The 115,343-nt window shown below is 65.3% G+C and carries 102 protein-coding genes (2 of these 102 running past the window's edge); 77 read left to right on the top strand and 25 right to left on the bottom strand.

What is annotated here, in order from left to right; genetic code table 11:
- A protein-coding gene (gene hisS / locus CH294_RS22750; RefSeq protein ID WP_094705278.1) for a histidine--tRNA ligase crosses the window boundary here: on the top strand, positions 1-1,231 show its 3' portion. The gene continues 41 nt to the left of window position 1, outside the view; the window shows 1,231 of its 1,272 coding nt (coding positions 42-1,272); the start codon falls outside the window, past its left edge; it ends in the stop codon at positions 1,229-1,231.
- The gene (locus CH294_RS22745; protein ID WP_032403335.1) at positions 1,221-1,859 is read left to right on the top strand and encodes a hypothetical protein; all 639 of its coding nucleotides are present in this window, start codon (positions 1,221-1,223) and stop codon (positions 1,857-1,859) included. The genes hisS and CH294_RS22745 overlap by 11 nt, the downstream gene beginning before the upstream one ends.
- An 11-nt stretch (positions 1,860-1,870) precedes the next feature.
- Here the strand turns inward: CH294_RS22745 and CH294_RS22740 are convergent, their stop codons facing one another.
- Positions 1,871-2,341 carry a DUF3237 domain-containing protein gene (locus CH294_RS22740; protein ID WP_032403336.1) on the bottom strand — a complete coding sequence of 157 codons (471 nt, stop codon included), beginning with the start codon at positions 2,339-2,341 and terminating at the stop codon, positions 1,871-1,873.
- Between the two features lie 127 nt (positions 2,342-2,468).
- Between CH294_RS22740 and CH294_RS22735 the strand changes: the two genes are divergently transcribed.
- Positions 2,469-3,497, top strand: coding sequence for an Rv2578c family radical SAM protein (locus CH294_RS22735; RefSeq protein WP_094739120.1), 1,029 nt, complete (start codon positions 2,469-2,471; stop codon positions 3,495-3,497).
- Positions 3,498-3,506: 9 nt separating this feature from the next.
- Here the strand turns inward: CH294_RS22735 and CH294_RS22730 are convergent, their stop codons facing one another.
- Positions 3,507-4,421, bottom strand: a complete 915-nt coding sequence (locus tag CH294_RS22730) for a neutral zinc metallopeptidase (RefSeq protein ID WP_037153206.1) — start codon at positions 4,419-4,421, stop codon at positions 3,507-3,509.
- 170 nt (positions 4,422-4,591) lie between these two features.
- Between CH294_RS22730 and aspS the strand changes: the two genes are divergently transcribed.
- On the top strand, positions 4,592-6,397 hold the full coding sequence (gene aspS, locus CH294_RS22725; RefSeq protein ID WP_037153209.1) for an aspartate--tRNA ligase: 1,806 nt from the start codon (positions 4,592-4,594) through the stop codon (positions 6,395-6,397).
- 75 nt (positions 6,398-6,472) lie between these two features.
- Here aspS and CH294_RS22720 read toward each other — a convergent pair whose 3' ends face one another.
- Positions 6,473-7,480, bottom strand: coding sequence for a hypothetical protein (locus CH294_RS22720; RefSeq protein WP_094739119.1), 1,008 nt, complete (start codon positions 7,478-7,480; stop codon positions 6,473-6,475).
- A gap of 229 nt (positions 7,481-7,709) precedes the next feature.
- Here CH294_RS22720 and CH294_RS22715 point away from each other — a divergent pair, with 229 nt between their 5' ends.
- From CH294_RS22715 to aroB, 13 genes are all read left to right on the top strand, one after another.
- Complete coding sequence (locus CH294_RS22715) at positions 7,710-11,099, top strand: transglutaminase family protein (RefSeq protein ID WP_032403341.1); 3,390 nt, start codon at positions 7,710-7,712, stop codon at positions 11,097-11,099.
- A gap of 203 nt (positions 11,100-11,302) precedes the next feature.
- Positions 11,303-13,948: a circularly permuted type 2 ATP-grasp protein gene (locus CH294_RS22710; protein ID WP_052058410.1), complete on the top strand. Its 2,646-nt coding sequence runs from the start codon at positions 11,303-11,305 to the stop codon at positions 13,946-13,948.
- The gene (locus CH294_RS22705; RefSeq protein ID WP_032403343.1) at positions 13,948-14,847 is read left to right on the top strand and encodes a transglutaminase family protein; all 900 of its coding nucleotides are present in this window, start codon (positions 13,948-13,950) and stop codon (positions 14,845-14,847) included. The genes CH294_RS22710 and CH294_RS22705 overlap by 1 nt, the downstream gene beginning before the upstream one ends.
- Before the next feature lie 155 nt (positions 14,848-15,002).
- Positions 15,003-16,172, top strand: coding sequence for a kinase (locus CH294_RS22700; RefSeq protein ID WP_032403344.1), 1,170 nt, complete (start codon positions 15,003-15,005; stop codon positions 16,170-16,172).
- Positions 16,173-16,245: 73 nt separating this feature from the next.
- Entirely contained in the window at positions 16,246-17,628 is a 1,383-nt protein-coding gene (locus CH294_RS22695; RefSeq protein ID WP_094739117.1) for a replication-associated recombination protein A, read from the top strand.
- Between the two features lie 43 nt (positions 17,629-17,671).
- Entirely contained in the window at positions 17,672-20,341 is a 2,670-nt protein-coding gene (gene alaS, locus CH294_RS22690) for an alanine--tRNA ligase (RefSeq protein ID WP_094739116.1), read from the top strand.
- Positions 20,342-20,346: 5 nt separating this feature from the next.
- Entirely contained in the window at positions 20,347-20,907 is a 561-nt protein-coding gene (gene ruvX / locus CH294_RS22685) for a Holliday junction resolvase RuvX (protein ID WP_094739115.1), read from the top strand.
- Positions 20,904-22,340, top strand: coding sequence for an endolytic transglycosylase MltG (locus CH294_RS22680; protein WP_094739114.1), 1,437 nt, complete (start codon positions 20,904-20,906; stop codon positions 22,338-22,340). Before ruvX ends, CH294_RS22680 begins: the two co-directional genes overlap by 4 nt.
- Before the next feature lies 1 nt (position 22,341).
- The gene (locus tag CH294_RS22675) at positions 22,342-23,154 is read left to right on the top strand and encodes a shikimate dehydrogenase (protein WP_032403349.1); all 813 of its coding nucleotides are present in this window, start codon (positions 22,342-22,344) and stop codon (positions 23,152-23,154) included.
- A 104-nt stretch (positions 23,155-23,258) separates the two neighbouring features.
- Complete coding sequence (locus CH294_RS22670) at positions 23,259-23,831, top strand: A24 family peptidase (RefSeq protein ID WP_094739113.1); 573 nt, start codon at positions 23,259-23,261, stop codon at positions 23,829-23,831.
- 12 nt (positions 23,832-23,843) lie between these two features.
- Positions 23,844-25,031, top strand: a complete 1,188-nt coding sequence (aroC, locus tag CH294_RS22665; RefSeq protein ID WP_032403350.1) for a chorismate synthase — start codon at positions 23,844-23,846, stop codon at positions 25,029-25,031.
- Positions 25,028-25,582 (top strand): shikimate kinase, encoded by a 555-nt coding sequence (locus tag CH294_RS22660; RefSeq protein WP_094739112.1) that lies wholly within the window; start codon positions 25,028-25,030, stop codon positions 25,580-25,582. The genes aroC and CH294_RS22660 overlap by 4 nt, the downstream gene beginning before the upstream one ends.
- Before the next feature lie 10 nt (positions 25,583-25,592).
- Positions 25,593-26,705, top strand: coding sequence for a 3-dehydroquinate synthase (aroB, locus tag CH294_RS22655; protein ID WP_032403352.1), 1,113 nt, complete (start codon positions 25,593-25,595; stop codon positions 26,703-26,705).
- Positions 26,706-26,793: 88 nt separating this feature from the next.
- On the opposite strand, the gene CH294_RS22650 is transcribed toward aroB, so the two are convergent.
- A complete protein-coding gene (locus CH294_RS22650) occupies positions 26,794-27,477 on the bottom strand; it encodes a B-4DMT family transporter (protein ID WP_094739191.1) in 684 nt (227 codons plus the stop codon).
- Between the two features lie 107 nt (positions 27,478-27,584).
- Between CH294_RS22650 and CH294_RS22645 the strand changes: the two genes are divergently transcribed.
- The 17 genes from CH294_RS22645 to CH294_RS22565 all read left to right on the top strand — a co-directional run bounded on the left by CH294_RS22645 (position 27,585) and on the right by CH294_RS22565 (position 45,933).
- Complete coding sequence (locus CH294_RS22645; protein WP_094739111.1) at positions 27,585-28,688, top strand: Xaa-Pro peptidase family protein; 1,104 nt, start codon at positions 27,585-27,587, stop codon at positions 28,686-28,688.
- 76 nt (positions 28,689-28,764) lie between these two features.
- On the top strand, positions 28,765-29,328 hold the full coding sequence (gene efp / locus CH294_RS22640; protein ID WP_027496978.1) for an elongation factor P: 564 nt from the start codon (positions 28,765-28,767) through the stop codon (positions 29,326-29,328).
- A 1-nt stretch (position 29,329) separates the two neighbouring features.
- A complete protein-coding gene (gene nusB / locus CH294_RS22635) occupies positions 29,330-29,872 on the top strand; it encodes a transcription antitermination factor NusB (protein ID WP_052058392.1) in 543 nt (180 codons plus the stop codon).
- 140 nt (positions 29,873-30,012) lie between these two features.
- On the top strand, positions 30,013-30,600 hold the full coding sequence (gene pyrR, locus CH294_RS22630) for a bifunctional pyr operon transcriptional regulator/uracil phosphoribosyltransferase PyrR (RefSeq protein ID WP_032377801.1): 588 nt from the start codon (positions 30,013-30,015) through the stop codon (positions 30,598-30,600).
- Positions 30,597-31,544 carry an aspartate carbamoyltransferase catalytic subunit gene (locus CH294_RS22625; protein WP_032403354.1) on the top strand — a complete coding sequence of 316 codons (948 nt, stop codon included), beginning with the start codon at positions 30,597-30,599 and terminating at the stop codon, positions 31,542-31,544. Before pyrR ends, CH294_RS22625 begins: the two co-directional genes overlap by 4 nt.
- Entirely contained in the window at positions 31,541-32,893 is a 1,353-nt protein-coding gene (locus CH294_RS22620) for a dihydroorotase (RefSeq protein WP_094739110.1), read from the top strand. Before CH294_RS22625 ends, CH294_RS22620 begins: the two co-directional genes overlap by 4 nt.
- A 4-nt stretch (positions 32,894-32,897) precedes the next feature.
- On the top strand, positions 32,898-33,404 hold the full coding sequence (locus CH294_RS22615; RefSeq protein ID WP_032403356.1) for a hypothetical protein: 507 nt from the start codon (positions 32,898-32,900) through the stop codon (positions 33,402-33,404).
- Positions 33,401-34,531 carry a glutamine-hydrolyzing carbamoyl-phosphate synthase small subunit gene (carA, locus tag CH294_RS22610; protein WP_032377804.1) on the top strand — a complete coding sequence of 377 codons (1,131 nt, stop codon included), beginning with the start codon at positions 33,401-33,403 and terminating at the stop codon, positions 34,529-34,531. The genes CH294_RS22615 and carA overlap by 4 nt, the downstream gene beginning before the upstream one ends.
- Complete coding sequence (gene carB / locus CH294_RS22605) at positions 34,531-37,872, top strand: carbamoyl-phosphate synthase large subunit (protein ID WP_094739109.1); 3,342 nt, start codon at positions 34,531-34,533, stop codon at positions 37,870-37,872. The genes carA and carB overlap by 1 nt, the downstream gene beginning before the upstream one ends.
- Positions 37,869-38,696, top strand: a complete 828-nt coding sequence (gene pyrF, locus CH294_RS22600) for an orotidine-5'-phosphate decarboxylase (protein WP_094739108.1) — start codon at positions 37,869-37,871, stop codon at positions 38,694-38,696. Before carB ends, pyrF begins: the two co-directional genes overlap by 4 nt.
- Before the next feature lie 196 nt (positions 38,697-38,892).
- Entirely contained in the window at positions 38,893-39,213 is a 321-nt protein-coding gene (gene mihF, locus CH294_RS22595; RefSeq protein WP_027496987.1) for an integration host factor, actinobacterial type, read from the top strand.
- A 5-nt stretch (positions 39,214-39,218) separates the two neighbouring features.
- Positions 39,219-39,830: a guanylate kinase gene (gene gmk / locus CH294_RS22590; protein WP_052058391.1), complete on the top strand. Its 612-nt coding sequence runs from the start codon at positions 39,219-39,221 to the stop codon at positions 39,828-39,830.
- A gap of 72 nt (positions 39,831-39,902) precedes the next feature.
- Complete coding sequence (rpoZ, locus tag CH294_RS22585; protein WP_032377808.1) at positions 39,903-40,208, top strand: DNA-directed RNA polymerase subunit omega; 306 nt, start codon at positions 39,903-39,905, stop codon at positions 40,206-40,208.
- Between the two features lie 23 nt (positions 40,209-40,231).
- Entirely contained in the window at positions 40,232-41,485 is a 1,254-nt protein-coding gene (gene coaBC, locus CH294_RS22580; protein WP_094739107.1) for a bifunctional phosphopantothenoylcysteine decarboxylase/phosphopantothenate--cysteine ligase CoaBC, read from the top strand.
- Positions 41,486-41,669: 184 nt separating this feature from the next.
- Entirely contained in the window at positions 41,670-42,884 is a 1,215-nt protein-coding gene (metK, locus tag CH294_RS22575; RefSeq protein WP_094739106.1) for a methionine adenosyltransferase, read from the top strand.
- Positions 42,885-43,034: 150 nt separating this feature from the next.
- Entirely contained in the window at positions 43,035-45,002 is a 1,968-nt protein-coding gene (locus tag CH294_RS22570; RefSeq protein WP_212709826.1) for a primosomal protein N', read from the top strand.
- A gap of 79 nt (positions 45,003-45,081) precedes the next feature.
- Positions 45,082-45,933, top strand: a complete 852-nt coding sequence (locus tag CH294_RS22565; protein WP_094739105.1) for a cyclase family protein — start codon at positions 45,082-45,084, stop codon at positions 45,931-45,933.
- Here the strand turns inward: CH294_RS22565 and CH294_RS22560 are convergent.
- Entirely contained in the window at positions 45,849-47,594 is a 1,746-nt protein-coding gene (locus CH294_RS22560) for a GGDEF domain-containing protein (protein WP_094739104.1), read from the bottom strand. The genes CH294_RS22565 and CH294_RS22560 overlap by 85 nt on opposite strands.
- 297 nt (positions 47,595-47,891) lie before the next feature.
- Here CH294_RS22560 and CH294_RS22555 point away from each other — a divergent pair, with 297 nt between their 5' ends.
- The 3 genes from CH294_RS22555 (at position 47,892) to CH294_RS22545 (ending at position 51,107) form a co-directional block, all read left to right on the top strand.
- Positions 47,892-48,629: a PadR family transcriptional regulator gene (locus CH294_RS22555; RefSeq protein ID WP_032403660.1), complete on the top strand. Its 738-nt coding sequence runs from the start codon at positions 47,892-47,894 to the stop codon at positions 48,627-48,629.
- Positions 48,630-48,717: 88 nt separating this feature from the next.
- A complete protein-coding gene (fmt, locus tag CH294_RS22550) occupies positions 48,718-49,641 on the top strand; it encodes a methionyl-tRNA formyltransferase (protein WP_094739103.1) in 924 nt (307 codons plus the stop codon).
- Positions 49,638-51,107, top strand: a complete 1,470-nt coding sequence (locus CH294_RS22545) for a transcription antitermination factor NusB (RefSeq protein WP_094739102.1) — start codon at positions 49,638-49,640, stop codon at positions 51,105-51,107. The genes fmt and CH294_RS22545 overlap by 4 nt, the downstream gene beginning before the upstream one ends.
- 16 nt (positions 51,108-51,123) lie before the next feature.
- Here the strand turns inward: CH294_RS22545 and CH294_RS22540 are convergent, their stop codons facing one another.
- The gene (locus tag CH294_RS22540; protein ID WP_032403364.1) at positions 51,124-51,513 is read right to left on the bottom strand and encodes an MmcQ/YjbR family DNA-binding protein; all 390 of its coding nucleotides are present in this window, start codon (positions 51,511-51,513) and stop codon (positions 51,124-51,126) included.
- 35 nt (positions 51,514-51,548) lie between these two features.
- On the opposite strand from CH294_RS22540, the gene rpe reads away from it, so the two are divergent.
- From rpe to CH294_RS27575, 17 genes are all read left to right on the top strand, one after another.
- A complete protein-coding gene (gene rpe / locus CH294_RS22535) occupies positions 51,549-52,223 on the top strand; it encodes a ribulose-phosphate 3-epimerase (RefSeq protein ID WP_032377816.1) in 675 nt (224 codons plus the stop codon).
- A 22-nt stretch (positions 52,224-52,245) separates the two neighbouring features.
- Positions 52,246-53,277, top strand: coding sequence for a bifunctional diaminohydroxyphosphoribosylaminopyrimidine deaminase/5-amino-6-(5-phosphoribosylamino)uracil reductase RibD (ribD, locus tag CH294_RS22530; protein WP_094739101.1), 1,032 nt, complete (start codon positions 52,246-52,248; stop codon positions 53,275-53,277).
- Entirely contained in the window at positions 53,278-53,889 is a 612-nt protein-coding gene (locus CH294_RS22525) for a riboflavin synthase (protein WP_094739100.1), read from the top strand. It abuts the gene before it with no gap.
- A gap of 87 nt (positions 53,890-53,976) precedes the next feature.
- Positions 53,977-55,230, top strand: a complete 1,254-nt coding sequence (locus CH294_RS22520; protein ID WP_032378466.1) for a bifunctional 3,4-dihydroxy-2-butanone-4-phosphate synthase/GTP cyclohydrolase II — start codon at positions 53,977-53,979, stop codon at positions 55,228-55,230.
- On the top strand, positions 55,227-55,724 hold the full coding sequence (gene ribH, locus CH294_RS22515; protein WP_032377819.1) for a 6,7-dimethyl-8-ribityllumazine synthase: 498 nt from the start codon (positions 55,227-55,229) through the stop codon (positions 55,722-55,724). Before CH294_RS22520 ends, ribH begins: the two co-directional genes overlap by 4 nt.
- 29 nt (positions 55,725-55,753) lie before the next feature.
- Positions 55,754-56,212, top strand: a complete 459-nt coding sequence (locus CH294_RS22510; RefSeq protein WP_094739189.1) for a PH domain-containing protein — start codon at positions 55,754-55,756, stop codon at positions 56,210-56,212.
- A gap of 86 nt (positions 56,213-56,298) precedes the next feature.
- A complete protein-coding gene (uvrC, locus tag CH294_RS22505) occupies positions 56,299-58,389 on the top strand; it encodes an excinuclease ABC subunit UvrC (protein ID WP_032403662.1) in 2,091 nt (696 codons plus the stop codon).
- An 83-nt stretch (positions 58,390-58,472) separates the two neighbouring features.
- Positions 58,473-59,339, top strand: a complete 867-nt coding sequence (gene rapZ, locus CH294_RS22500) for an RNase adapter RapZ (RefSeq protein ID WP_032378468.1) — start codon at positions 58,473-58,475, stop codon at positions 59,337-59,339.
- On the top strand, positions 59,336-60,361 hold the full coding sequence (yvcK, locus tag CH294_RS22495) for a uridine diphosphate-N-acetylglucosamine-binding protein YvcK (protein WP_032403367.1): 1,026 nt from the start codon (positions 59,336-59,338) through the stop codon (positions 60,359-60,361). Before rapZ ends, yvcK begins: the two co-directional genes overlap by 4 nt.
- A complete protein-coding gene (whiA, locus tag CH294_RS22490; protein WP_032377822.1) occupies positions 60,352-61,335 on the top strand; it encodes a DNA-binding protein WhiA in 984 nt (327 codons plus the stop codon). The genes yvcK and whiA overlap by 10 nt, the downstream gene beginning before the upstream one ends.
- Positions 61,336-61,455: 120 nt before the next feature.
- The gene (gene gap / locus CH294_RS22485; protein ID WP_032365753.1) at positions 61,456-62,475 is read left to right on the top strand and encodes a type I glyceraldehyde-3-phosphate dehydrogenase; all 1,020 of its coding nucleotides are present in this window, start codon (positions 61,456-61,458) and stop codon (positions 62,473-62,475) included.
- Between the two features lie 5 nt (positions 62,476-62,480).
- Positions 62,481-63,692 (top strand): phosphoglycerate kinase, encoded by a 1,212-nt coding sequence (locus CH294_RS22480; RefSeq protein WP_032377823.1) that lies wholly within the window; start codon positions 62,481-62,483, stop codon positions 63,690-63,692.
- 3 nt (positions 63,693-63,695) lie between these two features.
- Positions 63,696-64,481, top strand: coding sequence for a triose-phosphate isomerase (tpiA, locus tag CH294_RS22475; protein ID WP_032403368.1), 786 nt, complete (start codon positions 63,696-63,698; stop codon positions 64,479-64,481).
- Between the two features lie 118 nt (positions 64,482-64,599).
- Positions 64,600-64,833 carry a preprotein translocase subunit SecG gene (gene secG, locus CH294_RS22470; protein WP_027497008.1) on the top strand — a complete coding sequence of 78 codons (234 nt, stop codon included), beginning with the start codon at positions 64,600-64,602 and terminating at the stop codon, positions 64,831-64,833.
- Positions 64,834-64,884: 51 nt separating this feature from the next.
- On the top strand, positions 64,885-67,716 hold the full coding sequence (ppc, locus tag CH294_RS22465) for a phosphoenolpyruvate carboxylase (RefSeq protein ID WP_094618355.1): 2,832 nt from the start codon (positions 64,885-64,887) through the stop codon (positions 67,714-67,716).
- Between the two features lie 78 nt (positions 67,717-67,794).
- Entirely contained in the window at positions 67,795-68,184 is a 390-nt protein-coding gene (locus CH294_RS22460; RefSeq protein WP_141216535.1) for a hypothetical protein, read from the top strand.
- A gap of 61 nt (positions 68,185-68,245) precedes the next feature.
- A complete protein-coding gene (locus CH294_RS27575; protein ID WP_155289296.1) occupies positions 68,246-68,407 on the top strand; it encodes a hypothetical protein in 162 nt (53 codons plus the stop codon).
- A gap of 10 nt (positions 68,408-68,417) precedes the next feature.
- Here the strand turns inward: CH294_RS27575 and pgl are convergent, their stop codons facing one another.
- Genes pgl through tkt form a run of 5 tightly spaced genes read right to left on the bottom strand, consistent with a single transcriptional unit; the run spans position 68,418 to position 74,852 of the window.
- Positions 68,418-69,164: a 6-phosphogluconolactonase gene (pgl, locus tag CH294_RS22455; RefSeq protein ID WP_032403371.1), complete on the bottom strand. Its 747-nt coding sequence runs from the start codon at positions 69,162-69,164 to the stop codon at positions 68,418-68,420.
- Positions 69,157-70,065, bottom strand: coding sequence for a glucose-6-phosphate dehydrogenase assembly protein OpcA (gene opcA, locus CH294_RS22450; protein ID WP_170944819.1), 909 nt, complete (start codon positions 70,063-70,065; stop codon positions 69,157-69,159). The genes pgl and opcA overlap by 8 nt, the downstream gene beginning before the upstream one ends.
- A complete protein-coding gene (gene zwf, locus CH294_RS22445) occupies positions 70,062-71,618 on the bottom strand; it encodes a glucose-6-phosphate dehydrogenase (protein ID WP_032377827.1) in 1,557 nt (518 codons plus the stop codon). Before zwf ends, opcA begins: the two co-directional genes overlap by 4 nt.
- 6 nt (positions 71,619-71,624) lie before the next feature.
- A complete protein-coding gene (gene tal, locus CH294_RS22440) occupies positions 71,625-72,749 on the bottom strand; it encodes a transaldolase (protein ID WP_032403373.1) in 1,125 nt (374 codons plus the stop codon).
- Between the two features lie 3 nt (positions 72,750-72,752).
- Positions 72,753-74,852, bottom strand: coding sequence for a transketolase (tkt, locus tag CH294_RS22435; protein WP_032377829.1), 2,100 nt, complete (start codon positions 74,850-74,852; stop codon positions 72,753-72,755).
- A 418-nt stretch (positions 74,853-75,270) separates the two neighbouring features.
- On the opposite strand from tkt, the gene CH294_RS22430 reads away from it, so the two are divergent.
- Positions 75,271-76,278, top strand: a complete 1,008-nt coding sequence (locus CH294_RS22430) for a heme o synthase (protein WP_032378471.1) — start codon at positions 75,271-75,273, stop codon at positions 76,276-76,278.
- Positions 76,279-76,301: 23 nt separating this feature from the next.
- Here CH294_RS22430 and CH294_RS22425 read toward each other — a convergent pair whose 3' ends face one another.
- The gene (locus CH294_RS22425) at positions 76,302-77,267 is read right to left on the bottom strand and encodes a quinone oxidoreductase (RefSeq protein ID WP_094739188.1); all 966 of its coding nucleotides are present in this window, start codon (positions 77,265-77,267) and stop codon (positions 76,302-76,304) included.
- 136 nt (positions 77,268-77,403) lie between these two features.
- On the opposite strand from CH294_RS22425, the gene CH294_RS22420 reads away from it, so the two are divergent.
- Positions 77,404-77,775, top strand: a complete 372-nt coding sequence (locus CH294_RS22420; RefSeq protein WP_032377830.1) for a hypothetical protein — start codon at positions 77,404-77,406, stop codon at positions 77,773-77,775.
- A 138-nt stretch (positions 77,776-77,913) separates the two neighbouring features.
- Here CH294_RS22420 and CH294_RS22415 read toward each other — a convergent pair whose 3' ends face one another.
- Genes CH294_RS22415 through mptB form a run of 4 tightly spaced genes read right to left on the bottom strand, consistent with a single transcriptional unit; the run spans position 77,914 to position 82,328 of the window.
- The gene (locus CH294_RS22415; RefSeq protein ID WP_094739099.1) at positions 77,914-78,900 is read right to left on the bottom strand and encodes a heme A synthase; all 987 of its coding nucleotides are present in this window, start codon (positions 78,898-78,900) and stop codon (positions 77,914-77,916) included.
- Between the two features lie 55 nt (positions 78,901-78,955).
- Positions 78,956-79,756 carry an ABC transporter permease gene (locus tag CH294_RS22410; protein WP_032403376.1) on the bottom strand — a complete coding sequence of 267 codons (801 nt, stop codon included), beginning with the start codon at positions 79,754-79,756 and terminating at the stop codon, positions 78,956-78,958.
- Positions 79,753-80,697: an ABC transporter ATP-binding protein gene (locus CH294_RS22405; RefSeq protein ID WP_170944818.1), complete on the bottom strand. Its 945-nt coding sequence runs from the start codon at positions 80,695-80,697 to the stop codon at positions 79,753-79,755. Before CH294_RS22405 ends, CH294_RS22410 begins: the two co-directional genes overlap by 4 nt.
- Complete coding sequence (gene mptB, locus CH294_RS22400; RefSeq protein ID WP_037150679.1) at positions 80,694-82,328, bottom strand: polyprenol phosphomannose-dependent alpha 1,6 mannosyltransferase MptB; 1,635 nt, start codon at positions 82,326-82,328, stop codon at positions 80,694-80,696. Before mptB ends, CH294_RS22405 begins: the two co-directional genes overlap by 4 nt.
- A 265-nt stretch (positions 82,329-82,593) precedes the next feature.
- Between mptB and CH294_RS22395 the strand changes: the two genes are divergently transcribed.
- Genes CH294_RS22395 through CH294_RS22365 form a run of 7 tightly spaced genes read left to right on the top strand, consistent with a single transcriptional unit; the run spans position 82,594 to position 89,055 of the window.
- Positions 82,594-83,415: a metalloregulator ArsR/SmtB family transcription factor gene (locus CH294_RS22395; protein ID WP_278189882.1), complete on the top strand. Its 822-nt coding sequence runs from the start codon at positions 82,594-82,596 to the stop codon at positions 83,413-83,415.
- Positions 83,412-84,857, top strand: a complete 1,446-nt coding sequence (sufB, locus tag CH294_RS22390) for a Fe-S cluster assembly protein SufB (protein WP_032398021.1) — start codon at positions 83,412-83,414, stop codon at positions 84,855-84,857. Before CH294_RS22395 ends, sufB begins: the two co-directional genes overlap by 4 nt.
- Before the next feature lie 24 nt (positions 84,858-84,881).
- Complete coding sequence (sufD, locus tag CH294_RS22385) at positions 84,882-86,072, top strand: Fe-S cluster assembly protein SufD (protein ID WP_094739186.1); 1,191 nt, start codon at positions 84,882-84,884, stop codon at positions 86,070-86,072.
- 39 nt (positions 86,073-86,111) lie between these two features.
- Positions 86,112-86,888 carry a Fe-S cluster assembly ATPase SufC gene (gene sufC / locus CH294_RS22380; protein WP_032403380.1) on the top strand — a complete coding sequence of 259 codons (777 nt, stop codon included), beginning with the start codon at positions 86,112-86,114 and terminating at the stop codon, positions 86,886-86,888.
- 2 nt (positions 86,889-86,890) lie between these two features.
- A complete protein-coding gene (locus CH294_RS22375; RefSeq protein WP_032403381.1) occupies positions 86,891-88,183 on the top strand; it encodes a cysteine desulfurase in 1,293 nt (430 codons plus the stop codon).
- Entirely contained in the window at positions 88,184-88,681 is a 498-nt protein-coding gene (sufU, locus tag CH294_RS22370) for a Fe-S cluster assembly sulfur transfer protein SufU (protein ID WP_094618362.1), read from the top strand.
- On the top strand, positions 88,678-89,055 hold the full coding sequence (locus CH294_RS22365) for a metal-sulfur cluster assembly factor (protein ID WP_032403382.1): 378 nt from the start codon (positions 88,678-88,680) through the stop codon (positions 89,053-89,055). The genes sufU and CH294_RS22365 overlap by 4 nt, the downstream gene beginning before the upstream one ends.
- Before the next feature lie 21 nt (positions 89,056-89,076).
- On the opposite strand, the gene CH294_RS22360 is transcribed toward CH294_RS22365, so the two are convergent.
- From CH294_RS22360 to CH294_RS22350, 3 genes are read right to left on the bottom strand one after another with little or no spacing between them, the layout of a single operon-like run.
- On the bottom strand, positions 89,077-90,021 hold the full coding sequence (locus CH294_RS22360) for a Ku protein (protein ID WP_094739097.1): 945 nt from the start codon (positions 90,019-90,021) through the stop codon (positions 89,077-89,079).
- A gap of 51 nt (positions 90,022-90,072) precedes the next feature.
- Complete coding sequence (locus CH294_RS22355) at positions 90,073-91,218, bottom strand: lycopene cyclase family protein (protein ID WP_037150491.1); 1,146 nt, start codon at positions 91,216-91,218, stop codon at positions 90,073-90,075.
- Complete coding sequence (locus CH294_RS22350; RefSeq protein ID WP_032377843.1) at positions 91,215-92,003, bottom strand: SDR family oxidoreductase; 789 nt, start codon at positions 92,001-92,003, stop codon at positions 91,215-91,217. The genes CH294_RS22355 and CH294_RS22350 overlap by 4 nt, the downstream gene beginning before the upstream one ends.
- Before the next feature lie 155 nt (positions 92,004-92,158).
- Here CH294_RS22350 and CH294_RS22345 point away from each other — a divergent pair, with 155 nt between their 5' ends.
- Complete coding sequence (locus tag CH294_RS22345; RefSeq protein ID WP_032377844.1) at positions 92,159-93,790, top strand: ABC-F family ATP-binding cassette domain-containing protein; 1,632 nt, start codon at positions 92,159-92,161, stop codon at positions 93,788-93,790.
- 31 nt (positions 93,791-93,821) lie between these two features.
- Here CH294_RS22345 and CH294_RS22340 read toward each other — a convergent pair whose 3' ends face one another.
- Positions 93,822-94,388 (bottom strand): TetR/AcrR family transcriptional regulator, encoded by a 567-nt coding sequence (locus CH294_RS22340; protein ID WP_032403386.1) that lies wholly within the window; start codon positions 94,386-94,388, stop codon positions 93,822-93,824.
- Positions 94,389-94,503: 115 nt separating this feature from the next.
- Complete coding sequence (locus CH294_RS22335) at positions 94,504-97,314, bottom strand: aconitate hydratase (protein ID WP_032403387.1); 2,811 nt, start codon at positions 97,312-97,314, stop codon at positions 94,504-94,506.
- 347 nt (positions 97,315-97,661) lie between these two features.
- Between CH294_RS22335 and CH294_RS22330 the strand changes: the two genes are divergently transcribed.
- The 8 genes from CH294_RS22330 (at position 97,662) to CH294_RS22295 (ending at position 106,516) form a co-directional block, all read left to right on the top strand.
- Positions 97,662-98,204 (top strand): DUF6676 family protein, encoded by a 543-nt coding sequence (locus CH294_RS22330; RefSeq protein ID WP_094739096.1) that lies wholly within the window; start codon positions 97,662-97,664, stop codon positions 98,202-98,204.
- Positions 98,205-98,699: 495 nt separating this feature from the next.
- Complete coding sequence (locus CH294_RS22325; protein WP_094739095.1) at positions 98,700-100,154, top strand: NlpC/P60 family protein; 1,455 nt, start codon at positions 98,700-98,702, stop codon at positions 100,152-100,154.
- Positions 100,155-100,410: 256 nt separating this feature from the next.
- Positions 100,411-101,673 (top strand): MoxR family ATPase, encoded by a 1,263-nt coding sequence (locus tag CH294_RS22320; protein WP_037150672.1) that lies wholly within the window; start codon positions 100,411-100,413, stop codon positions 101,671-101,673.
- The gene (locus tag CH294_RS22315; protein WP_249305454.1) at positions 101,670-102,668 is read left to right on the top strand and encodes a DUF58 domain-containing protein; all 999 of its coding nucleotides are present in this window, start codon (positions 101,670-101,672) and stop codon (positions 102,666-102,668) included. The genes CH294_RS22320 and CH294_RS22315 overlap by 4 nt, the downstream gene beginning before the upstream one ends.
- A complete protein-coding gene (locus CH294_RS22310) occupies positions 102,665-103,657 on the top strand; it encodes a VWA domain-containing protein (protein ID WP_032403389.1) in 993 nt (330 codons plus the stop codon). Before CH294_RS22315 ends, CH294_RS22310 begins: the two co-directional genes overlap by 4 nt.
- Positions 103,658-103,723: 66 nt before the next feature.
- Positions 103,724-104,446, top strand: a complete 723-nt coding sequence (gene fabG1 / locus CH294_RS22305; RefSeq protein WP_037150489.1) for a 3-oxoacyl-ACP reductase FabG1 — start codon at positions 103,724-103,726, stop codon at positions 104,444-104,446.
- A gap of 60 nt (positions 104,447-104,506) precedes the next feature.
- Positions 104,507-105,331 carry an NADH-dependent enoyl-ACP reductase InhA gene (gene inhA / locus CH294_RS22300; protein WP_032377850.1) on the top strand — a complete coding sequence of 275 codons (825 nt, stop codon included), beginning with the start codon at positions 104,507-104,509 and terminating at the stop codon, positions 105,329-105,331.
- A gap of 102 nt (positions 105,332-105,433) precedes the next feature.
- The gene (locus tag CH294_RS22295; RefSeq protein ID WP_094739094.1) at positions 105,434-106,516 is read left to right on the top strand and encodes a ferrochelatase; all 1,083 of its coding nucleotides are present in this window, start codon (positions 105,434-105,436) and stop codon (positions 106,514-106,516) included.
- A gap of 24 nt (positions 106,517-106,540) precedes the next feature.
- Here CH294_RS22295 and CH294_RS22290 read toward each other — a convergent pair whose 3' ends face one another.
- Complete coding sequence (locus CH294_RS22290; protein WP_170944817.1) at positions 106,541-107,371, bottom strand: hypothetical protein; 831 nt, start codon at positions 107,369-107,371, stop codon at positions 106,541-106,543.
- Between the two features lie 76 nt (positions 107,372-107,447).
- Here CH294_RS22290 and CH294_RS22285 point away from each other — a divergent pair, with 76 nt between their 5' ends.
- The 3 genes from CH294_RS22285 to CH294_RS22275 all read left to right on the top strand — a co-directional run bounded on the left by CH294_RS22285 (position 107,448) and on the right by CH294_RS22275 (position 109,965).
- Positions 107,448-108,257: a DUF3097 domain-containing protein gene (locus CH294_RS22285; RefSeq protein WP_032378477.1), complete on the top strand. Its 810-nt coding sequence runs from the start codon at positions 107,448-107,450 to the stop codon at positions 108,255-108,257.
- 88 nt (positions 108,258-108,345) lie between these two features.
- Positions 108,346-108,777, top strand: coding sequence for an NfeD family protein (locus CH294_RS22280; RefSeq protein ID WP_032378478.1), 432 nt, complete (start codon positions 108,346-108,348; stop codon positions 108,775-108,777).
- Between the two features lie 3 nt (positions 108,778-108,780).
- Positions 108,781-109,965 carry an SPFH domain-containing protein gene (locus CH294_RS22275; protein WP_032377853.1) on the top strand — a complete coding sequence of 395 codons (1,185 nt, stop codon included), beginning with the start codon at positions 108,781-108,783 and terminating at the stop codon, positions 109,963-109,965.
- Between the two features lie 12 nt (positions 109,966-109,977).
- Here the strand turns inward: CH294_RS22275 and CH294_RS22270 are convergent, their stop codons facing one another.
- Genes CH294_RS22270 through CH294_RS22260 form a run of 3 tightly spaced genes read right to left on the bottom strand, consistent with a single transcriptional unit; the run spans position 109,978 to position 111,831 of the window.
- Complete coding sequence (locus tag CH294_RS22270) at positions 109,978-110,487, bottom strand: hypothetical protein (RefSeq protein WP_094610382.1); 510 nt, start codon at positions 110,485-110,487, stop codon at positions 109,978-109,980.
- Entirely contained in the window at positions 110,484-111,083 is a 600-nt protein-coding gene (locus CH294_RS22265) for a hypothetical protein (protein ID WP_094610381.1), read from the bottom strand. The genes CH294_RS22270 and CH294_RS22265 overlap by 4 nt, the downstream gene beginning before the upstream one ends.
- A 31-nt stretch (positions 111,084-111,114) precedes the next feature.
- Entirely contained in the window at positions 111,115-111,831 is a 717-nt protein-coding gene (locus CH294_RS22260; RefSeq protein WP_094739092.1) for a TVP38/TMEM64 family protein, read from the bottom strand.
- A gap of 169 nt (positions 111,832-112,000) precedes the next feature.
- On the opposite strand from CH294_RS22260, the gene mutA reads away from it, so the two are divergent.
- On the top strand, positions 112,001-113,890 hold the full coding sequence (mutA, locus tag CH294_RS22255) for a methylmalonyl-CoA mutase small subunit (protein WP_094704913.1): 1,890 nt from the start codon (positions 112,001-112,003) through the stop codon (positions 113,888-113,890).
- A protein-coding gene (gene scpA / locus CH294_RS22250; protein ID WP_094739091.1) for a methylmalonyl-CoA mutase crosses the window boundary here: on the top strand, positions 113,887-115,343 show its 5' portion. Its footprint extends 814 nt past the window's final position; the window shows 1,457 of its 2,271 coding nt (coding positions 1-1,457); its start codon is at positions 113,887-113,889; its stop codon lies off the right edge, out of view. Before mutA ends, scpA begins: the two co-directional genes overlap by 4 nt.

Here is a 115,343-nt window from a genome sequence, read left to right as displayed (position 1 = left end):
CGACTACTTTCCCCCCAACTCGGCCGAGTTCGTCGCCGTGCGAGAGGGGCTGCTCGACGCCGCCCGCAATGCCGGCTACGGACACATCGAACTGCCGATCTTCGAGGACACCGGGCTGTTCGCCCGTGGGGTCGGGGAGTCGACCGATGTGGTCAGCAAGGAGATGTACACGTTCGCCGATCGCGGAGATCGGTCGGTGACGCTGCGTCCCGAGGGCACCGCGGGGGTCATGCGTGCGGTGATCGAGCACGGATTGGATCGGGGCGCGCTTCCGGTGAAGTTGGCCTACGCCGGGCCGTTCTTCCGTTACGAGCGCCCGCAGGCCGGGCGGTACCGGCAGCTGCAACAGGTTGGTGTCGAAGCGATCGGCATCGACGACCCAGCGCTGGACGCCGAGGTCATCGCCGTGGCCGACGCCGGTTTTCGCGCTCTCGGGCTTACCGGTTTCCGCCTGGAGATCACCTCGCTCGGTGACGACACCTGCCGCCCTCAGTATCGAGAGTTGTTGCAGCAGTTCCTCTTTGCGCTTCCTTTGGACGAGGACACGCGTCGGCGCGCCGAGATCAACCCGCTGCGGGTGCTCGACGACAAGCGGCCGGAGGTGCGCGAGATGACCGCGGACGCGCCGTTGATGCTCGATCACCTCTCCGATTCGGCCAAAGAACACTTCGACGAGGTGCTGGCGTATCTGGACGTGATGAACGTCCCTTATCTGGTGAACCCGCGGATGGTGCGCGGCCTGGACTACTACACCAAGACCACGTTCGAGTTCGTGCACGACGGGCTGGGGGCGCAATCGGGCATCGGCGGCGGCGGCCGCTACGACGGGCTGATGGAACAGCTGGGCGGGCAAGCGTTGTCGGGTATCGGATTCGGGCTCGGCGTCGACCGCACCGTCCTCGCCCTGGCCGCCGAGGGAAAGACTGCGGGGGCCACGTCTCGGTGTCAGGTGTTCGGCATCCCGATGGGTGCCGCAGCCAAACTGGCGATCGTCGATATCGCCGCGCAGCTACGCGAACGGGGTATCGCAGTGGACATGGCGTACGGAAATCGCGGCATCAAAGGAGCGATGAAGGCAGCCGATCGATCGGGTGCCCGATACGCGCTGGTGCTGGGCGATCAAGAACTGTCAGCGGAATCGGTTGTGGTGAAAGACCTCTCGAACGGGGAGCAGGACACTGTCGCGTTGGCCGACGTGGTCGACGCCCTCGGGGTCCGCCTTGGCCGATAACCCTCGGCCCGCTTCCGGGCCGGTAGCCTTGGACCTGGTCTCGGTGGAGTTCCTGGCACCGCGCCTGCGGAAAATCATTGTCGGGTCGGCTGCGATCGGGATCGTTCTCGCCGTCGTCCTGGCGCTGTTCGTGCCGGTGTGGGTTGCCGTTCTCGTCGGGGTGGTCATCGGTGGCCCCGCAGTATTGTCGGGCTGGCTGGGCCTGCGTCGGCGGGTGTGGCTCGATGGTCCGCAACTCTGCGCGCGAGGGTTGCGCACTCGCCGGCTGAGGATGCCGGAGGTGGTGACGGCCGAGCTGACGATTCGCACGGCTGGGATCGATCAGATCTCGTTGCGGCTCTACGACGGTCGCACTCGCGTAGTCCTACCACTGGCGCTGTACACCAACGGTGGGGGTCGTGAACTGCCGATCCTCGCCCTACGCACCCTCGCCGATTCGCTGTGGACCACCGAGCTCGTCCCCGCCGCGGCCATCGCGTCGGTCCTGGTGGACCAGCTACGGGCCGAGGCACGTGACGCCGGACTGGACGAACGGCCCCTGTACCGAGCGATCGAACTGGTTCGCAGCAAGGGCCGCACTCCGCATGCGACGCTGACCGACCGTGAGGTCGCCCAGCTGCTCCGATGAGCGAGCAGGTATCAGGTCACCAGGAACGCGTCGAGGACCACGGCCTCGGCCGATCGTGAGCCGGAAGTGACGACCAGCGCACGGTTGAGGTACGTGAACTTCGGAACAGCCGTCGACACTCGCAACGTGCCACGGAAGTAGTAGGTAGCGGGATCGACCTCCCGGTCGGGATCGTCGAGCGCATCGATGACCTCGGCCGGGCCGAACTGAACCCCGCGATAGTCGAGCGAAAGATAACCGCCGGTTGCCAATTCGAGGACGAGATCACTGCTGAACTCGGTGCATCCGTCGGGTCGGGTGACGCTGACGACTGTCGATCGAGCAGCCAGAGTGCCCTCGATGTCCGGGCCGGGGGCGGCCCCGCCGAGGACGGTGGTGACGACTCGGTCGCCTTCGGGCACCGGACCGATCTCGATGGCCGGTCCCAGTGTGAGTCCCAGGCGCAGAATGGGTTCGAGGGTCGGTGTGTTCGGGGCGGTCACGTGCGGTGCACTCCTAGGATCGACTTGAGGCCCTACGCTATCGCTTACCGGCCGCCGGATCCGAGCGGGGATGCGGGGGAACGATACCGACCTTGACACCACATAGAACAAATGTTCGACTGTGTGCATGCGATGGGCCGGTCAGACTCTCGAAGCCGCGGACGACGGCGCGCTACCGGGGCTCGAACGGTCCGGGCTCGTCCGCAGCGTACAGACCCCGGAGTTCGAGGGAATAACCTTCCACGAGGTGCTGTGCAAGAGTGCCCTGAACGAGGTTCCGGGTGAATCGCAGGTGCCCTTCTCGTGGACCGTGAATCCGATGCGGGGATGTTCCCATGCGTGCCGGTACTGCTTCGCCAGACCGACACACGAATACCTGGACCTCGACTCCGGCAACGACTTCGACTCGCAGATCGTCGTCAAGACGAATGTCGCGGCAGTCCTACGCAAAGAGCTCGCACGTCGATCCTGGAAAAGGGAGCCGGTAGCGCTCGGGACGAACACCGACCCCTATCAGCGCGCCGAGGGCCGATACCGGTTGATGCCCGGCATCATTCGGGTGTTGACGGAGTCCGGTACGCCTTTCTCGATCCTGACCAAGGGCACACTGCTGCGTCGCGACCTGCCCTTGTTGACGTTGGCTGCTCAGCAGGTAGATGTGCACGTGAGCATCAGCCTCGCCATCCACGACCCCGATCTGCAGAAGCAGCTCGAGCCCGGGACCCCAAGTCCACGTGCACGATTGGACCTCATCCGTGCCGTCCGTGACGCAGGCCTGGATTGTGGAGTGTTGGTCGCACCGGTGATTCCCTTCCTCACGGACGGTGCCAAGCATCTCGACGGTCTGATCAGCGCACTGGCCGACGCGGGAGCTACGAGTGTGACGGCGTTGCCGATGCATCTACGGTCCAGCACCAAGGACTGGTACATGAGCTGGCTGGTGAAGGAGCACCCGGCGTTGGTCCGGCGATACCGTCAGCTCTACGGTCACGGGGCGTACGTGACGGCCGAGTACAAGCAGTGGCTCCGAGGGCGTATCGACCCGTTGCTCGAGACGTACGGGTTCGCCGTAGAACAAACCCGGTCTTTGCCTGCCAACGAGCCCGCCGAACCCCGAGAACTGGCGACCTCGGGACCGGCCCTCACGCTGTTCTGAGTGGTGCGATCACGGGTTGTTCAGATCGCGCGCCGAGAACGTGTCGCAGGCCGCGACCTGTCCGGTCTCGTACCCGGCGGTGAACCATGCCTGTCGCTGGGCAGAAGACCCGTGCGTCCAGCCCTCGGGGTTGACGCGGCCGGTGGATGCCTGCTGAATCCGGTCGTCGCCCACCGACGACGCGGCCGAGAGCGCGTCGTTGATGTCGGTGGTGGTCAGCGGCTCGAGGAACGGAACCCCGGTTTTCGGATCGACCGTCTCGGCTGCGTAGTGCGCCCAGATGCCCGCGTAGCAATCTGCCTGCAACTCCACCTTGACGCCACCGGACTCGGGTCCCTGCGGATCGGCTTGCGCGCGCCCGATGTCACCCAGCTGATTCTGGATGTGGTGGCCGATCTCGTGCGCCACCACGTACTCCTGCGCGAGTGGTCCGCCGCTGGAGCCGAACTGGTCGACGAGTACCTGAAAGAAGCTGGTGTCGAAATATGCCGTGGAATCGGCCGGGCAGTAGAACGGCCCGACGGCGCTGGTGGCGTTGCCGCAGCCAGTGTTCGTTGCACCCGAGAACAGGTTGACAGCCGGCTGGACGTACGCGACGCCGGTCTGCGATTGCAGCTGCGATTCCCACACGGTGTCGAGGCTCGCCACCGTGAAATCGACTCGGCAGTCGACATTGCTGTTCGCCTCTGTGACGTCACAGTCGAGCGTTCCGGACGACCCGGAGTCGTTCTGTCCGGCTGAACTGTCGCCGCCACTGATCTGGTTCAGGATTGCTCCCGGGTCGCCGCCGAACAGCAGGGCAAGGACGATGACGACCAAGCCACCCGCTCCGCCGCCGATCGCCAACTTGCCGCGTCCACCGCCCCCGCCGCCGCCGACCGAGACTCGGCCCGGTTCCGATTGCGAGCCTTCTCTGAACGTCATGACCGAGTTCCCCTCCGCCGAGCCAGCATCTGACGATGCGAACCGATACCGCCGCTGTCGGCCTTAGCTTCGCATGCCGGGACGGCATCTCGTTTCCTTCTACGGTGATGTGCTCCGTAGGATCGGTGAGCGAAGAACACGATCAGCGGATTTTTCTCGAAAGGACACCCGTGCTGCGCACCCACCTCGCCGGCTCATTACGCCCCGAGCACGTCGACCGAACCGTGACGCTGACGGGATGGGTGGCCCGTCGACGCGATCACGGCGGCGTCATCTTCATCGACCTTCGTGACGCCTCCGGTGTGTCCCAGGTCGTCTTCCGCGAGGGAGCAGCACTCGAGCAGGCACACCGCCTGCGTGCCGAGTACGTGGTGAAGGTGACCGGCAAGGTCGAGGGTCGTCCCGAGGGCAACGCAAACTACGAGATCCCCACCGGTGCCATCGAGGTCGAGGCCTCCGAGATCGAGGTCTTGTCCGAGGCCGCACCGCTGCCGTTCCAGCTGGACGATCAGCCGGGCGAGGAAGCGCGTCTGAAGTACCGCTACCTCGACCTGCGCCGTGAGGGCCCCGGCCGTGCCATTCGGCTGCGTTCTCACGTCAACGCTGCCGCCCGGTCGGTGCTTGCGCATCACGAGTTCGTCGAGGTCGAGACCCCGACGCTGACGCGTTCCACTCCCGAAGGCGCACGAGACTTCCTCGTTCCCGCACGTCTGCAGCCGGGCAGCTTCTACGCTCTGCCGCAGAGCCCGCAGCTGTTCAAGCAGCTGCTCATGGTCGGCGGTATCGAGCGGTACTACCAGATCGCCCGGTGCTACCGAGACGAAGATTTCCGCGCCGACCGTCAGCCCGAGTTCACCCAGCTCGACGTCGAGATGAGCTTCGTCACTCAGGACGACGTCATCCTGCTGGCCGAGGAAATTCTGGCGTCGCTGTGGAAGCTCGTCGGGCATCACTTCACCGCGCCGATTCCGCGGATCACCTACGCCGAGGCCATGCGCCGCTACGGATCCGACAAGCCGGACCTGCGATTCGACATCGAGCTTGTCGAGTGCACGGATTTCTTCTCCGAGACCACCTTCCGGGTGTTCCAGGCTCCCTACGTCGGCGCGGTCGTCATGCCCGGTGGCGCATCTCAGCCCCGCAAGCAACTGGACCGCTGGCAGGAATTCGCCAAGCAACGTGGACACAAGGGCCTCGCCTACGTTCTCGTCGGCGAGGACGGCACCCTCGGCGGCCCGGTCGCGAAGAATCTGACAGACGCCGAACGCGACGGCCTGGCCGCGCACGTCGGTGCGAACAACGGCGATGCGATCTTCTTCTCCGCAGGACCCGTCAAGGCCTCGCGTGGACTGCTCGGTGCCGTCCGCGGCGAGATCGCCCGCAAGCTCGACCTGATCGACCCGAAGGCCTGGGCATTCGTCTGGGTCGTCGACGCTCCGCTGTTCGAGCCGACGTCCGATGCCACCGCCAGCGGTGACGTAGCCGTCGGATCCGGCGCGTGGACGGCTGTGCACCACGCGTTCACCTCGCCGAAGCCGGAGTCGATGGAGACGTTCGACACCGACCCCGGGTCTGCTCTGGCCTACGCCTACGACATCGTCTGCAACGGCAACGAGATCGGTGGCGGCAGTATTCGTATCCACCGCAAGGACATTCAGGAACGGGTGTTCGCGATCATGGGTATCGGCAAGGAAGAAGCTCAGGAGAAGTTCGGCTTTCTCCTCGATGCCTTCTCCTACGGCGCACCGCCGCACGGCGGAATCGCGTTCGGCTGGGACCGGATCACCGCGCTGCTCGCCGGGGTCGATTCCATCCGTGAGGTCATCGCATTCCCCAAGTCCGGTGGTGGCATCGATCCGCTGACCGACGCGCCTGCACCGATCACGCCGCAGCAGCGTAAGGAATCGGGCGTCGACTTCAAGCCGGAAAAAAAGGAAGAGTCTCCAGCTTCGGCCGAGACTGTGGTCGACGCGTAACAGTCGACTTCCGAACGCGAATGTCCCCGTAACGCCGAGCGTTACGGGGACATTCGCGTATATCGAGCTGTGTCGTCAGCGAGCGGGGGACAACGGCCCACCGGTGAGCACGCGGTAGGCGTAGTTCAGCGCAATCACCGAAACTGGGACGGTGACCAGCAGCCCTAGTCCGCACGGTATGGCGCCGACGATATTGATCGCAGCCAGAGCGAGGATCAGCAGGATGACGGGGCCGAAGTTCTTGACCACCAGATCGACGCTCGTCTTTATGGCGTCGAACGCGGCCAGGTTCCGGTCCAGCGCGAACGTCAGAGTGAAGGCTGTCAGTACGCCGAACACGATCTGCAGGAGCGTTCCCAGGAAAGGGATGAATCCGAGCACCACGGTGACCACGGTCCAGATCGCGGCCAGGACGGCGAGCTGAGGCACATTGGTCAATTGGAAGAACCGGCCGAACGTCGGCTTCTGCGGGCCGACGGTCTCGTCCAGCGCTCCGCGTACGAAGGCCGCGTTGACGAAGTACCCCACGAAGGTAGCGACGGCGGTCAGGAGTATCGACAGTACGGAGAACGTGCCGACGTCCAGGGTCTCACCGCGATTGCCGGCGTCCATCGCAGCAGCGAAGGTCGACGCGAACGTAACCACGAAGGCGACCACGCCCACCGCCAGCACGATGGCGGTCAGTCCGAGCCACGGACCGACATTGGCCTTGAATTTGTCGAAGCCGTAGCTCAGCGCCGCACCGACGTCGAGTCGGCCGGGATTGGGGCCCATCGGTGCCTGCCCGTAGCCCTGGTTTCCGTAATTCCCGTAGTTTCCGGGAGGCGGTGGGTAGGCACCGGGAGGCGGTGGGTAACCGCCGGGTGCGCCGCCCTGGGGTGGATAGTTTCCGGGCGGTGGGGGATATCCACCGGGTGCGCCGCCCTGGGGTGGGTAGTTTCCGGGCGGTGGGTAGCCGCCGGGAGGGGGATAGCCGCCGGGAGGGGGATAACCGCTCCCTGGCGTCTGCGGTTTGTTCAGGTCCGGCTGGTCCGGATTGGGGTCGCCACCGTATTGCGGTCCATTGGGCGGGTTTTCACTCACGTTTCACCCTTCAGTGTCTTGCGAAGTACGTCGACGATTCGTCCGTATTTTCAGGCTGAGCGAACCGTAGACAGTTCTGTGTGTCAAGGCGTCGACATTCTGACGGCGCGGGGGTCCTAAATGTTCCAGCCCGCGTGCACCGATCGCGAATTCTTGCCGAGCGCACCGGGCTCGGCCCTACTAGGGTTGTGTGTTCCACCCATACCGGGACTATCACGAGGGGCTCGCCGTGGGCATCAAGGTTGCACTCGAACACCGCACCAGCTATCAGTTCGACCGCACTGTCAAGATCTTTCCGCATGAAATCCGGTTGCGCCCCGCGCCACATTCGCGCACACCGATCGAGGCGTATTCGCTGAAGATCGAACCAGCGGAACACTTCGTCAACTGGCAGCAGGACGTCTTCGGTAACTTTCTTGCTCGGGTGGTGTTTCCCGAGCGCACCGACCATCTGTCGATCACGGTCGGGCTCGTCGCAGACATGGCGTCGATCAACCCGCTGGACTTCTTCGTCGAAGAATGGGCGGAGCACTTCGGATTCGCGTACGAAGAGCACGACCTTCCTGATCTGGAGCCGTACCTGCGTCCGGTGGATGAAGACAAGGCAGGCTCGGGTCCCGGTCCGGTGGTCTCGGCCTGGGTGGAGAAGCTGCAGGCAGCGGTTGTCGAACGCGGAGAGTCGTTGCGCACCATCGACTTTCTCGTCATGGCAAACCAAGCCGTCATGGGTGACGTCGGTTACTCCGTGCGGATGGAGCCCGGGGTACAGACGCCCGATCTGACGCTGACGTCTGCTGTGGGGTCTTGCCGTGACTCGGCATGGTTGCTGGTTTCGGTGCTGCGCCAGATGGGTCTCGCTGCGCGTTTCGTCTCCGGCTATCTCGTTCAGTTGTCCTCGGACGTCAAGTCGTTGGACGGTCCGTCCGGTCCTGTCGAGGACTTCACCGATCTGCACGCATGGACCGAGGTGTATCTGCCCGGGGCGGGCTGGGTCGGGATGGATCCGACATCGGGTCTGTTCGCAGGCGAGGGGCACATCCCACTCTCGGCGACGCCGCACCCGTCCACGGCGGCCGCGATCTCCGGTGCGACGAGCAAGTGCAAGGCCGAACTCGATTTCTCGAACACCGTCGTCCGCGTGCACGAGGACCCGCGAACGACGTTGCCGTACACGGCTGATCAGTGGGAATCGATCAAGGTCACGGCGGCGAAGATCGACAAGCGGATGCACGACCAGGACATCCGGTTGACGGTCGGTGGTGAGCCGACGTTCGTCGCCATCGAGAATCAGGAAGCCCCGGAGTGGAACACCACAGCCGATGGCCCACACAAGCGAAAGCTGGCCAGTGTGCTGGCCGAACGCCTTCGGACCATCTACGCACCGGACGGACTTGTACAGCGCAGTCAGGGCAAGTGGTACCCCGGCGAGCCGCTGCCGCGGTGGCAGGTGGGACTGTTCTGGCGCACCGACGGTCAAGCCCTGTGGCACGATTCCGATCTGATCGCGGATCCCTGGTTGGCCGAGGACCTTCGCCCGGAGCCGGTGGACAACTCGGCGTCGCAGGAGTTGATCGACGAGTTGGTCAAGGCGCTCGGACTGCCTGCCTCACAAGCCCGTCCCGCCTACGAGGACCCGCTGGTGAAACTGTTGGACCTGGTTCGTCAGCCCTACGGTGACCCGCCGGCCGACGACGACGATCTCGAACCGGGAGCCGATTCCGCGAACGCCAGAAAACAACTGCTCGAGCGGCTCGATGCCAGCACGGACGAGCCTGCGGCGTTCGTGTTGCCGATATCTCGCACCGAGGACGGCTCCGGCTGGGAGAGCTCGGACTGGAAGTTGCGCCGAGGCCGAATCGTGTTGCTGGAGGGCGACTCTCCTGCCGGTCTACGGTTGCCGCTCCGCGCGATCTCCTGGGACGGTGGTCCGGTCGAGAACCCGTCCGATCCCACCGCGCCCACTCCCGATCTACCCATTCGGCAATTGACGCAGCAACCGCCGCGTGCGGTGAATCCGGCCGAGTCGCGGTACGCGCAGTTGGTGAACGAGACGTCCGGGGTAGGCGGCACCGCCGTGACCGCGCTGGTCGCCGAGGTCCGCGACGGCGTTCTGCACGTGTTCATGCCGCCGATGGATCGATTGGACGATTTTGTCGACCTCGTCTCGCGCGTCGAGCACGCGGCCTCGACCATCGACACGCCGGTCGTCATCGAGGGTTACGGTCCGCCGTCGGATCCGCGCATCCAAACCCTGACCGTCACACCGGATCCCGGTGTGATCGAGGTCAACGTTCAACCGACGTCCTCGTGGGCCGAACAGAACGAGCTCATGGAACGCCTCTACCTCGAGGCACGTAAGTCTCGGTTGAGTACCGAAGGATTCGACAACGACGGCACCACTCGCGGAACCGGGGGTGGCAACCACATCACCCTGGGCGGGGTCACACCCGTGGACTCGCCGGTTCTCCGTCGACCGGACTTGCTGGTGTCGCTGCTGACGCATTGGCAGCGTCACCCGTCGCTGTCGTACCTGTTCTCGGGTCGATTCATCGGAACCACGTCGCAGGCTCCTCGTGCCGACGAGGGTCGCGAGGAATCGCTCTACGAACTCGAGGTTGCGTTCAGCGAGATCAGGCGACTGACCGATGGAGATCGATCCGCGTCGCCCTGGGTGGTGGATCGGGCGTTGCGTCACCTGCTCACCGACATCACCGGGAACACGCACCGTGCCGAGTTCTGCATAGACAAGCTCTACAGTCCCGACTCCACTCGGGGCCGACTGGGATTGCTCGAGCTGCGCGGGTTCGAGATGCCGCCCCATCATCAGATGGCAATGGTGCAGTCACTGCTCGTGCGTTCGATGGTCTCGCGCTTCTGGGACACCCCGCTCCAGGCACCTCTGATTCGGCACGGCGCGAACCTGCACGGGCGGTACATGCTGCCGCACTTCGTCATCAACGACATCGGCCGCGTGGTGGAGGACCTTCGCGAGCACGGCATCGAGTTCGACACCAGCTGGCTGGACCCGTTCACCGAGTTCCGTTTCCCGCGGATCGGAACCACCGTGGTCGGCGACGCCGAGATCGAACTACGTGGCGCGATCGAGCCGTGGAACACCCTCGGTGAGGAATCGACGTCCTCGGGAACGGCGCGCTATGTGGATTCCTCGGTGGAGCGGATCCAGGTCCAGGTCGCCGGAGCCGATGCGGGTCGATACCTGTTGACGTGCAACGGGGTGCCGGTGCCGCTGCTGCGCACCGATCGACAGGACGTTCAGGTCGCTGGGGTGCGGTACCGCGCATGGCAGCCGCCGAGCGCTCTGCACCCGACGATCGAGGTACAGAGTCCGCTGCGTTTCGATCTCGTGGAGATGCAGACCGGGCGCGCGGTGGGCGGATGCTCGTACCATGTCGTTCACCCGGGCGGTAGGTCGTACGACGGTCCACCCGTCAACTCCGTCGAGGCCGAAGCACGCCGTAACGGCCGCTTCGAGGAGGGTGGGTTCACCTCGGGCAAGGTGGACGTAGCAAGATTGCTCGAGATGCACGCTCGACAGGCAATCGATGTGAGTGCTCCCGGCATGTTGGACCTGCGCCGAACAGGAGTTCACACGCCCTGACGCGTACCTGCACAACAGAACGAGTCGACCGGTAGCGATCTCGGTCCGACGCGCTTCGGGTGAATTCGGTTTCGAGTTCACCCGGCGTCGGAGGGTGATCGACCGACGGAAGGAACAGCGGCTCGATGGTGCCCGTAGATACTGCCCTGAGTGGAGCCGGCCGGAATGAACCCGTGACGGGTGGAGCCGGCCGGAACGAACCTGTGACGGGTGGAGCCGGCCGGAGCGAAGAAGTCTCCAGTGGAGCCGGGTCGGCCTGGCTTGCTTATCGGGGTCGGCGTGAGGCCGTGATCGGTCGGGCAGATCGTTTCGACGAGATGCTCGATCCCGACGACAACATCCGTCCGCATTGGGCGGGGTTGATCGACGGAATGCGCGAGGCCGGTTCGGGGGCCATGCAGACGTTGCAGTCACGGGTCAGCCGACTCGTCGACGACCACGGCATCACGTACAACCCCATTCCGTCGGGCGGTTCCGAGGCTGTGCCCAGTGCAGTGCGGTGGGGCTTGGACAGCGTTCCGTTGGTGGTCGCGGCCGACGAGTGGGACCGTCTGGAAGCCGGTTTGGTTCAGCGCTCGATGTTGCTCGATGCGGTACTTGCCGATATCTACGGTGCCCAGGAGACCGTTCGGCGCGGGCTGATCCCGCCGGAGCTGATCTTCGGCAACCCAGGCTATCTGCGGGCGGCGCATGCGATCACCATCCCGGGTCCGCATCAGTTGTTCATGCATGCCGCCGACGTCGCCCGCGGCTCGGACGGTCGATTCCAGGTCGTGGCCGACCGAACTCAGGCACCGTCCGGCGTGGGGTATGCGCTCGCGGATCGGCGCGTGATGTCGCGAGCGATGCCCGAGCTGTTCCAGGAGAGCAACCCGAGGCCGCTCTCGACGTTCGCGCGTGCGGTGCGGTTGGCGCTGCGCGACGCTGCGCCCGCATCCGCCGAGGATCCGGTGGTGGTTGTACTGAGCCCCGGTTCGCATTCCGAGACTGCGTTCGATCAGGCGTATCTCGCAACGGTTCTCGGCTTCCCGTTGGTGGAGAACGCCGATCTCGTCGTTCGGGACGGCTGCCTCTGGATGCGGTCGCTCGGCAAGCTCCGCCGCGTCGATGTTGTGCTTCGTCGAGTGGACGCCGAGTTCGCCGACCCACTGGATTTGCGCCCGGACTCGCATCTGGGTGTGGTGGGACTGGTCGAGGCGCTGCGGCGGGGTGCTGTCAGTGTGGTCAACACCCTCGGCAGTGGGGTACTCGAGAACTCGGCACTGGTTCCGTTGCTGCCGGCACTCAGCAGGGCGCTACTGGACGAGGATTTGGTACTGGATTCGGTTGCCACCTATTGGGGTGGTGACCCTGATCAGCTCTCGCACATCGGCAATCGACTGCGTTCGCTGGTGCTGCGGTCGACCACGTCGCGTCGCACGGTGGTGGGACACGATCTCACGGATGCCGGAGCTCGCGACTTGTGGGATCGGATCGTTGCCGAGCCCTGGAAGTGGACCGGTCAGGAAGTACCGGAATTCTCGGTGGCTCCGGTCGGTTCGTCGATCGGCGGGGGAGCGGGCGAGCAGTTGGCGGTGGCTCCCGCGCAAGTGGGGATGAGGCTGTTCACGGTCGCGCAGCGCGGTGGGTACACCCCGATGCGCGGCGGACTGGGGCAGGTGGTGATCACGGCTCCGGTCACCGATCCCCTCATCACGGTGGCCTCGAAGGATGTCTGGGTGAAGTCGCTGGAACGGGTCACGCCGGCCGATTCTGCGCCGCACACCCCGCCCGCGACGGTGGAAGAGCTGCCGCAGTACGCCGCGTCCAACGTCGATGTGGTCAGCTCACCACGTGTGCTGGGCGATCTGTTCTGGTTCGGTCGCTACACCGAGCGTGCCGAGGACATGACTCGTCTGCTGATCGCGGCGCGCGAACGTAATCAGGACTACCGGTCGATGCCGTGGTTGGAGGGCAGCGAGAGCTTGCCGATCCTGCTCGAAGCGGTCACCAAGGTCTCGCGCACCGGACCGGGTTTCCTCGACGAGAAGACCCGCGCCGACGCGATCGTCGAACTGCGTTCGCTGATGCTGTCGGCGGCACGCCTCGGATCACTGGCGCAATCGGTGGATCGAATGCAGCAGGCGGCGCGCGCGGTGCGCGATCAGCTGTCGAACGACACCTGGGCCGTGCTCAACCGCATCGACACCGCGCTCGAAGAATTGGCGGAGTCCCCGGTCAACAACGGTGCCCAACTGGCCGCGTCGCAGTCGAGCGTGCTGCGGGGTCTGCTCGCGGTGTCCGGGTTGGCGTCGGAGTCGATGGTTCGAGATGCCGGCTGGTACCTGATGGACGCGGGCAAACGGATCGAACGTGGCCTGCAACTGACAGCTCTGCTGTCGGCAACCCTCAGCCACGCCCTCACACCGTCCACGGAACAGGCCGTCATCGATTCGGTGTTGTCTGCGGCCGAGTCCTCGGTGATCTATCGCCGACGCAACAGCGGCCGGGCGCGTCCGGCGGCTGTTGCGCAGCTGCTGTTGTTCGACGAGGGAAATCCGCGAGCGTTGGTGTATCAGCTCGATCGTCTTCGCGACGACCTCGGATCGCTGCCCGACGCCTCGGGTACCTCACGGCCGGAGCAACTCGTCGAGCAGATGCGGGTGCGGTTGCGGCGAGTGGACCCGGGCGATCTGGAATCGGTCGACGCCAACGGTCGCCGGGTCGACCTGATCGAGTTGGTGGACGGCATCCACGATTCCCTCGAAGAGCTGTCTCGCGTGGTCCTCGCGACGCACATGTCGTTGCCGGGTGGCACGCAGCCGCTGTGGGGTAGCTCGAACATTCGAACTGCGAACGGGGTGCAGTGATGAGCCGTCGGTACCGAATCAAGCACATCACGACCTATACCTACTCCGATCGCGTCTCCTCGTCGTACGGGCGAGGATTTCTCGCGCCGCGAGACATGGATGGGCAACACTGCACGGAGAAATCGGTCACCGTGGAACCTGCGCCGACCGATCAGTCCTTCGGGGTCGACGTCTACGGCAACGAGGACGTGTACTTTCACGTGACGCACGATCACGAGAAACTGGTGGTGACGGCGGACTCGCTGGTGGAGGTCTATCCGCGGCCGGTGGACGAGACCACGTCGTGGCCGGCAACCGCGCCGTGGGAGTCCGCTCGGATGACGCTGTTCGACCCGACCGTGCCGGCGGATTCGGCCCGGGCATCCGCGGTGGAGTTCGCTCTGGATCTTCCCACTCCGGAGATCACCGACGAGGTGCGCGCGTATGCCGCGCCCAGCTTCCGGCCCGGTCGACCGCTGGCGGACGTCATCGTCGATCTGACGCATCGCATTTTCACGGACTTTCGGTATCTGTCCGGTTCCACGACGGTCTCGACCACCGTGGTCGATGTGCTCTCCGCGCGTTCGGGTGTGTGCCAGGACTTCGCCCGACTGGCCATTGCCTGCCTGCGGTCGCAGGGTCTCGCCGCTAGGTACGTGTCGGGATATCTGGCGACCGAACCTCCGCCAGGGAAGGAACGGATGATCGGCGTCGATGCGACCCACGCGTGGGCTGCGGTGTGGATGCCGAACGATCGGTGGCTCGCTTTCGACCCCACCAACGACCAATTGGTCGACGAGCGGTACGCGACGGTGGCGTGGGGGCGTGACTACGCCGATGTGCCACCCCTGCGCGGGGTCATCTACACCGAGGCGGAGGAGAGCACTATCTCCGTGTCGGTGGACGTTGCACCGCAGTAGCGAACCCTGCATAATTCGATGGTTCGGGGGTAACCGACCATCTGGTCGAATCTGGGAATGTGACGTGCGAAAAGCCGCAAAACGGACAATCGTGTCCCATTCGTAGTCGTCGACTCAGCACAGAAGATCGCAGCGAACGGGTAGCTTGGACATCGATGACCGCAACACTGGCAGACCCTGTATCAGAGGTAGTAGCAGCAGCACAGCGCCTCCTCGCCAAGCGCACCGGAGCTCCGGTGACGCTGATCGACCCGGTGAATCTCGGCGGTAGCGGCCAGGCGATCGTATTGCGAGTCAAGGTCTCCGAGAACCCCTTTCAGTTGCCCCGCACCTTGGTGCTCAAGCAAGTACGCGATGTGGCCGGCGAGTCGGAATTACATACCGAGTTGGCCGACATCGCAGGGTCGAGTGCATTCCTGCGGGAGGCGGCCTCGTATCAGTTCGCCAACGCACTGGCCACCGACAGCAGGCCGGGGCCGGAACTGCACGCCTACGATCTCGACGCGCGGTTGCTCGTACTCAGCGACCTCGGTGACGCCAGCCCCATCACCACTCTGTTGCGAAACTCGGACGAGGCCGCAGTGACCAACTCGCTGATGGCGATGGCCCAGGCGCTCGGTCGGATGCATGCCGCGACCGTCGGCCGCGAGGACGATTTCGCAGCGCTCCTCCGTCGCGTCGGCCAACCCGACACCACGGACGGAATCTCCGCGCAGATTCCCGATGCACTTACCGAGGTTCCGGAATTGTTGGCCGGCTTGCCCGGGGTGGGTCCCACCCCTGATGCGCTTCTCGATCGCGTATCTCGTAGCGGAAGGCTGTTCGCGCACGGCACCTTCCGCGCATTCAGCCCGTCCGATCTGTGTCCCGACAACATCATCGTCAACGACGAAGGTGTCCGTTTTCTCGATTACGAGTGGGGCGGATTCCGCGACGCCACCCTCGACATCACCTATGCCCTGGCCTCGTTCCCGGGGTGCCTGTGCAGCTTCGAGCTCACGCACGAACGTGAGCAGGCGATGATCGATGCATGGCGTTCGGAGGTCGTCGGGATCTGGCCTGCACTGGCCGACGACACCGCCCTGGCGAGCAAGATCCTCGACGCGCGGCTGATCTGGGTATGGCTGACCACCTACTGGTTCCTGCCCGACGACCACACGCGCATCGCCGCGGCGCGGGCGCACCACCTGTCGGTTCCACGGTCGCAGGCGCTCGTTTCTCGGTGGGCGGTACTGGCCGACAGCGCCGAGCGTGCCGGTGAGACCGGCATCGCCGAGTACGCAGCATCGGTCGCGACCGCGTTGCGGGCGAAGTGGGAGCGGTAGCCACGACGTCGTTCGCATTCTCGACAGCGCGATCGGTAGCGTTCGACCGGTGAGTGGCGGCTTCGGAAGTGACATGTCGGGCAGTGATGTTTCGAGCAGCGACGACCCCGGCGATGGTCTCTTCGACACCCCAGCACCCCCGGAGACGACGATCGCCGAGTCGCGCCCGACCTCGACCTACGTCCGGCCCGACGCGCCGCTGGCGGTGAGAATGCGTCCGACGACCCTCGACGAGGTGGTCGGACAATCTCATCTGCTGGCTCCCGGGGCGCCGCTGCGTCGGCTCGTCGAGGGATCCGGTGCGTCCTCGGTGATGCTCTACGGTCCGCCGGGAACCGGAAAGACGACGCTCGCGTCGTTGATCTCCGGGGCCACCGGACGCAAGTTCGAGGCGTTGTCGGCCCTGTCGGCGGGCGTGAAGGAAGTGCGTAACGTCATCGAACTCGCGCGACGCCGGTTGCTGTCGGGTGAGCAGACGGTGCTGTTCATCGACGAGGTGCACCGCTTCTCCAAGACGCAGCAGGACGCGCTGCTCGCAGCCGTCGAGAATCGAATCGTGTTGCTGGTGGCGGCGACCACCGAGAACCCCTCGTTCTCGGTGGTGTCGCCTCTGCTGTCGCGGTCTTTGGTGTTGCAGTTGCAGCCGCTGGGGACCGAGGACATCGAATTGCTGTTGACCCGCGCGGCCAACGACCCGCGTGGGCTGGACGGGGCGGTGACCATCGCCGAGGACGCGATGGACCACCTCGTGCGGCTCGCGGCCGGGGACGCCCGCCGAGCGTTGACGGCGCTGGAAGCGGCAGCGGGCGCCGCAACCGACGGAACGCTGGACCTCGCGACGGTCGAGGCCAGTGTCGACAAGGCCGCTGTGCGCTACGACCGCGACGGCGACCAGCACTACGACGTGATCAGTGCGTTCATCAAGTCGATCCGAGGGTCCGATGTCGATGCAGCGCTGCACTATCTGGCGCGCATGATCACTGCGGGCGAGGACGCGCGGTTCATTGCCCGACGGTTGGTGGTGCACGCCAGCGAGGACATCGGGATGGCCGATCCGACTGCACTGCAGACGGCCACGGCCGCGGCGAACGCCGTGCAGATGATCGGCATGCCCGAGGCGCGGTTGGCGCTTGCGCAGGCCACGATCCACCTGGCCACTGCACCGAAATCGGGTGCGGTGATCGCAGCTCTCGGTGCGGCCATGGCCGATGTAGCGGCCGGAAAGTCGGGATCGGTACCGCCGCATCTCCGCGACGGTCACTACAAGGGAGCCCAGGGGTTGGGGAATGCCGTCGGGTATCGGTATCCGCACAGCAGTCCCGGCGGGGTCCTCGGTCAGCAGTACCCTCCGGACGAGTTGGTCGGTGTGAACTACTACGAGCCCACCGAGCACGGTGCCGAGCGCGAAATTGCGACCAGGGTGGGCAAACTCCGTCGGATCATCCGGGGCCGATAGGCCCTCGAGTCGGCACAGGGTCCGACGACGCTAACCTGTATCAGTGCAGACCCATGAGATCCGCAGGCGTTTCCTCGACCATTTCGTGAAGGCGGGGCACACCGAAGTACCCAGTGCATCGTTGATTCTCGACGACCCGAACCTGCTGTTCGTCAATGCCGGCATGGTTCCCTTCGTGCCGTTCTTCCTCGGTCAGCAGACGCCCCCGTACAAGACCGCGACGAGCGTCCAGAAGTGCGTGCGCACCCTCGACATCGAGAACGTGGGCATCACTACCCGCCACAACACGTTCTTTCAGATGGCCGGCAACTTCTCGTTCGGCGACTACTTCAAGCGCGACGCGATTCGGCACGCCTGGTCGTTGTTGACCGACAGCGTGGAGGACGGCGGATACGGGTTCGACCCCGAGCGTATTTGGGCCACTGCATATCTCGACGACGACGAGGCAATCGAACTCTGGAAGGAAATCGCCGGGCTGCCCGACGAGCGAATTCAACGCCGCGGAATGGCCGACAACTACTGGTCCATGGGCATTCCGGGACCCTGTGGCCCGTGCTCCGAGATCTACTACGACCGCGGACCCGAGTTCGGTGCCGAGGGCGGCCCTGAGGCCGACGAGGATCGGTACATCGAGATCTGGAACCTCGTGTTCATGCAGAACGAGCGCGGCAAGGGGATCAGCAAGGACGACTTCGAGATCCTCGGTCCGCTGCCGAAGCAGAACATCGACACCGGCATGGGCGTCGAGCGCGTCGCGTTCCTGCTGCAGGGCGTGGACAACGTCTACGAGACCGACCTCGTTCGCCCGGTGATCGCCAAGGCCGAGGAACTCTCGGGACGCGCATACGGTGCGAATCACGACGACGACGTGCGTTTCCGCGTCATCGCCGATCACGCACGCACCGCCGCGCTGCTCATCTCCGACGGCGTCAACCCCGGCAACGACGGTCGCGGCTACGTGCTGCGCCGGCTGCTACGCCGCATCGTGCGCTCGGCGCGTCTGCTCGGTGCGCCCGACGAGACGATGGCGCAGTTCGTCACTGTGGTGCGTGACACGATGGCGGAGTCCTACCCGAACCTGGTCACCGACTTCGACCGCATTCTGACCGTCGCAGTGGGGGAGGAGACGGCATTCCTCAAGACGCTCACCTCGGGTTCGCGATTGTTCGAGGGCGCGGCAGAGGCGGTCAAGGCGTCGGGCGCGAAAAAGATCGGCGGTGCCGAAGCGTTCGCGCTGCACGACACGTACGGGTTCCCGATCGATCTGACGCTCGAGATGGCCGCGGAGGCGGGTCTTTCGGTCGACGAGGACGGTTTCCGGTCGTTGATGGCCGAGCAGCGCAACCGGGCCAAGGACGACGCCCGCGCCCGCAAGCATGCACATGCCGACCTCACGGTCTACAAGGACTTCGTCGACGGTTCGCCGACGGAATTCACCGGATTCGACGAACTCGGTTCCGAGGCAACGGTATTGGCGTTGATCTCGAACGGAGTTCGCGTTCCGACCGCAGTTGCGGGCGAGAGCATCGAGGTCATCCTCGACCGCAGCCCGCTCTACGCCGAATCCGGTGGACAGATCGCCGACATCGGCACCATCACCGCGCCTGGCCTCGATGTCAAGGTCAACGACGTGCAGAAAATCGCCAAGAAGGTCTGGACGCACAAGTCGGTGGTCGAGTCGGGTCAGATCACCGAGGGTGACACCGTCCACGTCGACGTCGACCACGCCTGGCGCAAAGGCGCGACTCAGGGCCATTCGGGTACCCACATGGTGCACGCTGCTTTGCGGCAGGTCCTCGGGCCGAACGCGACACAGGCGGGATCGCTCAACAAGCCCGGCTACCTCCGGTTCGACTTCTCGTGGCAGGGCGCGCTCTCGGAGGCGCAGCGCGACGACATCGAGAACGTCGCCAACGATGCGGTGGGCTCCGATTTCGCAGTCAACACCCTGGTCACCGACCTCGACAGTGCCAAGAAGATGGGCGCGATGGCCCTGTTCGGCGAGAACTACGGCGACGAAGTGCGCGTCGTCGAGATCGGCGGACCGTTCTCGATGGAACTGTGCGGTGGTACGCATGTGCAGCACTCGTCCCAGATCGGCCCGGTCACCATCCTGGGTGAATCGTCGGTCGGGTCCGGCGTGCGCCGCGTCGAGGCATTCGTCGGCCTCGATTCGTACCGCTATCTCGCCAAGGAACGCGCGTTGCTCGCAGGCATCGCGTCGTCGCTCAAGGTGCCGTCCGAGGAGGTCCCGGCGCGTATCGAGACCCTCGTCGAGCGTCTGCGTGTCGCCGAGAAGGAGCTCGACGCGGTCAAGGCGGCGGCGGTACTGGCCTCGGCGGGCGAGTTCGTCGGAAAGGCCGAGCGGTTCGGCGATGTTCGCGCGGTGGTCGCGCAGGCACCCGACGGTGTCGGCGGCAACGACCTGCGCACCCTGGTGACCGATATTCGTGGACGCCTCGGTGCGGATCCGGCCGTCGTGGTGCTGTTCGGCACGGTCGGCGGCAAGGTCCCGTTCGTGGTGTCGACCAACAAGGCTGCCCAGGATGCGGGTGTCGCCGCCGGTGACCTGGTGGCGGCCTTCGGTCCGAGCATCGGTGGCCGAGGTGGCGGTAAGCCCGAACTGGCCCAGGGGTCGGGGTCGGACGTCGCCGGAATCGCCGCCGGTATCGACGCTGCCCGGGCTCGACTGTCCGAACTCACGTCTCGCTGACGAGTATGGCCAACCTGGGGCGTGGCCCCGATCGGCCCGGCGTCGACGATCCGGGCCGGGGCCGGCGAATCGGTATCGACGTCGGCAGCGTTCGTATCGGAATCGCGTCCAGCGATCCCGACGGTGTGCTCGCGACGCCGGTCGAGACGGTGCCGCGCTCGAAGATCAAGGGTCCCGATGCCCCGGACGTGGTACGCGTCGCGGAGATCGTGGCCGAGTACGAAGCCGTCGAGATCGTGATCGGCCTACCCCGCACACTTCGCGGTGAGCGCGGCAGTGCCGTCGATGCCGCCGAGAGATTCGGGCGTTCCCTGCACAGACGGTTGGGCGACGTGCCGATTCGAATGGCCGACGAGCGACTGACTACCGTGAGTGCGTCGCGTGCACTACGGGACAGCGGTGTGCGGGCCAAGAATCAACGATCGGTGATCGATCAGGCTGCGGCGGTGGCGATATTGCAGGGCTGGCTCGACGAGCGCCGTGCCGTGTCGACTCGCGGTACTGCCGATCGCGCGGTCTCGGATCACGCAGGGACGAATTCAGGATCGACGGAGGTCGACGAGTGAACAACCATGGGTCCTTCGATCGGGACCGACGACATGCGCGCTCCGACGAGGCGCACACCGATCCGATCGGGTATCGCGTGGACGAGGGCAGCGACTTCGATCGCCGTATGAACGGCCGTCCGCGGCCGCCGCAACGGCACGAACCGCACCCCACGCCTGCACCTGGCGCAGATCGCGAACGCGACCGTACTGCGCGCTCGGATTCCGAGCGCGGCGCGGAGCCGCGGGAGGTGGGCCGCAGCCGTGCCGCGAGCCGCAGGGACCGTGCCGCGTCCACTCGCAAGCGTCGCGGCCGAATCGTGGCATTGGCGCTCGGGTTGGTGCTGATCGTCGCAGTTGCAGGCGGAGGGTATTTCGCAGTGAGCAAATTCGGGAATCGCACGACCCCGAATGCAGACTTCGCGGCCGGGTCCTCCGGTGACGGCGTCGTGATTCAGGTTCATCCCAACGACACCGCCCAACAAATCGGTACCGAGGCAGCGGACAAGGGTGTCGTCGCCAGCTCGGGGGCATTCCTCGAAGCTGCGATTGCGAACAACGCCATCACTTCGGTCCAACCGGGCTTCTACCTGCTCACCAGTAACGTGCCCGCCTCGCGAGCGGTGGGCGAACTGGTGGACCCCGCCTCCCGGGTGGGCAACATGGTCATCTCGGAGGGACGTCAGCTGCACGACGCGCGCGACGTGAACACCGGTGCCGTCAAGAAGGGCATCTACACGCTGATCTCCGAGGCGAGCTGCGTGGATCGAACGGGGAGCGGCACTCCCGCTTGCGTGAGCTACGACGACCTCAATGCGGCCGGAGCAGTGGACGACCCAGCGGCCCTGGGCGTTCCCGCCTGGGCTACCGATCGCGTCGAGGGAGTTCCGGACCGCGATCGTCAGCTCGAAGGCCTGATCGCAGCGGGAACCTGGGATTTCGATCCCAGTGCCGCACCCGCCGACATCTTGAAGCAGCTGGTGTCCGAGAGTGCCACTCGCTACGAGGACACCGGGATTCTCACCGCGGGCACCAACTCCGGGCTCACTCCGTACGACACTCTGGTCGCTGCATCTCTCGTCGAGCGGGAGTCCCTGCCGCAGGATTTCAGCAAGGTGGCCCGGGTGATTCTCAACCGGCTCGCGGTTCCGCAGAAACTCGAGTTCGACTCGACGGTCAACTACTCGCTCGACACGACCGAGGTGGCCACCACCGACGCCGACCGGGCGCGTGTGACCCCGTGGAACACCTACGCCAGCGAAGGGTTGCCGGCAACGCCTATCTCCTCACCGAGCATCGGTGCGGTGCAAGCCGTCGAGGCACCCGCCGACGGTGACTGGTTGTACTTCGTGACCATCAATCAGGCGGGTGAGACGCTGTTCACCCGAAGCTACGAGGAACACCTCGCGAACATCGCGAAGGTCGAACCAGGCTTCCTCGACAGCGGGCGCTGACGTGCGGGCCGCAGTCCTCGGAAGCCCCGTCGAACACTCGAAATCGCCGCTACTGCACCGCGCTGCGTACCGCGCCCTCGGTCTCGACGGCTGGACGTACGACCGAATCGAGTGCACGGGTGAGCAGCTGCCGGGCATGCTCGACGGTTTCGGTCCCGAATGGGTCGGGGTGTCCGTCACGATGCCAGGCAAGGTCGCTGCCTTGAACTACGCCGGCGAACGCACCGAACGGGCGGTGTTGGCCGGCTCGGCGAACACACTGGTGCGCACGGCTTCGGGCTGGCGGGCCGACTGCACGGATGTGGACGGAATCGTGGGTGCCCTACGCGGTGCGGGGGTCGTCGACCTGTCGGGTAGTTCCGTGACGGTGGTCGGAGCCGGGGGAACGTCACGGCCGGCCATCGTCGCATTGGCCGGGTTGGGGGCCGCCGCCGTCACCGTCGTCGCGCGCTCGGCCGACCGGGCGTCGGACACACTCAGGTGCGCCGTCTCCGCAGGACTGCGCGCGGAGTTCGCAGACATGACCGATCCCCGTCTCGCTGCCATCGCGAGTGCATCGGCCGTACTGGTCAGCACAGTGCCTGCGGCCGGAGCCGCACACATCGCTACTGAACTCGCCCACGCTCCGTTGGTGCTCGACGCCATCTACGATCCCTGGCCGACGCCGCTGGCAGCCGCGGTGGAGCAGGCCGGTGGAACTGTTGTCGGTGGCCTCGCAATGCTGCTCGAGCAGGCGTACGGGCAAGTCGAGCAGTTCACCGGCGAGCCGGCACCCCGGGCGGTCATGCGTGCTGCATTGGCCACTGCCGAGTGAGTACGACTTCCCGGTAGTCCACAGCCAGCGGGTTGTCCACAGGGCAATCCGCGATCAGGTGTTTTCCCGTGGCCGGCCGTGGGAGGGATGCGACCCTTCGGGCCATGTTCGGTCTGTGTGCAGCGTCGGTGATCGGTGCCGTTGCCGGGGTAGCGATGCGATTCGGTCTGGTCCGGTGGGATCCACGGTTTCTGCCCTTGTTGTCCGCGGTGGGTACCGGATGGGTCTGGTGGCGGTTCGGTGGGACCACCTACTGGGTTCCACTGTGCGTGCTGACATGGTGGTTCGTTGCGCTCAGCGCCATCGACCTACGGCGTCGCCGGTTGCCGAACGAATTGACGATCCCGGGTGCGATCGTGGTCACGACGATGCTCGTGTCGGTGGGGTCGGCGAGGGCATTGCTCGGCGGAGTTCTACTGTTCGCGATCTACCTCGTCGTGCACCTTCTCGCGCCGTCTGCGTTCGGTGCCGGGGACGTGAAGCTGGCGTGGTCGGTGGGCTCGATCGCAGCTCTCGGCGGTGGGGAAGGATGGGTGATCGCGGCGCTCTCGGCACCACTGGCAACTGCCGTGGTGGGATCGATCGTCGCTGCCGTCGGGCACAGTCGGGCACGTATCCCGCACGGCCCGTCCATGTGCGCGGCGACCCTGCTGGCATCTGCAGCTTGCCTGACGTGAAAAGATGCTCGAGTGCTGCGCTGGATAACTGCCGGAGAATCCCACGGACCCGCTCTCGTCGCCATTCTCGAAGGAATGGTCGCGGGAGTCGAGGTGACCTCGGACGATATTGCCTCCCAACTCGCCCGCCGTCGTCTCGGTTACGGCCGCGGGGCCCGAATGAAGTTCGAGGCGGACAAAGTCACGCTCACCGGCGGTGTGCGGCACGGCCGCACCATGGGCGGGCCAGTCGCGATCGAGGTCGGCAACACCGAATGGCCCAAGTGGGAGCAGGTGATGTCGGCCGATCCGGTCGACGAAGCCGTGCTTGCCGATCTCGCGCGTAACTCCCCGCTGACTCGCCCGCGCCCCGGACACGCAGATTTCTCCGGAATGCTCAAGTACGGCTTCGACGATGCGCGCCCGGTTCTCGAACGCGCGAGCGCACGCGAGACCGCAGCCCGGGTTGCCATCGGCACGGTGGCGCGCCTGTTCCTGAAGCAGGCGTTCGGCGTCGACGTGGTGTCCCATGTGATCTCCATCGGAGCATCCGATCCGTACGTGGGTCCGCCGCCTGCAGGTGACGATCTCGACGCGATCGACGCCTCCCCGGTGCGCGCGTTCGACAAGGCCGCCGAGGAGTCGATGATCGCCGAGATCGAAGCGGCGAAGAAGGACGGCGACACCCTCGGCGGTGTCGTCGAGGTCGTCGTGCACGGCCTCCCCGTCGGCCTCGGGTCGTTCGTCTCCGGGGAGCGCAAGCTCGACGCCAGGCTGGCCGCAGCGCTGATGGGAATCCAGGCCATCAAGGGTGTCGAGATCGGCGACGGGTTCGAGACCGCTCGCCGCCGCGGCAGTGTCGCCCACGACGAGATCAAGCCCGGCCCCGACGGGGTGCTGCGCTCGACCAACCGCGCAGGCGGCATCGAGGGCGGGATGACCAACGGCGAGCCACTGCGAGTGCGGGCCGCGATGAAGCCCATCTCCACGGTCCCGCGCGCGCTGGCAACAGTCGACATGAGCACCGGAGACGAAGCGGTCGCCATTCATCAGCGCTCCGACGTCTGCGCCGTTCCGGCCGCCGGTGTCGTCGCCGAGACGATGGTCGCCTTGGTGGTCGCGCAGGCAGCGTTGGAGAAGTTCGGTGGGGATTCGCTGGCGGAGACGACGAGCAACGTCGACCACTACGTGAAGGGCACCGCCGCCCGACCTCCACGATGAGACCGTACGCGGTCCTCGTCGGACCGCCGGGAGCAGGCAAGTCGACCATCGGTAGACGGCTTGCGCAGGCGTTGAATCTGGAGCTGTTCGACACCGACGTAGCCATCGAACGAGAGACCGGTCGCACGATCGCCGATATCTTCTCCCACGACGGCGAGCCGGCATTTCGGCAGATCGAGGAGCGGATAGTGGCGGGCGCGCTGGCCTCGCACGACGGCATCGTCTCCCTCGGCGGTGGTGCAGTGCTGTCCGCTGCCACGCGCGCTCTGCTGTCGAAGCACACGGTTGTCTACCTGGAAATCAGTGTGGCAGAAGGGCTTCGGCGGACGGGGGCCAATACGGTGAGGCCACTCCTCGCCGGTCCCGATCCCCGCGCGAAGTATCAGGAACTGATGCGGTATCGGCGGCCCCTCTACCGTTCGGTGGCCACGGTGCGCGTGCGAACCGACAGTCGCAGCCCGGCCCGAGTGGTGGGCCAGCTGGTCTCGAAACTGACTGCGATCGCACCCGTGCCCGCGCGCAATGTGAACGACGAAACCCCCAGTAGATGAAGGTGATTCGATGACAGAGCCAGTGCGCGTCCAGGTCGAGACTGCCAGCCCATACCCGGTGATCATCGGTCGAGGTCTGTTGACGGACCTGGTCGACGAGCTCGCCGGAACCGCCACCGTGGCGATCTTTCACCAGCCGCCGCTGGCCGAAACGGCCGAGGCCGTGCGTGCGGCATTGGCGGAGAAGGGAATCGACGCACACCGCATCGAGATTCCGGATGCCGAGGACGGTAAGGACCTCGCTGTGGCGGGATTCTGCTGGGAAGTGTTGGGCCGTATCGGCCTCACCCGCAGCGATGCCATCGTCAGCCTGGGCGGCGGAGCCGCGACGGACCTGGCCGGATTCGTGGCAGCAACGTGGATGCGTGGGGTCCGTATCGTGCACGTGCCGACGACGCTGCTCGCCATGGTCGACGCGGCCGTCGGCGGCAAGACGGGCATCAACACCGACGCCGGAAAGAACCTCGTCGGGTCCTTCCACGAACCGGCTGCCGTGCTGATCGACCTCGCCACGCTCGAGACCGTGCCCAAGAACGAGATCGTCTCGGGCATGGCCGAGGTGATCAAGACCGGTTTCATCGCCGATCCGAAGATTCTGGACATCATCGAAGCCGATCCGGCGGCCGCCCTCGATCCGACCGGTGACGTTCTACCGGAGTTGATCAAGCGATCGGTCGAGGTCAAGGCGAAGGTCGTGGCGGCGGATCTGCGCGAGTCGAACCTGCGCGAGATCCTGAACTACGGTCACACTCTTGCCCACGCCATCGAGCGACGCGAGCAGTACAGGTGGCGCCACGGTGCCGCCGTGTCGGTCGGTCTCGTGTTCGCGGCCGAGCTCGGACGGCTCGCCGGCCGTCTGGACGACGCCACGGCCGACAGACATCGATCGATTCTCGAATCGGTCGGCTTGCCGGTCACCTACGACGAGCACGCGTTCGGGGACCTGCTCAAGGGCATGCAGACGGACAAGAAGAATCGCGCCGGACTGTTGCGGTTCGTGGTCCTGGACGGTCTGGCCAAGCCGGGACGGCTGGAGGGTCCAGATCCGGCGCTGCTCGTCGCCGCATTCTCCGCAGTCGGTCGCGAGGCCCCGGCAACCGGTGGGTCCGCCATCATGTTGTGACACTCGGCCCCGGGCTCCGGACGAGATGAGAACGGGCGGTGAGCGACGCGTCATGCGTCACTCACCGCCCGTGTGTTCGTAGCGGGAGTCAGGAACCGTCGGCGGTGCCGTGCCGGTTGCCGCGCTTGTCCAGTCGGGGCTTTCCGTCGGCGTCCACTGCCGAGAACACCTCGGTGTCGGCTTCGCCGTGCTCTGCAGCCCACTGAGGTTCGGAACGCGTCGGTTCGGACCGCGTCTGCTCTGCCTGCGATCGAGTGCCGCGACTCGACTCGGCGCGTTCCGCGCTGCCCGCATTCACCAGCTCGCGGTCGTGCGCACGGTCGGCGTCGGAGGTGGCCAGCTTCTTCTTCGCGTCGCGGTTGACGATCAGCCGACCCACGAACACCGCAATGGTGGCAACGACGAAAATGGTGAGGATGGTGAACGCTGCACCGGAAGTAAGCTCGAAGATCAGACCGTTCTGACCGAGGCTGAAGTCGACGAAGAAGTCGATGATCCAACTGAGCAGTCCAGCGAGCAATCCTGCGACGACCGCAGCCTTGAGCCACACCATCGTGAGGTCCTGGCCGTCGTCGGGATCAGGATGATTGCGTCGATCGCGGACGCCGTCGATTCCTGCCCAGACGACGATTACGAGGATCACGAGGGCATACGCCACCCATCGCAACGCCGAGCCGCTCAGCGGCCACATCGATACTGCCGCCCCCAGCAGCAATCTAACGACGGCGTTGATCAATCCCATACCTATGCCACGCACTGCCCACCCAGTCATGCGGCACAGCATATCCGCACGTCGCCGTTCGTGTGGCAGGGCCCACAAAGTTCGAGTCCGATGTGTCCGGGCCCAGGCACGTCGGGGCGAGCAGTAATGTCGAGCGCATGCCTGCTGATTTCGGTGCCCGTCGTGGTGCCCTGCGAGAACTGTTGGCCGCCGACGGCCTCGATTCGATGTTGATCACCGACTTGCTGAACGTGCGTTATCTGACCGGTTTCACCGGCTCCAATGCGGCCCTGCTGGTCTCGGCGTCGGATTCGGTCGACGGTGAGAACGAGACCGTCATCTGCACCGACGGTCGGTATGTCACCCAGGTCGCCGAGCAGGTGCCGGATCTGCGTGCCGAGATCGACCGCGCATCGGCGATCCACCTCCTCCGGTCGGGAGTGTCGGGCCGTGGCGGCCGCATCGGTTTCGAGAGTCACGTCGTGACGGTCGATGCCCATCGCAGCTGGGCCGAGTTGGACGGGGGCGTCGACTTGGTGCGCGCACCCGGTGTCGTCGAGTCGCTGCGCATGGTCAAGGACGAGTTCGAGGTGGGATTGCTCCGTGACGCGTGCCGCGCTGCCGACGATGCGCTAGCCCAATTGCTGGCCAGGGGGAGCATTCGCGCCGGGAGAACCGAGCGTGAGGTGGCCCGCGAACTGGAATCTGCGATGCTCGACCACGGTGCCGATGCGATCTCTTTCGAGACCATCGTGGCTGCAGGCGTCAATTCCGCAGTGCCGCATCACCGACCGACGGATGCGGTGTTGTCCGAGGGTGACTTCGTGAAGCTGGACTTCGGCGCGCTCGTCGGCGGCTACCACTCCGACATGACCCGAACCTTCGTGATCGGTAGCCCGGCACAGTGGCAGCGCGACCTGTACGAGTTGGTGCAACGGTCCCAGACGGCTGGGCGAGAGGCGCTGGCACCAGGGGTGAACACCGCCTCGGTCGACGCGGCGTCGCGCTCGGTCATCGAGGACGCAGGGTACGGCGAGTACTTCTTGCACGGGCTCGGTCATGGCGTGGGCCTGGAAATCCACGAAGCGCCGGGAATCGCGAAGACGAGCACCGGTACACTGCTGAGCGGTGCAGCGGTCACCGTCGAGCCGGGTGTCTACTTCTCCGGTCGCGGCGGCGTTCGGATCGAGGACACACTCGTCGTTCGCGACGGGGGTCCGGAACTGCTCACCCTGACAAACAAGGAACTCACGTCCGTCTAGCGCGCGGGCGGGAGCGAATCCCGCACGTGACCGACGGCGCGTCACGCGCACAAACGATTGAGGAGACGCGAAGCAAGTGGCTTCCACCAGCGATTTCAAGAACGGACTGGTTCTCAACCTGGAGAACCAGCTGTGGTCGATCATCGAATTTCAGCACGTCAAGCCAGGTAAGGGACCCGCATTCGTGCGGACCAAGCTCAAGAACGTGCTCTCGGGCAAGGTCGTCGACAAGACGTTCAACGCCGGTGTGAAGGTCGAGACCGCGACGGTCGACCGTCGCGATATGACGTACCTCTACCACGACGGCAGCGACTACGTGTTCATGGACGCAGACACGTACGACCAGCTCTCGATCGGTGAGGCCACCGTCGGCGACGGCGCGCGCTTCCTGCTCGAGAACCTGCGCGTTCAGGTCGCCATGCACGAGGGCGTCCCGCTGTACGTCGAGCTCCCCGTCACCGTCGAGCTCGAGGTCAAGCACACCGACCCGGGTCTGCAGGGCGACCGCTCCACCGGTGGTACCAAGCCTGCGACACTCGAGACCGGAGCCGAGATCTCGGTGCCGCTCTTCATCAACACCGGCGACAAGCTCAAGGTCGACTCGCGTGACGGCAACTACCTCGGGCGTGTGAACTCCTAACGTGTCATCGAAGAAGTCGACATCCTCCGGCGCGCAGAACGGTGCCCCCGGCGCGAAGAAGCTGGGCGCGCGTCACAAGGCCCGCAAGCGCGCGGTGGACTTTCTGTTCGAGGCAGAGGCGCGCAACGTCGATCCGGTGAACCTGGCCGCCGAGCGCATCGAGCTCGCTCGAGCCGACGACACCATCGCGCCGGTCAGCGACTACACCTCGACGTTGGTCGAGGGTGTTGCGGAGAACCTGGATCGCCTCGACGGGGTGATTGCCGATCACCTCAAGGATTGGACGCTCACGCGTCTTCCTGCGGTCGACCGGGCCATCCTTCGGATTGCCGTCTGGGAGCTGTTCCATGCCACCGACGTGCCTCCGGTCGTGGCCGTCGACGAGGCCGTCGAGCTGGCCAAACAGTTGTCCACGGACGATTCGCCCGGCTTCGTCAACGGTGTGCTCGGCCAGATCGTCCTCGTGGCACCCCAGGTACGCGCCGCCGCGGCGGCCGTGTCGAGCCGTCCGCAGGTAGACACGGCCGGCGACGCCGAGAACTGATCGAACGCTCGACGGTCCTGTGACCGAACGCTCTGCGAGCCTGGTAGGTGTGGTTCGCAGAGCGTTGCTAGGCTCTACGAAGTTCTATGTCAGACATCCTTTAACGATCCGTCCAGAGAGGCGGAGAAGGAGGTCGTAGTTTGCCTGCGCCCGAAAGCTCGTCTGCGAACCCTGCCGTTCGCGAATTGCTGTCCTCGGCCGATGTGGGACGAACCATCTCCCGCATGGCTCATCAGATCATCGAGAAAACTGCGCTCGACGCTGCCGACTCGCCGCGCGTCGTCCTGTTGGGTATTCCCACTCGCGGCACCACCCTGGCCGAGCGCCTCGCCGAACGCATCGAGGCATTCTCCGGCGTGCGACCCCCGCTGGGGTCTCTCGACATCACCTTGTACCGCGACGATCTGCGGAACAAGCCGCACCGCCCACTCGAGCGGACGTCGGTCCCGGTCGGCGGCGTCGACGACGCGTTGGTCGTGCTGGTCGACGACGTCCTGTTCTCGGGCAGAACAGTTCGCTCCGCGCTCGACGCGCTACGGGATCTCGGTCGTCCACGCGCCGTGCAGCTCGCGGTTCTCATCGACCGCGGCCACCGCGAACTTCCCCTCCGCGCGGACTACGTGGGCAAGAACGTCCCCACCGCGCGCACCGAGGACGTCTCGGTGTTGCTGTCCGAACACGACGGCCGCGACGGTGTCAGCCTGTCCGAGGGAGGATCGGCGCGATGAAGCACCTGCTCTCGGTCGCCGATCTCACCGTCGATTCGGCCACCGAACTTCTCGACGAAGCCGAACGCTTCGAGCAAGCGCTGCTCGGCCGCGAGGTCAAGAAGCTGCCGACGCTGCGCGGCCGCACGATCATGACGGTCTTCTTCGAGAACTCGACGCGCACTCGCGTCTCGTTCGAGGTGGCCGGCAAGTGGATGAGTGCCGACGTCATCAACGTCAGCGCCAGCAGTTCGTCGGTGTCGAAGGGGGAGTCGCTCCGCGACACCGCGATGACGTTGCGCGCTGCCGGAGCCGACGCCCTCATCGTTCGACACCCGGCATCAGGTGCTGCTCACCAGATCGCTCAGTGGACTGCCGACCAAGGATCAGGTGGAGGTCCTGCCGTCATCAACGCCGGTGACGGTACGCACGAACATCCCACCCAAGCCCTGCTCGACGCTCTGACGGTTCGTCAACGTCTCGGCGACATCGCCGGCCGACGAGTCGCGATCGTCGGCGACATCCTGCACAGCCGGGTGGCGCGCTCGAACGCGATCCTGCTGGCCAAGCTCGGTGCCGAGGTGGTGCTGATCGCGCCACCGACTCTGCTTCCCGTCGGAGTGACCGGCTGGCCGGTGCGGGTGTCACACGACATCGACGCCGAACTGCCCGGATTGGACGCCGTGCTGATGCTGCGCGTCCAAGCAGAACGGATGAACGGCGGGTTCTTCCCCTCGGCTCGGGAGTACTCCATCACGTACGGGCTCTCACAGCGCCGGCTCGAGCTGCTGCCCGATCATGCCGTCGTGCTGCACCCCGGTCCGATGCTGCGCGGTATGGAGATTGCGTCGTCGGTCGCAGATTCTCCCAAAACTGCAGTCTTGCAACAGGTTACGAATGGAGTTCACGTGCGGATGGCAGTGCTGTTCCGATTGCTGGTCGGTTCGGACGGGGGCGCTTCATGACCGCATCCACGTCCTCGGTTCTGCTGCGAGGCGTCCTGCTGTACGGCGAGGGCTCCGAAACGGACGTGCTGATCACCGGCGAGGAAATCGCGGCGATCGGTACCGACCTCGACGCCGACGGCGCGCAGGTGATCGAAGCCCGCGGCCATATTCTGCTGCCCGGATTCGTCGACATGCACACTCATCTGCGCGAGCCGGGCCGTGAGGACACGGAGACGATCGAATCCGGTTCGGCCGCTGCCGCTCTGGGCGGTTACACCGCGGTGTTCGCCATGGCGAACACCGATCCGGTTGCCGATTCGGTGGTCGTGACCGACCATGTGTGGCGCCGCGGACAGGAAGTCGGGCTCGTCGACGTCCACCCGGTCGGAGCGATCACCGTCGGGTTGAAGGGCAAGCAACTCGCCGAGATGGCCACGATGGCCGCGGGAATCGGCCGAGTGAAGATGTTCTCCGACGACGGACACTGCGTCGACGATCCGCTGATCATGCGTCGGGCGTTGGAGTACTCGAGCTCGCTCGGCGTACTCATCGCTCAGCACGCCGAGGAGCCACGACTCACCGTCGGTGCCGTCGCACACGAGGGGCCCACCGCCGCGCGGCTCGGACTGGCCGGTTGGCCACGCGCGGCCGAGGAATCGATCGTCGCGCGCGACGCCCTGCTCGCCCGAGACGCGGGTGCACGGGTGCACATCTGCCATGCGTCCACCGCGGGCACCGTCGAGTTGATGAAGTGGGCACGCGGACAGGGCATTTCGATCACCGCCGAGGTCACCCCGCATCATCTGTTGCTCGACGACTCGCGTCTGGAAACGTACGACGCGATCAACAAGGTGAATCCACCACTGCGCGAGAAGTCCGATGTCGACGCCCTCCGTCGAGGCCTCGCGGACGGCGTGATCGATTGTGTGGCAACCGATCACGCGCCCCACGCAGAGCAGGACAAATGCTGCGAATTCTCGATCGCACGTCCCGGCATGCTCGGACTGGAGACCGCACTGTCCATCGTGGTCGACACGATGGTGACAACCGGCCTGCTCGATTGGCGGGGTGTGGCGCGAGTGATGAGCGAGCGTCCCGCGCAGATCGTGGGATTGGCCGACCAGGGCCGGCCGATCGAGGTGGGCGAGATCGCCAACCTCACCGTGGTCGATCCGGGCGCGAGCTGGACGGTATCGGGCAAGAAGTTGGCCAGCGTCGCGCACAACACGCCGTTCGAGGACATGACCTTTTCCTCGAAGGTGACCACGACCGTGTTGCGCGGACGAATCACAGTCCGCGACGGTGCAGTAGCAAACAGAGGCGCCGTAGCAAACAGAGGCTCAGTGGCGAACAGAGCAGGGGAGTAGAGCGGTGGACAGAGTTCTGATCGTCATCGGATTCATTCTGTTCTGGGCGCTGATGATCGCGCTGATCTTCTGGGGTTGGCGAGGACGGCAGAAGCGTCAGGAAGATCGAATCGGTGAATTCCCGGCCGTGCCCGACGATCTGGGTGCCACGCACATCGAGCCGACCACCGGCCTGTACGTCGGCAGCACCATCGCGCCGAGCTGGCAGGACCGGATCGCCGTCGGCGACATCGGCCACCGCGCCACCGGTGAACTCTCCCGATACGAGAAGGGAATTCTTCTCGATCGGAACGGCGAATCTCCCATCTGGATTCCGGCGGAATCGATTCGCGCGATCCGCACCGAACGCGGGTTGGCGGGCAAGGTCATGACCAAGGACGGGCTCCTCGTCATCCGCTGGGAGCTTCCGACGGGGACCGAGATAGATACCGGCTTCCGGGCCGACGACAAGCAGATCTACCCGGTGTGGACAGCGAGTTCCACCGGAGAAACCAAGGAGGAAACCGCGTGAGCAGCGCAGTTCTTGTTCTGGAGGACGGCCGGACATTCCGCGGCACCACATTCGGCGCACAGGGGCGCACCCTCGGCGAGGCCGTGTTCTGCACCGGAATGACGGGATACCAGGAGACACTCACCGACCCGAGTTACCACCGACAGATCGTCGTCGCGACTGCGCCGCAGATCGGCAACACCGGCTGGAACCAGGAGGACGGTGAAGCCGCCAGCGCCCAGGATCCCAACAAGATCTGGGTCGCCGGGTACGTCGTCCGAGATCCGGCCCGCCGCACCTCGAGTTGGCGCTCGACCGGGACGCTGCAGGATCAGCTCGAGGCGCAGAATGTCGTGGGCATCGCCGGAATCGACACGCGCGCTCTGGTCCGGCACCTGCGTACCCGCGGCTCGATGCGAGCGGGAGTGTTCTCGGGCGACGCGCTCGGCACCTCGGACGAGATGCTCGAGCAGGTGGTCGGTCAGCCGTCGATGCTCGGTGCCGATCTCGCCGGTGAAGTGACCACGGGGGCCGGCTACACCATCGAGCCGTCCGGCGACGCTCGATTCACCGTCGTCGCAGTCGATCTCGGTATCAAGACCAATACTCCGCGGATGTTCGCCGAGCGCGGTATCCGCGTGCACGTCGTGCCGTCGAACACCACTATCGAGCAGGTTCTGGAGCTGAACCCGGACGGTGTCTTCCTGTCCAACGGACCGGGCGACCCGGCCACGGCCGACACCAGCGTCGCGTTGACCAGAGAAGTGCTCGAGCGGAAGCTGCCCCTGTTCGGCATCTGCTTCGGCAACCAGATCTTCGGGCGGGCACTCGGACGCGGCACCTACAAGATGAAGTTCGGGCACCGCGGCATGAACATCCCGGTGATCGAACACACCACCGGCCGCATCGCGATCACTGCACAGAACCACGGATTCGCACTCGAAGGCGAAGCAGGTGAGGAGTTCGACACCGACTTCGGTCGCGCCCGGATCAGCCACACGTGCGCCAACGACGGCACCGTCGAAGGCGTCGAACTGATCGACGGGAGCGCCTTCTCCGTGCAGTACCACCCCGAGGCCGCGGCCGGTCCGCACGACGCCGCCTACCTCTTCGACCGTTTCACCAGCGTCCTTCAGGAGAAGAAGTAATGCCACGCCGCACAGACCTGAACCACGTCCTGGTCATCGGATCGGGCCCGATCGTCATCGGTCAGGCCTGCGAGTTCGACTACTCCGGCACCCAGGCCTGCCGAGTGCTGCGCGAGGAAGGCCTCCGCGTCAGCCTCGTCAACTCCAACCCGGCGACGATCATGACCGATCCCGAGTTCGCCGACGCCACCTACGTCGAGCCCATCACGGCGGAGTTCATCGAGAAGATCTTCGCCCGCGAGGCCGAGCAGGGGCACCCCATCCAAGCTGTGCTCGCCACCCTCGGTGGACAGACGGCCCTCAACGCCGCCGTCGCACTGCACGATCAGGGCATTCTCACCAAGTACGGTGTCGAGCTGATCGGTGCCGATTTCGACGCGATCCAGCGCGGTGAGGATCGACAGAAGTTCAAGGACATCGTCGCCAAGGTCGGTGGCGAGTCCGCCAAGTCGGCTGTCTGCTACACGATGGACGAAGTGCGCGAGACCGTCGCCGAGCTCGGCTTCCCGGTCGTCGTGCGTCCGTCGTTCACCATGGGCGGTCTCGGATCGGGGTTGGCTTACAACGACGAGGACCTGACCCGGATTGCGGGCGGCGGCCTGGCGGCCTCGCCCACCGCGAACGTCCTCATCGAGGAGTCCATCCTCGGTTGGAAGGAATACGAGCTCGAGCTCATGCGCGACGGCCGCGACAACGTGGTCATCGTTTGTTCCATCGAGAACGTGGACCCGGTCGGCGTGCACACCGGCGACTCGGTGACCGTCGCACCCGCGATGACGCTGACCGACCGCGAGTACCAGAAGATGCGCGATCTCTCCATCGACATCCTGCGTGAGGTGGGCGTCGACACCGGCGGCTGCAACATCCAGTTCGCGATGGATCCGGCCGACGGCCGACTCGTTGTCATCGAGATGAATCCACGCGTGTCGCGCTCGTCGGCGCTGGCGTCGAAGGCCACCGGTTACCCGATCGCGAAGATGGCCGCCAAGCTGGCGATCGGCTACACCCTCGACGAGATCGTCAACGACATCACCCGCGAGACCCCGGCGTGCTTCGAGCCGACCCTGGATTACGTGGTCGTCAAGGCACCGCGGTTCGCGTTCGAGAAGTTCCCCGGAGCCGACGGCACGCTGACCACGACGATGAAGTCCGTCGGTGAGGCGATGTCCATCGGCCGCAACTTCACCGAGGCGTTCGGCAAGGTGATGCGCTCGCTCGAAACCAAGCGCGCGGGGTACTGGACCGGCCCCGAGGTCGAGGCAGAGAGCCTCGACGCGCTGCTGAAGGACCTGTCCGTTCCTCAGGACGGTCGGATGTACGGAATCGAGAAGGCGTTCGCGATGGGTGCCACTCTCGAGCAGCTCTTCGAGGCGACCAAGATCGATCCGTGGTTCCTCGATCAGTTCCAACAGATCCACGAACTCGGCGTCCAGGTTCGCGAGGCGGCCGAGTTCGACGAGGCGCTGTTGCGACAGGCGAAGTACCACGGGCTGTCCGACCGCCAGATCGCCGCGTTGCGACCCGAACTCGACGGCGAGGACGGTGTGCGTGCGCTGCGTGACGAGCTCGGCGTGCACCCGGTGTACAAGACCGTCGACACCTGTGCGGCGGAGTTCGAGGCCAAGACCCCGTACCACTACGGCACCTACGAGCTCGACCCCGAAGCCGAGACCGAGGTTGCCCCGCAGCCGGACCGGCCCAAGGTCCTGATCCTCGGATCCGGTCCCAACCGTATCGGTCAGGGCATCGAATTCGACTACAGCTGTGTGCACGCGGCGCTGACGCTGTCCGAGGCCGGCTACGAGACGGTCATGGTCAACTGCAACCCCGAGACCGTCTCCACCGACTACGACACCGCCGATCGCCTGTACTTCGAGCCGCTGACCTTCGAGGACGTTCTCGAGGTGTACCGGGCCGAGGCCGCCTCGGGAACGGTGCGCGGGGTGATCGTGCAGCTGGGCGGCCAGACTCCGCTGGGCCTGGCGAAGCGGCTGAAGGCCGCGGGCGTTCCTATCGTCGGAACATCCCCCGAGGCCATCGATCTCGCCGAGGACCGTGGTGAGTTCGGCAAGGTCCTCGACGCGGCCGGGCTGCCCGCTGCCAAGTACGGCACGGCGACCACGTTCGACGGGGCCCGCGAGATCGCGTCGGGTATCGGTTACCCGGTACTGGTCCGTCCGTCGTACGTACTCGGCGGACGCGGGATGGAAATCGTGTACGACGAGGCGTCTCTCGCGACGTACATCTCCAACGCGACGGAGATCTCGGACGATCGCCCGGTTCTGGTCGACCGCTTCCTCGAAGATGCTGTCGAGATCGACGTCGACGCGCTGTGCGACGGCACCGAGGTGTACATCGGCGGCATCATGGAGCACATCGAGGAGGCCGGCATCCACTCCGGCGACTCGGCGTGCGCGCTGCCGCCCATCACACTCGGCAAGACCGACCTCGAGAACGTGCGGCGATCCACCGAAGCCCTCGCGAAGGGAATCGGTGTTCAGGGCCTGCTGAACGTGCAGTACGCGCTCAAGGACGACATTCTGTACGTCCTCGAAGCCAACCCCCGTGCGAGCCGGACGGTGCCGTTCGTGTCGAAGGCAACCGCCGTGCAGCTGGCGAAGGCCTGTGCACGGGTGATGTTGGGGGAGAGCATCGCCGAACTTCGGACTGCGGGAATCCTGCCGGAGACCGGAGACGGTGGCACCGTCCCGGCCGGAGCTCCCATCGCCGTCAAGGAAGCGGTGTTGCCGTTCAACAGGTTCCGCCGCGCGGACGGCACCGGCGTCGACACTCTGCTCAGCCCCGAGATGAAGTCCACCGGTGAGGTGATGGGAATCGACTTCGATTTCGGTACCGCCTTTGCCAAGAGCCAGACCGCCGCATACGGATCGTTGCCCGCAGGTGGCGCGGTGTTCGTATCGGTGGCAAACAAGGACAAGCGCTCGCTGATATTCCCGGTGAAGCGGCTCGCGGACCTCGGATTCACCATCCTGGCAACCGAAGGCACCGCAGATGTGCTGCGGCGCAACGGAATCAAGTGCGAGCAGGTGTACAAGCAGTCGGGCGAGGACGTCCCGGAGGGCGAGCAGACCATCGTCGACCGCATCCTGGCCGGCGACATCGCGATGGTGATCAATACCCCGTACGGCAACTCCGGCCCCCGCGTCGACGGGTACGAGATTCGCAGCGCGGCAGTGGCACAGAACATCCCGTGCATCACCACGGTGCAGGGTGCGTCGGCGGCAGTGCAGGGCATCGAGGCCGGTATCGCCGGTGGAATCGGTGTTCGCTCGCTCCAGGACCTGCATGCGGGACTGAAGGAAGGTCTGGTCGTGCCATGAGTCATCTCGGTTGGTCGGATCGGTTGCGTTCGGCGGTGAGTGCGCGCGGTCGGCTCTGCGTCGGCATCGATCCACATCCAGCCCTGCTCGACGCCTGGGAGTTGCCGCGCTCGGCCGACGGTCTCGAGGTGTTCGCCGAGCTGTGCGTCGAGGCGTTCGTCGGCGAAGTCGCGATCGTCAAGCCGCAGGTGGCGTTCTTCGAGGCATACGGATCCGCGGGGTATGCGGTTCTCGAGCGCACCGTCAGTGTGTTGCGCGACGCCGGCACCCTGGTGATCGCCGATGCCAAGCGCGGCGATATCGGCACGACGATGGATGCATACGCGCAGGCGTGGCTTGAGCCCGAGTCGCCGCTGTCTTCCGATGCGGTCACGGTGTCGCCGTACCTGGGCTTCGATTCTCTGAGCGAGACTGTCGAGCGCGCGGTGCAACACCAGCGCGGGCTGTTCGTGCTGGCTCGAACCTCGAATGCGGAGGGTTCGGCCTTACAGCAGGCGGCGACATCGAACGGCGGGTCGGTGGCTCAGACGATCGTCGACGCGGCGGCGACGCGTAATCGCGTCGATGCCGACACAGTGGGCTTGGTCGTCGGTGCGACGCGTGACCACGGTCTCGATCTGTCGGACTACACCGGACCGATCCTCGCGCCGGGTCTGGGAGCGCAGGGAGCGACGGTGGCCGATCTCGCGGAGATCTTCCGTGATTCGCGTGAGCTGTTGCTGCCCAACTCGTCTCGGGGTGTCCTGGCCGCAGGCCCGTCGGTGACGGCATTGCGCGACGCGGCGACGCGGTTGCGCGACGAGATCGAAGCCGGTCTCGCATAGTCGACGCTGCTGCGCTCCGGCACTCGGGGGCGAGTTAGCGGTGAACGCGAGTCGTCGGTACGGTCGCTAGCGCTGCCGACGAACAGTGCAGATCGCCAGTGACCGCGGTCCGTGGCAGTGGTACACCGATGGTCGACGTGCCGACAACGATCGTGTGCGTCGTACCACCCAGAACGAGAAGACGGAGGAACCGACAGTGGCCCTTCCCCAGTTGACCCCCGAGCAGCGTGCCGCTGCCCTCGAGAAGGCAGCGATCGCACGGAAAGCGCGCGCCGAGCTCAAGGAGCGACTCAAGCGTGGCGGCACCGATCTCAAGCAGGTGCTCAAAGATGCCGAGACGGACGAGATTCTCGGAAAGATGAAGGTGTCCGCGTTGCTCGAGGCGTTGCCCAAGGTAGGCAAGGTCAAGGCCGCGGAGCTGATGACGGAATTGGAGATCGCACCGACGCGTCGCCTTCGTGGTCTCGGAGATCGGCAGCGCAAGGCGCTGCTGACGAAGTTCGATTTCGAGGCCTGACCACAGTGGCTGACACTGCGACTTCATCGGCCCCATCGAACGAGCGGGGTCGATTGGTGGTGCTCTCCGGTCCCTCGGGCGTCGGCAAGTCCAGTGTTGTTCGGCTCGTGCGCGCGGCGTTGCCCGAGCTCGTGTTCAGCGTGTCGGTCACGACTCGGTCACCCCGACCCGGCGAGACCGACGGACAGGATTATCACTTCGTCTCCGCCGACGAGTTCGACCGGATGATCGCCGACGGCGAGCTGCTCGAGTGGGCGAGCATCCACGGTGGCCTGCAGCGGTCCGGCACTCCGGCCGCGCCCGTCGAGGCCGCTCTCGAGGCGGGCAGTCCGGTTCTGCTCGAGCTCGACCTGGCGGGTGCCCGGGCGGTGCGCGTGTCCAAACCAGAGGCTCTACTGGTCTTCATGGCTCCGCCCACATGGGAAGACCTCGTCTCCCGGTTGGTCGGACGCGCGACCGAGGAAAGCGCGGCCACGGAGCGTCGACTGGAGACAGCGCGGGTGGAATTGGCCGCGCAGGACGAGTTCGACACAGTGGTTGTCAATACCGATGTCGACCATTCGTGCGAACAGTTGGTATCCTTGTTGGTCGGTAGGTCGTCGGTCGGCAACAGCTGACCATTCCCACGGCGCACGAGGCCCCGACCAGCTAGTTCGTAGCACCAACGATGCAATTTCAGGAGATCATCAGTGAGCAGCATTTCAGCGGCCGTTTCCGACTTCGACGGACGCAGCGCTCTGCCGGCCTACGACACGCCGCTCGGCATCACGAATCCGCCCATCGACGAGTTGCTTGCCCGCACCTCGTCCAAGTACGCATTGGTCATCTACGCAGCCAAGCGCGCACGCCAGATCAACGACTACTACAACCAGCTCGGTGACGGCATCCTCGAGTACGTGGGACCCCTGGTCGAGCCGGGCCTGCAGGAGAAGCCGCTGTCGATCGCACTGCGAGAGATCCATGCAGATCTCCTCGAGCACACCGAAGGCGAATAAGAACCTCACAGAGGACATCTGACTTGCATGTCGTCGTCGGAGTAGGCGGAGGTATCGCCGCCTACAAGAGTTGTTCGCTCATTCGCAGCTTCACCGAGATCGGGCATCGGGTTCGAGTGATTCCGACCGAATCCGCGCTCGAGTTCGTCGGACGTGCGACGTTCGAGGCACTCTCCGGCCAACCGGTGCACACCGGAGTCTTCGCGGACGTTCCGGAAGTTCCTCACGTGCGTCTGGGCCAGGAGGCGGACCTCGTCGTCGTGGCACCGGCCACCGCGGACCTGATGGCCCGGATAGCAGGAGGGCGTGCGGACGACCTGCTCACCGCAACTCTTCTCACTGCCCGCTGCCCGGTTGTTCTCGCACCGGCGATGCACACCGAGATGTGGGAGCACCCGGCCACTGTCGCCAACGTCGCCACGCTTCGATCGCGTGGCACACACGTAATCGAGCCGGCGTCCGGGCGGTTGACCGGACGCGACACCGGTTCGGGGCGGCTTCCGGAACCGGACGAGATATTCGCACTGTCGATGCTCGTGAGCGAGAGAGCCGATGCGCTGCCACGAGATCTCGAGGGGCGTCGTGTTCTGGTGTCCGCCGGAGGCACCCGTGAGCCCCTGGACCCGGTTCGTTTTCTGGGTAATCGGAGTTCGGGCAAGCAGGGATATGCGCTGGCCAGGGTCGCCGCGCAGCGCGGTGCCCAGGTGACCTTGGTTGCTGGATACACCAGCGACCTCGACGCGCCGGCTGCAGTCGACGTCGTGAACGTCAAGACCGCCTCGGACATGCAGGACGCTGTTCGCAAATATGCCGTCGGCGTCGATGCAGTGGTCATGGCGGCCGCGGTTGCGGATTTCCGCCCCGAGTCCATCGCGGGAAGCAAGATCAAGAAGGGCGCGAACGAGCCGTCCTCGATCCCGTTGATCCGTAACGACGACATACTCGCCGGCCTGGTCGCAGCTCGACGAGACGGCGACATCGAAACATCGACCGTCATCGTCGGGTTCGCCGCGGAGACAGGCGACGCAGACGGCGATGTGCTGACATACGCGCGGGCCAAGCTCGAACGCAAGGGCTGCGATCTGCTCGTGGTGAACGCGGTCGGTGACGGCAAGGCATTCGAGGTGGACCACAACGACGGTTGGTTGCTCGGAGCCGATGGTTCCGAGGCTGCATTGGGAGAGGGCTCGAAAGCCCTTCTCGCGAGCCGCGTCCTGGATTCAGTGGTGCAGATGCTCGATACGAGGAGCCCTCGACCGACTTCGAATCCCCGATGATGCCAAGGGTGCACGAGCGATGTCGTCCCGGCTACTGTGCTGGGCACCTGCTGTACCGATCGTAGAAATCAGGTTTGCCGCGTTCCGGCAGGGGCGATAACACCGAGGGAACGTCAATTTTCGTGGAGTGCCCGACCGGCGCACGGCGCCGGGTCGGGCAGGAACATGCGTCGAGAGGAAGTCCGTGAGCACGTCCGGTAGTCGGCTTTTCACCAGCGAGTCCGTTACAGAGGGTCATCCCGACAAGATCTGTGACGCCATCAGCGATTCGATTCTCGATGCTCTGCTCACGGAGGATCCGCGTGCCCGGGTCGCCGTCGAGACGTTGGTCACAACCGGGCAGGTTCATGTTGCGGGTGAGGTCAACACCACAGCGTATGCCGACATCCCGAAGATCGTGCGCGAGAAGGTCCTCGAGATCGGATACGACTCGTCGGCAAAGGGTTTCGACGGTAACTCGTGCGGGGTGAACGTCGCCATCGGTGCGCAGTCTCCGGAAATTGCTCAGGGCGTCGACCATTCTCACGAGGCTCGCGTCGAAGGGCTGTCCGACGACGAGATCGACCGGCAGGGTGCAGGGGACCAGGGTCTGATGTTCGGGTACGCCAACACCGACACGCCCGAGCTGATGCCGTTGCCGATCGCGTTGGCTCACCGTCTCGCACGGCGGCTGACCGAGGTTCGCAAGAGTGGAGTGCTGCCGTACTTGCGCCCGGACGGCAAGACTCAGGTGACGATCGAGTACGACGGCGACAACGCTGTTCGTCTGGACACCGTGGTGATCTCGACTCAGCATGCGGCCGACATCGACCTCGACAACCTGCTCACACCCGACATTCGCGAGAAGGTTCTGGGTTCGGTTCTGGCCGAGTTGAACGTGCCGACCCTCGACACCTCCGACGTGCGCCTCTTGGTCAATCCCACCGGCAAGTTCGTGCTCGGTGGCCCGATGGGTGACGCCGGATTGACCGGACGCAAGATCATCGTCGACACCTACGGCGGCATGGCGCGGCACGGCGGCGGAGCGTTCTCCGGTAAAGATCCGTCGAAGGTCGATCGCAGCGCCGCCTACGCGATGCGGTGGGTCGCCAGGAATGCCGTCGCAGCCGGCCTCGCCGATCGCATCGAGGTCCAGGTGGCGTACGCGATCGGTAAGGCTGCGCCGGTCGGTCTGTTCGTCGAGACCTTCGGCACGGAGAAGACCGATCCTGTGAAGATCCGCGCGGCGATCAGCGAGGTGTTCGACCTGCGCCCCGGCGCCATCATCCGCGACCTGGATCTGCTGCGGCCGATCTACGCTCCGACCGCGGCGTACGGCCACTTCGGCCGTACCGATATCGATCTACCGTGGGAGTCCACCGATCGGGCCGACAAGCTCCGGGATGCGGCCGGTCTGTAGACAGGGCGAAGACGGTCCAGTACGTACCTCCCCTCGCTCCGCCGCGGTTCATCCAGGTCGATCGAGGTCGGAAGAAGTCGAGAAGGAGGTGCGGTGGCGGTCTCGGCACAGGTAGCGGCGTCGAGTCTTCCCATCGCTCGCATTCTCCCGATGTTGCCGCTTGCGCATCTGGACCGCGAATTCGATTACCTCGTACCCGAGGAGTTCGGTGCGGATGCGCAACCCGGCGTCCGCGTTCGAGTGCGGTTCGCGGGCCGTTTGGTCGACGGTTTCGTGGTGGCCAGGCTTGCCGAGACCGACCATGACGGCAAACTCGGATGGCTCGAACGGGTGGTGTCCGCGGAGCAGGTTCTGACTCCCGAGATCGCCGAGCTCGCTGAGGTGGTTGCAGATCGCTACGCCGGAACGCGAGCGGACGTGCTGCGTCTGGCCGTACCGGCCCGCCACGCGAGGGTGGAAGCGGAAGCCACACCCGTCGTCGATCCTCCGAGCGAGCCTGCCGTCGACCGCGTGGCATGGTCCGCCTATACCCATGGCCCGAATTTCCTCGACGCCTTGGCGTCCGGTCGCCTTCCGCGAGCCGTGTGGCAGGCGCTGCCCGGCGAGCAATGGTCGATTCGTCTGGCCGAGGCGGCTGCGGTGACGGTGGCAGGCGGTAGGTCCGCGGTGGTCGTAGTGCCCGATCAGCGCGACCTCGATCGCCTGGAGGCGGCATGCACGGGGTTGCTCGGGGCCGAGCATGTTGTGGCGTTGTCGGCCGGACTGGGTCCGGCCAAGCGGTATCGGCAGTGGCTACGGTGTCTGCGATCGGGACCTGTTGTCGTCGTCGGCACGCGTAGTGCCGTCTTCGCTCCGGTGTCGACACTCGGCATGATCGCGATCTGGGACGACGGCGACGACAGTTTTGCCGAGCCTCGGTCCCCGTATCCGCACGCGCGCGAGGTGGCGTTGCTCCGTGCTCACGTCTCCGGGGCGGCGGTGGTGATCGGTGGACACTCGCGTACGGCGGAGGCCGAAGCGCTCGTCGACTCCGGCTGGGCCCACGACCTGGTGGCTCCGCGTGAGCTGATCCGAGAGCGTCAACCTCACGTGGTTGCGCTGGCCGATTCGGACCACGCTCTGGCGCGGGATCCAGCGGCTCGCGTGGCACGATTACCGGCGATTGCCTTCGAGGCTGCTCGGGCAGCATTGAAGGCCGACGCACCTGTGCTGGTGCAGGTTCCGCGTGCGGGCTATGTGCCGTCACTGGCGTGCGCGAAGTGCCGGAATCCGGCGCGGTGTCGTCGATGCAACGGCCCGCTGGCGCTGCCCTCGGCCGCGGGCAGCGACGGTGCCAGCAGCCCGACGTGTTCGTGGTGCGGAATCGCCGACGCTGCGCACCGGTGCACGGTCTGCGGATCGCGCAACCTACGTGCAGTCGTGATCGGTGCGGGTCGAACCGCCGAGGAACTGGGGCGGGCCTTTCCTGGTGTTCCCGTGCACAATTCGGGCGGCGCGACAGTACTCGACTCGGTCCGTCCCGGGGCCGGGCTCGTGGTGTCCACGGTGGGTGCCGAGCCGACGGTCGAAGGCGGCTACGGCGCGGCGTTGCTGCTCGACGGCTGGGCACTGCTCGGCCGCGCAGATCTGCGCGCCGCAGAGGAGACGCTGCGTCGGTGGATGACGGCCGCAGCCATGGTGCGGCCGGGTTCGGACGGTGGCCGTGTGGTCGTCGTGGCCGAATCCGAAATACCTACCGTGCAGGCTCTGGTTCGCTGGGATCCGTTGTGGCACGCGAGGAGTCAGCTGGACGAGCGTGTGGAGGTTCGCTTTCCGCCGGCCGTGCACGTTGCGGCGATCGACGGCACCACCGACGCGATCACTGCGCTGGTCGAGAGTGCAGATCTGCCCGAGGCAGTGGAAGTGCTCGGACCGGTCGATCTGCCGGACGGCCAACGCCCTCCTGCAAGTAGCGGAGAGGACGGGCTTTCCGGTGATGTGCAGCGGCTGCTGATACGCGTACCCCGCAGTACCGGGGCGGCACTGGCTCGGGCGTTGTCCGCTGCGCAGGCATCTCGCAGTGCCAAGAAACTCGGTGCGGGAGTGCGGATTCAGATAGATCCGATTCGTATCGGTTGACGCTCCATCGGGGTTCGGCAGGGCTTAAGGTTGCGTCGGGGAGGCGCACGGGGCGCTGACGAGAGGTGGGGTCGGGGACATGAAGAGAAGGCAGCTTTTTCGCCGAGTGACAACAGGTGTGGCAGTGCTGGTGGGGGCAAGGCTGGTTGCGCCTGCCACCGCCGACGCCCTGCCCGGCGCCGGCTCGGCGCAGCCTGCCGGGCCTGCCTTTCCGTTGGATCGCCTGCTGCAGATCGTGTCTCTGTCGCACGTCAACGATCCAGCTCTCACTCCGATCTTTCCCGGCGATCCGGAGTTCACTCTCGAGACGGCGTTCACTGTCGCCGAGGACGGGTTCTACCTCCAGTACGTCAAGGAAGGGGAGCACACCGGAACCCATTGGGGAGCTCCCGCGCATTTTCAGGAGGGTGGACTGACCGCCGACCAACTCGATCCGCAAGACCTGTTTCTGCCCGCGGTGAAGATCGATATCCGCGAGCAGGCGGCGGCCGATGCAGATTACGCCGTCACGGTCGCAGATCTGCAGAGCTGGGAGGCCATGCATGGACCAATTCCGGCGGGGGCGGCCGTCATTGCGTGGACCGGATGGTCGTCGCGTTGGGGCACCGACGCTTACGCCAACGCAGACGCGGACGGTGTGACACACCAACCCGGTTTCTCTGCGGAGGCGGCTCAGTGGCTGATCGACACGGGCAAGCTCGCAGATCGAGGCGCGCTCGGCACGGATACCTTCGGGCCCGATCTGGGCAACGACGAGACCTACCCGGTGTCGGTCAAGCTCTACGACAGGCGTCGGATCAGTTTGGAGAACCTGACCAATTTGGAGTCCATCCCGGCCACAGGTGCCTACGTTCTTGTCGGCGGTCCCATCAATCGTGCCGGATCTGGTTCTCCTGCAACCATTTTCGGTTTGGTGCCCAGGTTGTCCTGATCGATGTCCATCGGTACTCGGCTGAGCGTGCCCACGGCGTCGTAGCCGTAGACCCCGGCTTTCCCCTCGCGTTTGGCCCGATACATCGCGCGATCGGCGAGCCGCATCAGCTCGTCCTCGTCGACACCGGTGGTTCGTGGTGCGGTGTCGTCGGGGTCGACGCCGGTTGTGCGGCCTATCTGCACGACACCGACGCACGCGCCGACCGAGACCGGATGCCCGTCGATTTCATGGGGAGTGCGCATAGCTTCGGCGATGCGCACCGCTGTGGTGCGCCCGGTGTCGAGGTCGGCGTGGACCAAGGCGGTGAACTCGTCGCCGCCGAAACGCGCCACCACTCCCTCGACCACGCATCTGTCGAGTCGGCGTGCAAGTTCGATCAACAGTTCGTCGCCGCCGCCGTGCCCGAATCGGTCGTTGACACTCTTGAAGTTGTCCAGGTCGATCAGCAGCAGGATTGCGCTATTCCGGCCCGCTCGGGCGTCGTTCACCGCCGCGCGCAGGTGTCCGTCGAACGACGATCGATTGAGTAGTCCGGTCAGTCCGTCGTGGTGCGCGCGGTAGGTCAGCTCGTCCCGAGCCAGGGTCAAGCTACGGAGCAGGTTGTCGTTCTGTATCAAGGTGATCATCTGTCGGACGAGCGAGAGCAGCACCACCGCAACCCCGAGCACGATGACCGTCGAGTCGAGGGTGCCGGTCAGCACACGCAGAACCGCCAGCACGATGCCGATGGCACCCATCAGTGCGTAGGGCAGCAGCATCTGCGTTCGTTCACCGGCGATGCTGTCCGTGCCGGCAAACGCAGTGGGTTCCTGGCCGTACGTCGAAGGGTTGTACGTCGAAGGGCCGTGTGTCGAGGGGCTGTACGTCGAAGGGCCGTTGTCGACGGTTCTCGGTGTGGCGGCCGCGAGCGCGATGAGCGCGGTGCCGGCGATGAATCCGCCGTCCGTCAGGACGGGCATGAACTCAGCCCCGATTGCGACCAGGTACGCGTAGATGCTGTCCGAGATCGCCAGCATCAGGATCCCTGCCCCGAGCAGGGTGAGCTGTGACCTGTACCGAGCCGCGATGGTCGGAATCGCGATGAGCAGCACGATCATGGCGACGAGAACCAGGTCGGTGATGGGGTACATGACGGCCACGAGGAACTCGATGGGTTCGGACTCCGACGAGTGCACGACCGCACCGAGCACGGTGGCCCATGACAGAACGAAGAGTGATCCCACGACGACTGCACCGTCGAGCAGCGACATCAGCCAGACGTGGCGGGCACCTGCGGCCGCTCGTCGGGGCGACACTCCCACGAAGGCGAACAAAGCGGGAACGGCGAAGACGGGGAAGAGGAAGAATCCGACGTCTGCGACCGATGCGGTCGGCAGCGGCATGTCGAGCACGGATCGGTAGAAGGCCCATACCGCCATGCCTGCGCTCCAGCACGCCATTCCCGCGGCCATCAACACACGCCACTGGCGTTCGGAACCCGTCCGACTCCTGGCGGTCCGCCCGCAGACGACCGTCGCGGCGATTCCGCCTGCGAGCTGTGCGACGTCGTCGATCAGCACCGAGGTGCGTTGGCCGAGAACGCCGGATCCGACCAGGAGGACGACGGCGAGAACGCAGCCGAGCACGACGACAACCCGTCGCCCCGCTGATCCGGCCATGCGGCCCCCCTCGTTCGTGAGCGAGCGCCGCCCCGCCGGTCGCTGTGATCGGTGGCTCGGACCGGCCGATTCATCGTACCGAGAGGTGGCTGTTGTCCATGGGCTCATCGGAGCCGAAAAGAAGGAATCGACCTCGGGATCTTGCGGAAACTGTATTGCCGATATATCGTCGAAATGTCAATCGATACAGAGGAGAACGACATGAACTACGCATTCGAAGGATTCGCACACGAATTCGGACGCCGCGGAGGCCCCCGGATGGGGCCGTTCGCAGGCAGTGGAGGCGGACGCGCGCACATGCGCGGTGCACCGTTTCAGATGTGGGTTGCCCAGGCCGACGATGACGTCCCGGTGGACGAGGGCGGTCATCGAGAGCGAGGGCGCGGAAAGAGAGGGCACGGTGAACGCGGCAGGCGCGGTGCAGGAGGTGGGTTCGGACGCGGTCGCGAGGGCATGCGGCCCGGTTTCGGTCCCGGCGGTTTCGGGGCAGGTGGCTTCGGACCGAATGCAGATTTCGGCCGAGGTCGGGGCCGGGGAGGGCGAGGTCGACGCGGAGATGTGCGTGCGGCAATCCTGCTGCTGCTCGAGGAGCGTCCGATGCACGGATACGAGCTCATCCAGCAGATCGCCGACAAGAGCAACGGCACCTGGAAGCCGAGCCCCGGCTCGATCTATCCGGCTCTGTCTCAGCTCGAGGACGAGGGCCTGGTTCTCATCGACAAGGTGGCCGGACGCAAGACGGCAGCTCTCACCGATGAGGGGAGATCGCACATCGAGCAGCATCGCGAGGACCTGGGCAGTCCGTGGGACGACGTCGCCGATTCGGTCGGTTTCGACGCACGGGATCTGCGCGCGCTCATCGGACAGTTGATGGGTGCGGCCGGCCAGGTGGCCGGTGTCGGCACGTCCCGACAGGTCGAACAGGCCGCCGACATCCTCGTCGAGGCGCGGAAGTCCATGTACCGCATCCTCGCGGAGGACGGGCCGAACGACGCCCAGCCCGACGAGACGGTCGACGCTCCCGACGCGACATGACCGCTGGGTGCGGAATCGTCCGCAGCTCCAGGCACTCCCTAGGATGGACACCCGAGATCGTTTCGTCCATCCCAGGGAGTTGCCTACAGTGCGCGTCGTCTTTGCCGGAACACCGGACCCCGCAGTCCCATCGCTGCGGAGGTTGCTGGAGTCCGAACGCCACGAGGTGATCGCCGTGGTGACCCGGCCCGACGCCGCATCCGGTCGAGGGCGAAAGACTGTTCGCTCCCCGGTCGGCCTGCTGGCCGACGAACACGGCATTCCGGTGTTCACGCCCGCGAAGCCGTCGGACCCGGATTTCGTCTCGCAGCTGATCGACCTCGCACCCGATGTCTGCCCTGTTGTCGCATACGGCGCGCTACTGCCTCAGCCGGTCCTCGACATTCCTCGCTTCGGCTGGATCAACCTGCACTTCTCGCTGCTGCCCGCATGGCGCGGTGCCGCGCCCGTACAGGCCGCCATCGCCGCAGGCGACGAAATCACCGGGGCTTCCACGTTTCTGCTCGATGCGGGGATGGATACCGGCCCGGTGCTCGGCGTCGTCACCGAGAGAATTCGCTCGACCGACACCACGGGTGACCTGCTCACCAGACTCGCATCGAGCGGAGCCGAGCTGCTGAACGCAACCCTCGACGCGATAGAAGACGGAACCGCAGGCGCCCATCCGCAACCCGACGACGGTGTTTCGTACGCGAGCAAGGTCACCGTCGACGCGGCGCGCATCGACTGGAACCGATCCGCCGCCTACATCGATCGGCACATCAGGTCGGTCACCCCGGCACCGGGGGCATGGACGACGATCGGTGAACTCCGCGTCAAGATCGCCCCGGTACAGCTGGTGCCCGATACGTTGCCTCCCGGCGCGATCGAGGTACGCAAATCCGGTGTGCACATCGGAACAGGCACGACCGCACTCGTTCTCGGAGATATCCAACCCCAGGGCAAGAAGGTCATGAAGGCACTCGACTGGGCGCGCGGCGCTCGGCTGGACGATACGGCGGTAGCGCGATGACAGAACCCGACAGGCCCCGTAAGCGCGAGTCCGGTCAGCCGAGAAAGTTCGTGAAGAAGTCGCCAGGAGCCCGTGGTCCCAAAGGAAACCGGCCTCCGCAGGGCGCGGGGCCCCGCGCAATCGATGCGATCGATCCGGCACGCCGCGCGGCCCGTGACGTACTGAAGGCGGTCCGCGAGCGTGATGCCTACGCCAACCTGGTGCTGCCCGGCTTGCTGCGAGAGCGGAAGCTGGACTCGCGCGATGCCGCGCTGGCCACCGAACTCGCGTACGGCGCGTCCCGCGCACGTGGGGTGCTCGACGCGGTGATCGCCCATGCGGCCGGGCGGCCTGCCGCGGAAATAGACGGGCCTCTGCTCGACATTCTGCGGCTCGGCGCCTACCAGCTGCTCCGGACCCGGGTGGCACCACACGCGGCCGTCGCCACGTCGGTGGATCTGGCCCGGTCCGAATTCGGCACCGGCAAGGCTGGTTTCGTCAATGCGGTGCTGCGGCGTGTGTCCGAACGCACGGCGGCGCAGTGGGTCGACGAGCTGGCGCCACCAGCAGTGTCCGATCCGGTCGGCCACCTCGCCTTCGAGTACGCACATCCCAAGTGGATCGCGCAGGCTTTCGCCGACGCCCTCGGTGCCGATGCCGGTGAACTCGCTGCCGTGCTCGAAGCCGACGACGCACGGCCCTCGGTTCACCTGGTCGCTCGGCCCGGAGAGATCTCGGCCGAAGAACTGGCGCTGATCACCGGGGGAGAGGAAGGACCTTATTCCCCGTACGCCGTGCACCTCGACGGCGGCGATCCCGGCAAGCTCGACGCCGTACGTGACGGGCTGGCCGGAGTTCAGGACGAGGGCAGTCAACTCGTCGGACGGGCACTCACCCTGGCACCACTCGTCGGTGCGGACGGTGGTCGATGGCTGGATCTGTGCGCCGGCCCGGGAGGCAAAGCTGCGCTGCTCGGTGCCATCGCCGAGATCGACGGTGCCACAGTCGATGCCGTCGAGCCGACGCCGCACCGCGCCGATCTGGTGTCCAAGACGACCAAGGACCTTCCGGTGACGGTGCACACCGTCGACGGCAGGCAATCCGGACTCGACGGTGGCTACGACCGCGTGCTCGTGGACGCGCCGTGCACCGGGCTCGGCGCCCTACGTCGTCGGCCCGAGGCGCGCTGGCGGCGACTGCCGTCCGACGTCGCGGCCCTGGTAACGCTGCAGAAAGAGTTGCTGGCAGCGGCGATCGACCTGGTTCGCCCCGGTGGCGTCGTGCTCTATTCGACGTGCTCGCCGCATCTGTCCGAAACGACGGCTGTCGTAGCCGACGCGGTCCGCCGATTCGGCGTCGAGCCGCTCGATACACGCGAACTCGTGCCGGGCGTGCCGAAGCTGGGCGACGGTACGTCCGTGCAACTGTGGCCACACCGACACGGCACCGATGCGATGTTCATGGCGGCGCTACGCAAACCGATGTGACCGGACGGCGGCAGGATCAGCCGCCCGCCAGGAACGTCTCGGCGACGTTCTTCGGGGCGTAGACGAGCCACCCGTCGATCAGCAGTTCCCGTAGTTCGCCGTCGTCGGTGTTGTCGAGATCCACCAGCACCGCGGCGAACCCGTCGAAGTGCGAGATGGTGAAGCACGCCCGCGGATGTGCAGCGAGGATGGCCTCCTTCTCGTGCAGGTCCGCGGTACGAACGGCGAGGATCGGCCCCCGGGGCGGGGTCCGGTCGCCGAACCGTTTCAGGTCGGCCTTGCTGAACGGGCGAATCCACGCGAACACGTTCTTGCCGACCGCCCACGACGAATGCCCGTACCGGACGCCCACGGTGACCCCGGGCAGTTCGGCGATCATCGCCGTTGCGGAGTCGATGGTGGCCATGGGCGCACCATACCGCTCGGCTAGGCTCGTCAATCGTGGTTTCCCCGATGATTGCCCCCTCCATTCTGTCCGCCGATTTCGCACGGCTCGCCGCCGAAGCCGAGGCGGTGTCCGGAGCTGATTGGCTGCACGTCGACGTCATGGACGCGCACTTCGTTCCCAACCTCACCCTCGGGCTTCCGGTCGTGAAGAGTCTGCTGAAAGCGACGAACATCCCCCTCGACTGCCACCTGATGATCGAGGATCCGGCGCGCTGGGCCCCGCCCTACGCCGAGGCCGGGGCGTACAACGTCACCTTTCACGCGGAGGCGACCGACGACCCGTCCGCAGTGGCGCGTGACATCCGCGCAGCGGGCGCAAAAGCCGGCCTGTCGGTCAAGCCCGGCACGCCGATCGAGCCGTACCTCGAGATCTTGCGTGACTTCGACACCCTGCTGGTGATGAGCGTGGAGCCTGGCTTCGGCGGGCAGTCGTTCATGCCCGAGGTGCTCTCGAAGGCGAAAGCTGTTCGCGCACTTGTCGATTCAGGTGATCTGCGACTGGTGGTCGAGATCGACGGCGGAATCAATTCCGACACGATCGAGCAAGCCGCCGAAGCCGGAATCGACTGCTTCGTCGCCGGCTCGGCCGTCTACGACACCGCCGATCCCGCCGCCGCCGTGCGTGACCTTCGCACCCGGGCCGCCCACGCATCGCACCACCTGTCCTGATGGGCAACCCGGGCGCAGTCGCATGAGCGTCGACGGCGGGGCGGTGTCGATCACCGACGCCATGAACCTCGCCATCGAGGCCTCCGAGTCCGCCCGGGGTATCAGTGCTCCGAACCCTGCGGTCGGTGCCGTCATTCTCGATGCCCGCGGAACGGTCGTGGGTGTCGGATCCACGCGTCCACCCGGCGGACCGCATGCCGAGATCGTCGCCCTGGCCGAGGCCGGGGATCGAGCTCGCGGCGGCACTGCGGTGGTGACCCTCGAGCCCTGTGACCACACCGGTCGTACCGGGCCCTGTTCGCAGGCACTGATCGAGGCCGGCATCGCGACGGTCGTGCACGCCGTCGCCGATCCGAACCCGCTCGCATCAGGCGGAGCCGAGACTCTGCGCGGCGCGGGCATTCGCGTCGAGCAGGGGATCGGGGAACGCGAGGTACGGCAGGGTCCGCTGCGGGCATGGCTGCACAAGCAACGCACCGGGCGGCCACACGTGACCTGGAAATATGCCGCGACTCTGGACGGACGCAGCGCCGCCGCGGACGGTACGAGTCAGTGGATCACCGGTCCCGAGGCGCGCGCGCACGTGCACGCCGAGCGGGCCAAGCTCGACGCCATCGTCGTGGGAACCGGGACCGTGCTGGCCGACGACCCGCGGCTGACCGCCCGACGACTCGACGGGTCCCTTGCGCTCCACCAGCCCGTGCGCGTCGTCGTCGGATCGCGGCAGATACCGGCGAACGCCGCGATTCGCGGGTCGGAGGCACCCACGGTGTTTCTCGACACACACGATCCGGCGGCGGTGATCGAGGCTCTCGGCGAACACACCGATGTCCAGATCGAAGGCGGTCCGACGTTGGCCGGAGCATTTCTCGCTGCCGGGCTGATCGACCGCGTCGTGGCATACGTCGCCCCGGCCGTGTTGGGCAGCGGACCTGCGGCGGTGGAGAATGCGGGCATCGGAACAATTGCCGACGCAATTCGGTTCCGCACGGAGACAGTCACCATGATCGGCAACGACATACTGATCGGCGTCGTGCCCGAAGGAGCGAATTAGATGTTCACCGGAATCGTCGAAGAACTGGGCGAGATCGTGGCCAAGGACGAACTGCCCGATGCCGCTCGTTTCACCGTCCGCGGCCCGGTGGTGACCTCCGATGCAGGCCATGGGGACTCCATTGCGGTCAACGGGGTGTGTCTGACCGTCGTGGAGGTACTGCCGGACGGCGGCTTCACCGCCGATGTCATGCAGGAGACGTTGAACCGATCGAGCCTGGGTGCCCTCGAAGTCGGCAGCCGCGTCAACCTCGAACGCGCCGCGGCACTCGGCAGCAGGCTCGGTGGGCACCTCGTCCAGGGCCACGTCGACGGAACCGGAACCGTGGCGGGCCGCTCGCCGTCCGAGAACTGGACCGTCGTGCGCATCACCATGCCTACCTCGGTCGCGCGCTACGTCGTGGAAAAGGGCTCGATCACCGTCGACGGAGTGTCGCTGACCGTGTCCGGATTGGGTGTCGACGACGGTTCGCACTGGTTCGAGATCTCGCTGATACCCACCACCCTCGATCTGACCACGCTCGGCACGGCCGAGGTCGGCTCACCGGTCAACCTCGAAGTCGATGTCATCGCCAAGTACGTGGAGCGGCTGCAGTCGATCGACGCACAGTAAGTACTGTTGAAGTGCACGCAGGTAACGGTGCATCGGAGACATTCCAAGGGTGCTGAGCCAGGCCCGAGACCTATGGAGCGCACTTTCGTGACCAGGTTCGACAGTATCGAGCGCGCAGTTGCGGACATCGCTGCGGGCAAAGCCGTGGTGGTCGTCGACGACGAGGACCGCGAAAACGAAGGCGATCTGATTTTCGCCGCCGAGAAGGCCACCCCGGAGCTGGTTGCCTTCATGGTCCGCTACACCTCCGGCTATCTCTGTGTTCCGCTGTCCGGTGAGGACTGTGACCGACTCGGCCTGCCGCCGATGTTCGCCACCAATCAGGACAAGCACGGAACCGCGTACACGGTCACCGTCGATGCCCGCGAGGGAATCGGAACCGGGATCTCGGCCTCCGACCGCGCAGCCACGATGCGACTGCTCGCCGACCCCGATACCGGAGCCGGCGATTTCACCCGCCCCGGCCATGTCGTACCGCTGCGCGCCAAGGACGGCGGAGTGCTGCGTCGCCCCGGCCACACCGAGGCCGCCGTCGATCTGGCCCGCATGGCCGATCTGCGGCCTGCAGGCGTCATCTGCGAAATCGTCAGCCAGAAGGACGAAGGCGCGATGGCCCAGACCGACGAACTGCGCGTGTTCGCCGACGAGCACGACCTCGCGCTCATCTCGATCGCAGACCTGATCGCATGGCGGCGCAAGCACGAAAAGCACGTCCTCCGCGTCGCTGACGCCCGAATCCCTACCAGCCACGGCACCTTCCGTGCGGTCGGCTACCAGAGCATCTACGACGAGGTCGAACACGTTGCGCTCGTGCGCGGCGACATCGCCGGACCCGACGGTGACGGCAACGACGTCCTCGTTCGTGTGCACTCCGAATGCCTCACCGGTGACGTATTCGGTTCGCTGCGCTGCGACTGCGGACCGCAACTGGACGCCGCTCTCGAAATGGTCGCCGCCGAGGAACGCGGAATCGTCCTGTACATGCGCGGACACGAGGGCCGCGGAATCGGACTGCTGCACAAACTGCAGGCCTATCAGCTCCAGGACGCCGGCTCCGACACGGTCGACGCCAACCTGCAGCTGGGCTTGCCCGCCGACTCCCGCGACTACGGAATCGGTGCTCAGATCCTCGTCGACCTCGGTGTGTCTTCGATGCGTCTGCTCACCAACAATCCGGCCAAGCGAGTCGGGCTCGACGGATACGGCCTGCACGTGACCGAGCGGGTACCGATGCCGTTGCGCGCCAACGCCGAGAACCTCACGTACCTGCGCACCAAACGCGACCGCATGGGCCACGACCTCACCGGTCTCGACGATTTCGAGAACGGAGTCACCTCATGAGCGGCGACGGCGAACCCACCCTCCAGCTCGCCGGTGCGAACGACCTGAAGCTGGCGATCGTGGCGGGCCAGTGGCATCGAACGATTTCCGAGGCGCTGCTCGACGGTGCGTTGCGCAAGGCAGAGTCGGCGGGAGTGCGGGACGTCACGGTCATCCGCGTCGCCGGTGCCATCGAGCTGCCCGTGGTCGCCCAGGCGCTCGCCCGCAACCACGATGCCGTCGTGGCGCTCGGCGTCGTCATCCGCGGCGGTACACCGCATTTCGAGTACGTGTGCGACGCCGTCACGGCCGGTTTGACGCGAGTATCGCTGGACGAGGGCACTCCGGTCACCAACGGGGTGCTCACCACCAACGACGAGCAGCAGGCGCTCGATCGTGCCGGCCTGCCCGGCTCGTTCGAGGACAAGGGCGCTCAGGCCACTGCAGCCGCAATCGACACGGCACTGACTCTGAAGCATCTGCGTCAACCTTGGACGAACCAGGAGTTCACGTGACCGGCGGCGAACCGACCCCGCAGTGGGACATGCAGGTGAAGTCCCGCAAGTCTGCGCGCTACGCCATCGCGGCGGCAGTGTTGCTCGTCGTGGCGCATTCGACCGTCGCCGTCCTGCTCCGGGTGTCTCCGACCGGGGTGTACTTCCGGACCGCCGACCAACTCGCGATGGCGGGAATCGGAGTATTGCTCGGCGGCTTGGCGCTGGTGCTGACCCGCCCGCGAATCCGCGTGGGACCCGCAGGTGTCGCGGTACGTAATCTGCTCTCGGAGCGCCTGATCGAGTGGGATCTGGTGCGCGGACTGTCCTTTCCCGACGGGGCGATGTGGGCGCGCGTCGACATCCCCGACGACGAGTTCATCAACGTGATGGCCATCCAGTCCAACGATCGTGAGCACGCGGTCGCCGCAGTGCGGAAGTTCCGGACACTCGAACGTAAATACGCACCCACCGCATCCGTTCCGACCGACGCGGTCGATCAGGACTGACCTAGCAGGACTGACGTAGCAGGGCATGCACCACACCTGAGCTGCGGATGCGGAGAACGTCGGACCCGACGGCTAACGTGGATGCCGTGTCCGACCCCGCTACCTACCGCCCGGCCACCGGAACCATTCCGGTGGAGCCGGGTGTGTACAAATTTCGAGATCCCCACGGTCGCGTCGTCTACGTGGGTAAGGCCAAAAGCCTCCGCAGTCGGCTCAATTCCTACTTTGCCGACGTCGCCTCGCTGCATCCTCGTACCCGCCAGATGGTCACCACCGCGGCGTCGGTCGAATGGACGGTCGTCACCACCGAGGTAGAGGCACTGCAGCTCGAGTACAACTGGATCAAGGAATTCGATCCGCGATTCAACGTCCGCTACCGCGACGACAAGAGCTATCCGATGCTCGCGGTGACGATGAACGAGGAATACCCACGTCTGTTCGTGTACCGCGGACCCCGCCGCAAGGGCGTGCGCTACTTCGGCCCGTACGCCCATGCGTGGGCGATTCGCGAGACGCTGGACCTGTTGCTCCGGGTGTTCCCCGCGCGCACGTGCTCGACCGGAGTGTTCAAGCGGCACAATCAGATCGGCAGACCCTGCCTGCTGGGGTACATCGACAAATGTTCGGCACCGTGCGTGGGCCGGGTCAGCGCGGAGGAGCACCGCCGCACCGTCGAGGATTTCTGCGACTTTCTGGCCGGTAAGACCGACAAGCTCGTGCGGCAGCTCGAGAAGAAGATGCAGGCGGCATCCGAGGACTTGGACTTCGAGACCGCAGCGCGCCTGCGCGACGACGTCGGCGCACTGCGTCGAGCATTGGAGAAGCAGGCGGTGGTGCTCGGCGACGGTACCGACGCCGACCTCGTCGCGTTCGCCACCGATGCCCTCGAAGCTGCCGTCCAGGTGTTCCACGTTCGCGGGGGCCGGGTTCGCGGACAGCGCGGCTGGGTGGTGGAGAAGGCAGGCGAAGTGATCGAGCGGCAGGACGAGGCAGATCTGCCCGCACTGGTCGAGCAGTTTCTCACCCAGTTCTACGGCGAGCAGGCCGCGCTGACTGCGCAGGCGCCGGGTGGCGACGACGGCGGTTCCAATGCAGTTCCGCGCGAAGTGCTGGTGCCCGTTCTGCCGGACAACGCCGACGAGGTCCAGACGTGGCTCAGCGAGCTTCGGGGGTCCAACGTGACCCTGCGCGTTCCTCAGCGCGGCGACAAGAAGGCGTTGGCCGAGACCGTCGAGCGCAACGCCAAGGAGGCCCTGCAGCAACACAAGCTGAAGCGAGCGGGAGATTTCACATCGAGATCTGCTGCGCTGCAGGGGATTCAGGAAGCTCTCGATCTCGATTCGGCACCGCTGCGCATCGAGTGCATCGACATCTCCCATGTACAGGGAACCGATGTGGTGGCATCTCTCGTCGTCTTCGAGGACGGGCTGCCTCGCAAGAGCGACTACCGCCACTACGCGATCAAGGAAGCGGCCGGTGACGGACACTCCGATGACGTCGCCAGCATTGCCGAGGTGACTAGGCGTCGATTCCTCCGACACTCCGCCGATGGGTCGACCGAAGCGAGCGGAGGCGATCTGGCTCCGGAAGCCGCGCTCGATCCCCAGACCGGCAGACCTCGAAAGTTCGCCTACCCACCGAACCTGTTCGTCGTGGACGGCGGTGCCCCTCAGGTGGCCGCAGCCGCAGCTGTGCTGGACGAATTGGGCGTGACCGATGTGGCGGTGGTCGGTCTCGCCAAGCGACTCGAAGAGGTGTGGGTGCCGGGCGAGGAGGATCCGGTCATCCTGCCGCGAACGAGCGAGTCCCTCTATCTGCTGCAGCGAGTTCGCGACGAGGCGCACCGATTCGCGATCACGTTCCACCGCAGCAAGCGGTCCCGTCGGATGACGGCCTCGGCACTGGATTCGGTCCGTGGACTCGGTGAATCGCGGCGAACGGCCCTGGTCGCACACTTCGGTTCGGTAGCCAATCTCAAGCGCGCGACGGTCGCGGAGATCGTCGAGGTGCCGGGAATCGGTGAGACCACCGCGAAGTCGGTGCTGGCGGCGCTCGGTTCGGACACGGACGACGCCGATGTAGGCGATGATGGCAACGCAACTGCAACGACATCGGGCGAGAACACGACGGAACATGCGATTGCGCCGCGCGTGGAATCGGCGGGACAGGCTTCGTAGTGAGCGAACACCAGACACAGAGACATCCGCCATCCGACGAGCATCTCGAACCGCCTTCCGAGGCGGAATCGCGCCATGACGGGATAGAGGTGGCGTTGGTCACCGGCGTCTCCGGCGCAGGGCTGCGCACCGCAGCCAAAATTCTCGAGGACCTCGGCTGGTACGTCGCGGACAACCTGCCCCCCGAGCTCATCTCGAAGATGGTCGACCTCGGACTCGAGTCTCAGCCCCGCATCGAGCGACTCGCGCTGGTGATGGACGTCCGAAGCCGTCTGTTCACTGGGGATCTGGGCTGGGTTGTCAAAGAGCTCGACTCCAAGGGTGTGCGCAACCGTGTGCTGTTCCTGGACGCGTCCGACGCCGTTCTCATTCGCAGATTCGAGTCCAATCGGCGCAGCCATCCGTTGCAGAACGACGGTCAGGACGGAACGCTGACCGAGGGCATCACTGCGGAACGCCTGCGGCTCGCCCAGGTCAAGGCTGCGGCCGATCTGACGGTCGACACCACGTCGCTGTCGGTGCACCAGCTCAGGCGCAAGATCGAGACGGTGTTCGGTGACGCGAACACCAGCGGCGTCGGCGTCACCGTGCAGTCGTTCGGCTTCAAGTACGGCTTGCCGATGGACGCCGATCTGGTCTGCGACGTCCGCTTTCTGCCCAATCCACATTGGGTGCCCGAGCTCCGCGACCACACGGGACAGGACGCAGACGTACGCGATTACGTCTTGGGACAGGACGGAGCCCGCGACTATCTGCAGACGTACACGCACCTGCTGAATTTGACGATCGAGGGATACGTGCGGGAAGGCAAGAGGTACATGACGGTAGCCGTCGGCTGCACCGGAGGTAAGCATCGAAGTGTTGCGATGACCGAAGCGTTGGCCGGCATTCTCGCCGAGCAGGGTGATGTGTCCGTGCGCGTGCTGCATCGCGATCTGGGTCGCGAATGAGCGAAACCGGCACCGCAACGCAGGAACCGGGCCCGAAGATCGTCGCCCTCGGGGGCGGTCACGGTCTGTACGCCACCCTGTCCGCGGCCAGGCTGCTCGGCCACGACGTCACCGCCATCGTCACAGTCGCCGACGACGGAGGATCGTCGGGGCGTCTGCGGGCCGAGCTCGGCGTCATTCCTCCCGGAGATCTACGTATGGCGCTGGCTGCGCTGGCGCGCTCCGACGAACGAACGCAGCTGTGGACCGATGTGCTGCAGCATCGGTTCGGGGGTACCGGTGCGCTGGCCGGACACTCGGTGGGCAACCTCATCCTCGCCGGACTCACCGAGGTGCTCGGTGACCCCATCGCTGCACTCGACGAGATGGTGCGGATGCTCGGAATCGACGGCCGAGTGCTGCCGATGTCGCCCATCGCACTCGACATCGAAGCGGACGTCTCCGGCCTCGAGGACGACCCCCGAGTCAGCCGCGTCATTCGCGGACAGGTGGCGGTTGCGACGACCCCCGGCAAGGTTCGGCGCGTGCGGTTGCTGCCACCCGACCCGCCTGCCTCGGCAGATGCTCTCGCGGCGATCGACGAGGCCGATCTGGTGGTGCTCGGTCCCGGATCCTGGTTCTCGAGTGTCATTCCACACGTTCTGGTGCCGGATCAGCTGGCCGCCCTGGCACGTACTTCCGCGCCGAAAGTGCTCGTGCTGAACCTGGCACCGGAGCTGGGGGAGACCACCGGATTCTCCGCCGAGCGCCATGTCCACGTACTCTCCCAACACGCACCTGATTTGGGAATCGACTACGTGTTGGTCGATTCCGCCTCGGTCCCGGAGGGCAGCAACCGCGAACACGTAGCGCGGGCAGCGGCCCGGCTCGGTGCCGAGGTCGTTTACGTCGATGTTGCCGAAAACGGCACTCACGCACATCATTACGGAAAGCTTGCTGCAGCTCTCGGCTCCATCGTGACGCCCACCGGCGGCACTGCACCGACTGCTGCAGGCAGAGAGGGGATCACTTCGTGGCCATGACAGCGGAGGTCAAGGACGAGCTGAGCAGGCTCACCGTCAGTCAGGTCAGTTGCCGCAAGGCAGAGGTGTCCGCTCTCCTGCGATTCGCCGGTGGATTGCACATCGTGGCCGGTCGGGTGGTGGTCGAGGCGGAAGTGGATCTCGGGTCCATCGCGAGGCGGCTGCGTCGCGAGATCTTCGAGCTGTACGGCTACTCCTCCGACGTGCACATGCTCGGTGCCGGCGGACTGCGCAAGACCTCGCGTTACGTGGTCCGGGTGGCCAAGGACGGGGAGGCCCTGGCTCGCCAGACCGGACTGCTGGATCTGCGCGGGCGCCCGGTTCGTGGACTGCCCGCCCAGGTGGTCGGTGGCACGGTGGGGGATTCCGAAGCAGCGTGGCGCGGTGCGTTCCTCGCACACGGCTCGCTCACCGAGCCGGGCCGATCCTCGGCGCTCGAGATCAGCTGCCCAGGACCGGAAGCAGCTCTGGCGCTCGTCGGAGCAGCCCGTCGGCTCGGAGTCGCCGCGAAGGCTCGCGAGGTTCGCGGAACCGATCGAGTGGTGGTGCGCGACGGCGAGGCGATCGGAGCGCTTCTCACCCGCATGGGAGCACAGGACACCAGGCTCGTCTGGGAAGAACGTCGAATGCGGCGCGAGGTGCGAGCCACGGCGAACCGACTCGCCAATTTCGACGACGCCAACCTCCGGCGCTCGGCGCGGGCGGCCGTCGCCGCCGCAGCGCGGGTCGAGCGAGCCCTGAACATCCTCGGTGAGGACGTACCGGATCATCTTGCTGCTGCGGGTTCGCTCCGAGTTCAGCATCGCCAGGCTTCCTTGGAAGAACTCGGGCAGTTGGCCGACCCGCCGATGACGAAGGACGCGGTGGCGGGCCGAATCCGACGGCTGCTGTCCATGGCCGACCGCAAGGCGAAGGAAACCGGCATTCCGGACACCGAGTCTGCGGTCACCGCAGAACTGCTCGACGAGGCCTGACCGCCTCCGACGAGTGATGCGCGCGCTCTGCCTGCGCGCACACTAGGGTGGGAACCGCGTGTGGCACCCCGCATGCAGGCATGACCAGACATCTGTTTTCACAACTTTTAGGAGCGAACAGTGACGATCCGGGTAGGCGTCAACGGCTTCGGCCGCATCGGGCGTAACTTCTTCAGGGCTGTCGACGCGCAGAAGGCGCTCGGTACCACCGACATCGAAATCGTTGCTGTCAACGACCTGACCGACAACGCATCGCTCGCACACCTGCTCAAGTACGACTCGATCCTGGGCCGCTTGCCGCACGATGTCTCGCTCGAGGGCGAGGACACCATCGTCGTCGGCGGACAGAAGATCAAGGCGCTGTCGCTGCGCGAGGGCCCGTCCGCACTTCCGTGGGGTGACCTGGGCGTCGACGTCGTCGTCGAATCGACCGGCATCTTCACCGACGCTGCGAAGGCACAGGGCCACATCGACGCCGGTGCCAAGAAGGTCATCATCTCCGCGCCCGCCAAGGGCGAGGACATCACCATCGTGATGGGCGTCAACGACGACAAGTACGACGGCAGCCAGAACATCATCTCCAACGCGTCGTGCACCACCAACTGCCTCGGCCCCATCGCCAAGGTTCTCGACGACGAGTTCGGCATCGTCTCGGGCCTGATGACCACGATCCACGCGTACACGCAGGATCAGAACCTGCAGGACGGCCCGCACAGCGACCTGCGTCGCGCTCGCGCTGCAGCGCTGAACGTCGTCCCCACCGGTACCGGTGCAGCCAAGGCCATCGGCCTGGTTCTCCCGCAGCTGCTCGGCAAGCTCGACGGCTACGCACTTCGGGTGCCGATCCCCACCGGCTCGGTCACCGACCTGACCGCTCTGCTGAAGAAGAAGGCCAGCGCGGACGACATCAACGCCGCGATGAAGGCAGCTGCCGAAGGCCCGCTGAAGGGCATCCTGAAGTACAACACCGATCCGATCGTGTCCTCGGACATCGTCACCGACCCGCACTCGTCGATCTTCGACGCGCCGCTGACGAAGGTCATCGACGACCAGGTCAAGATCGTCTCCTGGTACGACAACGAGTGGGGCTACTCCAACCGCCTCGCCGACCTCATCGGTCTCGTCGGCAAGTCCCTCTGACACCGATGGCTGTCAAGACACTGCAGGATCTGCTCGATGCCGGTGTCGAAGGCCGTGGCGTCCTCGTGCGATCGGACTTCAACGTCCCGCTCGAGGACGGCACGATCACCGATCCCGGCCGTATCCAGGCGTCGATCCCGACTCTTCGAGCACTGGTCGAGGCGGGTGCCAAGGTCATCGTCACCGCCCACCTCGGTCGTCCCGACGGCAAGCCCGACGCGAAGTACAGCCTGGCTCCGGTCGCAGCGAAGCTCGGCGAGCTGCTCGGACGCCACGTTCAGCTCGCAGGCGACGTGGTGGGTCAGGACGCCGAGGCTCGCGCCGAGGGCCTCACCGACGGCGACGTGCTGCTGCTCGAGAACATTCGCTTCGATCCGCGCGAGACCAGCAAGGACGAGTCCGAGCGAGCTGCTCTGGCTCGTGAGCTCGTCGCGCTGGCCGGCGACGACGCGGCATTCGTCTCCGACGGATTCGGCGTCGTGCACCGCAAGCAGGCGTCGGTCTACGACGTGGCGCAGTTGCTGCCGCATTACGCGGGCACCCTCGTTGCTGCCGAGGTCGAGGTGCTGGCCAAGCTCACCGAGGATGCGGCACGTCCGTACGCGGTGGTGCTCGGCGGCTCCAAGGTCTCGGACAAGCTCGGCGTCATCGAGGCGTTGGCTCCCAAGGTCGACACCCTGGTGATCGGCGGCGGCATGGCCTTCACCTTCCTTGCGGCACAGGGTTATTCGGTCGGAAACTCGCTTCTTCAGGAGGATCAGATCGGAGTCTGCAAGGATTTGCTCGAGCGCTTCGGTGACGTGATCCACCTCCCTGTCGACATCGTCGTGGGAGACAAGTTCGCGGCGGATGCCGAGGCGAAGACCGTGAAGGCCTCCGAGATTCCGGATGGCTGGATGGGTCTGGACATCGGTCCGGACTCGGTCAGTCGTTTTGCGGTCGTGCTCTCGAACGCCAAGACCGTCTTCTGGAACGGACCGGCCGGCGTGTTCGAGTTCGACAAGTTCTCGGCCGGCACCAAGGGCATTGCGGAAGCGATCATCGGAGCCACCGAGAAGGGCGCGTTCAGCGTGGTCGGCGGCGGCGACTCCGCGGCGGCCGTGCGCACCCTCGGGTTGCCCGACGACGGCTTCTCGCACATCTCCACCGGAGGCGGTGCATCCCTCGAGTACCTCGAAGGCAAGCAGCTCCCCGGTCTATCGGTCCTGGAGGCATGACGCATGGCACGTAAGCCGCTCATCGCGGGCAACTGGAAGATGAACCTCAACCACCTCGAAGCCATTTCGCTGGTGCAGAAGATCGCTTTCTCGTTGCCCGAGAAGTACTTCGACAAGGTCGACGTGACGGTGATCCCTCCGTTCACCGACATTCGTAGTGTGCAGACACTGGTCGAGGGCGACAAGCTGCTGCTCACCTACGGTGCGCAAGACGTGTCGTCCGAGGACAAGGGAGCGTTCACCGGCGAGATCAGCGGTTCGATGCTGGCCAAGTTGGGATGCACCTTCGTCGTGGTGGGTCACTCCGAACGGCGCACTCTGCACAGCGAGGACGACGCCGTCGTGCTGGCCAAGACGAAGGCGGCGCTGAAGAACGGCCTCACGCCGATCGTCTGCATCGGTGAGGGGCTGAACATCCGCGAGGCCGGCGAGCACGTGGCCTACAACGTGGCCCAGTTGCGTGGTTCGCTCAGCGGCCTGTCGGCCGACGACATCTCCAAGGTCGTCATCGCCTACGAACCGGTGTGGGCGATCGGCACCGGTCGGGTCGCGTCGGCATCGGACGCCCAGGAAGTGTGCGGGGCGATTCGCGAGGAACTGAAGGCGCTGTCCTCGGATGAGGTCGCGGCGGGTGTGCGGGTGCTGTACGGCGGCTCGGTCAACGCCAAGAACGTCGGCGAGATCGTCGGCCAGCCCGATGTCGACGGTGCCCTGGTCGGGGGAGCGTCGCTCAAGGCGGACGAATTCGCCACGCTGTCGGCTATCGCCGCAGGTGGACCCCTGCCCTGATCGGTCGTCGGCAACGCCGACCGAACGATTTTCGGACACCTCGCTTCGGCGGGGTGTCCGAAGCCGTTCGTGGGGCCAGGTAGGCTGCTGGAGGCATCGAATCGAGTTTGAGGTGGACATGGATCTGTTTCTGGATATTCTGCTGGTCATCACCAGTCTGGCGTTGATCTTGCTGATCCTGCTGCATCGCGGCAAGGGTGGCGGATTGTCCAGTCTGTTCGGTGGCGGAGTGCAGTCCAGCCTGTCCGGTTCCACGGTCGTCGAGAAGAACCTGGATCGTCTGACAGTGTTCACCGGCCTGATCTGGCTCATCGCGATCCTCGGAATCGGCCTGGAGATCAAGTACACCTGATCCACTTCGGCTCCGAGTGCGAGTTGGTGACGAAGCGACGATACTGGGTGGATGAGCGAATCCTCCTACGAGTCAGTCGGTTCCCCAGCCTTCGTCCCACCGACAGCTCAGGGTCGAGAGTTGACCGAGCCTCTCCGTGAGGACATCCGCTATCTCGGCGGCATCCTGGGTGAGATCATTCGTGAGCACGAGGGCGACGACGTTTTCGAGCTGATCGAAGCGGCGCGAGTCGAATCCTTCGCGGTACGCAGGTCCGAGATCGAGCGTGACGACTCGGTCGGTCGGTACACCGATGTGGAAGTGGCGCAAGCGGTTCCGCTCATCAGAGCCTTCAGTCATTTCTCGCTCCTGGCCAACCTCGCCGAGGATCTGCACCGCGAACGCCGTCGTGCGATCCACCTCGATCGCGAGGATCCGCCGCAGAACAGCAGTCTCGACGCAACATGGCTGAAAATCGATGCTGCGGCCCCGACGCGCGAGCAGGTGGCCGCGGCGTTGACCGATGCGTTGGTGGCTCCTGTCATCACCGCCCATCCCACCGAAACACGCCGACGGACCGTCTTCGACGTGCAGTCGAAGATCACCGAACTGATGCGCCGGCGCGATGTGGCCACCGCAGCTCTCGAGGGCAAGGCTGCGAGCGCGACGAAGGAATTGGCCGTCATCGACGTGCAGATTCGCCGGCAAGTGCTGACGCTGTGGGAGACCGCTCTGATTCGGTTGTCGCGCTTGCGAATTCAGGATGAAATCGAAGTCGGTCTTCGCTATTTCGAGTCCTCGCTGTTCGACGTCATGCCGGCCCTCAATGCCGACGTGCGCGCAGCGCTGCGGGCACGGTGGCCCGAGGACGACCTGCTGCCCCGCCCCATCCTTCGCCCCGGATCGTGGATCGGCGGCGATCGAGACGGAAACCCGAACGTCACCGGAGAAGTGGTGCACACCGCGACGCACCAGGCGGGCTACGTCGCCTTCGAGCACTATCTGGACGAACTGGTGGCGCTCGAGAAGGAACTGTCCATGTCTGCGCGTCTGGTGGACGTGACCGAGGAGCTCACCGCTCTGGCCGGTGCATCGGCGGAACCGGACGATCGGCGGGCGGACGAGCCGTACCGGGTAGCCGTCGTCGGCATCCGGGCCAGGCTGACTGCCACCGCTCGTGCTGTGCTCGACGCGGTTCCGGTGTCCGGCATCGACCTCGGGGCGGAGAAATACGACGGTCCACAAGACATTCTCGACGACCTCGACGTCATCGATCGCGCCCTGCGGGCCGACGGAGACGGTTTGATCGCCGACGATCGCCTGCTCCGGCTCAGACAATCGGTCGAGACGTTCGGATTCCATCTACAGGCTCTGGACATGCGGCAGAACTCCGAGACCCACGAGGAAGTGGTGGCCGAGCTGCTGGCGTGGGCCGGTGTACACCCGGACTACATGTCCCTCGGGGAGGATGAACGGGTCTCCGTACTGTCGCAGGAACTCGCCACTCGGCGACCGCTCATCGGCCCCAATGCGCAGCTCAGCGAACTCGCAACCAAGGAACTGGGCATCGTCAGGGCAGCCAAGGAAGCCATCGACCACCTGGGACCCGACACGATCCAGAACTACATCATCAGCATGTGTCAGTCGGTCAGTGACATGCTCGAGGCCGCCTTGCTGCTCAAAGAAGCCGGCATCTTCGACCCCGGCACCGACGGGGCGTCGCCTACGTCCACGGTGGGTGTGGTGCCGCTGTTCGAGACCATCGAGGATCTTCAGCAGGGCGCAGCGACGTTGCTCGCCACCCTCGACGTTCCGATCTACCGCGCTCTGGTGGCCGGGCGCGGAATGAATCAGGAAGTCATGCTCGGGTATTCGGACTCGAACAAGGACGGCGGGTATCTCGCAGCCAACTGGGCCTTGTATCGCGCCGAGCTGGATCTGCTCGAGGCATCACGCAAAACGGGTATTCGCTTGCGGCTCTTCCACGGTCGCGGCGGGACGGTCGGCCGCGGCGGCGGTCCCAGCTACGACGCCATTCTGGCGCAGCCGCCCGGCGTGGTGCAGGGATCGCTGCGACTCACCGAGCAGGGTGAGATCATCGCGGCGAAATACGCCGAACCGTCCATGGCGCGTCGCAACCTCGAATCCCTCGTCGCGGGAACCCTGGAATCGACTCTCCTCGATGTCGAGGGCCTGGGTGACGGCGCGGAGGCTGCCTACGACATTCTGGACGATCTCGCCGCGAAAGCCCGCGCGGCATACGGCCGTCTGGTGCACGAAGAGCCCGGATTCGTCGAGTACTTCCGCACCTCGACGCCGGTCGCCGAGGTCGGTGAGCTCAACATCGGCTCTCGGCCTGCGTCACGGAAGCCCACGAACTCGGTGTACGACCTCCGAGCGATCCCATGGGTGATGTCGTGGAGTCAGTGCCGCGTCATGCTGCCCGGTTGGTACGGCACCGGGTCTGCGTTCGAGGAGTGGGTAGGCGACGACGACGGCAAACTCGAGGTGCTGTCGGATCTGTACCGCAAGTGGCCGTTCTTCCAGACCGTCTTGTCCAACCTCGCGCAGGTGATGGCCAAGTCCGATCTGGGGATCGCGGCCCGGTACGCCGAACTGGTGCCCGACGCAGACCTACGGGCGCGGATCTTCGGCATGATCGAGGCCGAACACGCCACGACCGTCCGGATGTATCTGAAGATCACCGGCCACAGTCGTCTGTTGGAAGACAACCCGTCGCTCGAGCGCTCGGTGCACAACCGATTCCCCTACCTGGAACCGCTGAATCAGATGCAGGTCGAGATGTTGCGACGCTATCGCAACGGTGACGACGACGAACGCGTCAAGCGCGGCATCCTGCTGACGATGAACGGCCTCGCGACGGCACTGCGTAACAGCGGCTAGCGCGTGAGTAGTCGGCGCACCTCGATCGAGTAGTTCTACTCGCGCGCCACGTCGATGTCGTCGAGCACAGTGTTGTCCATGACGATATCGACGCAGGTGCGAGTGTCCGAAATACGGCTCCGGTTACGGGTTCTCGGCACTGTGGGTTGCGCGATCGGTGCACCGATACTGGGACTGTTCTCCGGGGCCGCAGCATGGTCCGTCGTGGCGGAGTCCGAACCGAACATGCTGCACCTGTTCGGGACGCAACTGGTTGCCGTTGCGGCGTGGGTGCTGTGGATCGGGTTCTGGTCGCTTGCCATACGGACGGTGGCGGATGTACACGACCGCACCGAGTCTGCACGGGTCACCGTGTGGGCGTGGACGACCGTCGTGGTGGCCGTGGGAATCGCTCACGCGTTCGGCCTGGCATACGCGATGGTATGGACGGTCATTCCGCTCGGGTCGCTGTTCGCGTGGATGTTCTGACCGTGTGTAGCGGGCTCGCGCTTCGCGGAACCGGCCGCCGGCGGATCGCGTCCAACGAGGTATGAGGCAGTGCAGAAACGACACCGATGCCTGGCGCGACGGATCCGCCTACCGCACCAGCGATAGGCGGATCGGTCACCCGGAACCAGGACGAGCCTGGGACGCCGGCTACTACGACGGCGAGCGGATGGGACGGGACCCCGACGTTGCCGAGACCGACTAGTCGGGTGGGATCAGACAGCGTCCAGCTTGGAGGCTGCGCCGGAGTCGAGGAACCACACGGTTGCCTCGGTACCCAGTGCGCCGGCCGACGGGACCTCGTCCGAATCGGCCCCACCTACCGCGGCTGCGACAGCGTCGGCCTTGTTCGCTCCCGATACGAGCAGCCACACGTGCTGTGCGCGGCGAACCGCGGGCAGCGTGAGCGTGATGCGAACCGGTGGAGGCTTGGGGGAGTCCTCGACCGCAACGACATAGCGATGCTCTTCACGCACGGCATCCGTATGGGGGAACAGCGAGTTGATATGACCCTCGCCTCCCATACCCAACAGGTGGATGTCGAATGCAGGTGTCGGCTCTCCCTCGGAGCGAGAATGCAGGATCTGCGCATACGTCGCTGCGGCCACCTCGGGATCGCTTCCGTGTGGCCCGTCGGACGCAGCCATTCGAAAGACACGATCAGGATGAACGTCGACGTGGTCGAGCAGTGCCTCGGCGGCCTGCACCTCGTTGCGCTCTGGGTCACCCGAGGGCAGGAAGCGCTCGTCGCCGAAGAAGATGTCGACCTTGCCCCAATCGATGGATCCGGAATCGTGGCGCAGCGCCTCCAGTAATGCGATACCCGTGCCACCGCCGGTGAGCACCACCGAAGCCGAGCCTCGCTCGGCCTGCGCGGCGGTGACGACCTCGACGAAACGAGATCGCGCGGCATCGACCAAAGCCTGCGCGTCCAGGTACTGAAGGACCGATGTCTTACTCATAGCTCACTTTCGACAGTCCGTGCAGGGCAAGCTCGTAGATCTCGTCGGTGTCGAGTCGGCGCAGTTCCTCGGCCAGGCACTCTCGCGTGTTGCGCCGTGCCAGTGCGACTTCGGCGTCGGGCTGCCCGGTGCGCCGTAACGTTGCGGTCTTCCCGGTCTGCGGACGCGTCAGCGAGATACTGCTGCTCTCTCTGATCAGCTCCACTTTCAGCTCACCCGCGCGGCGATACACCGGCACGTCGAGTTTCGCGGCAAGCCAACCGGCCAAGATGTCGAGTGCCGGCTCCTCTGCCAGTCCCGACACCGTTGCCGAGACGACGGCCTCGAACGGAGCCTGGTCCAGGGCCGTGGCCAACAGGCCGCGCCAGTACGTGATGCGACTCCAGGAGAGATCGGTGTCGCCCTCGGTGTAGCTGCTCAGCCGTCCCTTGATCGCAGCTGTGGTGTCGGGCGAATTCGTGGCATCGGTGATCCGTCGAATTGCCAAGCGTCCCAACGGGTCCTTTGCTGGAACGGCGGGTGCTTCGTCCGGCCACCACGCCACGATCGGAGTGTCGGGCAGCAGGAACGGGATGACCACACTGTGTTCGTGATCGGCGAGTTCTCCGTTGAGACGCAGCACCACGACCTCCGACGCACCGGCGTCACCCCCGACGCGGATCTGTGCGTCGAGGCTCGACTCGGCCGATCGGTCGCCGTGGATGAGCACGATGACGCGGCACGGATGCTCACGGCTCGCTTCGTTCGCTGCGTCGATCGCCCGCTCGGCCTTGGCCGGATCGCGACTGGCGACGATCAGGGTCAACACGCGGCCGATGGTCACTGCGCCGCCTGCCTCGCGAACCTCCACCAACTTCTTGCCGACCTCGGCCGTCGTCGTGGCGGGGATGTCGACAATCACGGCATTCTCCATTCGCGTCCGGTGCGCTGCATCATCTCGTCACCCGAGGAGGGACCCCAGGTGCCGGCCTCGTACGGTTCCGCCGTACCGCCCGAGGCCCAGAAGTCGAGAATCGGATCGAGAATCTTCCACGACAGTTCGACCTCGGCGTTGACGGGGAAGAGCGACGGCTCCCCGAGCAACACGTCGAGAATGAGACGCTCGTACGCTTCCGGCGAGGATTCCGTGAATGCCTGGCCGTAACTGAAGTCCATGCTGACGTCGCGCACCTGCATGCCCGATCCGGGAACCTTGGAGCCGAACCGCATGGTCACACCCTCGTCCGGCTGAACTCGAATGACCAGCGCATTCTGGCCGAGCTCCTCGGTCATCGTGGCGTCGAAGGGGAGGTGTGGTGCGCGCTTGAACACCATCGCGATCTCGGTGACTCGACGCCCGAGTGCCTTGCCGGTGCGGAGATAGAACGGCACTCCACCCCATCGTCGAGTGTCGACCTCGAGGGTGATGGCCGCGTAGGTTTCGGTGTTGGACTCGGAGTCGAAACCCTCTTCCTCCTTGAGCCCCTTCACCTTCTGGCTGCCCTGCCACCCCGCGGAGTACTGACCGCGGGCGGACGTCCGATCGAGCGGCTCGGCGAGTTTCGTAGCCGAGAGCACCTTGATCTTCTCGGACTGCAGCTCCTTGGGGTTGAAGCTCACCGGCTCCTCCATCGCCGTGATGGCGAGTAGCTGGAGAAGGTGATTCTGGATGACGTCGCGGGCCGCACCGATGCCGTCGTAATACCCTGCGCGACCGCCCAATCCGATGTCCTCGGCCATCGTGATCTGAACGTGGTCGACGTAGTGCGCATTCCAGATCGGATCGAACAACTGGTTCGCGAAGCGCAATGCCAGAATGTTCTGCACTGTCTCCTTGCCCAGGTAGTGATCGATGCGGAACACGGTGTCCTCGGGAAACACTCGATTCACGATCGCATTGAGTTCTTTCGCACTCTGCAGGTCGTGGCCGAACGGCTTCTCGATGACCACCCGTCGCCAATTCCCGTCCTGGCTCTGAGCCAGGCCGGAACGCGACAGTTGTTCGAGCACAACGGGAAACGCGCTGGGCGGGATGGACAGGTAGAAGGCGTGGTTGCCCCCGGTGCCGCGGGTTTCGTCCAGCTCGGTCAGAGTTCGTGAGAGCTCGTCGAAGGCGTCGTCGTCGTCGAACGAACCTTGAACGAATCGGAACCCCTCGGCGAGGGTGTTCCATACCTCTTCGCTGAACGGAGTTCGCGCGTGATCACGAACGGAATCGTGCACGATCTGTGCGAAATCCTGGTTCTGCCATTCCCGCCGGGCGAACCCGACCAAGGCGAAACCGGGGGGTAGTAGCCCCCGGTTCGCCAGGTCGTACACCGCAGGCATGAGCTTCTTACGAGCGAGATCGCCGGTCACCCCGAAGATGACCATGCTGCACGGGCCCGCAATGCGGGGGAGCCGCTTGTCTCGCGCGTCGCGGAGTGGGTTGAGCCAGTCCGCTGAATGGAGAGGTTCGGTTTCTGCGGTGGGCACAGTCGGTCAGCTCTTCTGACCCGCTTGGCGCAGCTGCTCTCCGGTGGCCTCGAGCAATTCGTTCCAGGCCGACTCGAACTTCTGCACGCCTTCGTTCTCCAACGTCAGGAAGACATCGGTGATGTCGATCCCGAGAGCCGAGATGCGATCGAAGATCTCCTGCGATTCCGGTCCCTTGCCCGAGACGGTGTCGCCGACGATCTCGCCGTGATCGGCAACCGCGTCCATCGTCTTCTCCGGCATGGTGTTCACGGTGTTGGGAGATACCAACTCGGTGACGTACATCGTGTCGGGGTAGGCGTCGGACTTGACGCCCGTCGAGGCCCACAGCGGCCGTTGCGGACGCGCGCCGCTACCGACGAGCTCGCGGAACCGAGGAGCGACCTCGAAGACCTGCTGGTACGCCACGTAGGCGAGACGAGCGTTGGCCAGAGCGGCTTTGCCCTTGAGCTCTTCGGCGTCCGGCGTACCGATCGCGTCGAGCCTGGAATCGATCTCGCTGTCGACACGGGAGACGAAGAACGATGCCACCGAGTGGATCTTGTCGAGGTCGTGACCGGCAGCGCGCGCGGCCTCCAGACCTTCGAGGTAGGCGTTCATCACCAGCTCGTACCGCTCGACGGAGAAGATGAGCGTCACGTTGACGCTGATACCTTCACCGACCACCTTGGCGATGGCAGGGATGCCTTCTTCGGTCGCCGGAATCTTGATCAGCAGATTGGGTCGGTCGACGATCTTCCAGAGTTCGACGGCCTGCTCGTACGTCTTGTCCGCGTCGTGGGCCATACGGGGATCGACCTCGATGGATACGCGTCCGTCGACGCCTGCACTGGCCTCGTACTGGGGCATCAGGATGTCGCACGCCTCACGGACATCGTCCGTGGTGACGGTGCGGATCGTGGTCTCGACGTCGGCTCCTTCGCCGGCCAGCTTGGTGACCTGCTCGTCGTAGGCGTCGCCCTTGCTCAGGGCGGCCTGGAAGATCGACGGGTTGGTCGTGACGCCCACGACGCTCTTGGTGTCGATGAGGTCCTTCAGGTTGCCCGAACGGATGCGGTCACGAGAGAGGTCGTCCAGCCATACCGAGATGCCTGCTGCGGAGAGCTCTGCGAGATTCTTGTTCTGGGTCATGGATTATCCCTTCACGTTGGTGATGGAGCGCTGAGCGGCTGCGGTGACGGCCTCGGCGGTGAAGCCGAACTCACGGAAAAGTGTGGCAGCATCGGCAGATTCGCCGTAGTGCTCGAGCGAGATGATTTCGCCGAAACCGCCGACGATCTTCCACCACGGCATGGCGATGCCTGCTTCGATCGACACGCGCGCCTTGACGGTCGGCGGGATGACCTGGTCGCGGTAGTTCTGATCCTGGCTCTCGAACCACTCGACACACGGCATCGAGACGACACGGGCAGCAATGCCCTGGGCCTCGAGCTGCTTCTGCGCTTCCACTGCATACTGCAGCTCCGAGCCGGTACCGATCAACACGACGTCCGGTGTCGCCTTGGACGACTCGACGAGGATGTATCCACCCTTCGAGACGCCCTCGAAGCTGGTGCCGTCGAGGATCGGGATGCCCTGACGCGTCAGGGCGAGACCGACGGGTCCACTGCTGCTGGACTTGGCCAGCACTGCCTGCCACGCGAAGGCGGTTTCGTTGGCGTCACCCGGACGCACGACCGACAGGTTGGGGATCGCCCGCAGTGCGGCGAGGTGCTCGACCGGCTGGTGCGTCGGGCCGTCCTCGCCGAGGCCGATGGAATCGTGGGTCCACACGTAGATGGGATCGATGTCCATCAGGGATGCGAGCCGAACGGCAGGCCGCATGTAGTCGCTGAACTGCATGAACGTTCCGCCGTAGGCACGGGTCGGTCCGTGCATGACGATGCCCGACAGGATGGCACCCATCGCGTGCTCACGAATGCCGAAGTGCAGCGTGCGGCCGTAGGGCTCGGCGTCCCAGTCGTCGGTGGAGATCGACGTGGGGCCGAAGGACTTGGCACCCTTGATGGTGGTGTTGTTGCTGCCTGCGAGGTCGGCGGAGCCACCCCACAGTTCGGGAAGAACAGGTCCGACGGCATTGAGGACCTCGCCCGACGCCGCACGTGTCGCGACGGCCTTGCTGCCGGGCTCCCAGGTGGGGAGAACATCGGTCCAGTTCTCGGGCAACGTGCCCTGGGTCAGGCGATCCAGCAGCTTCTTGCGCTCGGGCTCGCGTGCAGCCCAGGCGTCGAACTGGGTGGTCCACTCGGTGTGGGCCGCGCGGCCACGTTCCTGCAGCTTGCGGGTGTGCCCGATCACCTCGTCGGTGACCTCGAAGGTCTTGGCGGGGTCGAAGTCGAGTGCCTGCTTGACCTTGGCGATCTCTTCGTCGCCGAGTGCAGCTCCGTGGACGGCGCCGGTGTTCATCATGGTGGGGGCCGGGAAGCCGATGATGGTGCGCAGCACGATGATCGACGGCTTGTCGGTGACGGCCTTGGCCGCTTCGATGGCCTCTTCGATCGCGGTGACGTTCTCGCCGCCCTCGACCACCTGCACGTGCCAGCCGTAGGCCTCGTAACGGGCAGCCGTGTTCTCGGAGAGAGCGATATCGGTCGAGTGCTCGATCGAGATCTTGTTGTCGTCGTAGAACAGGATCAGGTTGCCGAGCTGCTGAGTGCCCGCGAGGGACGAAGCCTCGGACGTGACGCCTTCTTCGATGTCGCCGTCGGAGGCGATCACGTAGATGAAGTGATCGAACGGGCTCTCACCGAGAGCGGGCTCGGGATCGAACAGTCCGCGCTCGCGGCGTGCCGCCATTGCCATGCCGACGGCGGAGGCGAGTCCCTGACCGAGCGGGCCGGTGGTGATCTCGACGCCGTCGGTGTGACGGAACTCCGGATGTCCGGGAGTCTTCGACTTATAGGTACGCAGCGCCTCGATATCGGCGAGCTCGAGACCGAAGCCGCCCAAGTACAGCTGCAGGTAGAGCGTCAGGCTCGAGTGTCCACACGAGAGGACGAACCGGTCGCGCCCGATCCAGTGCGTATCGGTGGGATCGTGGCGCATGGTGCGCTGAAAGAGGGTGTAGGCGAGGGGAGCCAGGCTCATCGCGGTTCCGGGGTGGCCGTTGCCGACCTTCTGCACTGCGTCCGCTGCCAGAACACGAACGGTGTCGACCGCTCGGGTGTCCAGGTCCGTCCAGTCGCTCGGGTGGTGCGCCGTGGTGAGGACGTCAATATCGTCTGTGATCGACACGAGCAGAAATCTCCTGACATTCGTTCGAGTTGTGGCTCTGTGGAATTCGTCGCTCGGCCGCGACTGCCGTGCGCCTGCGTTGAGCGCGCACATGGTCGGTGCCGAAGGACGTCCTCCACCAGCCTAGTTCTGTCCGACCCTACTGTCGTGCCTTCCCCCGGCCGATTGCGCGCGGGTTACTCGCAGACGACATATTTCCCCACTTTGGGTGCCCTGCGAATTGGAGGTGCAAACCCTGCCGTCTACCATCGTCTGTAGTAGGTGCACGTGCGTCGGATTCGGAGCCAGGTTTTCCGGATCGTGGCGACCTGACGTGCGCGCTGGCGTCCATGGTCGTCGTGCAGAGTGAACCCGTGTGCCGGTGGCGCGCGAGCAAGTGGCCCAGCGCCAGAGAATGACAGTCGTGCAAGGAGACGCAGTGCGAATTGGGCAGCAGCCGGGCGGACACGGATTCGCCGGCGGCCCCGGATTCGGAGCCGACGATCAGGGTGAGTCCGCGCAGGCCGCACCGGTGACGTCCGCCCCGCGTCGAGCGTTCGCTCTCCTCCTCGCGTACGTCGCGCTGACGAAGCCTCGCGTCATCGAACTCCTTCTGGTGACAACCATCCCCGCGATGCTGTTGGCCGACCGCGGTCACGTCGATCCATGGCTGATCCTCACCACGCTCTTCGGTGGCATGCTGGCCGCGGCCAGTGCGAACACCCTGAACATGGTGGTCGACGCCGACATCGACAAGGTCATGAAGCGCACCGAGAAGCGCCCGCTCGCCCGCGGTGCCATGCCGGTGTCGCACGCTCTGGTCTTCGGACTCGTGCTCGGTGTGTTCTCGTTCTTCTGGTTGTGGGCCACCACGAACCTGCTCAGCGGCGTGCTCGCGGTCGTGACGATCTGTTTCTACATCTTCGTCTACACCCTGATCCTCAAGCGGCGCACCTCACAGAACGTGGTGTGGGGCGGCGCGGCCGGATGCATGCCGGTGATGATCGGCTGGTCCGCTGTGACAGGAACGATCGGCTGGCAGGCGCTGGTGATGTTCCTGGTCATCTTCCTGTGGACACCACCGCACACGTGGGCGCTGATGTTGCGCTACAAAGAGGACTATCAGGCCGCGAACGTGCCGATGCTGCCGGCAGTCGCCTCGGAAACCAAGGTCACCAAGCACATCGTGCTCTACGCATGGGCGACCGTGGCTGCCACGCTGGCCCTGGCACCGGGCTCGGGCGTCATCTATGCCGTCGTCGCCGTGGCTTCCGGAGCATGGTTCCTCGTCGTCGCTCATCGCCTGTACGCGGGAGTTCGAGCCGGAACTCCGGTCAAACCGCTGAAGTTGTTCATCCTTTCCAACGAGTACCTGGCCCTGGTGTTCTGTGGCCTTGCCGTGGACTCGGTGCTCGGCTGGCACACGCTCGCCCAGATCTTCTCCTGAGCGAGCGTCCGCCGAGAGTCGGATCAGGGAACCAGAACGATGGATCCGGTCGTCTTGCGTGACTCGAGATCGATATGGGCCTGCGCCGCGTCCTCGAGTGCATAGCGTGCACCTACCTGGACCGTGAGCGTTCCATTCGCCATCGCTGCGAACACGTCACCGGCCCGCCACTCCAGTTCGGCTCGGTCCCGTATGTGATGCGCGAGCGTGGGCCTGGTGAGGAACAGCGAACCCGCACCGTTGAGACGCTGCGGATCCAGGGGTGGCACCGGCCCGCTGGCGGCACCGAACAGGGCAAGCGTGCCCCTGATCCGAAGCGACGCCAAACTGGCCTCGAACGTGTCCGCACCGACGCCGTCGTACACCGCGTGCACGCCTTCGCCGTCGGTGATGTCGCGAACGCGTGCGGCGATGTCGTCGTCGTACCGGAGCACGTGCGCTGCGCCGGTCCGTTTCGAGAGTTCGGCCTTCGCGTCCGTCGATACAGTCGTGATCACGTTCACGCCTTTGGCCACCGCCAGCTGCGTCAGGATCAATCCGACGCCACCCGCCCCAGCGTGGACGAGCACGGTGTCACCCCGCTGAGCGGGGTAAGTGGACTCGATCAGATAGTGCGCCGTCATGCCCTGCAGCAGCGCCGACGCGGCCTGATCCGCCGGAACGCCGTCGGGAACCGAGATGGCCGACGAGGCGTCGACCAGCACGTACTCGGCATAGCTACCGGGTGCTGCGGCCCAGGCGACGCGATCTCCGGGAGCGAAGTCGGTGACGTCCGAGCCGATCTGGTCGATCACCCCTGACCCTTCGTCGCCGGGAACGTACGGCAACGCACGCGGGTACATGCCGCGGCGGAAGTAGGTGTCGATGTAGTTGATTCCGATGGCATCGGTCCGGACCAGGATTTGACCAGCTCCCGGTGTGGGCACCGGGAGATCGACGACAGTCAAGACCTCGGGCCCACCGGTGTTGTCTATTCGAATCGCTCGCATGAACACCGTTCTACACGGGCGATCAGCGCCACGGCACGCGGATGCGCGTGGTGAGCGCGATCGGCCGAAGTTACCGATCAGTAACGAGTGGGTGGGTCGATGTGGGGACGGTGGACAACCTCGGTATCGTGTCCGCATGGCTACCGAAATCGACAGTGCGGGAATCGAGAAGAACACGTCGAACGACGTCCCCAAGGGAACTCTGGCGGCAGTGAAGAGTTTTCTCGCCGATCACGGAAACTCCGCTCAGGTCGTGATCCAGCCGATCGGCCGGGCCGGAACACGGCTCACCATGGTCGGTGCCGACGGCGTGCTCGGTGACCAGGTTGTCGCCACCCACGCCATTGCCCGAGCGGTCGTCGACGAGTTCGACGAACTGACCGAGGCCGAATGGGACCGTGAGCTGGTCAGCTCCGTCAACCCGGCTCCGGGCCATTACGAGAAGATGGCCGGCTGGGTGGCGCGTCAGAAGAAATTTCCCAAGGCGCGCAACCAGGCGATCGTCTGAGCAAAAGTCGCTCCGAAATTTGTTCGATCGGGCGGGAACCATCTCGGAACCCGGTGCGTCGAAGTCAGTGGAGGGGCAGTCGGCCATCTGAGGGGGAGGTCGGCTGCCCCTCCACCCTGTTCGAAGCCGCACCACTCGTCACGACCGTACTGCGACGTCCTCGACGGTCTCGATCTCGTCCGTCACGACCGGGCCACGGGTGCGGCAGGCAGCCCAGACGGCCGCGGTCGCAGCGGTGCACGCGCCCGCTCCCGCGACGTGAAAGGCGACGAGCACAGCCGGAACGCCGGTGAAGTACTGCACCAGTCCGATCAGAGACTGCGCCAGCACCAGCGCGATCAGAACGTGCAGGCGACGCTTGACCGCACTCGGCGCTCGTACCGCGTACAGCGCGAATCCCAGCCCGACCAACAGGGCCAGGTAGCCGACCAAGAACTGGGAATGAGCGTGAACGAGCGTCACGATCTCGATGCCGAGACGTGGCACCGGCTCTTCGATGCTCTTGTCGCCGGCGTGGGGACCGGCCCCGGTCACCATTGTGCCCGCGACCAGCACACCGGTCAGGGCCACTCCGGACAGTCCGACGAGGGCGCGCAGCGCGGCCGGGACAGTGGGGGTCGATTCGGATGCTGCGTCGCTCTCGCCCACCTTGGCGTACAGCAGCGTGGCCAACCAGACCATGGCCATCGAGACGACGAGGTGAACTGCGACCGTCCACCACAGCAGTCCCGTCAACACGGTGAATCCACCGATCACGGCCTGGACGACGGTGCCCAGCGGCATCAGCCATGCAAAGAACAGCACCTCGCGACGACGCCGTGCACGTGTGACCGCAACGACGATGGCGGCGGCCGCGAGCACCACCACGAATGTGAGGAGTCGATTCCCGAACTCCACGGCCTGATGCAGCACGGGGACCTCGGATACACCGACCGGAGTGAAGCTGCCGGGAAAGCACTGCGGCCAGGTGGGGCACCCGAGGCCTGAACCGGTCACTCGCACGACTGCACCGGTGACGGCGATGCCGCCCTGGGTCACTATCGCGATGAACGCCAGAATTCGCTGCACACGAAGCGACGGCAGAGGAAGGAGATCGACGACGCGCAAGAACGCTCTGTACAGCACACCACGATGGTAAACGCCGATCAACTACACAGCGTCGTTGGGTGGTGAGGCTGCGTCAGGTGAACTTGAACGTGCGGACCGCCAGAGTGCCGCACACCGCTGCCCACACCAGCAGCACGACCACGCCGAACACGTCGAAGGACGACGAGACGCCTCGGCTCAGTGCCTCACCGAGCGCTCCGGACGGAACGATGCGAGCGACGTTCTGCACGCCCTGGGGAATTTGATCGTCGACGAATACCACGCTGCCGATGCCGAGCATCACGAACCAGGCGATGTTCGCCAGCGCCAACACGATCTCCGCCCGCAGCGTGCCGCCGAGCAGCAATCCCATGGACGCGAACGTGACGGTGCCCAGAGCGATGATCACGGCACCGAGCAACAGGCCCGTGGCGGTCGGGCGCCAACCGAGGCCGACGCCGATGGAGCCGAGCAGAATCGACTGCAGGATCACGACGATCACCACGGCGGCGGATTTGCCGCCGATGATTCCCCAGCGCGGAAGCGGTGTTGCACCGAGCCGTTTCAGCGCGCCGTAGCGGCGGTCGAAACCGACCGCGATGGCTTGGCCGGTGAACGCCGTCGACATGATGGCCACCATCATCACGGCAGGAACCACCTGGGCAACTCGGTCGTCGCCCAGTGCGCCGAACGGTAGCAGCGTGAGACCGATCAGCAACGTGATCGGGATGAACATCGTCAGCAGCAACTGTTCGCCGTTGCGTAGCAGCAACTTCAGTTCGAGGCGGGTCTGCGCGAACAGCATTCGCGATGCCGAGGCCGGTTGTGGACGAGGCGCGAACAGACCTGTCTCGAATCGGTTGTCGGCGAGCCGGGCTTCTCTGCGCACCGTCACTTCCTCAATTCTCTACCGGTCAGTTCGAGGAACACGTCCTCGAGACGGCGCTGATCGACCTGCAACTCGGTGGCCAGGACGTCCTGCTGGGCGCACCAGGACGTGACGATCACCAGTATCTGCGGCTCGATCACACCCGACACCACGTAGGACCCGGGCGTCGGTTCCGACGGTACGTACCCCGGGGGGAGAGCCGCGTCGAGCATCGAGAGTTCGAGACCAGGGGGAGCGGTGAAGCGCAGTTGGCCCTCGGCACCCTGTTTGGTCAGTTCCGACGGCGAACCCGACGCCACGACGCGACCGTTGTCGATGATCGTCAACCGATCCGCCAGCTGCTCGGCCTCGTCCATGAGATGCGTCGTGAGCAGCACGCCCACACCGTCGCGCCGCAATGCGTCGATCAGCTCCCACACCAGCAGCCGGGCCTGCGCGTCGAGACCAGCAGTCGGTTCGTCGAGAAACACCAGTTCGGGACGCCCGACGATGGCGCAGGCCAGCGCGAGTCGCTGCTGCTGTCCGCCGGAGAGGCGCCGATACGGGGTGCGAACAGCCGAGGTCAGACCGAGGCAGTCGAGCAGCCACGCCGGGTCGTGCGGATCGGCCGAGTACGACGCAACGAGCTCGAGCATCTCACCGGCTTTGGAACCGGGATACGCGCCGCCGCCCTGGAGCATGACGCCGATACGCGGCCTCAGCTGCGCCGACTCTGCGATGGGGTCGAGCCCCAGGACGCGGACCGAGCCACTGTCGGGGACGACGAAGCCTTCGCACATTTCGACGGTGGTGGTCTTGCCCGCACCGTTCGGGCCGAGGAGCGCCAGGACCTCGCCGGGGCCGATATCGAGGCTGAGGCCGTCGACAGCGGTGACGCCGTCGTACGACTTGCGCACGTCGCTCAGCTGTACGACAGGTTGCGCCGCTTTCGACGTCCCGGAGATCACGAGGACTCAGCGTATTCGTCGGCCCCGCGGTCGCGTGCCGGTGGTCCGGTGCGTGTGGGCCACGGCATACGGTTTCGGGTCAGCAGATACAGCACTGCGATGGTCAGGATCGTCATCACCGCGGCCTGCACGATCTGGAACGGCAAGTACTCACTGCCGTTCGGCATCAGGATGACGCTGACCAGAGACGAGAAGGCGATCGCAGGTCGTCGGAACGACGGCGTGGTGGCCCAGGCGGCCAGCGGAATCACCGCCCACAACAGATACCAGGGTTGTACCACCGGAAACAGCAGTACGACCGCGCCCAGAGCCACGCCGAGTGCGCCGACCGGATGCAGTCGACCCCGTAGAACCGCGACCAGCATGCGGACGACGATGACGGCGGCGACGACGGCCGCGATAGGACGAGTGAGGCCCAACACGGCGGTGGTGTGGTCGCCGAGGCCGAGCAGCACTCCCACGAATCCGGTGCCCAGGCCGAGAATCGTGGGTATGGACATCCAGCTGCGTACGACGCCTGCTGTCCCGAGAGTGTTGATCCAACCGAATCCGAGTCCGCTACCCAGGCTGACGGCGACTTGGACCGCGACGACGATCGTGCCGAGGAGGACTGCCACGTACACTACGGATCGGAGGGTCCCGCCCCACCGCCTCGACAGCGCCATTCCCACGAAGCCGAGCGCGATCAGAGAAGGGATCTTGATCGTCGACGACAGCGCAATCAGCGCCGCTCCGCCGACGAGGAAGGCGACGTCGGTCCTCCGCATGGCTCCTGAGTGTTCGACGGCCCGAAGCGCGAGCTCGGTGCCCGCGAGCATGAGGCCGATCATCAGGGCCTCGTTGTGAATTCCGGCAACCAGGTGGAACAGCAGCAGCGGATTGGCGGCACCGAGCCAGAGCGCACTCACCGAGGCCACCCCGCAGCGCCGGGCCAGACGCGGCAGAGCCCAGACGATCAGCGCGACGCCCGCCAGCGCGAGCAGGCGATGCAGAAAGATGCCGGCGACGATGTTCTCACCGGTCAGGTAGGTGATTCCGCGGCCCATCCACAGAAACAGCGGACCGTAGGGCGCCGGAGTTTCGCGCCAGATGTTGGGAACGGTGCGGGTCAGCACGTTGTCCGCACCGAGTGCAGTCTGGGGGCCGACTTCGTAGGGGTCGAGCCCGCGCGCGGTGATCTCGCTCTGCGCAAGATACGAATAGACGTCACGCGAGAACATCGGTGGCGCAACACACAGCGGCAGAATCCACAGCAGCAGCGTGCGGTCCATCTGCGATCTGGTGAGTCGCCGCGGAATGGTGCCGGATCGCGTCCGACCGAGGGCGAACCTGCCCAACAGCAACCAGGCGATCACCACGATGACGGTGCCGGTCATCGTGACCGTCAGGGCAGAGGTGGCCATGCGGGACGGCAGGCTGAGGAATCGAACGCCGAAGACGGGATTCTGCAGCACCGGCTGCGCGCCTGCGCCGAGGGCACCGATCGCCATCAACAGCGCGCCGGCGGCGCCGAAACGGCGGATGTTCCTGAGCTGAACCGTCTCCGCCGGGTTCAGCCCGGGCGCCTCCTGCTCGTCTCCGTGCAGGGTGGCGACCACGCCCCCCGGCGGAGTGGGTTCGAGTCCGATCACTCGGCGTGCGGGGGCCGCCACGTATCGATGGAGAATCTGTCCGAGCGCCGATCTCGAGTCGTCGGTACCGGTTTGCCGACGTGCTCTGCCCGTGAATCGTGAGCGTTCGGCACTCTGCTCACTGTCGGTCGATGACACAGTGGGAGCGTAGCTGTGCTCATGCCCGACGCCCGCACCGTCCTCCCGGCCGAGATGGAACGAGGATCGAGGCCGGCATAGGGCACCCTTGGTGGACCAGGCAAAACAATTCCGTCACACTGGTGTTGTGAAAACAACCGAAAGCACGTTCGCGCGTCCGGGGAGTGTCGATTCCTCGACCGCCGGCGCAGGCGCGCCGTCGGTTCGACAGGCCTCGCTCCCCGAGGGACAGACCAGGGGTGCGGTGGTCACTCTACTGCTGGAAGAGGGCCCCATCACGGCCTCCGACATCGGCACGCGGCTGGGATTGAGTGCGGCAGGGGTCCGACGTCATCTCGATGCGCTCATCGATGCCGGCGAGGCTCGCATCACCACCCCGGCAGGGGCGCGGCAGCGTGGCCGTGGTCGACCGGCCAAGTACTTTCAGCTCACGGCCGCCGGACGTAACCGCCTCGGTCACACCTACGACGATCTCGCCGGTGCCGCAATGCGGCAGCTCCGCAAGATCGGCGGGGACGCGGCCATCGAGACGTTCGCCCGGCAACGCGTGAACACCATCGTGGCCGATGTCGAACCGGCATCGGGGTCCGATGCGCACTCCGTGGAGGATGCGGCAGAGCGAATCGCCGATGCGTTCAGCGCGGCCGGGTTCTCTGCCACCACGCGCCAGGTGGGTAACGGCGTGCAGATCTGCCAGCACCACTGCCCGGTATCGCACGTCGCCTCGGAGTTTCCGGAGTTGTGCGAAGCGGAACAGTCCGCGTTCGCAGAGATTCTCGGCACACACGTGCAGCGTTTGGCGACCATCGCCAACGGCAACTGCGCCTGCACGACGCACGTACCGCTGTCACCGACGCGATACTCGAACACCGATAGTTCCGACAAGAAGACTCCCGACGCGCAGCCCCGTGTCGGAGAACGCCCAAGCCTCCGGAAGGAGCCCGCATGACCGTCACACCAGACCAGGTGACACCCACCGCGCCGCTGACCCAGGACGAGACCATCGCCTCGCTCGGCACCTACGGATACGGCTGGGCCGACTCGGACGTAGCCGGTGAAAGCGCCAAGCGCGGTCTCTCCGAGGCCGTCGTCCGCGACATCTCGCAGAAGAAGAGCGAGCCCGAGTGGATGCTCGAGGCGCGCCTCAAGGCGCTCAAGACGTTCGAGCGCAAGCCGATGCCGAACTGGGGTTCCGACCTCGACGGCATCGACTTCGACAACATCAAGTACTTCGTGCGGTCCAGCGAGAAGCAGGCTGCAACGTGGGAAGACCTGCCCGAGGACATCAAGAACACGTACGACAAGCTCGGCATCCCCGAGGCGGAGAAGCAGCGCCTCGTCTCCGGTGTCGCCGCCCAGTACGAGTCCGAGGTCGTCTACCACTCGATCCGTGAGGACCTCGAGGCTCAGGGAGTGTTGTTCCTCGACACCGACACCGCCCTCAAGGAGCAGCCGGAGCTGTTCCGCGAGTACTTCGGCACCGTCATCCCCGCAGGCGACAACAAGTTCTCCGCACTGAACACCGCGGTGTGGTCCGGTGGGTCGTTCATCTACATCCCGCCGGGCGTCCACGTGGACATCCCACTGCAGGCCTACTTCCGGATCAACACCGAGAACATGGGTCAGTTCGAGCGGACGCTGATCATCGTCGACGAGGGTGCATACGTGCACTACGTCGAGGGCTGCACCGCCCCGATCTACAAGTCGGATTCGCTGCACTCCGCCGTGGTCGAGATCATCGTCAAGAAGGGTGGCCGTTGCCGTTACACGACCATCCAGAACTGGTCCAACAACGTCTACAACCTGGTCACCAAGCGCGCCAAGGCAGAAGCAGGCGCGACGATGGAGTGGGTCGATGGCAACATCGGCTCCAAGGTCACCATGAAGTACCCCGCTGTGTGGATGACCGGCGAATACGCCAAGGGCGAGGTTCTCTCGGTCGCGTTCGCCGGCCCGGACCAGCACCAGGACACCGGCTCGAAGATGCTGCACCTCGCTCCGCACACGTCGTCGAACATCGTCAGCAAGTCCGTCGCCCGTGGTGGTGGCCGGACGTCGTACCGCGGTCTGATCCAGATCAACAAGGGTGCGCACGGTTCGCGCTCGACGGTCAAGTGCGACGCGTTGCTCGTCGACACGATCAGCCGTTCGGACACGTACCCGTACGTCGACATCCGTGAGGACGACGTGTCGATGGGTCACGAGGCCACGGTCTCGAAGGTCAGCGACGATCAGCTGTTCTACCTGATGAGCCGCGGCATGACCGAGGACGAGGCGATGGCGATGGTCGTCCGCGGATTCGTCGAGCCGATCGCTCGCGAACTGCCGATGGAATACGCGCTCGAGCTCAACCGGCTCATCGAGTTGCAGATGGAAGGGTCGGTCGGATAAGTGAACAACCCCCTCACCGGAGTCATGGGTGCCGTGGCATCCGAGAACCCCGATTCCGCCAAGGAAGACAAGTCGAAGCTCGTCGCGAACAAGGGCGCTCAGTTCACGTCGTACGACGTGAACGCGTTCGAGGTGCCGTCGGGCCGTGACGAGCTGTGGCGCTTCACGCCGCTGCGTCGTCTTCGCGGACTGCACGACGGTTCCGCCGTCGCCGACGGGGCCGCTCAGGTCACCGTCGGGGCGCCGGACTCGGTGGTCGTGGAAACCGTCGGACGCGATGACGAGCGCCTCGGCAAGGCCGGAGTACCGGCCGATCGCATTGCAGCTCAGGCATTCTCGGCCTTCTCCGAGGCCACGGTCGTCACCGTGCCGAACGAGGTGGAGGTGGCCGATCCCATCGAGATCACCATCGACGGCCCCGGCGCGGAACACGTTGCGTACGGGCACGTGCAGATCGTGCTCGGCACGTTCGCTCGCGCGACCGTCGTGATCGATCAGCGCGGGAGCGGAACGTACGCCGAGAACATCGAGTTCGTTCTGGGCGACAGCTCGCAACTGCACGTCGTGCTGATCCAGGATTGGCAGTCCGACGCCGTACACGTGGCTGCGCATCACGCGTTGCTCGGTCGCGATTCCGTGTTGAGGCACTACAACGTCAGTCTCGGCGGCGATCTGGTCCGCATCAGCCCGACAGTGCGGTACAGCGCGCCCGGCGGCGACGCGAACCTGCTCGGTGTGTACTTCGCCGACGCAGGCCAGCACCTCGAGCAGCGACTGCTCGTCGACCACTCGGCACCGCACTGCAAGTCCAATGTCATGTACAAGGGCGCGCTGCAGGGCGAAACCGGCCCCGGCACCGTCGACGCGCACACCGTCTGGATCGGCGATGTTCTGATTCGTGCCGAGGCCGAGGGCACCGAGACGTACGAGCTGAACCGAAACCTGGTGCTCACCGACGGCGCTCGCGCCGACTCGGTGCCGAACCTGGAAATCGAAACCGGCGAGATCGTCGGAGCCGGGCACGCGAGTGCGACCGGTCGCTTCGACGACGAGCAGCTGTTCTACCTGCGTGCTCGCGGCATCTCGGAGGAGGTCGCTCGTCGACTCGTCGTCCGCGGTTTCTTCCACGAGATCATCGACAAGATTCCGGTCCCCGCCGTACGCGAGCGTCTCGACGCCGCCATCGAGACCGAACTCGCCGTCGCCGGCGCGTAGGTCCACCCGAACTCCTCTCGACTGCACAAAGGAACTTTGATGTCCACACTCGAAATCCGCGACCTGCACGTCAGCGTCGCCAACACCGACTCGTCCGCCGAGCCGATCAACATCCTCAAGGGTGTCGATCTGACCGTGAAGTCCGGCGAGACGCACGCGATCATGGGGCCCAACGGTTCCGGCAAGTCCACCTTGTCGTACGCCATTGCAGGCCATCCGAAATACACCGTCACCTCCGGCACGATCACCCTCGACGGTGAAGACGTCCTGGAGATGAGCGTCGACGAGCGCGCCCGCGCCGGCCTGTTCCTGGCTATGCAGTACCCGGTGGAGGTGCCGGGAGTCTCGATGTCGAACTTCCTGCGCACCGCCGCCACCGCAGTACGCGGCGAAGCTCCCAAGTTGCGGCACTGGGTCAAGGAAGCCAAGACCGCCATGAGCGAACTGGAGATCGAGGCCAACTTCCTCGAGCGCAACGTCAACGAAGGTTTCTCCGGTGGCGAGAAGAAGCGTCACGAGATCCTGCAGCTGGGACTGCTCAAGCCCAAGATTGCGATCCTGGACGAGACCGATTCCGGTCTCGACGTCGACGCGCTGCGCGTGGTGTCCGAGGGCGTCAACAAGTACAAGGAACGCGAGGACGGCGGAGTGCTGCTGATCACGCACTACACCCGCATCCTGCGCTACATCAAGCCCGATTTCGTGCACGTCTTCGTCAACGGTGAGATCGTGAAGTCCGGCGGTGCCGAGCTGGCAGACGAGCTCGAAGCCAACGGATACGCCGGCTACACCCAGGCCGCGACCACCGGAGCATGAGCGTGGCTGCGCCGGCAGCTGTAGCGGTGGCGGCATCGTTCGATGTCGCTGCCGTTCGCCGCGATTTCCCCATCCTTTCGCGCACCGTCCGTGACGGAAAGCCGTTGGTGTACCTGGATTCCGGTGCCACCTCGCAGCGGCCGGTGCAGGTACTCGACGCCGAACGCGAGTTCCTCACCACGTGCAATGCCGCTGTGCACCGCGGGGCGCATCAGCTGGCCGAGGAAGCCACCGACGCGTACGAGGGAGCCAGGGCGGCCATCGCCACGTTCGTCGGTGCAGACGTCGACGAGATCGTCTTCACCAAGAACGCGACCGAGTCGCTCAACCTCGTGACGTACGTCCTGGCCGATCAACGCTTCGATCGCCATCTCGGACCCGGGGACGAGATCGTCGTCACCGAACTCGAACATCACGCCAATCTCGTTCCGTGGCAAGAGCTTGCAGCCCGCACCGGCGCAACCCTGCGGTGGTACGGCGTGACCGACGACGGTCGCATCGACCTCGATTCGCTCGAGTTGTCCTCGGCCGTCAAGGTTCTCGCGTTCACGCATCAGTCCAACGTGACCGGTGCCGTTGCTCCCGTCGAAGAGTTGGTTCGTCGGGCCCGGGCTGTGGGCGCGCTCGTCGTTCTCGACGCGTGCCAGTCGGTGCCGCACATGAAGGTCGATTTCCACCATCTCGACGTCGACTACGCCGCGTTCTCGGGTCACAAGATGCTCGGTCCCTCGGGAGTCGGTGTGTTGTACGGCAAGGCTGCACTCCTCGAGGCGATGCCTCCCTTCATCACCGGCGGCTCGATGATCGAGACCGTCACCATGGAGAAGACGACGTTCGCCGCGCCTCCGCAACGATTCGAGGCCGGGGTGCCGATGACCTCGCAGGTCGTCGGACTGGGCGCAGCTGTGCGGTATCTGGAGAACATCGGTATCGACGTCATCGCCGCGCACGAGAAGGCTTTGGTCGCAGCAACTCTCGCCGAGTTCGCGAAGATCGACGGGGTGCGCGTGATCGGCCCGACAGAGAATGTCGACCGTGGTTCTGCGGTGTCGTTCGTCGTCGACGGTATCCACGCCCACGACCTCGGACAGATCCTGGACGACGAGGGTGTCGCCATTCGCGTCGGGCATCACTGCGCGTGGCCGCTGCATCGACGGTTCGGTGTGGCCGCGACAGCGCGCGCCTCGTTCGCTTTGTACAACACGGTCGAGGAAGTACAGGTTCTTGCACAGGCAATCCGCCGCGCGCAATCGTTCTTCGGAACCACCGACCAGGGCGGGGGAGGGGAACTCTAGATGCGGATGGAACAGATGTATCAGGAAGTGATCCTCGATCACTACAAGCACCCGCACGGTCGCGGACTGCGCGAGCCGTTCGGTGCAGAGGTACACCACGTCAACCCCACGTGTGGCGACGAGGTCACTCTGCGGGTTCACGTGGACAACGGCACCGTTGCGGACGTCTCGTACGACGGCCAGGGATGCTCGATCAGTCAGGCAGCGACGTCGGTTCTCACCGATCAGGTCGTCGGTCTGAGTGTGGTCGATGCGCTGAAGACGGTCGACGCGTTCAGCGACATGGTCGGCAGCAGAGGTACCGTCGAGGGTGACGAGGACGTCATCGGCGATGGCATTGCGTTCGCCGGTGTGGCCAAGTATCCGGCTCGCGTGAAGTGCGCGTTGCTGGGTTGGATGGCTTTCAAGGATGCGGTTGTTCAAGTAGTGGACGCAGATTCGACAGCTACGACGGGCGAGACCGCCCAGTCGGCACTTTCCGGAGGACAACAATCATGACCGATGCAACAGAGACGACGCCGGCCGAAGCCACGCCGGTGGCATTGACCGCCGACGAGATCAAGGTGCTCGAAGACCTCGAAGAGGCCATGCGTGACGTCGTCGATCCCGAGCTCGGAATCAATGTCGTCGATCTGGGTCTGGTGTACGACATCAAGATCGACGCCGACGACATCGTCACGGTCGACATGACGTTGACCTCGGCGGCGTGCCCGCTGACCGATGTCATCGAGGATCAGGCCCGCGGCGCTCTTGTGCGCAGCGGACTGGCCGCGGACTTGAAGATCAACTGGGTGTGGATGCCGCCGTGGGGTCCGGACAAGATCACCGACGACGGCCGCGAGCAGCTCAGGGCACTCGGCTTCACCGTCTGACCCGACGACGGTTCCGCTCGGTCAGGCACCTTTCGCTTCGTCGGTTTTCGACTCCGCGGCCTTGGCGGGTGCAGACTTCTTCGCTGCAGTTTTCTTGGCCGGGGGCTTCTTCGCTGCCGCTTTCTTTGCGGGTGCCTTCTTGGCGGGAGTCGAGGTCGACGACGATCCCGACTTCGCATTCTTTCCGGCCGCCTCGACACTGCGCTGTAGCGCTGCAACCAGATCGACGACCTCGGCGTCCTCACCGTCGTCGTCTTTCTCGGCCTCGGTGTGGACGACCTTCTCGCCCCCGTTGGCGAGGGTCTCGTCGATCAGCTTGCGCAGCTCGATCTGGTAGTCGTCGGTGTACCCGGTGGGGTCGAACTCCGAGGACATGCTCTCCACCAGTGACGTGGCCATCTTCACCTCTTGCGGACGCGCCGACGGTGCATCCTCGAGTGACGGGAACTCGGCTGCTCTGACTTCATCCGGCCACAGCAGCGTCTGAATCACCAACACGTCGTCACGCACCCGCAGCGCGGCCAATCGGGTCTTCTGCCGCAGCGTGAAATGAACGAGCGCAGTGCGTTCGGTTTCTTCCAGCGTCTCTCGCAGCAGAACGTACGCCTTCGGTGACGCGGAGTCCGGCTCGAGGAAGTAGCTCTTGTCGTAGAGAATCGGATCGATCTGCTCGGTCGGTACGAATTCGAGAACCGGAATCTCGTGCTTCTCGGCCGCCGGAAGTTTGTCGAAGTCGTCGTCGGTGAGAATCACACGTTCGCCGTCGGGGGAGTCGTAGGCCTTGTCGATGTCGGCGAACTGTACCGACTTTCCGCATTCCTGACAGATGCGGTCGTACTTGATCCGACCGCCGTCCTTCGCGTGCACCTGATGGAACCGAATATCGTGCTGCTCGGTGGCCGAGTAGACCTTCACCGGAACATTGACCAGTCCGAAGGCGATCGAGCCCTTCCATATGCTGCGCATCTGTCCATGATCGCCGACCGAGCACCCGCGTGTCGACCGTTGGCAGGAAAGTCAGGCTCTGTGCAGCGGTCGAGCTATCGTGCGCGCGATTGCGACCCTGGCCGAGGCCGGAAGCGTGGGAAACATCTTCAGCATTGCGGTCATCGTGCCGATTGCGTCGTCGTGTCCGGAGAGATAAGAACGCTGGAGTTCGACCGGGAGCGAGAAGAAACTGGAGAAGAACTGGGGCACCATCTCCGGTTCCAGACCGAGCGCGGTGCGGAGGCCGAGATTGCGCAGCTTCTGGACCGTCCAGATGTGCACCGCACGGCTTCGTCGCGGATGACCGCCGTCGCGGAACCTCTCTACCAAGTGGTCCGCGGAAGCCAGCGATGCCGCGACGCTGTACCCAGTGGCAGGGTGCATCAGGTTGGACCGGGATCCGAAGAGCACAGGACCTCCTCGTCCGGTGTGTACTCGCGAACGCGGCGGCGGTTCGACCGAGAAGCGGACTCGCTCGACGGCCTCGTGCCCAGTGGGTTCGAGATTGCGCTGAGACAGCCGGTGGTGCAATCGCGTACGGAGAACATCCAAGCCGAGCGCAGGTCGACCGACGAGACAGGTCTCCTCGAGCAGGACACGATCGTCATCGAGCGCCACGGCATACAGAAAGCTGGGAGCTTCGCCGGGCGACGCGCCGTTGTCGGTGCGCCAATCCATGAACCAGGCGTCGGTGCCCTCGAGGATCGGTTCGGCGCGCTCCCGTTCGACGACGATGCCGTATGCGGTCTGCTGCGCGAGGTCACGCGAATCGAACGTCCCTCGGGCATCGACGACGTGACCAGCGTCGATGATCGTCCCGTCGGACGTGGTCACGCGGGAACCGGTGACGTCGACGGCCGTTCCAGCGAGCACCTGCACTCGATCGAGAGCCAGAGTGCTCTGCAGCGCAGATGTATCCAGCACGCAGTACGTGCGATCGATGGTCCGATGGCGGTCGGTCCACACCGCGGGCTCGAGCGCGGTCGAGGCGACTGCGGTCTCGGGTAGCCACGATGGCAGTTCGTCCGCCCAGGCCGAGTACGTCGGCGTCCACGTACGCGACGGGTGTGGATCGAGGGCCAGCACGTCCAGGCCCGCCGCGGAACAGCGGTGAGCGACTGCTCTTCCTGCGGGACCCAGACCCACCACCGCGACGTCGGCCGAGAAATCGTTCACATTCCGCCGGTGGCGAGCAGACCACCGTCCACCCGCACGGTTTCGCCGGTGATCCAGGACGACGCATCCGACACCAGGAAGGCGACAAGCGCCGCCACATCCTCCGGGTTTCCGAGACGCTTCATCGGGTAGCCGGCGGCCGCCGCGTCTTCGCCGTTGGCGACGAGGGCCTCGGCGAATTTGGTCTTCACGACGCCCGGTGCCACGGCATTCACTCGGATCTTGGGACCCAGTTGCCAGGCAAGCTCCTCGGTGAGCCGTATCAGGGCGGCTTTGGACGCACCGTAAGCCGCGATCACGCCGGTGGAGCGAATGCCTGCCACGCTGGCAATGTTGACGATCGCGCCGCCGTGCTGTCCCATCCAGGCGTGAAATGCCTGCTGGACGAAGCCGAGGGTGCCGACGACGTTCGTATCGAAGATCTTGCTCACGCCGGTCAGATCGGCATCCATCAGCGAGCCGTAGACGGGATTGATACCGGTGTTGTTCACCAGGATGTCCAGCGAACCGAAGGTCTCCACGGTCTGCGCCACGGCGTCGCGTCGATGGTCCGGATCGCCTGCATTGCCGTCCAGTGCAAGCACGGAGTCACCCAGTTCTGCTGCTGCCGCCACGAGAGGTTCGCGCTTACGTGCGGTGATGGCGACATTCGCGCCGCGAGCGAGCAGCTCTGCGGCGATTGCCTTGCCGATGCCCCGGCTGCCGCCGGTGACGAGTGCGGTACGCCCGGTGAGGTCGGGAATCGGTGCGCTGCGTTGGGTGACTGTTTCGGAGGCGTCGGTCATCGACCAGACGTTACCGGTGTCACCGTCGTTCCTGGGTGAGGGCACGTGAATGCTGAGCTAAAATGGGAGTTTGCTGTGCCGTCGTTCGGCGCACCTGTGTTCGCTCGTCGGTCGACGGGCAACGATCTTGTTCGGCAATCGCTAGGAGCTCACGCGTGATCACCGCCACCGACCTGGAAGTTCGTGCCGGTGTGCGGACCCTTCTGTCCACCGAGGGGCCCGCGCTCCGTGTACAGGCAGGCGACCGCATCGGGTTGGTGGGCCGTAACGGTGCAGGCAAGACCACCACTCTGCGCATCCTGGCAGGCGAGGGTGAGCCGTATGCAGGCGAGGTCGTGCGCACCGGAGAGCTCGGTTACCTTCCGCAGGATCCCAAAGAAGGCGACCTCGATGTGCTGGCCAAGGATCGAGTGCTCTCGGCCCGGGGCCTGGACACTCTGCTGCACAGTATGGAGAAGCAGCAGGCGCTGATGGCCGAGGTGGCCGACGAGGCGTTGCTCGACAAGGCCGTCCGCAAGTACGGCGAGCTCGAAGAGCGATTCGCTTCGCTCGGTGGTTACGAAGCCGAGAGCGAAGCAGCTCGCATCTGCAACAGCCTCGGCTTGGCCGACCGCATCCTCGGTCAACCATTGCGGACCCTGTCCGGTGGTCAGCGCCGACGCGTCGAACTGGCTCGCATTCTGTTCGCCGCGTCCGATGGCAGTGGCGGGCGCTCGAACACCACGTTGCTGCTCGACGAGCCGACCAACCACCTCGACGCGGACTCCATCACGTGGCTGCGGGGATTCCTGCAGAACCACGAGGGCGGGCTCATCGTCATCAGCCACGATGTCGAACTGCTCGGTGATGTGGTGAATCGGGTGTGGTTCCTCGATGCCGTGCGCGGTGAGGCCGACATCTACAACATGAACTGGAAGAAGTACCTCGACGCTCGGGCCACGGACGAGCAACGGCGTCGTCGCGAGCGCGCCAACGCCGAGAAGAAGGCGGGCGCACTACGCGTCCAGGCCGCCAAGATGGGGGCCAAGGCGACGAAAGCCGTTGCGGCACAGAACATGGCGAAGCGCGCAGACAAGCTGATGGCCAACCTCGATGCGGAGCGCGTATCCGACAAGGTTGCGCACATTCGCTTTCCCGAGCCGGCTCCGTGCGGCAAGACACCGTTGATGGCCAAGAACCTCACCAAGATGTACGGGTCGCTGGAGATCTTTGCCGGCGTCGACCTGGCCATCGACCGAGGAAGTCGAGTTGTCGTGCTCGGGCTCAACGGTGCGGGCAAGACGACGCTGCTGCGGATCCTCGCGGGCACCGAGAAAGCCGACACCGGCGAGATCGAGCCGGGCCACGGCATGCGTGTGGGCTACTTCGCCCAGGAGCACGACACCCTCGACGATCACGCGTCGGTGTGGGAGAACATCCGGCATGCGGCACCCGACACCGGCGAGCAGGAGCTCAGATCGCTTCTCGGTGCCTTCATGTTCACCGGGCCCCAGCTCGAGCAGCCGGCAGGAACACTCTCGGGCGGTGAGAAGACACGTCTGGCGCTCGCCGGACTGGTGTCCTCGGCCGCGAACGTGCTGCTGCTCGACGAGCCGACCAACAACCTCGATCCGATCTCGCGCGAGCAGGTCCTCGACGCGCTCCGCAGCTACAAGGGTGCCGTGGTGCTGGTGACTCACGATCCTGGTGCCGCCGAGGCTCTCTCACCCGAACGAGTGATCCTCCTTCCCGACGGCACCGAGGATCATTGGTCGCAGGAATACCTGGAACTGATCCAGCTCGCCTGACCCGCAGGCCGGCTCGCCCGGGACATCCCGCTCAGTCCTGCCTGCGGACCGATTCTTCGACCAGATCCAGAATGGCCGAAAGATTGGACCCGCCCTGCCCTGACGCGATTCGGGCGACCAGACCGTCCAGCACGAGGTCCAGGTAATCGGCCAGGACGTCGTTGGGCACGTCATCGCGCAGTTTTCCTGCCGTCTTCTGCCGTTCCAGTCGGCCCAGGGTCGCGTCGGTGAGCTCTGCCGACCGTTCGGCCCAGCTGGTTCGGAAGTCGGCGTCGGTTCGAAGCCGTCGGGTGATCTCGAGCCGCGTTCCGAGCCACTCGAACTGCTCGGGCTGGGCCAGCATGTCTCGCATCACCTGAACCAGACCCTGCGCCGCCGCGACCTCTGCCATGCGACGAGCATCCTCCTGCGCCAACGCGAGGAAGAGACCGTCCTTGTCCTTGAAGTGGTGGAAGATGGCTCCGCGCGAGAGGCCCGTCGCCTCCTCGAGGCGTCGCACCGTCGCGCCCTCGTAGCCGAACTCTCCGAAGCACTTGCGCGCACCGTCGAGTATTTCGCTGCGGCGAGCGGCCAGGTGGTCTTCGCTGACCTTGGGCACGTGTGAAACTCCTACTTTCGATGAAGGGGCCCGTACCGATACGGCGATGGGCCCGAAACACGTATCGAGTTCCGGGCCCATCGCTGTGCGTGGCGTGTGTCAGAGTGCCGTGTGACTAGCCTCTGATCATGTTGCGCAGGACGTACTGCAGGATTCCGCCGTTGCGGTAGTAGTCCGCTTCACCGGGGGTATCGATACGGACCACGGCGTCGAACTCGACCTTGGTTCCGTCTTCCTTGGTCGCGGTCACTGCCATCGTCTTCGGGGTGGTGCCCTCGTTCAGCTTTTCGACGCCGACGATGTCGAACGTCTCGGTTCCGTCGAGCTTGAGCGACGATGCGCTCTCACCGGCCGGGAACTGCAGGGGAACGACGCCCATGCCGATGAGGTTGGAGCGGTGGATGCGCTCGAACGACTCGGTGATGACGGCCTTGACGCCGAGGAGCGAGGTGCCCTTGGCCGCCCAGTCACGGGAGCTTCCCGATCCGTACTCCTTGCCGCCCAGTACGACCAGCGGAATGCCGGCCTTCTGGTAGTTCTGCGACGCGTCGTAGATGAAGGACTGCGGTCCACCGTCGAGGGTGAAGTCGCGGGTGTAGCCACCCGAGACGTCGTCGAGCAGCTGGTTCTTCAGACGGATGTTCGCGAAGGTTCCGCGAATCATGACCTCGTGGTTACCGCGGCGCGATCCGAGCGAGTTGTAGTCCTTGCGCTCGACCCCGTGGGAATCGAGGTACTGCGCGGCCGGCGTGCCCGCCTTGATGGGACCTGCCGGGCTGATGTGGTCGGTGGTGACCGAATCGCCGAGCAGAGCCAGCACGCGTGCACCCTTGATGTCCTCGACCGGAGCCGGGTCCATCGTCATGCCGTCGAAGTACGGAGGCTTGCGCACGTACGTCGACTTGGGATCCCACTCGAACGTGTCGCCCTCGGGGGTGGACAGGTTCTGCCAGCGGCTGTCGCCGGCGAAGATGGTCTCGTAGGACTTGCTGAACATGTCCCGGCTGATCGACGACTTGATGGTGTCTTCGATCTCCTGCGAGGACGGCCAGATGTCCTTGAGATACACGGGGTTGCCCTCGTGGTCCTCGCCGAGTGCGTCGGTCTCGAAGTCGAAGTCCATCGTGCCCGCGAGGCCGTAGGCGATGACCAGCGGCGGCGAAGCCAGGTAGTTCATCTTGACGTCGGGGGAGATGCGACCTTCGAAGTTTCGGTTGCCCGACAGCACGGCGGTGACCGAGAGATCGTTGTCGTTGATCGCCTTCGAGATCGGCTCGAGCAACGGGCCGGTGTTGCCGATGCACGTGGTGCAGCCGTAACCACCGAGGTAGTAGCCGAGCTTCTCGAGGTAGGGCCACAGGCCGGCCTTCTCGTAGTAGTCGGTGACGACCTGCGAGCCGGGTGCCATGTTGGTCTTCACCCACGGCTTGGTGGACAAGCCCTTCTCCACGGCGTTGCGGGCGAGCAGTGCTGCGCCGAGCATGACCGAGGGGTTCGAGGTGTTGGTGCAGGAGGTGATGCCTGCGACCACGACGGCACCGTGATCGAGGACGAACTCGCCTGCCTCGTCGGTGGTGACCCGGATCGGCTTGCTCGGACGACCTTCGGAACCGTATGCGGCAGAACGAACGTCGACGGAATCCTCCTCGGCGAAGCTCAGCGAAGCGGAGTCGCTTGCCGGGAACGATTCGTCGAGGGCCTCGTCGAGCTTGCTGTCACCCTCGTGCTTCGGGTGGTTCTCCTCGACGTAGTTGTGGATGTCCTTGCGGAACGCAACCTTGGACTCGGACAACAGGATTCGGTCCTGCGGTCGCTTCGGTCCCGCAATGGACGGAACGACCGTGTTGAGGTCGAGCTCGATGTACTCGGAGTACACGGCCTCGTTCTTCGGGTCGTGCCACATGCCCTGTTCCTTGGCGTACGCCTCGACGAGCGCGAGCTGCTCGTCGCTGCGGCCGGTGAGGCGCAGGTAGTTGATGGTTTCCTCGTCGATCGGGAAGATCGCTGCGGTGGAACCGAACTCCGGGCTCATGTTGCCCAGGGTGGCGCGGTTCGCGAGCGGAACCTCGGCCACGCCCTCGCCGTAGAACTCGACGAACTTACCGACGACGCCGTGCTTGCGCAGCATCTCGGTTGCGGTGAGCACCACGTCGGTCGCGGTGACTCCGGGCTGGATCTCACCGGAGAGCTTGAAGCCGACGACGCGGGGGATGAGCATCGAGACGGGCTGGCCGAGCATGGCCGCCTCGGCTTCGATGCCGCCGACGCCCCAGCCCAGCACACCGAGGCCGTTGACCATCGTGGTGTGCGAGTCGGTGCCGACGCAGGTGTCGGGGTAGGCCTGGCCCTTGCGGGTCATGATCGTCGGCGCGAGGTACTCGATGTTCACCTGGTGCACGATGCCCATGCCCGGGGGGACGACCTTGAAGTCGTCGAACGCGCCCTGTCCCCAACGCAGGAACTGGTAGCGCTCACCGTTGCGCTCGTACTCGAGGTCGACGTTGCGCTCGAGAGCATCGGCGCGACCGAAGACGTCGAGGATGACCGAGTGGTCGATGACCATGTCGGCGGGGGAGAGGGGGTTGACCTTGTTGGGGTCGCCGCCCAGGGTGGTGACGGCTTCACGCATCGTGGCGAGGTCGACGATGCACGGAACGCCGGTGAAGTCCTGCATGATGACGCGTGCAGGGGTGAACTGGATTTCGAAGCTCGGCTCCGCGGACGGATCCCACGAGGCAATCGAACGAATGTGGTCGGCGGTGATGTTGGCACCGTCCTCGGTGCGAAGGAGATTCTCCGCGAGGACCTTCAGTGCATAGGGCAATTTCTCGGCACCGGGCAAAGCCGACAGCCGGAAGATCTCGTACGAGTTCTCTCCGACTTCGAGGGTGCCCTTTGCACCGAATGAATCATTACTTGCGGTCACTTCAGCTCCACTCGTCTATGAGGCACACCGCCGACGGGGCTGTGTCGACGGTTGAAGCGAGGCGCTGTCCGTGTGTCTCGGCATGGCATCCGGCGTGCGTATTACCTGCGGACGCTCGGGCAGTGTCTCGATGGAAGTCTAACAGTACGCTTGTCCTGTGAAAACGTGCGGGTCCGTTTTGCGGAGGATGCCGACAGAACGACCCGCGTCACAATCCTCACGTACTGTTTCGAGCGACGCAATGAAGGGCGGCCTCAGTTGCTGCCCTGGAGGTGCACGCCTCCCGAGTATCGAGAGCACCGTGACGTAGGGTTTCCCGCGACTGGTTCCTACCGACTGGACGAGAGATGCCTGAACCGATTCACGCCGTTTCCCCACTTGCCACCGATATTCCGGCAGGTCTGGACGTCGACAGCATCGTCGCCACGGTCCGCGAGACCGGCGTGAGTGCGCCCGCCGACGAGGAATCAGCGTTGTCCGCAGCTGTGGCTCGCGCAGAGGACCACGGGATCGATCTGAGCATCGTGATCGTGCCGAACGAACCGCGCCACGACTCGCAGCTGCGCGACCTTGCCACCGCAGTCGGTGCACGCGAGGGTGGCACCGTGCTGGTCCTGAGCCCCGGGCAGGTGGGCACGTTCAGCGACTCGATCAGCCGGGTGACCCTCGAAGCCGGTCAAGATCGCACCTACACCGGCAACCACATCGTCGCGGCCGACAATTTCGTGGACACACTCGTCGAGGATCAGACGCCGTGGGGTCTGCTCACCGGTGGACTGGTCATCGTCGTAGCTGCCGTCGCCACTCTGACTGCAGTTGTCAAGGCCCGCAGATTCCGGGCTCGGGCGACAGCACCCGAGAGCGCGAATCGCGACTCCGGCGAGAATTGACACGACGCGTCGACGCGTCGTTCGGGTGACTGACACCCCACACCCTGGATCCGGCCGTGATCGCGTGACCGTGCCGCAGGAAAAAGTCGGAAAAATTGTTTCCGGCAAACCCCGAGTTCACGGCGTTGTGCCTGGTGGAATTACAAATGTGTCATTTGGGACTGGAGTTTCTTTAGGGTGCAAAGTGTCGTACGGTGCCATTGGCACTGCTGGGGAAGGAGTGTCGCAGAAGGCAGAGTGTCGTCCGTGGGGAACTCGGGAGGCCACTGCTTCGGGTGTGACTGACGTGGTTCGCACCTGTCGTGTCGCTGCGTGCTTCTTTCCCGCCCGGCGATAGCGCTCACCGTCACCTGCGATCGGGGTGGGAACGGCAAGCGCGTCGGCGGCACGACGGTTCGACTCGGACCTGACTGAATGCCGGACCCGAGGGAGATATTCGTGAGCCGACGTCCAGTCCGCGCCACCCGCCGTAAAGCGCTCGTCCGTACCCGATTCATGCTGGTAGGCACCGGCCTCGTCATCGCGTTGATGGCAACCCTTCCCGGAGTTGCCGCCGCCGTGCCGCCGCCACCGCCGAACCCATCCGACAGCGACCTCGCTGCCGCCGGAAGTGCTGTCGATTCGCGCCTGGGCCAGGTCGGTCAGCTCATCGATGCGATCGCGTCGGCCAACCAGCAACTCGCTCGACTCGACGACGAGGTTGCCTCGAAGCGGGAGGGCGTCAACAAGGCCCTCGTGGATCTGCAGAATGCGCGCGACGCAGCGGACGTCGCTGCCGCGGTCGTCGGTGCAGCACAACAGGCACTTGCCGATGCCGGCACCCAAATTCAGGCAGCCCAACGCAAATTCGACGAATTCGCGAAGTCCAGCTACACCCAGGGCTCCGGTGTTGCGTCGATGGCCTCGTTCCTGGGTTCGAGCGGACCGGACGACGTTTTGGATCGCGCCCAAGTACTCAAGGTGCTGTCCAACAGCCAGAATGCGGTGCTCGACGGGCTCCAGCGGGCCCGGACCGAACAGGCGAATCGCGACTCCGCGGCGCGGGACTCGAAGCAGCAGGCAGATGCAGCGGCGTCGGAAGCCGAGGCCAAGAAAGCCGAGGCCGAGCAGGCCATCGCCGAGGCACAAGCTGCTCTGCAGGCCGAGGCCGATCAGAAAGCAGCGATCGAGTCTCAGCGTGACGCTGCCCAGACCGAGCTCGATTCGGCGCGCAGCACTGTCGCTGGCCTGCAGGGTCAGCGCGCGGCCTACGGCGACTGGGAAGCCCAGAAGGCAGCCGAGGATGCGGCCATCGCGGCCGCCACCGCCGCAGCGAAGGAAGCTGCTGTGCAGGCAGCTGCCCGCGTGTCGGCCAACCTCGCGGCGCAGCAGCGCGCAGCGGCCATCGCAGAGGGCCAGCGCTCGCACGTGGACGTGGACGACGATTCGAGCGCGACGACCGACACCGACAGCTCGACCACAACCACGCCTACCAAGCCGAAGACACCGACCAAACCGAAGACGTCCACCACGCCGTCGGTCACCGGAAGCGCGGCCGTCGAGCTGGCGATCGACCGCGGAATGAGCCAACTCGGAGTGCCGTATTCCTGGGGCGGCGGCGACGAGAACGGTCCGACCAAGGGCATCAGGGACGGCGGCGTCGCGGACAGCTACGGCGATTACAACAAGGTGGGGTTCGACTGCTCCGGCCTGATGATCTACGCCTTTGCCGGCCTCGGCATCTCGTTGCCCCACTACACCGGGTATCAGTACACCGCAGGCAAGCAAGTGCCGTCCTCGGATATGAAGCGCGGCGACATGATCTTCTACGGCCCGAACGCCAGCCAGCATGTTGCGCTCTACCTCGGCGACGGCAAGATGCTCGAAGCCCCACAGTCGGGTTCGGTGGTCAAGGTGTCCGACGTGCGATACAGCGGCATGACTCCCTACGCAGTGCGCATGGTGTCCTGAGCACGATCAGGCTCCACTCCGGCCTCTCGAGTCGTTCCGCAGGCTCCACTCCGGCCACGCTGCGGGGGTGCCTTTCGGCGCGCTCGGCGATCACCTGGAATAGTTGATCGCGGCGGTATCGACACGCGCCCGACGATGATCGACTGAAAGCGGTGAATTCTTGGTGACATCACGTGACGGCCGGATTTCGAACGACGAGGAGTCGGCTCACGTCGAGACCTCGACTCGTGATCCACAGGGTGGGGAGCCGAAGCGGGTGGACAGCCCAGGCCTGGCCGAGGACGTCCAGCTTCTCGAGAAGGCCGTGTACGAGGTCAAACGCGTCATCGTCGGTCAGGATCGCCTGGTCGAACGCATTCTGGTCGGACTGCTCGCCCGCGGACACGTACTGCTCGAGGGCGTCCCGGGCGTAGCCAAGACACTTGCCGTCGAGACGTTCGCGCGCGTTGTGGGCGGCTCGTTCTCGCGAGTCCAGTTCACTCCCGACCTGGTTCCGACCGACCTCGTCGGAACCCGGATCTACCGTCAGGGCCGGGAGGAGTTCGACACCGAACTCGGCCCCGTCGTCGCGAACTTCGTCTTGGCCGACGAGATCAACCGGGCGCCGGCCAAGGTGCAGTCCGCGTTGCTCGAGGTCATGGCGGAGCGTCATGTCACCATCGGTGGCCGGACCTTCCCGATGCCCGATCCGTTCCTGGTGATGGCAACGCAGAACCCCATCGAGAACGAAGGCGTGTACCCCCTTCCCGAGGCTCAGCGCGACAGATTCCTGTTCAAGATCGTCGTCGACTACCCGACGGTCGAGGAAGAACGCGAGATCGTCTACCGCATGGGCATCAAGGCACCCGAGCCCAAGCAGATCCTCGACCCGGTCGAGTTGGTTCGGCTGCAGAATCTGGCCAGCTCGGTGTTCGTGCACCATGCGCTCGTCGACTACGTCGTTCGGGTCATCGCTGCCACACGTACGCCCGAGCAGTTCGGCCTGGACGACGTGGCCAGCTGGATCGCCTACGGTGCATCACCGCGCGCAACGCTCGGAATCATCGCGGCGTCGAGGGCTCTCGCTCTGCTCCGTGGACGCGACTACGTGGTGCCGCAGGACGTGCTCGAGGTCATTCCCGACGTGCTTCGGCACCGGCTCGTGTTGTCCTACGACGCCCTCGCGGACGAGGTGACTCCCGAGACGGTCATCTCTCGAGTGCTGCAGACCGTCGGTTTGCCGCAGGTGTCGCCGCAGGCGGTTCCGGTGCCGCAGAGCAACGGAGCCGGTCCGGACGGCCCGCACTTCGACGGCCGTCAAGCCGGGCCGCAGGGGCAATATCCGGCCCAGGGGCAGTATCCCGCTCCCGGCCAGTTCCCCGCTCCGGGCCAATTTCCCGGACAGGGACAGGTACAGCCGCAATCGCAGCAGCCAGGACCTCAGCAGCCTCCGCAGGGCGGCGGTCAGTACGGTCAGCCGGCACCATCGCTGCAGAAGCCGTCGGGTGACGGATCGTCGATCGGTACGCCGGGTCAGTGAGCGGATCCGACACCGCTCCCGTGACTGCCGGCAGTACCGGCGTTTCTCGGCCGCCGTCCTTCCGCTCGGGTGAGCTTCGTGATCCGAAGTTGGCTGCAGCGTTGCGAACCTTGGAACTGACGGTGCGCCGACGGCTGGACGGGGTACTGCACGGGGACCATCTCGGGCTGATTCCAGGTCCCGGTTCCGAGCCAGGCGACGCCAGGGAGTACCAGCCCGGCGACGACGTTCGCCAGATGGATTGGTCGGTCACGGCGCGCACGACGCATCCGCACGTGCGCCAGTCCGTGGCCGATCGTGAACTCGAGACCTGGCTCGTGGTCGACCTGTCGGCCAGCCTCGACTTCGGCACCACCGGGTGCGAGAAACGGGATCTGGCCGTTGCGGCTTCGGCCGCAATCACACATCTGTCGGGCGGCGGTGGTAATCGAATCGGCGCGGTGGTGGCCACCGGTGCCAGCACCACTCGCATTCCGGCACGAGGTGGTCGCGTACACACCCAGTCGATGCTGCGTGCGATCGCCACGACGCCCTCGGCCGAGGACGGGGTACGCGGCGATCTTCGGGCGGCCATCGAAGCTCTGCGGCGGCCGGAGCGACGCCGCGGGATGGCGGTGGTGATCAGTGACTTTCTCGGGCCCATCGACTGGGAACGATCCCTTCGCGCCATCTCGGCCAGACACGACGTGCTGGCCGTCGAAGTACTCGACCCGCGTGACCTCGAACTACCCGACGTCGGCGACGTCGTGCTGCACGATCCGGAGTCCGGCCGCACCCGTGAATTCAGCACGACGCCTCGGCTGCGAGCAGACTTCGCCCGTGCCGCGGCAGCGCACCGCGACGACGTGGAGAAGGCGCTACGGCGCTGCGGAGCGCCCCGTCTGACACTGCGTACCGACGGTGATTGGATCGCTGACGTCGTCCGCTTCGTCACTGCGCGCAGACACACCATCGGATCCGGTTTCACCAATACTGCTCGGACCGGTGCGCGATGAGCCTGACCGATTTCGCTTCCCCGTGGTGGCTCGGGTTTCTCGTCGTCGTCATCGCGCTCACTGTCGGCTACATCTGGGTTCAACGGCGCAAGCAGAAGCACGTTCTTCGCTTCTCCAACATGGAGCTGCTCGAGTCGGTCGCGCCCGCCCGCCCGAACCGACTGCGACACCTACCCACCGCTCTGGTGCTGGTCGGTCTGCTGTTTCTGACGGTCGCGATGGCGGGTCCTACGGCGGACGAGCGCGTCCCACGCAACCGGGCCACCGTCATGCTCGTCATCGACGTCTCGCTGTCGATGGAGGCCACCGACGTCGAGCCGACCCGGTTGGCCGCTGCTCAGGAAGCCGCGAAGTCCTTCGCCGACGGTCTGACGCCAGGAATCAACCTCGGGTTGGTCGCATTCGCGGGCACCGCGTCCGTACTGGTATCGCCCACGGCCAACCGCGAAGCCACCAAGTCCGCCATCGACAAGCTGCAGCTCAGCGAGCGAACGGCCACCGGTGAGGCGATCTTCACGTCGCTGCAGTCGATCGACACTCTCGGAGCGATCCTCGGCGGCGGCGACGCGGCACCTCCGGCGCGCATCGTGCTGCTCTCGGACGGCAAGCAGACCGTTCCGCAGAACCTCGACGACCCACGCGGCGGGTACACCGCGGCGCGAGCAGCCAAGGACAAAGGCGTGCCGATCTCCACCATCTCGTTCGGCACGAGCTACGGCTCGGTCGAAATCGAGGACGAGGGTGGGGTCGAAAGAGTGCCGGTACCCGTCGACGATCCGTCCCTGCGCGAGATCGCGACTCTCTCCGGCGGCAGCTTCTTCACCGCGTCGTCGCTCGAGGACCTGCGCGACGTGTACGACACCCTCGAGGAGCAGATCGGTTTCGAGATCACTCGCGGAGACGCGTCGCGTCCGTGGTTGATTCTCGGAGTCCTGTTCATCTCGACGGGGTTGGGTTCGGCTTTGGTGATGCGACAACGATTGCCGTGATCGCTGTTATTACTCACCAGTAAGTTTCGCTTTGTCATTCCAGGACGAACAGATAGGTTGCTAGGCATGTCCACACCTGACTTCATCGCGCGATCGGTACTCGTCACCGGAGGTAACCGGGGGATCGGTCTGGCCATCGCCCAACGGCTCCAAGCCGACGGACACAAGGTGGCCGTCACCCACCGCGGATCGGGAGCGCCCGACGGTCTGTTCGGAGTCGTCTGCGACGTCACCGACACCGACTCGGTCGACGCAGCCTTCAAGGAGGTCGAGGAGAAGCAGGGTCCCGTCGAGGTGCTGGTGGCCAACGCGGGCATCACCGACGACACGTTGCTGATGCGGATGACCGAGGATCAGTTCCAGCGGGTCATCGATGCAAACCTCACCGGAGCCTTCCGCGTCGCCAAGCGCGCCAACCGCGCCATGCTGCGCGCACGCTGGGGCCGGATGATCTTCCTGAGTTCGGTCGTGGCCATGGCCGGTGGACCGGGGCAGATCAATTACGCGGCGTCCAAGGCGGGCGTCATCGGGATGGCTCGGTCGATCACGAGGGAACTGGGTTCGCGGTCCATCACGGCGAATGTCGTGTCCCCGGGGTTCATCGAAACCGACATGACCGCAGAGCTCTCGGACGACCTGCGCGGCAAGGCAAAGGAATTCATCCCCCTTCAACGTCTCGGTCAGCCCGAGGACGTCGCGGCCGTCGTGAGCTTCCTCGCGGGACCGGACTCGTCGTACGTATCCGGCGCGGTCATCCCCGTCGACGGCGGTATGGGTATGGGGCACTGAAGTCCTACTCGCACAACGGTTTCGATAGACGTACACCTCCGAATTAAGGAAAACAGCACTATGGGCGGATTGCTCGAAGGCAAGACCATTCTGATCACCGGCATCATCACCGACGCGTCGATCGCGTTTCACGCCGCAGCCATGGCACAGGAGCAGGGTGCCAAGGTGATCATCACCGGCTTCGATCGGCTCCGGCTCATCGACCGGATCGCGCAGCGCCTCCCCAAGGAGGTGCCCCCGGCGATCGAGCTCGACGCCACCAACGAGGAGCACCTCGCCGCGCTGGCGGATCGAGTACGCGAAGTGGCCCCCGAGGGCATCGACGGGGTCCTGCACTCCATCGCCTTCGCACCCCGCACCCTGATGGGACCGGACGCCAAGCCGTTCCTCGACGGCCCCGGCCCCGATGCCGCGAGGGCATTCGAGATCTCTGCGTGGAGTTACGCGTCGCTCGCGCGCGCCGTGCTCCCGGTCATGAACGAGGGTGGCTCGATCGTCGGAATGGACTTCGATCCGCGCACCTCGATGCCGTACTACAACTGGATGGGTGTGGCCAAGGCTGCCCTCGAGTCGGTGAACCGTTACGTGGCACGGGAAGTGGGCGCAGCCAAGCGTATCCGCTCCAATCTTGTTGCCGCAGGGCCGATCAGGACTCTCGCCGCCAAGGCGATTGCGGGTACCGCAACCGGTGATGCGGCCAAGATGGACCAGCTGAACGTGTACTGGGACGGTGCTGCCCCGATCGGCTGGGATGTCAACGACCCCACTGTTGTCGCCAAGTCCATCGTTGCGCTGCTGTCGGATTGGCTGCCCGGCACCACCGGATCCATCGTGTACGTCGACGGTGGAGCGAGCCACAACACGTACCTGCCCGAAAACATGTGACGCCGCGGTGAGTGGAGTCCGACGTGGGCTCGCTCACCGTAGGTTTCGTCGACCGATTGTGCCCCTGCCGCAGCCCTGCTGCGGCAGGGGCACAATGGATTCATGACCACCCCTGGAGATTTCGACGCACTGTTGGTGCTCTCGTTCGGCGGACCGGAAAAGCCTGCCGACGTTCGCCCGTTTCTCGAGAACGTCACTCGCGGACGCGGTGTTCCGCCCGAGCGTCTCGACGCCGTCGTCGAGCACTACATGCATTTCGGGGGTGTCTCCCCGATCAACGAGCTCAATCGAAACATCATCTCTGCATTGCAGGCCGAATTCGATTCGGCTGGAATCGATCTGCCGATCTACTTCGGAAACCGCAACTGGCATCCGATGATCGAGGACACCGTGGCGACCATGAAGTCGGACGGAGTCGGCAACGCCTTGGTGTTCCCGACGTCGGCATGGGGCGGCTACTCCGGGTGCAGGCAGTATCACGAGGACATCGCCCGAGCCCGCGACGCAGTGGGCGACGGTGCACCGCACCTGCTCAAGATCCGGCAGTACTACGACCACCCGCTGATGGTCGACGCTTTCACCGATGCCGTCGCCGCTGCCCGAGGCTCACTGCCCGAGCAGCACCGCGCCGGTGCACGCCTGGTGTTCACCGCACACTCCATCCCCTCGGCCGCCGACGCCAACGCAGGCCCGCCCGAGGATGGTGGGCATCTTTACAGTCGCCAGGTAGCCGAGGCCTCGAGGCTCGTTGCGGCCTCGTCCGGTATCGAGGACTACGACCTGGTGTGGCAATCCCGCTCGGGACCGCCACAGGTTCCGTGGCTGGACCCCGACATCTGCGACCATCTCGAAGCGCTCTCGGCTCGGTCGGTCGAGTCGGTGATCGTGTGTCCGATCGGATTCGTGTCCGACCATCTCGAGGTCGTGTGGGATCTGGACACCGAGGCCGAGGAGAAGGCTCGCGAACTCGGGATGGCCTTCGCCCGCGCCGGAACCCCCGGGTCGGATGTGCGTTTTCCCAAGATGATTCGCGAGCTCGTCGACGAGTACCGCCTCGGTGCCGACTGCCGCGGGCTCGGACGCGTGCCGGGCTACGGTTCGACGCTGGACGGAAATCGCTGCGCCGTCGGCTGCTGCGAGCAACCGACCCGGCCGGCTCGTCCTGCCGGGGCCGCTTCCCGATAGTCCCTGGTCAGCGACCGACGGGCATCAAGCGGAGTGCATCGCCGCTTCGATGCTCGTCGCGACAGCGATGGTGCGGGCAGTGCGGACCGCAGCCCACAGCGGCCGAACCAACTCCTCGCGCGCCGCAGCAGCTGTTGCGGTGGGGGCTTCCGACGGAGCAGACCCCGCCGCGACGGTCAGAATGGCCGCAACCCGGTCTGCCGATTCGAGTACCCGGAATGCCCTGTCCGACATCTCGGCGGGGTAGCGATGCCGGGCCGCGTCGGCGATCAGTGCGGCGATGCGGGCGCGTGGATCGGATTGCAGGGTTCGGGTGGGGAGCGACTGCATCTGGGCGAGAGCGTCCGCCGCGCCGCGAACGGCCTCGCGCATCTCGTATTCGGCCTCGCCCAAGCCTTGTTCCCGATGGCCGTGCTCGGGAACGACGATCGAATACACAGTCCAGCGCAACACATCCGGTCCCTCGACGATCGGCACCACTCCGATCCCGTGGTTGCCCGAGGCACCGACTATCACGGCCTGCCCGGCGTTCAGGGCGGCGCGCGAGAAATCCGTGTTCGCCGGCAGTCCGCTGACTGCGCCTGGGGCAGGCAGAACGAGTCTGACCCGGTCGTCTCCGAATGCAGAGCGCATCTCTGCCCCTGCGGTGGCCCTGATCGCCTGCAGCAGGCCTGCGATGCCCTCGACGTAACCGGGATGCTGCAGTCCGAAGCTCGCGGCCGCACCCGCATCGCCCGCACCCACCAGATGCATCGGAGCCCACTCGGACATGGCGTCGATGACGTCGTCCGGTGAGCTGGCACCAGCCAGCCAGGAACTGGCCCACAGGGCAAGACTCGCACTCGAAGAACACACGACTCACGAGCATAGGTCGGCGTGGCGAACCGTGCTCGGGACGCCGGTGTCGCTAGCGTTGACCGCCGTGAACGACATGTACGGCGGAGACATTCTCAAAGGGCACAGTCGGATGCGGAAGGTGCCGGCGCCGGAAGTTCCGGCCGAGCGCGGACTGGTCGTCGAAGACGCCGGAACCGGCTACTGCGGTGCGGTGGTCGGATTCGAGCGCACTTATGACGGAGACTTCGTCCGACTCGAGGACGGTGCCCGCACCACGCGTCTGTTCGCCCTGCGCGAAGCCGCGTTCCTGATCGACGGCCGTCGGGTGACTCTGGTCCGCCCGAAGCCCGCCGCTGCGACACCGCAGCAGACGCGCTCTGCCTCCGGGTCCACCAAAGTCGAGGGACTGCGGGCACGAACGGCCCGCGCGAGCCGGATCTGGGTCGAAGGGGTGCACGACGCGGCCCTCGTGGAAAGTGTGTGGGGCCACGATCTTCGAGTGGAGGGAGTGGTCGTCGAGCACCTGGAAGGTCTGGACAACCTGGGGGAGCGATTGGCTGATTTCGGTCCAGGCCCCGGCCGGCGCGTCGGAGTGCTGGTGGACCATTTGGTGACCGGCTCGAAGGAGTCGAAGTTGACGAGGTCGCTGGGCGAGCACGTGCTGGTCACCGGGCATCCGTTCATCGACGTCTGGGAGGCGGTCAAGCCTGCTGCTGTCGGTATCGATGCCTGGCCGAAGATCCCGCGGGGCGAGGATTGGAAGACCGGAATCTGCCGAGAGCTGGGGTGGGGGAGTCCGCGGGAGGGATGGCGTCGGGTGTATTCGTCGGTGTCGAGCTTTCGTGACCTCGAGGCACCGTTGATCGGAGCGGTCGAACAATTGGTCGACTTCGTGACCGAGTGAACGCTCTGTACTGCTGAACGCCCAGGTCAGGCCGCTCCGCAGGCTTCACTCCACCGCCGGATGTCCGATTCGTGATTGGATGGAGGCTGTGGCAGCGATCATTTGGCTCATAGCGGCAGTGGTGCTCGCCGGTGCCGAGGCACTGACGGGTGACTTCTTCCTTCTGATGATTGCCGGCGGTGCCCTGGGTACTGCCGGTGTCTCTGCTCTCACGGATTTCCCGGTGTGGGCCGATGCGATCGTCTTCGGTGTCCTGTCTCTGGCGCTGGTTCTCGGGTTGCGACCGATTCTGTTGCGGCGCTTCGCGAATCCGCCCGATACCCCGATGGGCATGGCGGCACTCACCGGCAAGAGTGCCGTGGTGCTCGAGCAGGTCACTGCGCACGAAGGCCAGATCAAGCTCGGTGGTGAGGTGTGGACCGCTCGTCCACTCGACGAGACCGAGGTCTATGCCCCGGGTACCACCGTGACCGTGATGGAAATAGACGGCGCTACCGCCGTCGTATGGAAGGGACCGTAGCCAGTGGAAGCACTCATCGCACTGGCTGTCATCGTCGTGTTCGTCGCGGTGCTGATGGCCAAGTCCATCTCGATCGTCCCGCAAGCCGAGGCAGCCGTGATCGAGCGACTCGGCCGCTACACGCGCACCGTGTCCGGTCAGCTCACGGTCCTCGTACCGTTCGTCGACCGCATTCGTGCCAAGGTCGATCTGCGCGAGCGGGTCGTGTCGTTTCCCCCGCAGCCGGTGATCACCAAGGACAACCTGACCGTGTCGATCGACACCGTCGTCTACTTCCAGGTGACCAATCCGCAATCGGCCGTGTACGAGATCAACAATTACATCGTCGGCGTCGAGCAGCTGACGACCACCACGCTGCGCAACGTCGTCGGTGGAATGACGCTGGAAGAGACGCTCACGTCGCGTGATTCGATCAACGGTCAACTCCGCGTCGTGCTGGACGAGGCAACCGGCCGATGGGGCCTGCGAGTGGCCCGAGTGGAGCTCAAGAGCATCGATCCGCCGCCCTCGATTCAGGAGTCGATGGAGAAGCAGATGAAGGCCGATCGCGAGAAGCGAGCGACCATCCTCACTGCCGAAGGACATCGTGAATCGGCGATCAAGACAGCCGAGGGTGACAAGCAGAGTCGAATTCTTGCAGCCGAGGGTGGCAAGCAGGCAGCGATTCTCACCGCCGAGGGTGAGCGGCAGTCGCGCATCCTGCGAGCGCAGGGTGACCGTGCCGCGAAGTACCTCGAAGCTCAGGGTCAGGCCAAGGCGATCGAGAAGGTGTTCGGTGCGATCAAGGCCGGCAAGCCCACGCCCGAGTTGCTCGCGTACCAGTACATGCAGACGCTGCCGCAGATGGCTCAGGGCGACGCCAACAAGGTGTGGATGATCCCGAGCGATTTCGGCGATGCGCTCAAGGGCTTCGCCAAGACACTCGGTGCTCCCGGCGAGGACGGGGTGTTCCGCTACGAGCCCAACGAGTCGGCGGGCAACGAGCCCAAGCCCGAGGACGACTCGGACGAGGTAGCCGAATGGTTCGAGACCAAGACCGATCCGGCGGTCGCCGAGGCGGTCAAGGCTGCAGAAGCAGTGGCGCGCAAGCCGGTCGACACGTCGTTGGCTGCGTCTCCGGAACTCTCGAAGGGCTTCGACGTCGGTGCCCTCTCGGCGTCGCCCGAGGCGGAACCGGAACAGCGCTGAGATCTTCGGTGATCAGTTGAACAGGGCGGTTCCTACACCGGCAGCGGCCAGGGCCCACAGCACGCTGGCGAAGGTGCCGATGATGAACTGTTCGGAGGCATGGGATTCGCGCAGCTCGGGATAGCGCGCGAGTCCCTTGACTGCCAGCACGATGGCGATCCCTTCCGGCCAACCGGCGAGGATCGACACGGCAACGGCCACGCGTTCGAGGATGCCGATGGTCAGTCCACCACGAAGCGGCTCGACCGGATCGTCTCCGGTCGAGTCGCTTTGTCGTCGTGCGACGCGAAACACGGTGGGTACCATCGCTGTTCCGCCCAGGGCCGCAGCGAGGACGGTGAGGACCACTCCGATGGCGTGGCCGAGACCGTAGGCCGGTCCGGCCACCGTGGCCAGGATCGCCGCTGCCGCGAGCAGACTCGACGCGGCGGCGGTGGGCAACCATCGGCGAATTCCGGTGCCGGCGGGGATGGTGGCGGCGCCTGCGGTCAGTGCCAGTAGCACCAGGGTGGCAACGATCATGGCCGATGGCTTCCCGTCGTGTTCGCGGTGTCGAGCAATCGAGTCGCCAGGGTGCGGCCCGCGTTCTCCACCTGCCAGCCGGCGACGGAGAGTCGTTGCGACATAGCTTGTTTGCTGATCTTCAACCGCTCTGCCGCGTCGGTCTGCGACAACCCGTCCTCCATGAGTGCAACCGCTTCGCGGCCGTTGTCCGATCGGCGGCCGATCAGGAGGGCAACAAGGGTGAATGCCGTCTCCGCATCTTCGGCGGCAGTGGGCTCGGGGCCGGAGACGGCAAGCGCGGCGGGGGTTCCCTTGGCTCTGGTCACAGCGTCTCGAGCTGCCTCGAAAGCCGGACCACGTCCGGCTCGCGTGGTTTCCGGTAGTGGAAGCTCTACGGAACCGATGCCGATTCCTACGCTCCACTGTGGCGTGGATACCAGTTCGAGCGCGATGGAGACGACGGTGGCGGCGTCCTCGCACACGGCTTGAACTTCGTCTCCTGCCGTGCGATCGAAAGGTCGGATCAGCCCGTGGTCGCGATACCGGTCGAGCAGTTCGGGCACCCGATCGATATCACGTCTACTTCGACGTTGGTCCACGGTCAGAACGAACATTGGACAAGGCTAGGTCGTTGATTTGGAATAGTCAAGCTTCAAGGCTTGATTCATCGGAGTCAAGGCTTCCGCCCTGCTGACTGCCGGCAGGAACACGCTCCGACTTCGAGCCGCGCGAGAGCCGCCAATCCACCACCAGGCCGCTCAGCCCGATCGCGATGCAGACCGCGGACAGCACCAGCAGCACCGGATGCGTCTCACCTCCGATGGCGCCGCCGATCACGACGATCCCGAGAGTGCCCGGCAGCATGCCGATCGCGGTCGCCACGGCGAACGGCACGAGACGCACCGCCGATACACCGCAGGCGTAGTTCACCAACGAGAACGGCACCGGGGCGATCAAGCGCAGGGAGCCGACGGCGAGCCAGCCTCTCCGGCGAAGGCTGTCGTCGATCGAGTCCAGGGCCGAATGGGACATTCGAGCTGCCACGGCCTCGCGACCGATCGCGCGGACCAGCAACAGAGCCAGGATTGCGCTGACCGTCGACGCACCGATAGTGACGGCCAGGCCGGTCAGCGGCCCGAACAGAACTCCGGCACTGAGTGTGAACAGGGTTCTCGGGACCGGCGCGATGGTCACGATCGCGTGCACGGCGAAGAAAGCGAGCGGGAACGCAGGCCCGACGGCTGTTCCCCACTGGCGAATCTCTTCGACACTCGGATGGGGAGCGAACACGGCCACGAGGGCGAAGACGACGATCACCGCCAGCAGCGCGATCAGTCGGAGGTCGCGCAAGTGCCGGGTCACGAGAGGCCAGCGTACCGGCGCAAGGTGACACCTTCGCCATCTCGGAGTTCGACGACCGAGCGGTACGACCGAACGTGAGGTGATCCTCACGATAACCTGCAATGAAGTGGGGTTAGCATCACTTCAAGTCGGGTGTAGAACTGCCCGCCGAACCGAGGGAGCAGCACACGTGTCCATCGCGTCGCACGAAGATGCCGCACGCAGTGCTCATGCGGCCTGGCAGAAGTCAGTGGCCGGTGTGTTGGCCAAATCTCGCAGGGTCGAGGTGGCCGATCTGCCCGCCGATCCCGAACATCTCCTCGATTCCACGACCTACGACGGGATCACGGTCTCCCCGTTGTACACAGCGTTCGACGAGCGACCGGAAGGTCCGCTACCGGGCCAGTTTCCGTACGTACGGGGTCGCGATCCCCACCGCGACGTCAATGCAGGCTGGAAGGTGTGCACTCGGCACGGCTCGACTGCCCGTGACGCAGCCGACGGTGACGCGTCCGTTCTCAACACCCAGATTCTCGACTCGCTGTCCAACGGCACCAGCGCCCTGTGGTTGGCGGTCGGCGGCCACGGCGTCGACCCGGCCGTGCTGCCGGAGGCTTTGCGCGGGGTGTTCCTCGAGCTCGCACCGCTGACGATCGATGCGCGCGAGGACGTATCCGCCGCGGCAGCCTCGTTGTTCTCGATTCTCGACTCGGCCGACATCGACGATCGCGCCGCAGTCGATATCCGACTCGGAGTGTCCACCCTCACTGCGCAGTTGGGGGGCACCGCGACGATCGAGATGACCGAGGCACTCGAGCTGGTCCACGAGTCGATCGGTCGCGCCGAGACCGTTCGCGCGATCACCGTCGACGGCACCGTCTTCCACAATCTCGGAGCCGGCGACGCGCAGGAACTCGGTGCGTCGATTGCCGCAGGCCTCGAGTACGTCCGCTCCATGACGAACGCAGGCGTCGGCATCACGGATGCTCTGCGCCAGATCGAATTCCGGTTCGCCGCCACCGACGATCAGTTTCAGACCATCGCCAAGTTCAGGGCCGCGCGCACACTGTGGGCGCGCGTTGCGCAGGTGTGCGGATCCCCGGACGCCGGTGATGCTCCACAGCATGCGGTGACCTCGGAAGCAATGATGTCTCAACGAGATCCGTGGGTGAACATGCTGCGCACCACACTCGCGTCCTTCGGTGCCGGGGTGGGCGGCGCGGATTCGGTGACGGTGCTGCCGTTCGATGCAGCGCTGAACGGCGGCGCGGCGGGGGTGTCGAAGACCTTCGCGGCCCGCATCGCCAGGAACACCCAATTGCTGCTGCTCGAAGAAGCCCATCTGGGACGGGTGCTGGATCCCGGCGCGGGGTCCTGGTACATCGAGGAGCTGACGGCCGCGGTCGCCGCGAAGGCCTGGGAGTTCTTCCGGACCGTCGAAGCGTCGGGTGGATTCCGCGCCGCCGTCGACGACGGTTCACTCGTGGCGGCGATCGAGAAGACCCGTGCGGAGCGCGATTCCGACATCGCCCACCGGCTCACCCCACTGACCGGTGTCAACGAATTTCCCAATCTGGCCGAGGCTCCACTGAGCCCCGAGCAGACCGCGCAGCAGGGCTCGGCGGTGCACCGGTACGGCAGAGCCTTCGAGGCGCTTCGGGATCGGTCGGATGCCTTTCTGGCCGAGCATGATTCGCGGCCCACCGTGCTCCTGATACCGCTGGGAAGCGTCGCCGAACACAACGTCCGAACGACGTTCGCATCGAATCTGTTGGCATCGGGCGGAATCGAGGCCGTCAATCCAGGTCCACTGACCGTGGACGGAATCGCCGGATCGGTCGGGACCTCTCGAGCCTCCGTCGCAGTGGTGTGCGGCACCGACAAGCGGTACGCCGACGAGGCGTCCACTGCCGTGGATGCAGCACGCGCCGCTGGTGTTTCGCGGGTTCTGCTCGCCGGACCCGAGAAGATCTTCGCCGGCATCGAGGGCACGTCGCGCCCCGATGGATTCCTGACCGCGAAGGTCGATGCCATCGCCGTGCTGACCGAACTTCTCGACACCCTGGGAGCCTCGAAGTGACGACCGACGAGAACCGAATCTCGCACACCATCGGCAGTTTCGCCGACGTGCCCCTGGTCGACCCCGACGAGCCGACGCCGTCGCCGCCGTCGGCCGAGGACGTTGCCGCTCATGTGGAGCAGGGTGCGAAGGCCAATTTCTACACTCCCGAGCAGGTGGTGTGGTCCACCCCCGAGGGCATCGACGTCAAGCCGGTGTTCACCGAGGCAGATCGTGACGCCGCGGAGGCCGAGGGCTATCCGCTGCACAGCTATCCGGGCGCCCCGCCGTTCCTCCGCGGGCCGTATCCCACGATGTATGTCAACCAGCCGTGGACCATTCGTCAGTACGCCGGATTCTCCACCGCGGCCGAGTCCAACGCCTTCTACCGCCGCAACCTCGCGGCCGGCCAGAAAGGCCTGTCGGTGGCGTTCGACCTGGCCACCCACCGCGGGTACGACTCGGATCATCCGCGCGTGCAGGGTGACGTCGGAATGGCCGGTGTCGCAATCGATTCCATCTACGACATGCGTCAGCTGTTCGATGGCATCGACCTCGGTAGCGTCTCGGTGTCGATGACGATGAACGGAGCGGTGCTGCCGATCCTGGCGCTGTACGTTGCCGCCGCGGAGGAGCAGGGTGTCGGGCCGGAGAAGCTCGCCGGCACCATCCAGAACGACATCCTCAAAGAGTTCATGGTGCGCAACACCTATATCTATCCGCCGAAGCCGTCGATGCGCATCATCTCGGACATCTTCGCGTACACCAGCGAGAAGATGCCGAAGTACAACTCGATCTCCATCTCCGGCTACCACATCCAAGAAGCCGGTGCCACAGCCGATCTCGAACTGGCCTACACCCTCGCGGACGGTGTCGAGTACATCCGCGCCGGCCTCGATGCAGGTATGGACATCGATACGTTCGCACCGCGACTGTCGTTCTTCTGGGCCATCGGAATGAACTTCTTCATGGAGGTCGCCAAGCTCCGCGCCGGGCGCCTGCTGTGGGCCGAACTCGTCCAACAATTCGAGCCCAAGAGCGCCAAATCCCGTTCGCTGCGCACTCATTCGCAGACATCGGGTTGGTCGTTGACCGCACAGGACGTCTTCAACAACGTCGCGCGTACCTGCGTCGAAGCCATGGCCGCTACCCAGGGCCACACCCAGTCCCTGCATACCAATGCGCTCGACGAAGCACTGGCGCTGCCGACGGACTTCTCGGCCCGCATCGCACGCAACACCCAGCTGCTCATCGCTCAGGAATCCAACACCGTGCGCCCGATCGATCCGTGGGGCGGCTCGCATTACGTCGAATGGCTCACCCACCAGCTCGCGAATCGGGCTCGGGCACATATCGCCGAGGTCGAGGAAGCGGGCGGTATGGCCCAGGCCATCGGCGAAGGAATTCCCAAGCTGCGCATCGAGGAGGCGGCGGCCCGCACCCAGGCTCGCATCGACTCCGGCCGACAGCCGCT

The sequence above is a fragment of the Rhodococcus sp. 14-2483-1-1 genome (assembly GCF_002259335.1).
Taxonomy (GTDB): domain Bacteria; phylum Actinomycetota; class Actinomycetes; order Mycobacteriales; family Mycobacteriaceae; genus Rhodococcoides.
This window is presented reverse-complemented; position numbering and strand designations above follow the sequence as displayed.

What these genes read in the sequence shown, in the direction of transcription:
- CH294_RS22650 (WP_094739191.1), bottom strand. Translation starts at nt 27,477, where the DNA reads ATGACTGGGTGGGCAGTGCGTGGCATAGGTATGGGATTGATCAACGCC.
- CH294_RS22570 (WP_212709826.1), top strand. Translation starts at nt 43,035, where the DNA reads ATGTTGCCGCTTGCGCATCTGGACCGCGAATTCGATTACCTCGTACCC.
- sufB (WP_032398021.1), top strand. Translation starts at nt 83,412, where the DNA reads ATGACCGTCACACCAGACCAGGTGACACCCACCGCGCCGCTGACCCAG.
- CH294_RS22660 (WP_094739112.1), top strand. Translation starts at nt 25,028, where the DNA reads ATGAGACCGTACGCGGTCCTCGTCGGACCGCCGGGAGCAGGCAAGTCG.
- CH294_RS22555 (WP_032403660.1), top strand. Translation starts at nt 47,892, where the DNA reads ATGCGCGGTGCACCGTTTCAGATGTGGGTTGCCCAGGCCGACGATGAC.
- CH294_RS22270 (WP_094610382.1), bottom strand. Translation starts at nt 110,487, where the DNA reads ATGATCGTTGCCACCCTGGTGCTACTGGCACTGACCGCAGGCGCCGCC.
- CH294_RS22365 (WP_032403382.1), top strand. Translation starts at nt 88,678, where the DNA reads ATGACCGATGCAACAGAGACGACGCCGGCCGAAGCCACGCCGGTGGCA.
- CH294_RS22285 (WP_032378477.1), top strand. Translation starts at nt 107,448, where the DNA reads ATGTACGGCGGAGACATTCTCAAAGGGCACAGTCGGATGCGGAAGGTG.
- CH294_RS22265 (WP_094610381.1), bottom strand. Translation starts at nt 111,083, where the DNA reads ATGTTCGTTCTGACCGTGGACCAACGTCGAAGTAGACGTGATATCGAT.
- CH294_RS22325 (WP_094739095.1), top strand. Translation starts at nt 98,700, where the DNA reads ATGCTGGTAGGCACCGGCCTCGTCATCGCGTTGATGGCAACCCTTCCC.
- CH294_RS22425 (WP_094739188.1), bottom strand. Translation starts at nt 77,267, where the DNA reads ATGCGAGCGATTCGAATAGACAACACCGGTGGGCCCGAGGTCTTGACT.
- pgl (WP_032403371.1), bottom strand. Translation starts at nt 69,164, where the DNA reads ATGAGTAAGACATCGGTCCTTCAGTACCTGGACGCGCAGGCTTTGGTC.
- CH294_RS22310 (WP_032403389.1), top strand. Translation starts at nt 102,665, where the DNA reads ATGAGCCTGACCGATTTCGCTTCCCCGTGGTGGCTCGGGTTTCTCGTC.
- CH294_RS22700 (WP_032403344.1), top strand. Translation starts at nt 15,003, where the DNA reads ATGACCGCAACACTGGCAGACCCTGTATCAGAGGTAGTAGCAGCAGCA.
- CH294_RS22545 (WP_094739102.1), top strand. Translation starts at nt 49,638, where the DNA reads ATGACAGAACCCGACAGGCCCCGTAAGCGCGAGTCCGGTCAGCCGAGA.
- inhA (WP_032377850.1), top strand. Translation starts at nt 104,507, where the DNA reads ATGGGCGGATTGCTCGAAGGCAAGACCATTCTGATCACCGGCATCATC.
- fabG1 (WP_037150489.1), top strand. Translation starts at nt 103,724, where the DNA reads ATGTCCACACCTGACTTCATCGCGCGATCGGTACTCGTCACCGGAGGT.
- CH294_RS22360 (WP_094739097.1), bottom strand. Translation starts at nt 90,021, where the DNA reads ATGCGCAGCATATGGAAGGGCTCGATCGCCTTCGGACTGGTCAATGTT.
- CH294_RS27575 (WP_155289296.1), top strand. Translation starts at nt 68,246, where the DNA reads ATGAGGCAGTGCAGAAACGACACCGATGCCTGGCGCGACGGATCCGCC.
- CH294_RS22625 (WP_032403354.1), top strand. Translation starts at nt 30,597, where the DNA reads ATGAAGCACCTGCTCTCGGTCGCCGATCTCACCGTCGATTCGGCCACC.
- CH294_RS22460 (WP_141216535.1), top strand. Translation starts at nt 67,795, where the DNA reads ATGACGATATCGACGCAGGTGCGAGTGTCCGAAATACGGCTCCGGTTA.
- CH294_RS22670 (WP_094739113.1), top strand. Translation starts at nt 23,259, where the DNA reads ATGTTCGGTCTGTGTGCAGCGTCGGTGATCGGTGCCGTTGCCGGGGTA.
- ruvX (WP_094739115.1), top strand. Translation starts at nt 20,347, where the DNA reads ATGGCCAACCTGGGGCGTGGCCCCGATCGGCCCGGCGTCGACGATCCG.
- CH294_RS22525 (WP_094739100.1), top strand. Translation starts at nt 53,278, where the DNA reads ATGTTCACCGGAATCGTCGAAGAACTGGGCGAGATCGTGGCCAAGGAC.
- aroB (WP_032403352.1), top strand. Translation starts at nt 25,593, where the DNA reads ATGACAGAGCCAGTGCGCGTCCAGGTCGAGACTGCCAGCCCATACCCG.
- tpiA (WP_032403368.1), top strand. Translation starts at nt 63,696, where the DNA reads ATGGCACGTAAGCCGCTCATCGCGGGCAACTGGAAGATGAACCTCAAC.
- CH294_RS22350 (WP_032377843.1), bottom strand. Translation starts at nt 92,003, where the DNA reads ATGACCGACGCCTCCGAAACAGTCACCCAACGCAGCGCACCGATTCCC.
- carB (WP_094739109.1), top strand. Translation starts at nt 34,531, where the DNA reads ATGCCACGCCGCACAGACCTGAACCACGTCCTGGTCATCGGATCGGGC.
- ribH (WP_032377819.1), top strand. Translation starts at nt 55,227, where the DNA reads ATGAGCGGCGACGGCGAACCCACCCTCCAGCTCGCCGGTGCGAACGAC.
- ppc (WP_094618355.1), top strand. Translation starts at nt 64,885, where the DNA reads ATGAGCGAATCCTCCTACGAGTCAGTCGGTTCCCCAGCCTTCGTCCCA.
- CH294_RS22730 (WP_037153206.1), bottom strand. Translation starts at nt 4,421, where the DNA reads ATGACGTTCAGAGAAGGCTCGCAATCGGAACCGGGCCGAGTCTCGGTC.
- pyrF (WP_094739108.1), top strand. Translation starts at nt 37,869, where the DNA reads ATGAGTCATCTCGGTTGGTCGGATCGGTTGCGTTCGGCGGTGAGTGCG.
- CH294_RS22540 (WP_032403364.1), bottom strand. Translation starts at nt 51,513, where the DNA reads ATGGCCACCATCGACTCCGCAACGGCGATGATCGCCGAACTGCCCGGG.
- CH294_RS22645 (WP_094739111.1), top strand. Translation starts at nt 27,585, where the DNA reads ATGCCTGCTGATTTCGGTGCCCGTCGTGGTGCCCTGCGAGAACTGTTG.
- CH294_RS22330 (WP_094739096.1), top strand. Translation starts at nt 97,662, where the DNA reads ATGCCTGAACCGATTCACGCCGTTTCCCCACTTGCCACCGATATTCCG.
- sufU (WP_094618362.1), top strand. Translation starts at nt 88,184, where the DNA reads ATGCGGATGGAACAGATGTATCAGGAAGTGATCCTCGATCACTACAAG.
- CH294_RS22420 (WP_032377830.1), top strand. Translation starts at nt 77,404, where the DNA reads ATGGCTACCGAAATCGACAGTGCGGGAATCGAGAAGAACACGTCGAAC.
- tal (WP_032403373.1), bottom strand. Translation starts at nt 72,749, where the DNA reads ATGACCCAGAACAAGAATCTCGCAGAGCTCTCCGCAGCAGGCATCTCG.
- secG (WP_027497008.1), top strand. Translation starts at nt 64,600, where the DNA reads ATGGATCTGTTTCTGGATATTCTGCTGGTCATCACCAGTCTGGCGTTG.
- CH294_RS22295 (WP_094739094.1), top strand. Translation starts at nt 105,434, where the DNA reads ATGACCACCCCTGGAGATTTCGACGCACTGTTGGTGCTCTCGTTCGGC.
- CH294_RS22620 (WP_094739110.1), top strand. Translation starts at nt 31,541, where the DNA reads ATGACCGCATCCACGTCCTCGGTTCTGCTGCGAGGCGTCCTGCTGTAC.
- ribD (WP_094739101.1), top strand. Translation starts at nt 52,246, where the DNA reads ATGAGCGTCGACGGCGGGGCGGTGTCGATCACCGACGCCATGAACCTC.
- CH294_RS22560 (WP_094739104.1), bottom strand. Translation starts at nt 47,594, where the DNA reads ATGGCCGGATCAGCGGGGCGACGGGTTGTCGTCGTGCTCGGCTGCGTT.
- CH294_RS22695 (WP_094739117.1), top strand. Translation starts at nt 16,246, where the DNA reads ATGTCGGGCAGTGATGTTTCGAGCAGCGACGACCCCGGCGATGGTCTC.
- CH294_RS22705 (WP_032403343.1), top strand. Translation starts at nt 13,948, where the DNA reads ATGAGCCGTCGGTACCGAATCAAGCACATCACGACCTATACCTACTCC.
- CH294_RS22735 (WP_094739120.1), top strand. Translation starts at nt 2,469, where the DNA reads ATGCGATGGGCCGGTCAGACTCTCGAAGCCGCGGACGACGGCGCGCTA.
- CH294_RS22510 (WP_094739189.1), top strand. Translation starts at nt 55,754, where the DNA reads ATGCAGGTGAAGTCCCGCAAGTCTGCGCGCTACGCCATCGCGGCGGCA.
- sufD (WP_094739186.1), top strand. Translation starts at nt 84,882, where the DNA reads ATGGGTGCCGTGGCATCCGAGAACCCCGATTCCGCCAAGGAAGACAAG.
- CH294_RS22480 (WP_032377823.1), top strand. Translation starts at nt 62,481, where the DNA reads ATGGCTGTCAAGACACTGCAGGATCTGCTCGATGCCGGTGTCGAAGGC.
- yvcK (WP_032403367.1), top strand. Translation starts at nt 59,336, where the DNA reads ATGAGCGAAACCGGCACCGCAACGCAGGAACCGGGCCCGAAGATCGTC.
- CH294_RS22565 (WP_094739105.1), top strand. Translation starts at nt 45,082, where the DNA reads ATGAAGAGAAGGCAGCTTTTTCGCCGAGTGACAACAGGTGTGGCAGTG.
- sufC (WP_032403380.1), top strand. Translation starts at nt 86,112, where the DNA reads ATGTCCACACTCGAAATCCGCGACCTGCACGTCAGCGTCGCCAACACC.